Annotated in this window: 105 protein-coding genes (2 of these 105 running past the window's edge); 26 read left to right on the forward strand and 79 right to left on the reverse strand. The window is 46.4% G+C overall.

The annotated features are described in order from the left end of the window. The 3 genes from V6W81_RS23140 to V6W81_RS23150 form a co-directional block, all read left to right on the forward strand. Window positions 1-409, forward strand: the 3' end of a protein-coding gene (locus V6W81_RS23140) for a dipeptidase (RefSeq protein WP_338540500.1). The gene continues 947 nt to the left of window position 1, outside the view; only the last 409 of its 1,356 coding nucleotides appear in the window; its start codon lies off the left edge, out of view; its stop codon occupies window positions 407-409. A 755-nt stretch (window positions 410-1,164) separates the two neighbouring features. Further along, a complete protein-coding gene (locus V6W81_RS23145) occupies window positions 1,165-1,740 on the forward strand; it encodes a TetR-like C-terminal domain-containing protein (RefSeq protein WP_145049832.1) in 576 nt (191 codons plus the stop codon). Window positions 1,741-1,988: 248 nt separating this feature from the next. Next, window positions 1,989-3,569 (forward strand): oleate hydratase, encoded by a 1,581-nt coding sequence (locus tag V6W81_RS23150; protein WP_338540501.1) that lies wholly within the window; start codon window positions 1,989-1,991, stop codon window positions 3,567-3,569. Between the two features lie 208 nt (window positions 3,570-3,777). On the opposite strand, the gene V6W81_RS23155 is transcribed toward V6W81_RS23150, so the two are convergent. The 4 genes from V6W81_RS23155 to V6W81_RS23170 all read right to left on the reverse strand — a co-directional run bounded on the left by V6W81_RS23155 (window position 3,778) and on the right by V6W81_RS23170 (window position 7,175). Beyond that, entirely contained in the window at window positions 3,778-4,149 is a 372-nt protein-coding gene (locus tag V6W81_RS23155) for a hypothetical protein (protein ID WP_310141901.1), read from the reverse strand. Between the two features lie 148 nt (window positions 4,150-4,297). Next, entirely contained in the window at window positions 4,298-5,506 is a 1,209-nt protein-coding gene (gene nagA / locus V6W81_RS23160) for an N-acetylglucosamine-6-phosphate deacetylase (protein ID WP_338540502.1), read from the reverse strand. A gap of 72 nt (window positions 5,507-5,578) precedes the next feature. Then, window positions 5,579-6,307 (reverse strand): glucosamine-6-phosphate deaminase, encoded by a 729-nt coding sequence (nagB, locus tag V6W81_RS23165; protein WP_338540503.1) that lies wholly within the window; start codon window positions 6,305-6,307, stop codon window positions 5,579-5,581. Between the two features lie 4 nt (window positions 6,308-6,311). Continuing rightward, entirely contained in the window at window positions 6,312-7,175 is an 864-nt protein-coding gene (locus tag V6W81_RS23170; protein ID WP_338540504.1) for a MurR/RpiR family transcriptional regulator, read from the reverse strand. Window positions 7,176-7,419: 244 nt separating this feature from the next. Between V6W81_RS23170 and V6W81_RS23175 the strand changes: the two genes are divergently transcribed. Beyond that, window positions 7,420-7,785 (forward strand): hypothetical protein, encoded by a 366-nt coding sequence (locus V6W81_RS23175; protein WP_338540505.1) that lies wholly within the window; start codon window positions 7,420-7,422, stop codon window positions 7,783-7,785. Beyond that, window positions 7,785-8,804 carry a hypothetical protein gene (locus tag V6W81_RS23180; protein ID WP_338540506.1) on the forward strand — a complete coding sequence of 340 codons (1,020 nt, stop codon included), beginning with the start codon at window positions 7,785-7,787 and terminating at the stop codon, window positions 8,802-8,804. Before V6W81_RS23175 ends, V6W81_RS23180 begins: the two co-directional genes overlap by 1 nt. A gap of 108 nt (window positions 8,805-8,912) precedes the next feature. Here V6W81_RS23180 and V6W81_RS23185 read toward each other — a convergent pair whose 3' ends face one another. The 6 genes from V6W81_RS23185 to V6W81_RS23210 all read right to left on the reverse strand — a co-directional run bounded on the left by V6W81_RS23185 (window position 8,913) and on the right by V6W81_RS23210 (window position 14,779). Continuing rightward, window positions 8,913-9,137 carry a helix-turn-helix domain-containing protein gene (locus V6W81_RS23185; RefSeq protein ID WP_017692532.1) on the reverse strand — a complete coding sequence of 75 codons (225 nt, stop codon included), beginning with the start codon at window positions 9,135-9,137 and terminating at the stop codon, window positions 8,913-8,915. Between the two features lie 240 nt (window positions 9,138-9,377). Then, entirely contained in the window at window positions 9,378-10,361 is a 984-nt protein-coding gene (locus V6W81_RS23190) for a YhcN/YlaJ family sporulation lipoprotein (RefSeq protein WP_338540507.1), read from the reverse strand. A gap of 210 nt (window positions 10,362-10,571) precedes the next feature. Then, a complete protein-coding gene (locus tag V6W81_RS23195; protein WP_338540508.1) occupies window positions 10,572-11,522 on the reverse strand; it encodes a DUF4340 domain-containing protein in 951 nt (316 codons plus the stop codon). Further along, window positions 11,519-12,913: a GldG family protein gene (locus V6W81_RS23200; protein ID WP_338540509.1), complete on the reverse strand. Its 1,395-nt coding sequence runs from the start codon at window positions 12,911-12,913 to the stop codon at window positions 11,519-11,521. The genes V6W81_RS23195 and V6W81_RS23200 overlap by 4 nt, the downstream gene beginning before the upstream one ends. 4 nt (window positions 12,914-12,917) lie before the next feature. Beyond that, window positions 12,918-13,634, reverse strand: coding sequence for an ABC transporter permease subunit (locus tag V6W81_RS23205; RefSeq protein ID WP_338540510.1), 717 nt, complete (start codon window positions 13,632-13,634; stop codon window positions 12,918-12,920). Further along, a complete protein-coding gene (locus V6W81_RS23210; protein ID WP_338540511.1) occupies window positions 13,631-14,779 on the reverse strand; it encodes an ABC transporter ATP-binding protein in 1,149 nt (382 codons plus the stop codon). Before V6W81_RS23210 ends, V6W81_RS23205 begins: the two co-directional genes overlap by 4 nt. Before the next feature lie 346 nt (window positions 14,780-15,125). Between V6W81_RS23210 and V6W81_RS23215 the strand changes: the two genes are divergently transcribed. The 3 genes from V6W81_RS23215 (at window position 15,126) to V6W81_RS23225 (ending at window position 21,396) form a co-directional block, all read left to right on the forward strand. After that, a complete protein-coding gene (locus V6W81_RS23215; RefSeq protein ID WP_338540512.1) occupies window positions 15,126-16,199 on the forward strand; it encodes a glycosyltransferase family 4 protein in 1,074 nt (357 codons plus the stop codon). A gap of 458 nt (window positions 16,200-16,657) precedes the next feature. Further along, a complete protein-coding gene (locus tag V6W81_RS23220; protein WP_338540513.1) occupies window positions 16,658-17,989 on the forward strand; it encodes an S-layer homology domain-containing protein in 1,332 nt (443 codons plus the stop codon). Between the two features lie 11 nt (window positions 17,990-18,000). Then, entirely contained in the window at window positions 18,001-21,396 is a 3,396-nt protein-coding gene (locus V6W81_RS23225) for a DUF5704 domain-containing protein (protein ID WP_338540514.1), read from the forward strand. Between the two features lie 148 nt (window positions 21,397-21,544). Here the strand turns inward: V6W81_RS23225 and V6W81_RS23230 are convergent, their stop codons facing one another. Together V6W81_RS23230 and V6W81_RS23235 are read right to left on the reverse strand one after the other, a co-directional pair. After that, the gene (locus V6W81_RS23230; RefSeq protein ID WP_338540515.1) at window positions 21,545-23,029 is read right to left on the reverse strand and encodes a DHA2 family efflux MFS transporter permease subunit; all 1,485 of its coding nucleotides are present in this window, start codon (window positions 23,027-23,029) and stop codon (window positions 21,545-21,547) included. A gap of 400 nt (window positions 23,030-23,429) precedes the next feature. Beyond that, window positions 23,430-23,789, reverse strand: coding sequence for a hypothetical protein (locus V6W81_RS23235; protein WP_338540516.1), 360 nt, complete (start codon window positions 23,787-23,789; stop codon window positions 23,430-23,432). A 187-nt stretch (window positions 23,790-23,976) separates the two neighbouring features. Here V6W81_RS23235 and V6W81_RS23240 point away from each other — a divergent pair, with 187 nt between their 5' ends. Both V6W81_RS23240 and V6W81_RS23245 read left to right on the forward strand, forming a co-directional pair. After that, window positions 23,977-25,215: a glycosyltransferase family 4 protein gene (locus tag V6W81_RS23240; protein ID WP_338540517.1), complete on the forward strand. Its 1,239-nt coding sequence runs from the start codon at window positions 23,977-23,979 to the stop codon at window positions 25,213-25,215. Continuing rightward, window positions 25,212-25,388 carry a hypothetical protein gene (locus V6W81_RS23245; RefSeq protein ID WP_186380990.1) on the forward strand — a complete coding sequence of 59 codons (177 nt, stop codon included), beginning with the start codon at window positions 25,212-25,214 and terminating at the stop codon, window positions 25,386-25,388. Before V6W81_RS23240 ends, V6W81_RS23245 begins: the two co-directional genes overlap by 4 nt. 370 nt (window positions 25,389-25,758) lie before the next feature. Here V6W81_RS23245 and V6W81_RS23250 read toward each other — a convergent pair whose 3' ends face one another. The 18 genes from V6W81_RS23250 to V6W81_RS23335 all read right to left on the reverse strand — a co-directional run bounded on the left by V6W81_RS23250 (window position 25,759) and on the right by V6W81_RS23335 (window position 40,788). Next, window positions 25,759-26,475: a glycosyltransferase gene (locus V6W81_RS23250; RefSeq protein WP_338540518.1), complete on the reverse strand. Its 717-nt coding sequence runs from the start codon at window positions 26,473-26,475 to the stop codon at window positions 25,759-25,761. 328 nt (window positions 26,476-26,803) lie between these two features. Beyond that, window positions 26,804-27,520 carry a glycosyltransferase family 2 protein gene (locus V6W81_RS23255; protein WP_338540519.1) on the reverse strand — a complete coding sequence of 239 codons (717 nt, stop codon included), beginning with the start codon at window positions 27,518-27,520 and terminating at the stop codon, window positions 26,804-26,806. After that, window positions 27,517-28,458 carry an NAD-dependent epimerase/dehydratase family protein gene (locus tag V6W81_RS23260; RefSeq protein WP_338540520.1) on the reverse strand — a complete coding sequence of 314 codons (942 nt, stop codon included), beginning with the start codon at window positions 28,456-28,458 and terminating at the stop codon, window positions 27,517-27,519. Before V6W81_RS23260 ends, V6W81_RS23255 begins: the two co-directional genes overlap by 4 nt. Next, the gene (locus tag V6W81_RS23265) at window positions 28,440-29,267 is read right to left on the reverse strand and encodes a dTDP-4-dehydrorhamnose reductase family protein (protein WP_338540521.1); all 828 of its coding nucleotides are present in this window, start codon (window positions 29,265-29,267) and stop codon (window positions 28,440-28,442) included. The genes V6W81_RS23260 and V6W81_RS23265 overlap by 19 nt, the downstream gene beginning before the upstream one ends. Then, a complete protein-coding gene (locus V6W81_RS23270; RefSeq protein ID WP_145049787.1) occupies window positions 29,264-30,250 on the reverse strand; it encodes a polysaccharide biosynthesis protein in 987 nt (328 codons plus the stop codon). The genes V6W81_RS23265 and V6W81_RS23270 overlap by 4 nt, the downstream gene beginning before the upstream one ends. Further along, window positions 30,243-31,334, reverse strand: coding sequence for a non-hydrolyzing UDP-N-acetylglucosamine 2-epimerase (gene wecB, locus V6W81_RS23275; protein ID WP_338540522.1), 1,092 nt, complete (start codon window positions 31,332-31,334; stop codon window positions 30,243-30,245). Before wecB ends, V6W81_RS23270 begins: the two co-directional genes overlap by 8 nt. Before the next feature lie 14 nt (window positions 31,335-31,348). Continuing rightward, entirely contained in the window at window positions 31,349-32,980 is a 1,632-nt protein-coding gene (locus V6W81_RS23280; RefSeq protein WP_338540523.1) for a glycosyltransferase family 4 protein, read from the reverse strand. A 63-nt stretch (window positions 32,981-33,043) separates the two neighbouring features. Next, window positions 33,044-34,183, reverse strand: coding sequence for a CgeB family protein (locus V6W81_RS23285; protein ID WP_338540524.1), 1,140 nt, complete (start codon window positions 34,181-34,183; stop codon window positions 33,044-33,046). Window positions 34,184-34,291: 108 nt separating this feature from the next. Next, window positions 34,292-35,386 (reverse strand): CgeB family protein, encoded by a 1,095-nt coding sequence (locus V6W81_RS23290; protein ID WP_338540525.1) that lies wholly within the window; start codon window positions 35,384-35,386, stop codon window positions 34,292-34,294. Window positions 35,387-35,610: 224 nt separating this feature from the next. Further along, window positions 35,611-35,955: a hypothetical protein gene (locus V6W81_RS23295; RefSeq protein ID WP_260985464.1), complete on the reverse strand. Its 345-nt coding sequence runs from the start codon at window positions 35,953-35,955 to the stop codon at window positions 35,611-35,613. Between the two features lies 1 nt (window position 35,956). After that, on the reverse strand, window positions 35,957-36,256 hold the full coding sequence (locus V6W81_RS23300; protein WP_056702643.1) for a hypothetical protein: 300 nt from the start codon (window positions 36,254-36,256) through the stop codon (window positions 35,957-35,959). Next, window positions 36,253-36,594 carry a restriction endonuclease subunit S gene (locus tag V6W81_RS23305; RefSeq protein ID WP_145049779.1) on the reverse strand — a complete coding sequence of 114 codons (342 nt, stop codon included), beginning with the start codon at window positions 36,592-36,594 and terminating at the stop codon, window positions 36,253-36,255. Before V6W81_RS23305 ends, V6W81_RS23300 begins: the two co-directional genes overlap by 4 nt. A 23-nt stretch (window positions 36,595-36,617) precedes the next feature. Then, window positions 36,618-36,905, reverse strand: a complete 288-nt coding sequence (locus V6W81_RS23310) for a hypothetical protein (protein ID WP_056702634.1) — start codon at window positions 36,903-36,905, stop codon at window positions 36,618-36,620. Between the two features lie 122 nt (window positions 36,906-37,027). Next, complete coding sequence (locus tag V6W81_RS23315; RefSeq protein ID WP_338540526.1) at window positions 37,028-37,780, reverse strand: amino acid ABC transporter ATP-binding protein; 753 nt, start codon at window positions 37,778-37,780, stop codon at window positions 37,028-37,030. Beyond that, the gene (locus tag V6W81_RS23320; protein WP_056702628.1) at window positions 37,777-38,487 is read right to left on the reverse strand and encodes an amino acid ABC transporter permease; all 711 of its coding nucleotides are present in this window, start codon (window positions 38,485-38,487) and stop codon (window positions 37,777-37,779) included. Before V6W81_RS23320 ends, V6W81_RS23315 begins: the two co-directional genes overlap by 4 nt. Before the next feature lie 4 nt (window positions 38,488-38,491). Next, window positions 38,492-39,235 (reverse strand): amino acid ABC transporter permease, encoded by a 744-nt coding sequence (locus V6W81_RS23325; RefSeq protein ID WP_338540527.1) that lies wholly within the window; start codon window positions 39,233-39,235, stop codon window positions 38,492-38,494. 24 nt (window positions 39,236-39,259) lie between these two features. Beyond that, window positions 39,260-40,099, reverse strand: a complete 840-nt coding sequence (locus V6W81_RS23330; RefSeq protein WP_186380988.1) for a transporter substrate-binding domain-containing protein — start codon at window positions 40,097-40,099, stop codon at window positions 39,260-39,262. 347 nt (window positions 40,100-40,446) lie between these two features. Continuing rightward, complete coding sequence (locus tag V6W81_RS23335; RefSeq protein WP_145049773.1) at window positions 40,447-40,788, reverse strand: hypothetical protein; 342 nt, start codon at window positions 40,786-40,788, stop codon at window positions 40,447-40,449. Window positions 40,789-41,257: 469 nt separating this feature from the next. On the opposite strand from V6W81_RS23335, the gene V6W81_RS23340 reads away from it, so the two are divergent. Beyond that, a complete protein-coding gene (locus V6W81_RS23340; protein ID WP_056702607.1) occupies window positions 41,258-41,794 on the forward strand; it encodes a GNAT family N-acetyltransferase in 537 nt (178 codons plus the stop codon). A 116-nt stretch (window positions 41,795-41,910) separates the two neighbouring features. Here the strand turns inward: V6W81_RS23340 and modB are convergent, their stop codons facing one another. Together modB and modA are read right to left on the reverse strand one after the other, a co-directional pair. Next, the gene (modB, locus tag V6W81_RS23345; protein WP_338540528.1) at window positions 41,911-42,594 is read right to left on the reverse strand and encodes a molybdate ABC transporter permease subunit; all 684 of its coding nucleotides are present in this window, start codon (window positions 42,592-42,594) and stop codon (window positions 41,911-41,913) included. Then, the gene (gene modA / locus V6W81_RS23350; protein ID WP_338540529.1) at window positions 42,591-43,460 is read right to left on the reverse strand and encodes a molybdate ABC transporter substrate-binding protein; all 870 of its coding nucleotides are present in this window, start codon (window positions 43,458-43,460) and stop codon (window positions 42,591-42,593) included. Before modA ends, modB begins: the two co-directional genes overlap by 4 nt. Window positions 43,461-43,814: 354 nt before the next feature. Between modA and V6W81_RS23355 the strand changes: the two genes are divergently transcribed. Further along, complete coding sequence (locus V6W81_RS23355; protein WP_338540530.1) at window positions 43,815-44,873, forward strand: helix-turn-helix transcriptional regulator; 1,059 nt, start codon at window positions 43,815-43,817, stop codon at window positions 44,871-44,873. A gap of 352 nt (window positions 44,874-45,225) precedes the next feature. Here V6W81_RS23355 and V6W81_RS23360 read toward each other — a convergent pair whose 3' ends face one another. The 13 genes from V6W81_RS23360 to V6W81_RS23420 all read right to left on the reverse strand — a co-directional run bounded on the left by V6W81_RS23360 (window position 45,226) and on the right by V6W81_RS23420 (window position 58,149). Then, window positions 45,226-45,558 carry a DUF3024 domain-containing protein gene (locus V6W81_RS23360; RefSeq protein WP_056702596.1) on the reverse strand — a complete coding sequence of 111 codons (333 nt, stop codon included), beginning with the start codon at window positions 45,556-45,558 and terminating at the stop codon, window positions 45,226-45,228. A 67-nt stretch (window positions 45,559-45,625) separates the two neighbouring features. Beyond that, the gene (rpsN, locus tag V6W81_RS23365) at window positions 45,626-45,895 is read right to left on the reverse strand and encodes a 30S ribosomal protein S14 (protein WP_338540531.1); all 270 of its coding nucleotides are present in this window, start codon (window positions 45,893-45,895) and stop codon (window positions 45,626-45,628) included. Window positions 45,896-45,929: 34 nt separating this feature from the next. Beyond that, on the reverse strand, window positions 45,930-47,129 hold the full coding sequence (locus tag V6W81_RS23370) for a GTP-binding protein (RefSeq protein WP_338540532.1): 1,200 nt from the start codon (window positions 47,127-47,129) through the stop codon (window positions 45,930-45,932). A gap of 252 nt (window positions 47,130-47,381) precedes the next feature. Next, complete coding sequence (gene cntE / locus V6W81_RS23375; RefSeq protein ID WP_338540533.1) at window positions 47,382-48,596, reverse strand: staphylopine family metallophore export MFS transporter CntE; 1,215 nt, start codon at window positions 48,594-48,596, stop codon at window positions 47,382-47,384. Window positions 48,597-48,640: 44 nt separating this feature from the next. After that, entirely contained in the window at window positions 48,641-49,834 is a 1,194-nt protein-coding gene (cntE, locus tag V6W81_RS23380; protein ID WP_338540534.1) for a staphylopine family metallophore export MFS transporter CntE, read from the reverse strand. A gap of 14 nt (window positions 49,835-49,848) precedes the next feature. Then, the gene (locus V6W81_RS23385; protein WP_338540535.1) at window positions 49,849-50,595 is read right to left on the reverse strand and encodes an ABC transporter ATP-binding protein; all 747 of its coding nucleotides are present in this window, start codon (window positions 50,593-50,595) and stop codon (window positions 49,849-49,851) included. Continuing rightward, the gene (gene cntD / locus V6W81_RS23390) at window positions 50,596-51,405 is read right to left on the reverse strand and encodes a staphylopine uptake ABC transporter ATP-binding protein CntD (RefSeq protein ID WP_338540536.1); all 810 of its coding nucleotides are present in this window, start codon (window positions 51,403-51,405) and stop codon (window positions 50,596-50,598) included. Next, window positions 51,386-52,282 carry a staphylopine uptake ABC transporter permease subunit CntC gene (gene cntC, locus V6W81_RS23395; RefSeq protein WP_145049751.1) on the reverse strand — a complete coding sequence of 299 codons (897 nt, stop codon included), beginning with the start codon at window positions 52,280-52,282 and terminating at the stop codon, window positions 51,386-51,388. The genes cntD and cntC overlap by 20 nt, the downstream gene beginning before the upstream one ends. Next, on the reverse strand, window positions 52,282-53,214 hold the full coding sequence (gene opp1B, locus V6W81_RS23400) for a nickel/cobalt ABC transporter permease (protein WP_338540537.1): 933 nt from the start codon (window positions 53,212-53,214) through the stop codon (window positions 52,282-52,284). The genes cntC and opp1B overlap by 1 nt, the downstream gene beginning before the upstream one ends. A gap of 13 nt (window positions 53,215-53,227) precedes the next feature. Continuing rightward, entirely contained in the window at window positions 53,228-54,817 is a 1,590-nt protein-coding gene (gene cntA, locus V6W81_RS23405; protein ID WP_338544055.1) for a staphylopine-dependent metal ABC transporter substrate-binding lipoprotein, read from the reverse strand. A gap of 193 nt (window positions 54,818-55,010) precedes the next feature. Continuing rightward, window positions 55,011-56,330: an opine metallophore biosynthesis dehydrogenase gene (locus V6W81_RS23410; RefSeq protein WP_338540538.1), complete on the reverse strand. Its 1,320-nt coding sequence runs from the start codon at window positions 56,328-56,330 to the stop codon at window positions 55,011-55,013. A gap of 128 nt (window positions 56,331-56,458) precedes the next feature. Next, the gene (locus V6W81_RS23415) at window positions 56,459-57,253 is read right to left on the reverse strand and encodes an SAM-dependent methyltransferase (RefSeq protein WP_430700916.1); all 795 of its coding nucleotides are present in this window, start codon (window positions 57,251-57,253) and stop codon (window positions 56,459-56,461) included. Between the two features lie 29 nt (window positions 57,254-57,282). After that, the gene (locus tag V6W81_RS23420) at window positions 57,283-58,149 is read right to left on the reverse strand and encodes a diaminopimelate epimerase (RefSeq protein WP_338540539.1); all 867 of its coding nucleotides are present in this window, start codon (window positions 58,147-58,149) and stop codon (window positions 57,283-57,285) included. Window positions 58,150-58,478: 329 nt separating this feature from the next. Here V6W81_RS23420 and V6W81_RS23425 point away from each other — a divergent pair, with 329 nt between their 5' ends. Next, window positions 58,479-59,207 (forward strand): biotin--[acetyl-CoA-carboxylase] ligase, encoded by a 729-nt coding sequence (locus V6W81_RS23425; RefSeq protein ID WP_338540540.1) that lies wholly within the window; start codon window positions 58,479-58,481, stop codon window positions 59,205-59,207. A gap of 298 nt (window positions 59,208-59,505) precedes the next feature. Here V6W81_RS23425 and V6W81_RS23430 read toward each other — a convergent pair whose 3' ends face one another. From V6W81_RS23430 to V6W81_RS23480, 11 genes are all read right to left on the reverse strand, one after another. Continuing rightward, window positions 59,506-60,762 carry an amidohydrolase gene (locus V6W81_RS23430; RefSeq protein WP_338540541.1) on the reverse strand — a complete coding sequence of 419 codons (1,257 nt, stop codon included), beginning with the start codon at window positions 60,760-60,762 and terminating at the stop codon, window positions 59,506-59,508. An 80-nt stretch (window positions 60,763-60,842) separates the two neighbouring features. Continuing rightward, window positions 60,843-61,901: an LLM class flavin-dependent oxidoreductase gene (locus V6W81_RS23435; RefSeq protein ID WP_338540542.1), complete on the reverse strand. Its 1,059-nt coding sequence runs from the start codon at window positions 61,899-61,901 to the stop codon at window positions 60,843-60,845. Between the two features lie 67 nt (window positions 61,902-61,968). Then, the gene (locus V6W81_RS23440) at window positions 61,969-62,841 is read right to left on the reverse strand and encodes a LysR family transcriptional regulator (RefSeq protein ID WP_145049735.1); all 873 of its coding nucleotides are present in this window, start codon (window positions 62,839-62,841) and stop codon (window positions 61,969-61,971) included. 89 nt (window positions 62,842-62,930) lie between these two features. Beyond that, the gene (gene ssuE, locus V6W81_RS23445; RefSeq protein ID WP_338540543.1) at window positions 62,931-63,479 is read right to left on the reverse strand and encodes an NADPH-dependent FMN reductase; all 549 of its coding nucleotides are present in this window, start codon (window positions 63,477-63,479) and stop codon (window positions 62,931-62,933) included. Between the two features lie 126 nt (window positions 63,480-63,605). After that, the gene (locus V6W81_RS23450; protein WP_338540544.1) at window positions 63,606-64,523 is read right to left on the reverse strand and encodes an ABC transporter permease; all 918 of its coding nucleotides are present in this window, start codon (window positions 64,521-64,523) and stop codon (window positions 63,606-63,608) included. Between the two features lie 18 nt (window positions 64,524-64,541). Then, window positions 64,542-65,474 (reverse strand): ABC transporter permease, encoded by a 933-nt coding sequence (locus tag V6W81_RS23455; RefSeq protein WP_056702550.1) that lies wholly within the window; start codon window positions 65,472-65,474, stop codon window positions 64,542-64,544. Between the two features lie 42 nt (window positions 65,475-65,516). Further along, on the reverse strand, window positions 65,517-67,157 hold the full coding sequence (locus V6W81_RS23460; RefSeq protein WP_056702542.1) for an ABC transporter substrate-binding protein: 1,641 nt from the start codon (window positions 67,155-67,157) through the stop codon (window positions 65,517-65,519). A gap of 140 nt (window positions 67,158-67,297) precedes the next feature. After that, the gene (locus tag V6W81_RS23465) at window positions 67,298-68,641 is read right to left on the reverse strand and encodes an LLM class flavin-dependent oxidoreductase (RefSeq protein ID WP_338540545.1); all 1,344 of its coding nucleotides are present in this window, start codon (window positions 68,639-68,641) and stop codon (window positions 67,298-67,300) included. Between the two features lie 616 nt (window positions 68,642-69,257). Continuing rightward, window positions 69,258-69,536 carry a glutaredoxin family protein gene (locus V6W81_RS23470; RefSeq protein ID WP_338540546.1) on the reverse strand — a complete coding sequence of 93 codons (279 nt, stop codon included), beginning with the start codon at window positions 69,534-69,536 and terminating at the stop codon, window positions 69,258-69,260. 554 nt (window positions 69,537-70,090) lie between these two features. Next, window positions 70,091-71,662 (reverse strand): glycosyltransferase family 2 protein, encoded by a 1,572-nt coding sequence (locus V6W81_RS23475; protein ID WP_338540547.1) that lies wholly within the window; start codon window positions 71,660-71,662, stop codon window positions 70,091-70,093. A gap of 67 nt (window positions 71,663-71,729) precedes the next feature. Beyond that, a complete protein-coding gene (locus V6W81_RS23480) occupies window positions 71,730-72,494 on the reverse strand; it encodes a GT-D fold domain-containing glycosyltransferase (RefSeq protein ID WP_338540548.1) in 765 nt (254 codons plus the stop codon). A 211-nt stretch (window positions 72,495-72,705) separates the two neighbouring features. Here V6W81_RS23480 and V6W81_RS23485 point away from each other — a divergent pair, with 211 nt between their 5' ends. Then, window positions 72,706-73,164, forward strand: coding sequence for a hypothetical protein (locus V6W81_RS23485; protein WP_338540549.1), 459 nt, complete (start codon window positions 72,706-72,708; stop codon window positions 73,162-73,164). Between the two features lie 190 nt (window positions 73,165-73,354). On the opposite strand, the gene V6W81_RS23490 is transcribed toward V6W81_RS23485, so the two are convergent. From V6W81_RS23490 to V6W81_RS23505, 4 genes are all read right to left on the reverse strand, one after another. Beyond that, entirely contained in the window at window positions 73,355-74,086 is a 732-nt protein-coding gene (locus V6W81_RS23490) for a sugar phosphate nucleotidyltransferase (RefSeq protein WP_056702532.1), read from the reverse strand. Then, entirely contained in the window at window positions 74,083-74,856 is a 774-nt protein-coding gene (locus V6W81_RS23495) for a glycosyltransferase family 2 protein (RefSeq protein WP_338540550.1), read from the reverse strand. The genes V6W81_RS23490 and V6W81_RS23495 overlap by 4 nt, the downstream gene beginning before the upstream one ends. Then, a complete protein-coding gene (locus V6W81_RS23500; RefSeq protein ID WP_338540551.1) occupies window positions 74,856-75,935 on the reverse strand; it encodes a glycosyltransferase family A protein in 1,080 nt (359 codons plus the stop codon). Before V6W81_RS23500 ends, V6W81_RS23495 begins: the two co-directional genes overlap by 1 nt. A gap of 165 nt (window positions 75,936-76,100) precedes the next feature. Continuing rightward, entirely contained in the window at window positions 76,101-76,985 is an 885-nt protein-coding gene (locus tag V6W81_RS23505; protein ID WP_338540552.1) for a glycosyltransferase family 2 protein, read from the reverse strand. A 731-nt stretch (window positions 76,986-77,716) separates the two neighbouring features. On the opposite strand from V6W81_RS23505, the gene V6W81_RS23510 reads away from it, so the two are divergent. After that, window positions 77,717-79,282, forward strand: coding sequence for a M4 family metallopeptidase (locus tag V6W81_RS23510; protein WP_338540553.1), 1,566 nt, complete (start codon window positions 77,717-77,719; stop codon window positions 79,280-79,282). A gap of 168 nt (window positions 79,283-79,450) precedes the next feature. Here the strand turns inward: V6W81_RS23510 and V6W81_RS23515 are convergent, their stop codons facing one another. After that, on the reverse strand, window positions 79,451-83,755 hold the full coding sequence (locus tag V6W81_RS23515; protein WP_338540554.1) for a WIAG-tail domain: 4,305 nt from the start codon (window positions 83,753-83,755) through the stop codon (window positions 79,451-79,453). A 278-nt stretch (window positions 83,756-84,033) separates the two neighbouring features. Between V6W81_RS23515 and V6W81_RS23520 the strand changes: the two genes are divergently transcribed. Both V6W81_RS23520 and asd read left to right on the forward strand, forming a co-directional pair. Further along, complete coding sequence (locus V6W81_RS23520; protein ID WP_338540555.1) at window positions 84,034-85,164, forward strand: YheC/YheD family protein; 1,131 nt, start codon at window positions 84,034-84,036, stop codon at window positions 85,162-85,164. Window positions 85,165-85,250: 86 nt separating this feature from the next. Then, the gene (gene asd, locus V6W81_RS23525; protein ID WP_145049713.1) at window positions 85,251-86,042 is read left to right on the forward strand and encodes an archaetidylserine decarboxylase; all 792 of its coding nucleotides are present in this window, start codon (window positions 85,251-85,253) and stop codon (window positions 86,040-86,042) included. A gap of 406 nt (window positions 86,043-86,448) precedes the next feature. On the opposite strand, the gene V6W81_RS23530 is transcribed toward asd, so the two are convergent. Both V6W81_RS23530 and V6W81_RS23535 read right to left on the reverse strand, forming a co-directional pair. Next, entirely contained in the window at window positions 86,449-87,234 is a 786-nt protein-coding gene (locus tag V6W81_RS23530; RefSeq protein ID WP_056702506.1) for a helix-turn-helix domain-containing protein, read from the reverse strand. A gap of 201 nt (window positions 87,235-87,435) precedes the next feature. Further along, the gene (locus V6W81_RS23535; RefSeq protein WP_338540556.1) at window positions 87,436-88,887 is read right to left on the reverse strand and encodes a PLP-dependent aminotransferase family protein; all 1,452 of its coding nucleotides are present in this window, start codon (window positions 88,885-88,887) and stop codon (window positions 87,436-87,438) included. 145 nt (window positions 88,888-89,032) lie between these two features. Here V6W81_RS23535 and V6W81_RS23540 point away from each other — a divergent pair, with 145 nt between their 5' ends. The 3 genes from V6W81_RS23540 (at window position 89,033) to V6W81_RS23550 (ending at window position 91,539) form a co-directional block, all read left to right on the forward strand. Further along, window positions 89,033-89,650 carry a pyridoxamine 5'-phosphate oxidase family protein gene (locus tag V6W81_RS23540; RefSeq protein WP_338540557.1) on the forward strand — a complete coding sequence of 206 codons (618 nt, stop codon included), beginning with the start codon at window positions 89,033-89,035 and terminating at the stop codon, window positions 89,648-89,650. 133 nt (window positions 89,651-89,783) lie between these two features. Beyond that, a complete protein-coding gene (locus tag V6W81_RS23545; RefSeq protein WP_056702498.1) occupies window positions 89,784-91,082 on the forward strand; it encodes an aminotransferase class I/II-fold pyridoxal phosphate-dependent enzyme in 1,299 nt (432 codons plus the stop codon). A gap of 334 nt (window positions 91,083-91,416) precedes the next feature. Beyond that, window positions 91,417-91,539: a YjcZ family sporulation protein gene (locus V6W81_RS23550; RefSeq protein ID WP_217363759.1), complete on the forward strand. Its 123-nt coding sequence runs from the start codon at window positions 91,417-91,419 to the stop codon at window positions 91,537-91,539. Between the two features lie 503 nt (window positions 91,540-92,042). Here V6W81_RS23550 and V6W81_RS23555 read toward each other — a convergent pair. From V6W81_RS23555 to V6W81_RS23575, 5 genes are all read right to left on the reverse strand, one after another. Then, on the reverse strand, window positions 92,043-93,260 hold the full coding sequence (locus V6W81_RS23555; RefSeq protein ID WP_145049705.1) for an ABC transporter permease: 1,218 nt from the start codon (window positions 93,258-93,260) through the stop codon (window positions 92,043-92,045). Between the two features lie 2 nt (window positions 93,261-93,262). Beyond that, window positions 93,263-94,015: an ABC transporter ATP-binding protein gene (locus V6W81_RS23560; RefSeq protein WP_145049703.1), complete on the reverse strand. Its 753-nt coding sequence runs from the start codon at window positions 94,013-94,015 to the stop codon at window positions 93,263-93,265. Between the two features lie 27 nt (window positions 94,016-94,042). Then, entirely contained in the window at window positions 94,043-95,413 is a 1,371-nt protein-coding gene (locus V6W81_RS23565; protein WP_338540558.1) for a DEAD/DEAH box helicase, read from the reverse strand. Window positions 95,414-95,625: 212 nt separating this feature from the next. Continuing rightward, a complete protein-coding gene (locus V6W81_RS23570; RefSeq protein WP_338540559.1) occupies window positions 95,626-96,399 on the reverse strand; it encodes an SDR family NAD(P)-dependent oxidoreductase in 774 nt (257 codons plus the stop codon). A gap of 56 nt (window positions 96,400-96,455) precedes the next feature. Then, window positions 96,456-96,914 (reverse strand): chemotaxis protein CheX, encoded by a 459-nt coding sequence (locus V6W81_RS23575; RefSeq protein WP_056702483.1) that lies wholly within the window; start codon window positions 96,912-96,914, stop codon window positions 96,456-96,458. Window positions 96,915-97,424: 510 nt separating this feature from the next. Between V6W81_RS23575 and V6W81_RS23580 the strand changes: the two genes are divergently transcribed. The 3 genes from V6W81_RS23580 (at window position 97,425) to V6W81_RS23590 (ending at window position 99,804) form a co-directional block, all read left to right on the forward strand. Continuing rightward, on the forward strand, window positions 97,425-97,805 hold the full coding sequence (locus V6W81_RS23580) for a VOC family protein (protein ID WP_338540560.1): 381 nt from the start codon (window positions 97,425-97,427) through the stop codon (window positions 97,803-97,805). A 255-nt stretch (window positions 97,806-98,060) separates the two neighbouring features. Beyond that, window positions 98,061-98,963 (forward strand): LysR family transcriptional regulator, encoded by a 903-nt coding sequence (locus V6W81_RS23585; RefSeq protein ID WP_056702477.1) that lies wholly within the window; start codon window positions 98,061-98,063, stop codon window positions 98,961-98,963. Window positions 98,964-98,994: 31 nt separating this feature from the next. Then, window positions 98,995-99,804: a histidinol-phosphatase gene (locus V6W81_RS23590; RefSeq protein ID WP_338540561.1), complete on the forward strand. Its 810-nt coding sequence runs from the start codon at window positions 98,995-98,997 to the stop codon at window positions 99,802-99,804. 262 nt (window positions 99,805-100,066) lie between these two features. On the opposite strand, the gene V6W81_RS23595 is transcribed toward V6W81_RS23590, so the two are convergent. The 6 genes from V6W81_RS23595 to V6W81_RS23620 form a co-directional block, all read right to left on the reverse strand. Further along, on the reverse strand, window positions 100,067-100,708 hold the full coding sequence (locus V6W81_RS23595) for a GNAT family N-acetyltransferase (protein WP_338540562.1): 642 nt from the start codon (window positions 100,706-100,708) through the stop codon (window positions 100,067-100,069). Between the two features lie 161 nt (window positions 100,709-100,869). After that, window positions 100,870-101,619, reverse strand: coding sequence for a metallophosphoesterase family protein (locus tag V6W81_RS23600; protein WP_338540563.1), 750 nt, complete (start codon window positions 101,617-101,619; stop codon window positions 100,870-100,872). Between the two features lie 58 nt (window positions 101,620-101,677). Next, window positions 101,678-102,625, reverse strand: a complete 948-nt coding sequence (locus tag V6W81_RS23605) for a metallophosphoesterase (RefSeq protein ID WP_338540564.1) — start codon at window positions 102,623-102,625, stop codon at window positions 101,678-101,680. Between the two features lie 172 nt (window positions 102,626-102,797). Continuing rightward, a complete protein-coding gene (gene sdhB, locus V6W81_RS23610; protein WP_056702459.1) occupies window positions 102,798-103,562 on the reverse strand; it encodes a succinate dehydrogenase iron-sulfur subunit in 765 nt (254 codons plus the stop codon). Window positions 103,563-103,778: 216 nt separating this feature from the next. Further along, window positions 103,779-105,521 carry a succinate dehydrogenase flavoprotein subunit gene (sdhA, locus tag V6W81_RS23615; RefSeq protein WP_338540565.1) on the reverse strand — a complete coding sequence of 581 codons (1,743 nt, stop codon included), beginning with the start codon at window positions 105,519-105,521 and terminating at the stop codon, window positions 103,779-103,781. A gap of 125 nt (window positions 105,522-105,646) precedes the next feature. Then, window positions 105,647-106,315 (reverse strand): succinate dehydrogenase cytochrome b558 subunit, encoded by a 669-nt coding sequence (locus V6W81_RS23620; protein ID WP_056702455.1) that lies wholly within the window; start codon window positions 106,313-106,315, stop codon window positions 105,647-105,649. A gap of 354 nt (window positions 106,316-106,669) precedes the next feature. Here V6W81_RS23620 and V6W81_RS23625 point away from each other — a divergent pair, with 354 nt between their 5' ends. Beyond that, on the forward strand, window positions 106,670-107,593 hold the full coding sequence (locus V6W81_RS23625) for a LysR family transcriptional regulator (RefSeq protein ID WP_145049689.1): 924 nt from the start codon (window positions 106,670-106,672) through the stop codon (window positions 107,591-107,593). A 154-nt stretch (window positions 107,594-107,747) separates the two neighbouring features. Here V6W81_RS23625 and V6W81_RS23630 read toward each other — a convergent pair whose 3' ends face one another. Together V6W81_RS23630 and V6W81_RS23635 are read right to left on the reverse strand one after the other, a co-directional pair. Beyond that, window positions 107,748-108,419, reverse strand: coding sequence for a potassium channel family protein (locus V6W81_RS23630; protein WP_338540566.1), 672 nt, complete (start codon window positions 108,417-108,419; stop codon window positions 107,748-107,750). 17 nt (window positions 108,420-108,436) lie between these two features. After that, the gene (locus V6W81_RS23635; RefSeq protein WP_338540567.1) at window positions 108,437-109,777 is read right to left on the reverse strand and encodes a TrkH family potassium uptake protein; all 1,341 of its coding nucleotides are present in this window, start codon (window positions 109,775-109,777) and stop codon (window positions 108,437-108,439) included. A 399-nt stretch (window positions 109,778-110,176) separates the two neighbouring features. Between V6W81_RS23635 and V6W81_RS23640 the strand changes: the two genes are divergently transcribed. Continuing rightward, window positions 110,177-111,874, forward strand: coding sequence for a CPBP family intramembrane glutamic endopeptidase (locus V6W81_RS23640; RefSeq protein ID WP_145049685.1), 1,698 nt, complete (start codon window positions 110,177-110,179; stop codon window positions 111,872-111,874). Here V6W81_RS23640 and uvrC read toward each other — a convergent pair. Together uvrC and trxA are read right to left on the reverse strand one after the other, a co-directional pair. Beyond that, window positions 111,843-113,951: an excinuclease ABC subunit UvrC gene (uvrC, locus tag V6W81_RS23645; protein WP_338544057.1), complete on the reverse strand. Its 2,109-nt coding sequence runs from the start codon at window positions 113,949-113,951 to the stop codon at window positions 111,843-111,845. The genes V6W81_RS23640 and uvrC overlap by 32 nt on opposite strands. Before the next feature lie 353 nt (window positions 113,952-114,304). Continuing rightward, window positions 114,305-114,622, reverse strand: coding sequence for a thioredoxin (trxA, locus tag V6W81_RS23650; protein WP_056702439.1), 318 nt, complete (start codon window positions 114,620-114,622; stop codon window positions 114,305-114,307). A 251-nt stretch (window positions 114,623-114,873) separates the two neighbouring features. On the opposite strand from trxA, the gene V6W81_RS23655 reads away from it, so the two are divergent. Further along, window positions 114,874-115,029, forward strand: coding sequence for a YqzM family protein (locus V6W81_RS23655; RefSeq protein WP_095292061.1), 156 nt, complete (start codon window positions 114,874-114,876; stop codon window positions 115,027-115,029). A 104-nt stretch (window positions 115,030-115,133) separates the two neighbouring features. On the opposite strand, the gene dnaI is transcribed toward V6W81_RS23655, so the two are convergent. Further along, window positions 115,134-115,343: the final stretch of a primosomal protein DnaI gene (gene dnaI, locus V6W81_RS23660; RefSeq protein WP_056702437.1), read on the reverse strand. It continues 741 nt past the right edge of the window; only the last 210 of its 951 coding nucleotides appear in the window; its start codon lies off the right edge, out of view — the gene reads right to left on this strand; the stop codon is at window positions 115,134-115,136.

Raw genomic sequence — 115,343 nt, forward strand, 5'->3', positions numbered from 1 at the left:
TCCAAAAGAGGCTCATGCTAAAATTACATGCCGCCTTGTAGCTGATCAAGATCCGCAACAGGTGCTCGATCGTATCGAGGCACATCTACGTGCTCACGTTCAACCTGGTGCAACGTTACAAGTGAAACAGATTGAGAAAGCTTTTGCATTCAATACAGATCCATCCGACCCTATTCTGCAAAAAGCAGCAGATGCCTATGAGCAAGTATATGGTGTGCGTGCCCTCTTCACAAAAGATGGCGGCTCCATTCCGATTGTTGAGAAACTCTCACGTGTACTTGAAGTTCCGGCTGTCATGATGGGCTTCGGCTTGCCTGATGAGAACCTTCATGCACCGAATGAGCACTTCAACCTGGAGAACTTCGACAAAGGGTTGCTTACGATTGTTCAGTTTTTGAAAAGTTTGTAGCATTTTAGTTAAAAGCAGATCACTGGGGGCGTGCATCGTAGACGTTCCGGTGACGAATCGTTCTTACGATCGCTGTTATCCCCAGATTTCTTCGATTCCCTTTTCTAAAGGGAGAAATCACGGGGATAAAGGCGAACGCTCCGCTTCTCCAGAATCGATTTCGTCCCCTCCACTACGTTGCTGCACCGTGAACTGATTTTAAGATAAGAGCCCCACCTTTAGGAGGAGTGTATAGGGGTTATAAGCAAACGGCCTTCGGGTCGTTTGCTTTTTTTGGTTTAGAAATTATTTTTATTACTGTTATAGATTAGATTGCTTTTAGGATTTAGGATTTAGGATTTAGGATTTTAGGATTTAGGATTTTAGGTATTTTTGTTCTTTTGGGGTTTGGGGTTTGGGGTTTGGGGTTTGGGGTTTGGGGTTTGGGGTTTGGGGTTTGGGAGTTGATTTTTGATTTTTGGTTTTAGAGGGTTGGGGTGACGTTTAGAGTTCTTGGTTTAACTTGGTTGGCGGGATTTATTTTCTTTTGAATTTTGGGTTATTCATTTCTTTTTTGATTCTTGAATTCTACTTATGGGTTCTGTTACCTTGTTCCTGATCTTTGTTTAAATCTTAGTTTTGGTTTTGGTTCTGTTCCTTTTCTCGTGCCTGCTTTGTCCTTCCTTTTTTGTTTTTCTTTTTTGTGTTTTTGGTCATGGAGTTTGCTGCATGTTTGACTGATAATGTAGCTAATCCTTACGAAGAGGTGAAATGATATGTCTGCTTCTCACCTAACCAAAAAGGCGCTGGCTCGTTCGCTTAAATCACTGATGGAGCATATACCGCTGAACAAGATTACAGTCAAACACCTTGTTGACGATTGTGGTGTGAACCGGCAAACCTTTTATTATCATTTTCAGGATATCTATGCGCTGCTCGAGTGGATCTATAAGACCGAAGCGGTGGAAAGTCTAACGGCGTATCGAAGCTACAGTACATGGACGGATGGATTCTATAAAATCTTCTGTTATATCGAGGATAATAAGGCGTTCTGCTTCAATACTTTGGATTCTCTTGGACGAACACACCTCGATGGATATCTCTATGAGGTAACGCATGATCTGATCATGGGTGTCATCGATGAACTAGCTTGCGGGATCCAGGTACGAAGTGAGGACAAGGAGTTTGTGGCCAACTTTTACACCTTGGCGTTTACTGGACTGATCATTCAGTGGATGAGAGGCCACATGTCAGAACCGCCAAAACAGATCATTGAAAAGCTAAGTGAGCTGATCGAAGGAAATGTACTACGAGCATTACACAGATATGAGAATAAGCTGCCATCCACCTGAGGATGCGCAGCTTATTTCATTTTTTCATCCACTATTTACTTACCTACTTACTTACTTTCTTATTTTCTTACTTATTCTTTGTTCAACTTAACTTGCACTCAAGATTGAATTCCGGCGACTCAAAATTCAGACATTTTTCCAAAAGTGACTAAAAAGTAGACACTCCCATTCTTTTGACCATACCTTACTTCACCTGCAAGGTTTACATTAGGGATGTGATTACAGAACCCTTATGGAGGCGAATCATTGTGAACAACGAATACGGTAACAAACAGGTCTATTTTGTAGGCGGCGGCATTGCTTCATTAGCAGGGGCAGCTTATCTTGTTCGAGACTGCGGCTTCCCCGGAGAGCACATTCACATTATCGAAGAGATGAACATTCTGGGTGGTAGTAACGACGGCGCTGGTAACCCCGATCAAGGTTATATCATCCGCGGTGGACGAATGCTTAATGACGAGGCTTATGAGAATCTCTGGGAGCTACTGGCTTCCATTCCCTCTATCGATCGTCCTGGTTTGTCGGTCAGACAAGAAATTACCGAGTTTGATCATGCTAACCCCACCCACTCCAACGCTCGGCTCATTAACCGTGACGGCGAGGTCGAAGATGTGCTCTCCATGGGCTTTGATATGGCCGACCGGCTGGCGATGGGCAAGCTAATCATCACACCTGAAGATACGCTAGATAAATTACGGATCAGTGATTGGTTTGGGCCTCACTTTTTCAAAACGAACTTCTGGTATATGTGGGCTACGACCTTCGCTTTCCAGCCTTGGCACAGTGCCGTAGAATTCAAACGATATATGCTCCGCTTCTTTCACGAGTTCCCAAGAATTCAAACACTTGAGGGTGTTACACGTACTCCATTTAATCAATATGATTCCATCATCTTACCTCTGCAAAAGTACCTTGAACCATTCGGCGTAGATTTCACCCTGAAATGCACCGTCACCGACCTGGACTTCAAAGAAGGCGATGGGATTACAGTGGAGCGGATGCATGTACGCCGGAACGGTAACGAGGACGTTATTGATATTCATGAAGGTGATCTAGTCATTGTCACGAACGGTTCGATGACCGAGGGAGCCGATATTGGTTCCATGTCCTCCGCTCCGAAACTGAACGGCAAGGGCAGCTCTTGGAAGCTATGGGAGAACATTGCCGCGAAGAAACCTTTACTAGGTAACCCTTCTTCTTTTAACGATCATGTAGATGAGTCCAAATGGGAATCGTTTACCGTTACTTTTCAAGATTCAGTGTTCTTTGATCTGATGGAGAAATTCACGCGCAATCGTGCAGGTACCGGCGCGTTGGTCACCTTCAAAGATTCCAGTTGGTTTATGTCCGTCGTGCTCGCCTTCCAACCACACTTCCGTGGGCAGCCGGAGCATGTCAACGTATTCTGGGGTTACGGCTTATATCCCGATAACGTAGGTGACTACGTGAAGAAACGCATGTGTGATTGTACGGGAGAAGAGATTATGCAGGAACTCATCGGCCATCTTCATTTCCAGGAACATCAAGAAGCCATTATGGCTACTGCGAATTGCATTCCATGCATGATGCCTTATATTACAGCGCAATTTATGCCCAGATTGAACAGTGATCGACCAAAGGTCGTTCCTGACGGCTCCACCAATCTTGCCTTTATCAGTCAATTCTGCGAGATTCCCGATGACGTGGTGTTCACGGAAGAATATTCGGTTCGGGCGGCGCGAATTGCTGTGTACACCCTACTCGGAGTGAATCGACCGATTGAACCCATTCATCAGTATCAGTATGATGTCCGCACATTGTTCAGTAGTTTTGTGACCTCATTCCGATAAAAAACACAACAATAAAAGGAGTGCCGTCATGAATTTGACAGCACTCCTTTTGGGTAAGGAAGAGCATTAAATGAGCATATAGTAAATCTGTTGTCATTAAGTATTATATCGAAGGTCAAACAACCTGCACATTAGACGTGTATAGAATCCTTTAACATCTCAGTTTCTCCAACGATATGTCATTTCGTGAGGTTACATACTGTTTGCCCTATGTGCGGAACGTGGTGAACTTCAGCATGTGTATCAGCTGGGATAAGTGTGCGATGTTCTGCTGTACATCTGAGGTATCCGCACCTGCCATTGCCTGATTTGCTCGCAACGTTCTCCGGGTATTCAGCATACCTTCGATCAGTTTCATGACCGTGTTGCGTCCACGATGATCCACAATCATATACTTCTTCCTTGCATCCAACTCTACCCATACGATATTGCTGAACGATGTAAATAGTTGTTTACGATACTGCTCCATATCCGTCTCATTGTAATGCTCGCCATAGAAAGCATAATATCCGTGAATGTGCAGCTTCTCTGCCAGCACTGTGATAAAAGGATCAAGCCCAGGCATAGCATTGCGTTCCATATTTCACGCCTCCGTGATGCGTAATCCGTAGATCCCATCTTATTTTGAGATCTATTTTATCATATAATTCACTCCATTACCTCTCTCGCAGTATCTGCCCAGACTCTATCATATATGACTCGTGGAAAGTCGGAATGTTTCAATTCAGTTATTCAGAGATTCGCCGCCCCTTCACCCACACACCCGCAACGTCCAATTCCTCATTCAGCAACACGATGTCTGCCTGCTTGCCCTGAGCGAAAGAACCTGTCCGATGATCGATGCCCAGCAAACGAGCTGGGGTCAGACTCGCTGCTCGTGACGCAGCCGTAACACTTAAACCAACCTCCTGCACAAGGTACCGGAAGCCTCGCACCATAGTTAGTGTGCTACCCGCCAGCGCACCACCTTCCTTCAGGCGTGCCACACCATGCTCAACAATAACCGGAAGATCACCGATGGCGTATTCCCCATCATCTAGACCTGCAGCAGACATGGCATCTGTAATCAACACCAGTTGATCTATGGGTTGTTTCAGTTGTGCCAGTATGGAAATGGCTGCTGGGTGCACATGAATTCCATCTGCAATGACCTCTGCACTAATGCGCGGATCGCTGAGCACGGCTCCAGCAGCCCCGGGAAGCCGATGATGTAGTGGCGTCATGGCGTTGAATGTATGAACGGCATGATGCAGCCCCGCCTCTACCGCACGTTGTACCTCATCATAGCTAGCATCTGTATGCCCCAGTGCTGCCGTGATTCGTTGACTTCGCAGCCATGCAATTAGCTCCAACGCACCTTCACGCTCTGGCGCCAATGTAACCTGCCGGATCAATCCAGGATATTGTTGCTCCCATTCTTCTAGCCACGATACATTAGGCATTACAATATGCTCCGGATTTTGCGCTCCAGGCCATTTAGGGCTGAAAAACGGTCCTTCCAGATGCACACCCTCGAGTTGTGCAAAAGGCATCGTTCGGGATCGATATGCATGAACCTCATACAGCACCTGATCCAATCTATCCTTCGGTGCGGTCATCGAAGTTGCCAGCATCGCGGTTGTTCCTTGAGTGCAATGGAATGCAGTGATTGTATCCAGCACCTCTGGACTAGCATCCATAAAATCTTCACCATTGCCGCCATGTACATGGATATCAATAAATCCAGGCACAATCATGCCATGCTCGGGCACAGGCAAAAATAATCCTTGTCGTCGAATTGAATCAGGTAGCCCTTCGGGCGAGCCTGCATATATTATTTTCCCATCACGCCAAGCCAAAATTCCATCGTCTATCATACGATCTGAAAGAACAAGCTTCCCCTGTAAAATGGATACAGCATCTCTAGCCTTAAGCTCTTGTATATCGCCTGTACTCATTCAACCAACCTCCTAACCCAACCTATGATGTATAAACGTTATCAGGATCAAATTTATAATTGATTAAACTGCTTATTTTACCCATCTACCTGCAGCGCGGTCTAACAGTACAACCACATTGGGGTGACATTGGAGTAGCGAGGCTGGGCACTCAGTAGTAATTGGCCCCATGAACGCCTGCCGAATAATCTCAGCTTTTTCCTCACCGCGAGCAATCAGCAGAATCTGTTTGGCTTTCAGTATCGTACCAACTCCCATGGTAATCGCCTGCGTTGGAACCTGATCGATACTGTCAAAAAAGCGAGCATTCGCTTTTCTTGTCTCTTCCTTCAACGCAACAACATGTGTACGACCCGTCAGCTCTGTGCCAGGCTCATTGAATCCAATATGACCGTTATGTCCGATGCCGAGAATTTGCAGATCAACCGGGCCACGATCCTCAAGCCGTTGTTCATAAGCTTCGCACTCCTGAGCTAAATCCAGCGCATTACCATCGGGGATATACGTCTTATCCAGATCAATATCGATATGGTGGAACAACTGTTCATTCATGAAGCTACGATAACTTTCGCTATGCTCAGCGGGTAAACCTACATATTCATCGAGATTGAAGGAGGATGCCTGCGCGAAGCTAACCAGATCTTTTTGCACCATCGCTATTAGCTGTTTATAAATCCCCACTGGAGAACTACCTGTTGCAAGCCCTAACACAGTTCGTGGTTTCGTCTGTAGCAGACTCGTAATAATCCCGGCACCTGTAACGTTTAAATCTTCTTCATGTTCAAAAATACGTATGTTCATCTCGTTAAGCACCTCCGTTGTTATGAACCCGATAGGACTGTACACTGTGATACGATTGCTCAAGCTTCGGAATAAATTGGTCAAAATCGGAACTCACCATGCCTGTGAACAAAATGTCGATGACATGTAATAAGGCAATTCGCGAAGCCATATCACCTCGTCGCATCCCCTTTTCGAGTGAAGAAGTAAATAGCGGAATATCTGACACTGTAGCCAGTTTATTATTACTGTAGGACGTCAACGAAATCGTTGCAGCTCCGGCCTGTTTGGCACAATGCAGTGCATCAATCGTCTCTGGGGTTTCGCCCGAATAGGATACAGCTACTGCGACATCTCCCTCTCCTAACGAAGAGGCGGAGGTGATCTGCATATGGGAATCTGAGAAGGCCGTACAGCTCTTCCCGATCCGAATCAGTTTCTGATAGAAATCCTGGGTCACAATGGATGATGTAGCAACACCGTAGAGATCGATCCGACGTGCAGCGCACAATAGCTCAATTGCTTTGCCCACCCGTCCCAGATCCAGCAAACGAGTTGTATCTGCAATGGAAGCCAGATGATTCGCTTCAATCGCCTCAACGATTTTGGACAATGAGTTGCCGGCCACAATATCCTGATATGCCGTTTCTCCTGTTGGATGCGACAATTCGGCGGCTAGTTTCATTTTGAAATCTGGAAAGCCTTTGAAATGAAAGGATTTGCAAAAACGAGTTACCGTCGCTGGGCTCGTCCCGCTTTGCTGCGCAAGATGGTTGATCGTCCAGCCTGGAATGTCTGAGGGCGAACTCAATATAACTTCTGCAATCCGCCGTTCTTGTGCAGGCAGGTCTTCCAATTCTTGCTGCAAGGCATGTAATATGGCTGCCATAAGCTCTCCTTATGAAAATTATTTTTATATTATTATATAAATTTAAGAAAATCATTTTTATACCTTCATTTTAAACAACGGTAACCTGTAAATCAAGAGTATTCCCTTCACTTTTCTGGTGTAGATCATCGCAGCCTAAATTCCATTTTTTCACATCCAGAGAACATGCACTATCTCACTTGTTTCATCTCCAGAGACCCCTTATATTGAAACAATGAGTTTGCACAAAGGAGTTGATCATCACATGAACAAACGTCAGCAGCAGAAGATCATCCCGTCCTTATGGATCATTGCGGAGAGACAAAGTGAATATAGACCCTATTACGTTCTATATGCGATTGATTGGAAGCGAGCGAGCCGATTAAGCTGGGAGGGTTGGGATCGTCTGCATGACTTGTTACAATTCCATGTTCCTATTAGACATAAGATAGGGAGTACAAGAAGCACATCACAACCCTGTGCCAAAATTGCCAAAAAAGCGATATTTCTATCTCTAAATGAAGGACAGTTTGAGACATTGGAGCAGTTGTTTTATCAGCCCTTTTCCAAGAAACGATGGAAAGAATTTATTAAGCCACACTGTAAACTCCATAAAAAGGTGAGTACATAATGAAAACAGATCATAAGCAGGTTTTGCTTCAAATGATGGCTCCATACCATGAGATGTTGGATTGCCTAATGGAACAGATGGGTGATTTTTCACAGGTAGACTATGTGGAGAAGCAAGATGCTACGTATGGAAAAAGAGATGCGAATTATACCAATCGCTTCAAAGTACTACTGGCTATTTATCATCGGGAAGATCGGCATGCGCCGCATTATGAGTCGATTGTAAGAAGACTACTAATCAATGAAATCATAGATCGACAGACAAACAGCTATCAGGGTATAGGCGAAGCATTATATTACTGTGTTTTCTTGTTGAAGCAGTACAACCGAGATGAAGATCAGAAACTATTTTCCCAAGCAAAAGAAGCCAACTTCGATACTAGCTGTGGATTTGAGCCTAATCGAATTCGAGAGCAACACCTTTTTCATATAGATACTGCTGACCTTTCGGATTGCATTCGCCTGACAGAAGATTTGCTTGAGATGACGTATCATTCAACATTTGTCGATTTATGGATTGCGGAACAGACGTGCTGGAATTCAGAAAACCTGATTGAGCTACTCTATATTGAACGAAACCGGAAACACATTGAGGGTGAGATCGAAGTACTGAGAAAACTTGCTGCCCTCGAGAAAAATGCCGGAAATGATCATCAATACTGCTACCTGGCATCTAACTTGGCTGAAAAACTCATCACCCAGGGTCAGTTTGAAGAAGCAACTCTATCTATGGAATCTGTCATTCCGCTCATTATTAAAGAGGATCGTTGGTGTATGGTTGGATTAGGACGTCAAATGATTCAAACGTGTATTAATATTATGTATTATCATGGTGCTGATTCTCCTCATTCCCTTACTTTGTGGCAACCCATTGAAGGCTTTCTGGAACAGGCAGTCCAAAATATGAGCTTAAGTCAATATGCTCGAGTTACGTCTGCTTGCCAATTCATGGGCAACATTCAGCTGGCGCAGATTTTAATTGAAAACAAAGATAAGCACATAGATCAGTATAACTTTTGAAAATCATTATAGAGGTATTCCATAGCAAAAAAGCCTTGCCCCATTCTTCATGATAAAGAATAGAGAAAGGCTTTCATGCTGCTACTTAACCTTAACTGTAATTCGCAACTAAATCTTCAGTTCTCCGAGCTTAATCAGCTCTACAACTGCTTGCGAACGACCCTTAACATTGAGTTTCTGCATCACATTCGAAATATGGTTACGCACCGTTTTCTCGCTGATGAATAACTGCCCTGCGATGTCACGCGTCGTTTTGTCTTGAACCAATAACTCGAATACTTCGCGTTCACGGTGGGTCAACAAAAATTTACTTTTATGATCGATACCCTTCAATGTTCACCCCTCCTTGCTCGGGTTGTGTTGGTGTAACAAGGTTAAGGGGATACAGTCAACTCATCTTATGTCAGGTCAAGGGCGATGGTTCAGTTTTATAAGAAAAATGGGCATTAATTTGCATATATCGCTCAAATACAAGTAGTGCATATTCATTATAGAAATTATGTACATAACAAACATGCCTTTGCACTAGATGTGAACATCTACACAAAGGCACATTTGTCTCATTCGTTCTGATTACCGGAAATTATGATTCATAAGACCATCACGGTTGTTGTTGCGATTCATTGTACCATCACCAAGAATGCCATCACGATGATTCGGATTCATTGCATTGGTTGGGAAAATACGTTCCACCATTGAAGAGAAGGTATCGATCATGCCACTGATCGGCTTACCGTTACGAATGTCTTTTGCATACGATTCTGTATGCTCAACAAATTCCGGGTTAGCAGACACATAGACATTTTCGACGTTAGGTGCAAATTGCTTGATTTTGGCTGCGATCTTGCCTTTAATTTCTTCTGGGGTATTATCGTCCGAGCTATCCACTCGTTGCCCCTCACTTTTGGCTCCATAGTGACCATTATCCATCGTGCGGGCTTTGCCACTGTCGGTCAATCCACGCATCATGCCCACTGCTCCTGTGCCCATCGTACCGTAAAGGCCACGATCATTACCCATATGACCACGATCGGTTGCTACACCTGTGTTCAGTCCTGGTGCTATACCGCTCGTCGTATACGGAGACATTGTTCCATCCCCACCATGAACGCGCAAACCGCCCATATCTTCGCTCATACTGTCACTGCGCATGGTGCTGTTCGGATGAACGCTCATGCCTCTCATATTTCCACGAGTCGATTTACTTCCCAACTTGCCTGCATGTCCGTCAGTTAATCGAACAGCAACATAAGCATTGCGATCCGTTAACAACACGTTAGCTGACTTAACTTCCTTCATTTCTGTAATACGTTTGGCTAATTCATCACTCGATCTTAGACTGGTGACATTGTGATTACGATAATTGTTGGCGCGAATACCATCCATCCCGTTCGTTTCAACACCGTAACGGTTCAGACCCCTTACTTCATGGCGCACACTTTGGGATTGCATGTTGTTAGCGTCCTTGTTTGTACCACAACCGGTTAATCCCGCCATTACAAAAATTGCACTTGTCAAAGATAAGGTTATCGCTTTCGCCTTTTTGGCTGCTGGCATGTCTCATCCTCCAATGGGTTATGGTTTTGGTCACAAAGATAGGATGCGCTTCTGTGCACACTGGTATCCTGAAAGGATATGGAACCTCCATTTTTGGTGGTTCTGATCTAATACAGCTTCTTAACTAAGATGAAAACACAAAAAAAGATGCTGCAACTTCTGCAGCACCTTTAGATCAATCTTTAATATTCAGATATATATTTAGATAAGTTATTTTTTGAGCGCCTCGGCGGCTTTCTCCACATCCTTCAACGCATCAGCCTGTAGAGCGTATGCCCATTCGCCATCCGGAGTAATTACCCAGATCTGGTCAGGATCAGAAGCAACCGTAATCCCCCGATATACATCCGAAATCATCTGTCCATTCACATTCTGTTCCACGATAAATGTAAATCGTGGTACGGTGTTTTTCAGCTCAGAAGCTGGGCGTACATCATCGGCAGTTGTTATATTTTTTATTTTACCAATCAGAGAGACAGCATCTGTTGCTTCCAATTCAGTTCCATTGAATGTCCACTGCTTCTCTGCCGCATCTTGTTGAGCTGTTGATTTTAATATCCATGTGGACGCTTCCGCCTCCCAGTCCAGAGACTGCACATTCGATTCATCGAGGTTGAACGGAGTTGTATCCAGCAGCTCTCGCCGTGACAACTCAATACCACTAATCGTTTCACTCTTAACAGCAACAACAGCACCTGAGTCTACACGAACATAACGAGCATCATCGGCAGGTAGCTGACCACCAATCATAAGTTCGATTTTGCGTTGATCCTTAAGCTGTATGTCTAGCCTTGCAGCATCTGTACCGAGTCCATACTTCTCAACATTCGTCGGACTCTCCTCAACGACAAGCTCCTGATCCGCTGCACTTAAAGCATCCAGCAAGTTACTTACGGCATAGCCGTTCAGAGGATAAGCTTTTGGTTCAACCATCTGCCAGACCCCTTGCTCCAGTTTCAGTTGTGAGGTCTCCTGGCTTGCCGTGCTGTTCTCTTCAGTCGTTGGGCTATGAATCGTAATTGCCGCAATGTCTCCAGCTTGAATCCCAAGCAATTTCACCTGCTCTGCTGCTTCTTCTCGGAAATAATTTTGACTGGCTGCATACATCCAGCCCACCAGTAGAACCACTACGGCAAGTATCGTTGGAATCCATTTTCTCATACACGTCTACGCCTCCACCATAAGAATACTCCAATGATAACAAAGACGAGCGGGAATGCGACAAGCGCCGCAAAAAATATAACTCTGGCTTGTTCCCCATTGAGGTAGGCCACTTGGTAACCAGCTTGTACACGAGGTCGAATCGTTAATCCATCCTGCTTCTCACTTAAATAATTCGTCACATTCAAAATAAAATCACGGTTACCTCCATTGGCAATCTCTGAATCCTGCATAAAAATGGAGGAACCAAGGATGACCGCTTTGGGTTTGCCATCTGTCGTATCTGCTGCATACCCAAGCTCCACCGGTCCTTGTACATCTTGCTGTGGATCGTTGGAGGTTTCATTTTGTAGAAGACCAGCAATATCCTTCTCCCCATAACTGTCGTTCGAGGAATGAATAAGTGGGGACAACGTATATTTGTCCTGCTCTTGGCTAGTCAAAGCAATGGACAGGGATAACATCGGATAGAGCTTACTTTCAGATAATTTATCCGTGATTGCATGAGTCCCATACTCAGGTACAACCCATAAAGGTCCCATTGTACTTGCTTGGTGTTGATCCACCATAACGGCATGTTCATCCACCACACCGTAGTCCGCGGCAAGCGCGTCGATGTTCTTCCAAGCCGACTCCATATCTTCATGGAATCCGAGGGATAGTAGCAGCTTACCACCATTACTAAGATAGGTACGTATGGCTTTCAGCTCGGTATCACTAATGTCACGCTGTGGTCCAATAATAGCAAGCACATCAGCATCCTCAGGAACTTGCCCTGCTTGATTCAACTGTAACTCCTCTGTTGTGATGTTGCTCTGCTCCAAAGACGAACGCAGTGTTGTCAGCTGATCCAAACCAAGCTCCTCGTGCCCGGTCAGGAAGACCATTTTATGCATCTCCGTTGAGGATAGATTCATCAAGGCCTGAGTTAACTTTTCTTCACCTGTAAATTGGTAAGATCCATCGCTTCCATCGCCTGCGGCTGTAAACAAACTCGCAATATCAATGACCTTGTGCTGATCTCCCTGCTCCAGAATGATGGAGCTGCCTGTAATTCCATATTTCGAAGCGAGCGCCGGCTCCTGCGTCAGATTGTATTGCTCCATCTTCAGCTTGCTGTTACGCTTCGTATATTCCTGTACCATATCCGACACTTCACGATTCAGGACAGTATTATTCACATTTTCAACGGTTAACACCAGAATGTTGACGTCTTCTTTCACATTTTTGATGGCAGTAAGCGTCTGATCAGATAAAGTGTATTGTTTGTTGGAAGTTAGATCGAGTTGGAATCCTCCAAGCGAATTCAGAAACAGCGTTAGCAAAATAAAGATGCCAATGACCGCTACTGATAATACGGTGCTGTTGGTATGACTTAACCATTTTTTCATCTTCTCACCTCCACCGTTTCCGTTCTACAATTTGAATGCTTAACAGCAGAAATACACCGGAGAGCGTTACATAGTACAAAATATCCGGCCCACTGAGCACACCTTTGGTAAAGCTGTCAAAGCGATTCGTTAGTGCAAATGGATCAAGCCATTGCTGCAAAGTAGAACCAGTATTGCCTGCAAATGAATCAAGCATCCAGAATACGAGCAATATAATAAAACCAGCTACCGCAGACACCATCTGATGTTGAGATAGCGTTGAAGCGAACAGTCCAATCGCCATCATGCTGCTGCCTAAGAAGAACAAACCTAAGGCTGACAACCATACCGAGGTCAGATCGAGTTCTCCGAAGAAGGACATAATTAACGGATATACCAAGCTACATAGAATAAGCACAACCAGTATGGCGAGCGAAGCCAAATATTTACCGAAAATAATCTCCGTAACTCGAGCGGGAGAGGTTAACAGTAATTCATCCGTGCCTTGTCGAAACTCTTCTGCCACAAGTCTCATCGTTAATAAAGGAACTACAAATAACAGCATGGATAATGTATCACCAAGCACGAGGCGATAATCCACTATGCTGGGTTGATAATATACAAAGCTCGAATAGAACAACAAGCTTGTCATCAAGACGTACACCGCAAAAGCAAAATACGATGTTGGTGATAGGAAATAGGCCTGAAGCTCCTTATTACAAACCGCCATCATTCGTCTCATTTAGAGCCCTCCTCCTTCTGGGCATGAGGCAACTCATCAGACACCGTTGTTGACTCTTCCGTGGACTGTTGGTTGTCTGTCACCAAATCTGGCTTCGGATCAACGCTTGTTATCTGATTCTCACTCGGCTCTGCACCTGTAGTAGACGCACCAGCAAGATTGTCTTCCGCTTCTTGCGATACAACTTCTGCTTGTGTCTCCGTTGTCGTAAGTTTCAAGAAGATCTGCTCCAGACTAAGGTTTTCCTTTTTCATCTCCAGGATGGGCAATCCAGCTCCAGACAATAAGTAAAATAACTCTTCACGGAAATCCTCGGAGGATTCGCCCGTAAGTAACATTTTCACCGTACCTGAATCTGGCTCGCCTTCCACTCCAGTTGGTGATATAACCTCACTCCGAATTTTCTCCCAAGGAGTAAGCAAGTTATGTAACTGTTCCTCGGTTGCCTTCACTTCAATAGCGACTTTAAATTGATCTGCCATCGCCGAGCCAAAGTGCTGCGGTGAACCGTCAAGAACAAGCTGACCCTGATTGATGATTAACATACGGTTACAGATTGCACTGACTTCTGGCAAAATATGTGTGCTGAGCAGTACAGTATGATTCTCACCAAGCTCACGAATAAGATCTCGAATTTCAATAATCTGATTCGGATCGAGTCCAGATGTTGGCTCATCCAATACAAGCAGATCAGGCTTATGGATAATAGCTCCAGCAAGTCCGAGCCGTTGCTTGTACCCTTTGGACAATCCACGAATGATTTGTTTTTCACGGCCCTGTAGACCCAGCCTACTCATCATCTCACTTACGCGTAGTTTCACTTCACGTGGTGCAACATCTCTTAGATTCGCAACGAATTTCAAATACGATTGCACAGTCATGTCCGGGTACAGAGGCGGCGTCTCAGGCAGATAACCAATCTTCGAACGAACACTTCTCCCTTGTTCATGCACAGACACGCCATCTACCGTGATCGACCCTGTCGTTGGTTGCAGATATCCGGTGATCATACGCATTGTCGTTGTTTTCCCCGCACCATTAGGACCTAGAAATCCCACGATCTCTCCGCGCTCCATTGTGAAATCCAGTTGATGTACGCCACGTTGTCCATCATACACTTTACTAACTTGTTTCACTTCGAGCACATCATTCATCCTTTCCCATCAAAGAGTTTGCTCAAAAAGTCCATTTTTTTGAACTCACACTCAAAATAACCCGTGTACCATCGTTCGATCTGCTGACGGCTCTACACGGGATGTTTATTCAAGCATAGCTACAATACCCTAAACCTAGCTTAATGTTCCTTAAAAGAAAGCTTAAAAAAATATGTCTAAAATGTGAATAAGGCTACATTCACCCACACCCTGTGCTCTAGGGAAACGTACCATACCCTAGGAGCAGTTATCCCCATTGCCAAGGATATGATAACAATCTGTGCAGATTACAGGAAAACACATGTACAATCCTGCACAATAGTCAGAGGTGAACCTTGTGAAAGTTTTATTCACATTTTTTGTGCCGAGTGGTGGGGTGGACACCTTGAATCGGCTACGCACAGCCGTATTGAAACGTCATGGCATAGAAGCACATATGTTATACCTGTACCCAGGCTCTGGATTACAGAATGGCACCGGCACTCCCGTATTTACCGCTTCCAGTGATGCAGAAATTAAGGAACTGCTGGCTCAACATCAGTATGATGCCATTATTGTCACTTCAGATATATCCATGCCTGGTAGGCTTAGAGGATTAGGATATGATGGACGGATTATCTTTGAAGCCCAAGGACTCGGCACTCGAGATCAAGCACTGGAAACGATTCAAATGGCTGTTCCCTACCTGCAGGCCTACTGTGATGCTGCTGTTATTCCTCCTACCGATCATTTGTTGGAAATGTTCATCCACATCTGCCCTTGGCTACATCGATTTGTCATCCCAAATATGCTGGATACACAGACCTTTAGTCCACTTAAGGTGGATGTACCTCCTTATCCGGTTATCGCCTGGGTTGGCCGACTGGAACATAACAAAAATTGGCAGGAATATCTGCACATCTCTAGTGAGATCATTCACCAAAATCCCAGCGCCAGAATGTGGATGTTCCATGATCCCACACTTGCCAATCCCGAGGATGAAGTATTATTTAAACACATGTTGGCAGAAAAAGGACTTGAGGATCGTATTGGAATTTTCGTTAACGTCCCCCATTCGCAAATGCCTACCTTCTATTCCATGACAGCGGAATCCGGTGGGTTGATGTTATCTACATCCATCCTTGAAGGATTCGGTTATGCGGTGGCAGAAGCGATAAGCTGTGGATGTCCTGTACTCAGCACGGATTCAGATGGCGTACGTTCATTTATTACACACAACAAAACAGGCAAGTTTTATCCGATCGGTCATTTGAACACTGCTGTATCGGAGGCCATTGACCTGATGCAAAACACCAAGCTACGAGAACACATTCGTACACAAGGTCGGCAGCATATGAGCATTTCCTTTTCACCAGATCGCTATGCTACTTCTTTTCGAGAGATGATGACCGCCTTAAGGATTTTCTTCTAACGTTCGGTACGACCTTTTTTCCCGCTTAATAAACAGCACGGACTCCTTTAAAATCAAGCTGGATGATGTGCTGTTTCCTTGTTTGTTATCTCTGAGGAACGAATTTTTCTATTCCGGTCAACGTCTCTTTTTTTAGAAAGATACAAATGACTCCTTTTCAAATGATTGGAAATCGGTTATCCTTGAATTAGTTTTATTTTCTCAAATTACATAGGACGACCCACACCTTAAAGTATAAGGCTATGAATCTACGGATTCGTGGCCTTTTTTGTTTTTTTAAGGGTTCATAGGTCTCAGGAAGGAGATAAAAAACTCTGTCGGATGAATATTTCTGAAAAATAATACCATTGAACTAAATACACATGGTAGAATATTGATTATTATGTCAAATTTAGTATCTGGTAGAAAGAAGTACATACCACAGAACGAAAAAATGTAGATTCGAGAGGAGTATTAGCATGAAAAAGATGATTGTGACAGGGTTTACGACTTTAGCTTTGTTAACCGGGATTGTCGGAGGAATTGGTGGTACTGAGAATTTAATAGAAACAGCTCGTGTAACATTAGACTTAAAAACAACAAACGTAGCTTCAACTATTAATGCTGAGGTTACAACGAACTCAAGTAATCAAAACTTACAACCTACATTGAGTCTGTCAAAACAAAATTTTAAAGATATTGCTGGACATTGGGCAGAAAAAAGCATTAATGGCGCACTTACCCGTGGTTATGTAGATGGTTATCCTAATGGTACCTTCCTCCCTAACAACAATGTATCTCGTTCAGAATTCATCAAAATGCTAGTTTCTGCGTTGGATTTAGAGGTCAGTAGTAACGCAAGCGCTTCTTGGTATACACCGTTCGTTAACGCTGCACAAGCAGAAGGAATATATCAATCTGGCGATTTTAGCGATTCTAACTGGACAAAAGCAATTAGCAGAGAAGAAATGTCAAAGGTAGCTGTGCGAGCAATCGGTGTTAGCGATGTAGAGAAAACGCAGTGGATGTATATGGCAACCAAAAACGGCTTAATATCAGGCACTTCTCCTGGAGTGATTGCTCCAGAAGGCAGTACAACAAGAGCCCAAGCCATCACTGTAATTGAACGCGTACTTTCGTTTAAGAAAGGGACAAAATTACCCGTTGATAAGTATGCGGTGTCTGCTGCGGAACTACTCTGGCATGATACAAATATCATGACGATGTTACCGAGATACTTCAATGATTCCTTCAATGGAAAAGCCTTTGATAATAAAGCCATGGTAAGTACTTCACCCAACGGTAAGGCAGTCTGCAGAATTACGAAGCTCGTTGCCATTGATCTTGCCGATCCTAAAGATCCGAACCGTAAAATTATTGAAGATACGGAGTATGCATGGGCTGGAAATGGTAAGTATTATAAGCTTCTTGACTCGGATGGATATGCCGTTATGGGTATCAGTGAAACGAAAATATCAGGCAAAATGAACGTTAAAGAGTTGTTTCCTTGCAGAATGACATTCCAAAATGATGATTGGTACAATATGTCTGAAAAAGTTACGAGTCCTAAACACCCTAATCGATCATATGGAATTATGCCGTGGAATCCGAAGTACGAACAATTCTATTCATTTTTAGACATATCTGAAATTTCAAATGGAACCCTTACATTTGCTACAGGTACACTGTTTCCTAAAACAAACTTTATATCGGACAAACCTTTCCGATATATGTTTGGTGGTATGGGTAACTGGCAGGGAACTTTTATTACACTATATCAAGGTAAATTGAATCCAGAATATCATCAGTAGGTGATTACACGTTGAAAAAAATTGTATCACTCGTTATGGTGAGTTATCTACTTCTCACCATAACGAATTATTTCGGATATAACCTAAGAGTATCTGCAGCCGTCCCTAGCAACTATGAGCTTATTGGAGACGTAAGACTGTACGGTGATATTGGTAAGGTCGACGCTGAAAAGAACCATTATATTCCTTCAAGTCAATTAGCATACTCCACGGTTACCATACCAAAAAAAGGTGATTCCATTGCTACATCGGTTGCTATATACGACAACTATGGTAAATTGGTGAAAAACTTAACCAAAGTTAGCGATACATTGTGGAATATTGGCAATATTCAAGGAGAGAAGATTACTCTGTCAGCTAAGGCGAATGGTCAATATCAAGGATACTTCGCATGGTTTCGAGCCCCTTCAGGAAGATATTGGATGTACGATTACAAAGGCCAACGATATTTTCTAAAATCTAATAATGACTCCTTCCCTCCTAGTAGCGGCGAATGGACATTTGGAACGGCCGGTAATGTACCAACTTCAGGATGGAAACAAGATTCAAATACCAATATGGTTTGGTCGGAAAGAACTATCACTGTCGGTTCAACTTTTCAGGAAAACTTCTCAAGTCCTACGTTACCCGGGATGGAATTTGAGATGTCTGAGCTTGCTAAGGTGATTGTAGAGAAAGAAGATTTGACATATTGGAAATGTCCAGAAATATGCATGCAAGCCGCTAAAATACATGATGTTCGTGATATAACCATAGATGATTCAAATAAAAGAAATGTTATCCTCAATTTTGAATTTCTTGCTACATTCGATAACTTTGCACCAGGTGGTGAGGTTGTAAGTGATAACGAGAATGGCTTAGTACGAAGATGGTATAACGGATGGAATGTTATGTTTCATGGTGAAATCTATAAGTATCCTGAAATGAAAATTTATGCAAAGTACGATGACCCTGGTAAGCCGGAAGACCCGGGTCAAGGTGGCGGTGGTGGTGCATGTACACCTAATATCGGTCCACCTTCACAGGGGACAACGATGAATAAGAGTGACCTTGATCCAAATGCTCGCGGAGTGATAAAAGCAGATAACAGAGACGCTGAGCGATTCGACGTACTTAAGGGCATTCCGACTTCCGAATCGTTGTATACCAATGCCATTGCGGACAACTATCTGTTCGACCAATCCTGGGCACGTATGACGGGTAAGACAACGTATGATTGTAATGTCACCCTCACCTATGAGCGAGAATGGACGATTCCTGGGCCAGAGGTTTGCCCGCCAAAAGGCGCTTGTTCCCCTGGACCACCCGTTAAAACAGGTGACACTGTAACTAAACCTTACAGCTTCCAGATTACAAGAGATTATTCGTACTGGAAAATCAACAAACTGGAAGTATACAACATCGCTAAAGCAACCATGGAGAACTATGCTCTCCCGGGTGCAATGGTCACTATGTTGCCTTCAGGCTACACGCCGCCAACACTGGAATCCAAAAACGATGAAGCGGTGGAAAGCCATGTCAAGCCCGCACCAACGGCGGCGATCTCATACACACCACCGAAACGAACAGGCGGGTTAAACTCACCACCGGATGTACCGGATGATACTTCACTGTTAAAAGGCATGGCGGAGTCGAATACGCCTCAGAGTAAAGTCAATAACGACCTCGTCATATTTAACAATAATAAGGTTATGGACGATGCGGAAGCGACCAAAGACGGACCTACCCCAACGAACATTCCTGATCCAACACCGATTGGTCGAGATGTTCTCTATATGCCGAATAACATGATTAGCAGCACACTTTTGAACAAAGCAAATACAACGAGCTCTGGTGAAATCTTTTACAACCTGCTTCCGGGCAATGTGAACGGCGGGGCTAATAAGGTGTTACCCATCCCTGGGATTAATACCGTCACGGTACACACGCCTGTCGTAAACTACTCGTGGGTTTCGGATGATCAGCCGCATAACCAGAAAACGGTGCCTGACCCGAGCAGTTCTGCACTGATCCTAGAGCGTCCCTTTATCGTGCGTATTCCAACTTCGGGACAACACTTGGACGTAGCCAGTTATCCGGGGTATGGCAACCGAGATTATGCCAAGTATTTTCGGATTAAACAAGTTCAGTTTCCCTTTGATGTCTACAACGCAGATCGAAGCCAGTTCATTCCTGCAGAAACGTGGGTAGATATCCCGGTGAACCAACTGGATACCGGCTTTTATCTCCCCGTATGGGTTGATGAGGGGCATTACCAAGTAAAATTCCGCAATATTGCGGAAAATGCACCCTCGACGTTTACAACACAACCGGACGCAAATACCAATCTGGCTCACCATGTTGCTACAGATACAGTGCCTGTGGAAGTCATTGGGCGGTTATATGATTTTCACGTGACTGACATCTCGGACTATAACTGGGAAAATGTGTTTCGCAAACAAATGGGTAGCTCGGCAGCTAGTGGAGTCAGCTACTGGACAGGAATTAATGGGATCGACGGAGATCCCCGAGGGAATCTTGCTCCATTTGTGCTACCTATTCGTCCGGGGAGTCATCCTGTGCAGGGATTCCGGAATATCTCGGTGAAAACGGGTTATCATGTCAAATTCGATCTGAAGACCAAAGGCAATATGTTTGGCACAACCGATGGCGTTCGTATCACACCAACCTTTGATTTTGTCAGTAAGGATGGCACTTCACGCCAGGCCGTGGATCTCTACTACCACCGTGGACAGGAACGCCTTATCCAGATCGGATCACCGCAGGATCTAGAAAAACGTTTCGTCGTGCTAAACTCACGACTTCGAAATGTACCGGGTACGGAACTTGGAGATACGGCACGTTACCGATATACCTATGAACTAACGGCACAGGAACGTAACCAAACGACGCTGGCAGAATACATGGTTCAACTGGTCGACCAGATTTCACACCAGAAAACATGGGTAGGCCGTTACGATTGGATGATTCTGCCTGCTTCCATCCGTACACTCATCGGACCAAAGACCAACATTCCCGCTACTGTGAACGTAGATCGAGCCAATGCCGCAATTCAGCGCTGGTATGGCGAGTATAGCTTGCCTGCTGATGTGTATGCTGTGCCGAAGGGAACTGATCTTGTACCGCTGGGTAGACAAAATGCACTCGATGAGAAGTCAGACGTATTCTTGAAAAATGGGTATATCGTGGTTAACTTCAATCTGGAAACGTTACGTAATGGCAATACAGATGCTCCGCATCTTCAATACATCCATGCACCACTCATGAATCAATGGCGATTAGAAGGTTTCAATTCTAACCAAGTGGATGATCGCGGGAGATCGTTGCCTGTAAAAGATGGAGATGTGGTCTTTTACCACGCTAATCAGTCCAGCCGGAATGACTTCCAAGCCCAAGTGCCTCACTAATACAATAGGTTACTTTAACTTGTTCGCACAAAAAAACCGTTCCCTTCTCAATGGCGAATCACTCTCCCATCTGAGAAGGAACGGTTTCTTTTGCTTTTAGATCAAATGTGTAGATCTTATTTGTAGACCATATCACTAAAGTAAATTATTAGTGTCCCATCATCATTGCTGGATCAGGCTGATCTCCTGACTCAAGCGTCTCTTCTTTCATCTGTTTCGGTTTACGAAGAATCAGACTCAGAAGGCATCCAAACAGCGCAATGCAAGCTGCCAAGAAGAACGTATCGTTGAAGCCAGCAACCAATCCATTAACTGCACTCGCCCCGCCAGTTCCTGTTGTATGATCAGCAACACGCGAAGTCAAGAAACCCGTCAGTCCTGCAACCGCAAAGGACACAACCACTTGCTGAGCCGCAGCGGTAAGCGGCGTAACACGACCTACCAGCTTACGCGGAGCGGCGTTCAATACATGTGTATTCAGCGGCATCATGGACAGACCCATCCCAAGTCCCATCATAATCAAACTAACAATGATCAGTCCAAGACTTGTTTCCGCCGTGATGGAAGACAAGATAAACAGTGCTCCGGAAATGATTCCTAGACCTGTAAATGCCAGCGGTCTCGCACCAATCTTGTCAAACAGACGTCCACCGAGCGGCATACCTACACCAGATGCCAGTGCCTGTGGAAGCAGGATCAGTCCTGTTTCCAGAGCAGAGTATCCTTTGATCTGTTGTAGGTAGAGCGGAATCAGAATCATCGCTCCGAAGAGAGCCACTTGTGATACCCAAGCAAGAATAATACCGCGTGAGAAATCAGATGATTTGAATACCCGCAGCTCCAGCAATGGATGCTTGTGACGCAGTTCTACAATAATGAACAAAATCAAAGCTACCCCACCTACAATCACACCAGTCAGTGTAGTTGCTGACGTCCAACTTGTCCCGCCTTCACTAACACCATAAGCCAGCATAGAGAATGCAATGGGTGCCAAAATCATGCCTAATAGGTCAAGTGTAGGCGTCCGTCCACGATCCGTATCGGGCAAAAATTTGAGACATAGAATAAGCGCAACGATCCCGATCGGAAGATTAATAAGGAAAATCCAGTGCCAACTGAACGACTCAATAAACCAGCCAGACAATACTGGACCTAATGCAGGAGCTAATAACATCGGAATTCCCAGCATACCCATAATGGAGCCTCTTCTCTCCGGGGGAGCCAAACGGAAAACCATAGCCATACCAATCGGAGCGACCATGCCTCCACCAAGCCCCTGAATGATACGGAAAATAATTAATTGCTCTGGGGATTGTGCAACTGAGCACAACACTGACCCTAATGTAAACATCGCAATTGTAAATAAAAACACTCTCTTGGAACCGAACCGATCGGTTAACCATCCGGCAAGGGGAATTACAGCAGACAATGCCAAGGTGTATCCCGTCACAGTCCATTGAATGGTTTTGAGATCCGTCTCGAAATATTGAACGAGATTAGGAATCGCCACATTCACCACCGTGCTGTCCAGAATGACCATAATCATACCTACAATGATGGCCAGCAGCGGTAGAATAATCGTTTTTATCGAAAACTCCGCTGGATTCTGGGGAATTGCTGTTTGCTCTTTCAAATTCTCACTCTCTTTTCCGGCCTGGAGGCATCTCTTACCTCACTAACGGCCTTATAATCACAACATGTTTCAAACTGTCGTTTTAAACTTTTGTTTTAATCATAGTATATTTTATCGAAAATACCTTTGCTGTCAAGATATTTTTAATGTCATTAATTATATATGTAAATATGTCTCATTTTCGTTCACCTACACCAAACCGCACAATATATAGATCCATACTATTTCAACCATCTATATCTAGTGAAAATAATCTATTTCAACTTATTACTCATTCACGAGATTAACTACAGACGCCAAAAAAATGAACCAGGCTCCTACCTGCTCCATCCGTTTGGTCACACGTTGTATCCGTTGTACCTGCTATATCATTGAACTACACGTTCACACTGTTCCACTGCTAATCTGCAAGTTTGGTCATTTGGTGCTCGGTAAGCACACCCAGAGTCTGGCCGTATGCGCTCCGACAATACAAACGAACTGCAAGATGATAAGGACGGGAATAATTCGTAATAATTCGAAGTTCCCAGCTGGCTGAAGACACATCCAAATTAGGAATGACATAATTACGCAAACACCCATGGTGCTCTGATCCAATCTGAAAAAGATAACGATACATCTCTCCGCCTACTTCGTTTCTTCCACCTATAAATACATCCGCTTCGTCATCCCCTACCCACGCTACCTCAATATCTACGTATCTGACTGGGATAGCCGTTTGGAGCATACTCTCATGCATCACAAGTAGATACACCGCCACACACTTGCCCTCCCTCCCATTTCCACCGATCCCTCCTTATGTAGTTTATGCAACCTCTCGTCCAATGCCAGTTGTATTCACCCATTTTTGCACGTAAGCATAGAAATGCCCGACCTCAGGCACTTCGTTTTTCATAGAATACAAAGATAGCAGAACGGTCTGTGCAGGCCGTGATAAGGAGGTACCTATGAGAGTTCTGCTTGTAACCTATTGGGAATTAACCCAAATGGGTGGGATATGGACATATCTAAGACAATTGGCCGATCACCTGACATCACTGGGTGTGGAGGTTGATATTATGGGCACGAACGCAGCGAGCAACGAGGTTTATGTCCGTAATTTGAATCAATCCTTCTCCAAAACAAAAGTCTGGCCAATGCTGCAAACGAAGCTTAATCCCATCGACTTGCCTCAGTTCACCGCCGACTCCCTTCTCGCTTATTATGAGCTTAATCGTTATGCCTTTGAGATGGCTGCTTCGTATCTAGGGGTTAACCATTATGACATCATCCATGCGCAAGATCCTGTTGCTGCGGTAGCCATGAAGCGTATTCTAGGCCGTAACACGCCACTCGTAACGAGCTATCATGGAGCGCTTGCACGTGAAACTTTTTATGATGCTCAAAATTCGAATCCACAACTTACACTCCCTACCTACTTACAATCCAAACGAGGTCGATACTTCCTGTCTCTGGAGAAAAGAAGCGCTGCACAATCCGAGCTGATTCTTGTGTCTAGTCACTGGATTAAGAGCACCCTTACAGAACTGAACGTACCTGAATCCCAATTCCGTCTTATTCCTTATGCTATTGATCTCCCTTCTTATCAAGCTTCAGCAGCAGTTAAATTCCGCCAAAAACCACCGGCAGGTAAAAAAGTCATCGCTTTTACCGGTAGACTAGAGTACATCAAGGGTGTACATGTCCTGATTAACGCACTTGCTGGTCTGAAAACACTACGTTCAGATTGGGTCTGCTGGATTGCGGGAGAGGGCAATCTGATGGAGGAACTGCGTGATCAAGCTTCCCGTATGGGCGTGGGAGACGATGTCGTCTTTTTTGGAAAACTGGACAATATCCCTTCCTTCCTACGCCGTGCTGACATCTATGTGCAACCTAGTCTGCAAGACACCCAGCCTTTCTCCGTGACCGAAGCACAGCTTGCAGGCGTTCCTGTCATCGTTAGCGGCACTGCCGGGATGCCTGAAATGGTTGATCCCGCTAATACCGGATGGGTCGTTCCTCCCCAAGATGCTAACTCTCTCTGTAGTTTGTTACATGCGCTATTAGAGGATGATGCTACCCGCAAACGAGTCGGCATACAGGCTAAAGCATGGGCCGAACAGCATCGCTCACTGGAAGAAATGGGAATGCGCACGTTACAGGTTTACCAGGAAGCCATTCAGAGAGGAGGGCATTCCGTATGACGATCCTTGTACCCAGTGATTTGTATAATCGCTGGTTTTCCACCCCAGTTTCCACACCGCATATTGAGGTAGAATACGATGTCATGAATACGTTGATGCAAAAGCTGCCAAAGGGATATATCTTGCCTGATCCAGAATCCATGGAAATATTAAATGTAAATGATCCTACGTAAATCCAATGCAAGTCCAATAAAACGATGCAAACAACATGATATTGTTGAGCGCTTACCCTCTTGCTGAAGAGGGTATTTCTACGTTTCTATGTTTTGAATTTTGTGTTTCCTTTGTCAACCGCGATTCCACCCATTTATTGCCCAGGGAATTCCGATACGTCAAAAAAAGAGTATTCCATCTTGCCGCAGCTCTACACGCGACACAGTGAAATACTCCTATTTGCATTAACATATCTATGCTGTTCTCGCACCTCTCAGAGTTAACGTACACATGAGTCCTATCATCTTAGACGTTCCTTACCTTATCACCAAATGCCACAATTCCTACCTACGCATTGTCTAATTCATATGGCTAAACCCACAGCCTAACTTATTGCCAATATCCGCCCACCTGCAGCAGATTAAGCAATGTGGGACGATGTTTCGCCTGAACTCGCTCCATCTCCGCCTTCAGTTCATCGAAATGACGCTTCGTGCCCATCTTTTCATGCACTCGATAAGACACTAACGGATCATTGAAATAAAATAGCTCATAGACCGGGAACAACCTCAACCACATCTCATAATCATGCGTGTAACGGAAATCGGTATCGAACATGCCGAATTTTCGAAAAGCATCCATCTCCAGCATCACGGTACAGCCGTTAATCGGACAACCCTCCAGAAGTACCTGCAGTACCTCCAAGCGGCTCCCTACTTCAGGACGGATGGTATCCATCCATTCATTATCGGCATTCACATAGTGATAAGCTCCATGACAGAACAATGCCTTTACCTTCAACATAAATCCCAACTGTTTCTCTACCCGATCCAGTAACATCACATCATCCGAGCTAAGCCATACAAAATAATCACCGGTTGCTCTTTTGATCCCTTCATTCAGAGCTGTCGCCGTGCCGCCATTTTCTTTGCGAATGTAAGTAATCCGATCCATAAACGGCTGCACCCGCTCGACATACTGCGTAGAACCATCATCTACAACGATGACTTCAATATGAGGATATGTCTGATGAACGGCACTGTAGATGGCCTGATCAATGTATTCACAGTTGTAAAAAGGAATGACGATCGATACCTTAGGCTCCATCCGGCTCCCCTCCTCTTGTATGCAAATCTAAAATATAACTCCTCGTTCCCTAGTATATGAAATGCTTTTCGATGCGTATGGGACATCTGTAGGGATAAGATCGCACAAGTTTCTTCTAACCCATCATTTAAAGAACATACTTAGAGAAAAATAGACAATCTCACCTTAAGATTATTACGACGTTCACGTGGTGAGGCTCACTATCCTTAGTTCAAGTTAACTAGGCTACAACTACCTAACTTCAGCACGTTACAAAGTCAACTCAAGAAAAAAGGGATTACCAGGCTCAAATGAACAGCCTCATAACCCCCTTGCATTCTTCAAGCTTCTATCCCCCTATGCTCGCGATTCGCTGCAACAGCGGATCACGATATCTCGACCATACCATAGAGGCTTCTTGCCCAATCACTGTAGCGTGTCTCATGGATCCCATAGCCTCATGCCAGCGATAGGCAGTATGCGGCTCGTTCAAATACGGGAAATGATATCCGTTCAGCAGAATCCGCAACCAGAGATCCAGATCGTGAGTGTACGGCAGATATTCATCGAACAGACCTACGGCTCCGAACAGGTCTTTACGAATCATTACTGTACAGCCATTTACCGGATTACCGTTCACGAACCTGCGCAACCAATCCACAGGAGCCATCGGCTCTGCTCCGCCAAGCAACTTGGTCACAGCAGCATGCTCATTAATATAGTGAAAATTAGTATGAGAAACCAACGCTTGCTGCTCTAGCATAAACTGAACCTGTTGCCGGATTTTGTCTGGATAAAACAGATCATCTGAACTGAGCCAAGCAACATACTCCCCGGATGCATGGCGTATACCGTGATTCAGTGCAGACGCTGTTCCTCCATTACTTTTGCCAAGCACATTAATATAAGGAAGATAAGGATGTAGTAGATGGGAGTACTGCGTCGAACCATCGTCGACTACAATGATCTCGGTCTCAGTGTATGTCTGATTCAAGGCACTTTGAATCGCTTGAGGCACATAAGGACAGTTGTAGAACGGAATAACAATAGACACCTTCGGGTTCAATCCGTTCCCCTCCCTTGCTGGATACGAACATCACTTAGAATATCCTGAAGGGATTGTGCAAACGGAATGAGCGGCTGCCAGCCCAGTTTGCGCAGCAACGACAATTGTTCCTCTTCCCCAGCTCCGTCTGGGCCTGAGGTTGCTCCATCCCAGCGCACAGGTACATTTGCACTTGTCATCGACAACAATGTATCCGCGATCTCACCCAGACTGCGCTCCGTACCAGAGACAACAGGATAGACTGTACCCGTCGTTCCGTGAACTAACAATGTAGCATAGGCTCGCACCGCATCACGTACATCCAGAAAATCACGGGTATTCTCCCGACCTGAGAGACGGAAGGCTTCTGTCTTGCCCTCCTGCTCACAGGCGACAATATGACGCGCAAGCAGCGAGCAAATTCCTGTGGAGGGGCCAGCACCAATCAGGTTGCCCGGTTCAGCCACCATGATCTGCTGACCAAATAGAGACATCCACGACAGGGTCACCATCTCCTCCAGAGCTTTGCTAAGACTGTATGGGTGCGGCGGCTGCGGGATTTTGCCGGGTTCTGGAGTGTACTTTAGCCGCGAACCAACAATGACCGTTCTAGCAGCAGGACAACTGCGCAGTGCATCCAGCAGATACAGCACAGCCATCACATTGGTCTCCAGCACAAGCAACGGATCAGACCATGAATCCGGTACGGAATTTTTACCTGCGAGATGCAGCACATAGTCAGGCTGCACCTCGTCGATTAATTGACGCACTTGCGTTTTGTCATTCAGGTCACAGACATGGACATACGTGTCCTCAGGAAATGCATAGACATTCTCACGTCTGACCACGGCCCCGACCACTGCACCGGCTGACTGAAAAAATTCAACGGCATGTCGCCCTGTAAAACCTGAGGCGCCTGTAATGAGCACCTTCTTGCCTGTTAGCTCTGCTCCATCCATAATGCCAGCTCCTTCAGCATCGTAGAATAATCCGGAAGGTCTGTCTTCACATCCACGCGTGTTGATACAAGCGTCCGATCCTGCACCATGCGATCATCAGGAACAATGACGACATCCTGTTTGTTCCATATCTGCTGAAATAACACGAGCAGATCGTGCTTGCTTAGTGGATGCGGATGGGCAAGATGGATCAATCCACTGACAGGAGAGGCTAGATAATGATCCACCCATTTGGCCAGCTCAAGAGTGGTGACCCCGTTCCATAACACACGGGTATATCCACCAACCTCCCCTGTGCTGGACATGAACCAGTTCATTAATCCAATGCCGCCCTTCCGGATTTCGGGACCAATAATAGACGTACGGATGGTCAGGTGTCCTGGGTCCTGAATTTCACCCAATGCCTTCGTGACTGCATAAGCAGAAGTGCCATCCGTAACATCCGACTCGGTATAACCTCCACGGTCTCCACTGAACACACAGTCTGTGCTGATATGAATGAGCCGTGCTCCAATGGTATCTGCGACCCGGCGCAGACGATGTGGAAGAAAACCATTAATATGATAAGCATTGATTTTGTCTACATCCGCGAAACTGTTCAATACACCCACAGCGTTCACGATCACATCAGGGTGCACAGCTTCCACCAAACGATCCACCATGAAACTATCGTTCACATCCAGTAACAGTCCATTCGGATCCGAAGCATCCCGGGTTGTGTAAAACACACTGTGCACACCTTGACGGCGGAAATAGTCGACCATTACATGGCCGGCCATTCCGTTCCCCCCAAGTATCAGCAACTTCATGACAAGAATCCTCCGCGCTTGAGAATTTCACGAATCTCCTCTTTCGTCATTAATTGATGTTCGGAACTAAAACTACTGAAGGAGACTGGAGGGCAATTCGTGTAATGCTCTTTGAGTCCTGGAATACCGAGCGTAGGCAAAATAACCAAATACTGCTCGTCGTAGACAACTGTAGTCATACTTTCGAATTCGCTCATCAGAATTTCATGGATTTTCTCACCTGGACGGGTGCCACGTTCTACAATGCCAACATTCTCAACACCTGAATCTTCAATCAGCACTTCAGCGAGATCCACAATTTTGCAAGTAGGCATCGTCATGACAAATATTTCGCCACCAACACTTTCCACCGAAGCCTTGAACAATAAAGTGATCGCATCCTTCAGAGTCAGGAAGAAACGTGTCATGTTCATATCGGTAATCGATACTTGACCCTTTTGACGGATCTGGTTCTTGAACAGATGAACAACGCTCCCATTGGTGCCAAGCACGTTACCTCCCCGTACTGTGACAAAACGTGTATTACTGTGCAACAGATTAGCGTAGACGATTAACTTCTCACCGATCGCCTTCGTCATTCCATAGAAGTTCGACGGATTAGCTGCCTTGTCGGTTGAAATATATATGACTTTTTCCACCTTGTTCTCAATGGCCGCTTCAATCACATTTTGGGTGCCGATCACATTGGTTTTCAGCGCTTCATACGGCTGATCTTCACATACCGGAACATGCTTAAGTGCAGCTAAGTGAAATACATAGTCCACCTGCTGGCATGCCGCAGTTAGTGCTTCTTTGTCCCGAATATCACCGATGCGGAAATGCAGACGAGGATCTTCAAAATCACGGCTCATCGCCACTTGGCTTGATTCATTACGTGAGTACACAATAATTTCTTTGGGTTGCTGAGGCAGCAGTTGAGCCACAAGTTCATAACCCCATGATCCAGTGCCGCCAGTCACGAGTATACGCTTATTTTCAAACATGCATTTTCCCTCCAAGCAGAAATTTGACCACTTTACTGGATACATCCGTAGCCTTGTAACCTTGCGGGCACTCCCAATCATTGGATAGCTCCGTCATCACCTTCACACAGTCTGCAATGCGAGCAGCATCCAGCCCAGACACCACATTGCTACCACAGTCCACCGTCTCTGGACGTTCTGTCGTCCGTCGCATCGTTACCGTCGGAACCCCCATAATGCAGCACTCCTCTTGCACAGTACCGCTATCCGTAAGGGCGAGTCGGGCATGACGTTCCAACATCACGAAGTCGAAGAATCCGAACGGCTCATGAAATTCCACTAATGGATTCATCTCCAATTGCAGATGCTCTGCAATCCGGATGGCAGTTCGTGGATGGATGCTACAGATCACCTGGAGGCCATACGCTTCAGCAACATGATTCAAGCCCTTCATAATTTCCATTAAATGTGGCGGATGATCTACATTCTCAGCTCGGTGTGCTGTAACAAGAAAATATTGTCCAGACTTCAGCTTTAATTTCCGCAAAATTTTACTGGCATCTACCTGTGCTTTATAATGTTGCATCACTTCATAGATCGGATTGCCTGTCAGCACGATTCGCCGACTGGGCACACCTTCACTGACCAGATGTTTTTTGCTCTGTTCGGTGTAAGGCATATTTATTGTGGATATCGCATCAATGACGCGGCGATTCTTTTCCTCTGGTACATCCAGATCGAAGCAGCGGTTGCCGGCCTCCATATGAATGACGGGAATCCCCATACGTTCTGCTAATACAGCACAGAGCGCACTATTGGTATCACCAAGCAGCAGCACTTTATCTGGCTTCTCTTGCAGTAATAAATCTTCCATCTGAGTAAACATGGAGGATAACTGGCGACCTAGGGAGGCCGCCTCATCCTGAAGCACATAGTCTGGAGCACGCAGACCCATCTCTTTGAAAAAGAGACCACTCAGACTTTCTGTAAAGTTCTGTCCTGTGTGCACTAGAATGTGCTTCGATGCGTACTGATCCAGCTTGGAGATGATTAGGCTGAGCCGAATAATCTCAGGTCTCGTGCCCAGCACAGTCATGATCTTCATCGTAATCCCTGCCTTCATCGTGTATTCGACATGCTACGGCGAACCCGGCTCCCCCTTGCCTTGGTAAGCCCACGTTTGCGAACAGCCGATGATTTTTTGTGCGAGCTATGCTTCTTCTTCTGACCCGGCTTCGTTTTGCGTTTACCCGATCCTTTGCTGCGTTTGGAGGCATCCCGCACCCTAGAATGCTCTAGAGTCTGTCGTAAACTGCGGCCTGTTCGATGCCGGGTTGTTTTTCTTTTTCTCGTTCGTAGAACTTCATGCTCTGCAGTTCTCTGTATAGGTTCATGAGATCCAACTGTCAGTGGAGGCAGTGACGAGAGCGGCAAGGTATGGATCACAGAGAGTGGGAATAAACATGCTCGAACCGCATCCGGTCTCATCATTAGCACAGTGCGCAGCGCTCCTTCTCCCCATGCGTATACCGGCCCGTTCGGAGGCTGAATGTAGGGGAACCATGCAGGAAAACGTATAAGCCACTGTGTCACCATCGTATGCATCTCAGTCCTATAGGTTGCGATGCCATACAATCGTTCCGCTTCTGTCCGGTTGCGCCAAGCCACATCGGAAGCAAGCTCTGAATCATTCAGCAGTTTCGTTGCCATGCTGGTAAGTGCTGTACTATCTCCAGGAGGAGCCAGAAATTCTCCACTTCCTACCGTCTCAAGCAATTCGGCAAGACCACCTTGGGCAAATGCGATAACCGGTTTGGCAAAATACATCCCCTCCAGGGCGGTCATGCCAAAGCCCTCTTTGACCATGCTCGGAATAACTACGATATCCATAGCTGTATAGGCCAGCGATACATTTTCCTCAAATGTGGTAAAGGTGAATCTTCGATAATAGCCTGACTTTTTGACCCGGGTCACGCATTCGTCATAGTACTTTTTGTCTGATGGCGTACCGATGATCCAAAATCGGGCACGAGGATGGGTTTCACACAATTGCAACGCCATCTCAACAAAAGGTTTCAGTCCCTTGGCATCGTAAATAAACGAAGAAATGTAACCAATGCAGCTCTGGAAAGGCTTTATCCCCAGTTCCTTCCGCTTCCGCTCTCGCAAATGCAGCCAACGATCAGGATCAGGTAAACCCGGATCCCATGTTGGTGGTAAGATGGTCAGCTTGTCGCCCATTCCCGCTTGTTTAAACGGAGCTCCGGCTGTTTCAGATATACCAATGATCCAATCCGAATACCGACCAATCATCTGCACAGCCTCGTTGATGTGTTCAGTGGACTGTATGATTTCAGTGATTTTCCAGATGACCGGAATTTGCAGTGATTTAGCAGCCACCGCAGGCAGGACATTCACACACGTATTGGTCAGCACCAGGTCAGGCGCGGACTCCCTTAATAGGGAGAGCGCCTCCTGGTAAGCAGGGCTTTGACGAAGCTGCTCTGCATCGTTTGCGATACCGTGATAAGGGATATAGACACCGTGCAGCATTGGAAGAAAACAAACCTTGACCGGTATATCGAATCTCCGTGCAAGCCCTGCAAGCTTCCCTTCCTGAGGAACAACCAGCACACAGTCGAAGATCGCACCCATTTCCCTTATAAAATGCAGTAACAGCTTCTCCGCCCCTGTAATACTGCGGGTATTACACACATGGGAAAACAACATTAGTTTAGGTTTAGTTGCCATAGCCGCACGGAGCGCCGTATGCGAGCATACGGGTTCTGTGCACACCTCCTTCCGGCTATAAAGTTAAGGAAAGATAATGGTCAGCATTTCATTGATTCTTTTGCCGTAGGTGTGATCCTTGAGTGTACGTTCCAAGCCTCGAAGAGCAATTTCACGCCGCTCTTTCTCATGGGCGAGATAATATTCAACTTTTTCGAGCAACTCCTGAGGAGAAGAATACGTCTCGATCTCTACACCTGGTTTGTAGAAGCGGGCAAGATCGTCACGTGCATCCGTAAGTTGTAGGGTTGCCGATGCCGAAATTTCGAATGTTCTTGGATTCGGAGAAGCAGGTGGAATTTTGAGATGGTTATTGTTCACTGAATCATCCTCGTGGGAACGGTGCAGGTTAATCACGATTTTGGTGCCGTTGTATACATCATTGGTTTCCTGCGGAGTCATCCAGCGGCCAAGTTCGATTTTCTCGCCATAGGACGTATAGTCAGGCAGACGATCCCACCAAATTCCGTTAAATACGGTTTGGTGTGTCATCAGCTGTGCCATGATTGGATTGAAGAAGTAGACCCTGTTCCAGTATGCCGAACCGATAAAGCTAACTTCGCGATGTAGTGGAGAAGGTGTTGTAATCGGGAAGTAATGATTCGTGAACGCGGCAAAGGGCAGATAATGCACAGAAGCACAGCCGCTTTGTCGATAGAGGTCAACGCAATTGAGTTCCAGTGTGAAGATATGGTCAAAATGTTTTACAGTCTCAAGCGTCATATCCGTGTAGTAAGGATCATCAGTAAGCCAGATCGCTGTCGGTATTCCGGCTTGGCGAATGGCATCAATATGCTCCATTGGAATATCCATGCCATCCAGCACAAGTACCAGGTCAGGGCGCGATTGCAGGGCAATCTCGGACACAGGCTGACGCGGATCGGTTAATGTGACTTGAGACACCATGCTCTGGAGTGTAGCCATGATGGCTTCATCGAGAGGTGAATATGGGAAACCTTTGCCTGAAGATACGTACAGGACGTGGATGGGGCGAAACGGCAGTGGCTCCTGTGCGCAATTAACGATATAGTTGGCACGACCACGCAGGTATCCTTCTTCTTTCCCCGCATCGTATCCGGCATGCTGTCCATTCTTGCGAGCCTGATCTGCCAAACTAAGCACAGGCGCATGGAAATGCTTGTTCTTTCTGTGTTTGATAGACATACCGCCACTCCTTCTCATATCAAATTACTTAACCGTAATCGTTCTCCTCATATGCGTTCCAAACGTTGCAAAGCAGGCTTTTTGAAAAAACCACTTAAGAAGTTACATTTACAGATGTCCAAGCAATTGCACCATGCGATGGGTAAAAGTATGCTGGTTCAACGTTGTGAGCAGCCCGCGCCAGGCGATCGCTTCACGTTCCTGATGATGCTGGAGGTAATAACTAATTTTGTGCTGAAGCTCGGCTGCTGTGGTAAAAGTTTCGATGTCATAACCTGGCCGGTAATACCGTGAAAGGTCACTGCGCGCATCCGTAATCTGCATCGTGCCACAAGCATTGATCTCGTAAGTGCGCGGATTGATCGATCGACCTTCTAGCTGATGCGTATTTCGATTATCCTCGCCGTTCTGGCACGTTCGATGGACATTGATAACAATCTTGGCACCGTTGTAATAGTCCACTGTTGCTCCGGGATCAAGCCATCCTTCACGGATGAAACGACTCATAATATCCAAACGAGTCAGCCGATTCCATTGACTACCTGCAATAAATACCTTCTTATCAGCCAGAAATGGAGCGAGTTCATCGAACAAGGCAATTCGATTCCAGAACCCTGTACCGATAAAACAAATGTCATATTGATGCTGTGGTTCGGTACGTCGTGGCTGGAACAGGCCCGGATTCACCGCAAGTGGTAAATAGATGACGCTTCGTGCTCCATGAGCTTGATAAAAGGGAATCGCAGCTTCCTCATGGGTAAACACAACATCATAATGTTGGCAGATGTGAACCGTATCCTCGGTAAAGTACGGGTCATCCACGAACCAGATGGCTGTTCGAATGCCGAGTGCACGTATGCCATCTACTTGCTCCAAGTGATCTGCCGGAAATACATGCAATCCGTTCATGACCAACACAACATCAGGTCGATGGTCGCTCGCTTCCTGCAGCATCGTTGTCGACGTTCCGACAACACACTCCCGAACAGACTGCTGCAGCGCTTCGATGATACCTCCATCAATGGCATCGAATCCCTGTGGGATATAAAGCACCTTCATATCACGCTTCGCTGGCTCAACCGGTTGAACGCGCTCCAACATGGCCTGACAACCGCCGAATCGGCGGCCTTCTGCATATCCGCCGCGGTATGCTACCTCCGCTTCGCTGAGCGCGCGGTGTCGTTTCTTCGCCACATTCTTCACCCTGTCTTCCTTCAGGAGATGCCTCTTCAGCTTCTCCCCGAGATTGGTGTTCCCTCTAAAGGATATGCCCCGGGGTCAGATGCATCATGGACGGGTGTCCTGTAAGGCGCAAAATTGGCGCTTGCCCTCCACATCCGCCTGTACGGGCATGTCCGCTTATGCGGCCAAGCAAATAGCCCGGGAAGAATGCTCCTCCCGGGCTAACGTCTTTTATAATTACTCGGTTATTGTGCCTTGTAAGCTAACTGATGTCCGTCCTCGAATCCCTTGGCGAAACCCGCGTTGAATCCCTCGTTGTACGCCTCGGTGTATCCTTGGCTGTACGCGTTGTCCGGGTTTGGATCGGTAGGGGTAGCCGGGACGAATGGTTGTGCTGCTTGTTTTACACTCCGATGCCGGCGTACCACACGTTTCTTTTTTTTGAGCCACGCACTACGTCCTTTGAGGGGGCGTTTGTGTACTGTACGTTTCCCTTTGAGGGCGCGAAGCTTACGAATTCTGCGCAGACGAGCTCCACGAGCCAAGAGTGCACGTTTCGTTCTCAATCGTGCTTTTTTCTTCTTTAACATATCAGCATTCCTCCTGTAGATCCCGAACGATGCGGATTGCATAGTCTGGGTGTTTGAGCCAGGGCAGTCCCGGCTCGCCATACCGAATACGAGCTAATCGAATTCCCGTCGCCATACGAGACATTTCTTCTTGGTAGCGACTTAGTAGACGGATGTTCTCGGCAAGATTTCGGGCAGATACCTCTGAATGAGCAGATACGCTGGCGACGCTGTCCAGAATACGAGCCAGCGCCTGCTGACTATGTGCAATAGATTCAATAAGGGCCAGTTTCGCCTCCTGCTCACGTCGCAACAGACTCATTTTCCGAGATCCCCCAGATCCATACCGCCAAACATGCCACCATCCATACCGCCGCTGTCTCCACCCTCATCCTGTATCATGACAGCTTTTAAATTGTTACAGAGTCCCGTTTCCATCCGAGTTAGCCCTTCCAACATCTCAACCAATTGCTCATGCATCTTCAGTGGCTCTGCGACTTGATCGCCATGGGTCACAAAGGTTTCCCCGTTCAGATGATTGAGTGTCCAATTTCGCACTTTCTCTGCTTCAATGGCCTTCGCTTCCAAAATCAGCGCAATGTTCCATTGCATTTTGGCTGCAGCATCCAGCATGAGAATAAGGCTTTGCTCTCTACTCATGTTCGTTCACCCGCCTTCCGGGCTTATTCTTCTTCTTGGCCTGCGATCTCCCGCATGACCTGACTTAGCGTTTCCGCTACAGCTTCCTCTAGATCAGCAAGACCTCCCAAGTAAGAGATAATGCTTTTGTTGATCTGTCCTGAACTGTCCAGCATGCCTTCGACACCATCAAGCTCTGGTTCCATATCGGGCAAATGATTAATAATTTCAGACATGCGCACAGCAACCTGACGTTTAGCATCTAATACGCGCGCAAGCTGCTGATGAGAATGTGCAATATGTGTGAGTATTTCATCGACTTTGCTCTGCATGCTCCTCCTCCTTGCCGTCACGGCCTGCTTCAACCCATACAAAAACCCGGCCTATCAGCATTTGCCTGCTACAGCATATGCCGGGCCGGGAGTGTCAGTTACTCCAGCTTGCGCCTATATCATCAAATGACGTAACTCCAATCCGAGGAATATCGGCTGAGGAATTGTCTCGTTCGTTCTTGCTTAGGTCGTACAAAAATATCCTCTGGCGTTCCTTCTTCGACAATAACGCCTCCATCCATGAAGATGACACGGTTCGCAACTTCGCGAGCAAATCCCATTTCATGGGTGACGACGACCATCGTAATCCCCTGTTGGGCGATAGAACGTATAACAGAGAGGACTTCACCTACTAATTCAGGGTCAAGTGCCGAGGTCGGTTCATCAAATAGAATAACCTCTGGATTCAATGCCAGTGCACGAGCAATGCCAACGCGTTGCTGCTGTCCACCGGACAACATGCTTGGATATTCATTCACCTTAGTAGCAAGTCCAACTTGTTCTAATACACGCAGCGCCCGTGCCTTGGCATCAGCTTTGGGAACTTTTTGAGCTACAATTAGCCCTTCCGTCACATTATCGAGCACTGTTTTGTGTTTGAACAAATTATAATGCTGGAAAACCATTGCCGTCTTGCGCCGAAGCTGTACAATATCATGTTTGCGTGCATGCTCACAATCGACGGTCAATCCACTGATCTGAACCTTGCCTTCATCCGCTCGCTCAAGAAAATTGACGCAGCGCAGCAGTGTCGTTTTGCCTGATCCACTAGGGCCAAGAATCGCTACAACGTCCCCCTGCTCCACCGTCAGATCAATGCCCTTTAATACTTCCTGCTTCCCAAACGTCTTGTGTATGTTCGTTAGTGAAATCATGATACGCCTCCTTTGCTGTACACGGCAACCCGACGTTCAAGCAGAGCAGTGATTCGCTCAGCAATGATGGTTAGCCCCCAATAGATCAATGCTGCGGCAATGAAGGCCTCCAGAAATTTCAAGCTGACCGATGCAACAACATCCGCTTTGCCGAGAATATCCATCTGAGAGACGGTAAATGCAAGTGTAGAACCATGTAGGAACCCAACAAACATGCTACATAGATTCGGCAACACTGCTCCAATCGCTTGAGGGATAATGATGCGCCTCAGCGCCTGAAAGGTATTCATGCCTACGGCATGGGCAGCTTCCATCTGTCCTGGATCTACGGCCAAAATGCCAGAACGAATAATTTCAGACATGTATGCCCCAGCCGTCAGCGAGAAGGCAATCAGTACAAATACAAGAATCGGAATAGATGACGATTGAAAAGCCCATTGATAACGTTCAGCCAATTTATCGATGATCATCGGAATTCCATAATAGATAAGGAACAAATGCATCAGCATTGGTGTTCCACGTAAGAATGAGACGTAAAACGCAGCAATGCGATGAATCCAAGGTACCCGATATATGCGAATCAGAGCCGTTGCCAGACCAATTCCGAAGCCTGCAATCAACGGAACGATTGTAATGACAAGCGTAAGTGGCAATGCCTTTAGAATTTGGAAAAAGGACGTGTAAATAAACTGAAGATCAATGGACATATGCTCACCCCGCTATTCGTTTCAGTCGTTCCGCTCGAACCACCGGTTTGTGTACGACACGCTTGCGTTCATGGCGCTGTAATCTGCGCTCAGCCTGAGCGAAACCTTTTTCAAGTACGATGACAATAACGTAATATACGATGGATAAACTGATGTACACCTCAAGGGCATGGGAGGTGGCTGAGATTAACGTCTGCCCCCTGCCGACCATATCCATAACACCAATGGAGAAAGCGAGAGACGTATCCTTCAACGAACCAATCAACGTATTGGCCATGTTCGGAAAAGCCACAATGAGTGCCTGAGGTACAACGATACGGCGAAAAGACTGGAAGGAGGTCATGCCCGCTGCGTATGCAGCTTCGGTCTGCCCTTTGTCGACACTCTTCACAGCACCCCGGAAGATCTCGGCGAAAGATGCTGCATCATTCAAGGCATAGGTGACAATAACAAACAATAGGGGATCGGTTCTGGATAGGTCGATACCGATCGGTTTGAGCAACTCAGGAAGACCGTAGTACACCAGAAACAGCTTAATCAGGATCGGTGTGCCCCGCATGAACGAAATGTACAGGGTGGCCACCTGACTTAGTACTGGAATCCGGTATAACCTTGGAACAGCGAGCAAGACGCCTCCAACCAGCCCGAGCACAATAGAACCACCCAGAACAATCAATGTTATATGCAAATATCGTAGCAGTTCCGGGACAAAATCCAGAACCAATGATAGATCGAATGCTTTTCCCATTACCGCCTGCACACCCTTCTCAGACTACTCTTCAACTGTATAGTCAGCGCCCAGCCACTCTGTGCTCAGTTTAGCTAATGTTCCATCTTCCTTGATTGATTTGAGCGCTTCATCCACTTTGGCTTTGAGCTCTTCTTCATCCTTGTTCAAGATAAAGTAAACTTTGGAGTTGGACAGCGGATCTCCTACCGTCTTCAATTGAGCATCCACCGATTTATTCTGATAATCAATGGCAAACTGTGTGCTGATCGTTGCATCTACCCGTCCTGTCTTGATCTGAGTAATGGTATCCTCACCTGCTCCAGAATAGACAATATCAATAGGACTGCCATTTGCAGCGTTCCATTTCTCAGCTAGTACAGCCGCATTACTTGTGGCACCAACAATCAGTTTTTTACCTTTGAGGTCATCGATCGATTTAACTTCCTCATTCTTCTGGCTTACCACAATTTTATTAGGAAAAATATTATAGGCTTCGTCATTAAATAAGAACTTCGCTTGTCTCTCTTCATTGACTTCCATCTGATGAGCGATGAGGTCGATTTTTTTCGTTTCTAAGCTAAGCAGTAGGTTCTTGAAATCCATCGTGCTGAATTCGAATTCATACTCTGGTAAACGTTTATCAATCTCTCGGATTAGCTCCACATCGTAGCCTGTTAATTTACCGTTCTCATCAATGAAGCAGACGTTAGGGAACTGCGTGCCTGTTCCAACAATGATCTTCTTCACCTTGCTGTCGCCTGCTGCAGAAGCAGATTCGGACTCATTACCAGCAGTTCCTGTGCTGCATCCAGCCAATACCGCAAGCATCGTAATGAACAGCAGTGCTGTCCGGAATTTCTGAATCCCCCGTTTTTTAACCATTCCCAATCTCCTCCACAGGCTGTTATCACAGCTAATTTGATATGTGCTTCCATTTCCCAACTCATCTTAACTAACCATTCTTACTTGTATAGTCGGAATTGAGTTGAACAAAGAATATCATCGAGAGTCCTCATCAGGCAATAACCAGGTTAATAGGACATCCTGATAACGTTATAGAACTTCTCTATGTTCGATTCCCCCCTTGTCTGTTCAATAGAAAAAAGCCATTCTTCCCTTGAACTAACATGGGAGAATAGCTTCTATCTTATCTTCATCTCTCTGATCTAAAACATTCTAATCTGGTCTCTATCCAAACTCCAACGAAGACTTTGATTCATACTGCTTATCTATGTTCTACGGCTTGCCCACTTAATCTTGCGTGCCACTTCTACACGTTGCACTTGAAGTAAACCGATACGTGCCTCAAACTTCTCACGTTCGTCCTTGGAGTGTGCAGCATGCAATTGGTTACATAGCCCTGTTAACTTGCTGTTAATATGATCCAGCCTTGTCCAAAGCTCTTCTTCAGGTGATCGTTGTTGTTGCTGCTCCCCCGCCGGCTGAAATACTTTGAGCTGGTGGATCAGGGACTGCTGCCACTCTTGATCCTGAATTTGGATGGCAAAATGCAAAAGATCCAGATAGTCGTCAATTTGCAACGATACGCCGCAATCAGGTTTCGTATTCATTCGTCGTCTCTCCTTATTTCAGTGCTGGGCTGGAATCAGTTACTTCTATTTTACAGGAACAAGCACTTGAAAAGCGAGACCTTTACGATAAATATTTTTGTTGATTATCCAAAATGACCAATAGAACCATAATAAATTTCCCCCTAGCATTTCATTGGATCAACCTAAGTTTGATTCCAATGTTTCTAGGGGGTTCAATTGCATGACAACGTTCTTACAGGATAAACTTTTTCACTTTTCCTTCTAGCTCTGCTGCAATCTTGGCAATATTTTGGGCTGAAGCTGTAATTTCCTCCATAGATGCTAATTGCTACGAATATCATATAAAAGCTTTCAATTGGCTTATAGATAGAATGGATTAGAGTACGCTACTCCCGGAAACCGTTCCATGATAAAATGACACCTAATCTATAATGTGTACTTACCGGGTTGGAATAGTTGTCATTCAATCATGAAGGGAAGGTTACCGATGACAGAACATTATCGCCTAGCCACACTGGAAGACGCTGAATCGTTGCTTGCCGTTACTTTGGATGCATACGAGACGATTCGTGCGCTAAACATTCCGTTTCCTGCAGGACATGCCACATTGGAGGTTATTCAGAATAACGTAACTCAGCATGAGTGTTATCTACTTGAGGAAGATGGGCAGATCATTGCTACCGTAACCTTGGATCGAGGACAAGATGCGCGGCGGCAGGCGATCAGCTCCTATCCTTTTATTCGGTGGTTCGCTGTGAGTCCTAACCATAAAGGCAAAGGGTATGGTTCGAGGTTGCTTGACTGGGTTGAACAGCAGGTGATTCTGACCAAACTGGATGAACCTGCCCTTTTCTTGGCAACAGCGACTCGGCATCCTTGGCTGGCTCCCATGTATGAACGTAAAGGCTACACTCCGTTCCATACCCAAGTGGTGCAGACTGCTGATGCTTCAGAAGAAATTGTGTTTATGATCAAAATATTAGACCCGGAACGTTATCATGCCCAGTCTGTACAAACGGGTTAGCGCCAAGGTTCTATTCTCATAATCTAATATCCGTATACGGATCTAACCCAAAAACCCGCTTGAAGGAAACCTTTCCTTCAGCGGGTTTGTTTACTTTCATCCTGTTGTGTCGTGAATCAATCATTACTGCTTCGCGATTGTCTTGTCAGGAACAGCATCATAAATGAGATCACGACAATGGTACATGTCCACGCCCATGCCATCGTCTGATTCCCGGAATCCACAGCAACATAGATTGCCGTAGGCACCGTTTGCGTTTTGCCTGGAATATTACCTGCAATCATCAATGTAGCGCCGAATTCACCGAGAGCTCGAGCAAACCCCAATATAAATGCGGTCATCAATGCTCTACCAGCCAGCGGCAGGGAAATGTACCAGAATACTTGCCACTCATTCGCACCAATGGATCGACCAGCTGCTTCGAGATCCCGATCAATACCGGAAAATCCAGATTTCATCGTTTGGTAGACCAGCGGGAAAACGACCACAACAGCAGCTATAACGGCAGCCCACCAAGAGAAGATCACTGGCGCAGAGAAGATGGCTTCAATCCATTGACCAAGTAGACTTTTACGTCCTAACAGCACAAGTAATAGGAACCCAACGACGGTTGGAGGTAACACAAGCGGAAGCATGAAGAACGTTTCCAGAAATATTTTGCCCCGGAACGAAGCACGTGACATCTTCCAGGCTACAGCAATTCCAAGCACGGCAGCAATGACACTGGATAGAAGAGCGACCTGAAGCGATAGTCGAACCGGCGACCAAAATACCGACCAGTCTATGGCGTTCACATTCATTCCGGAATGGAGAACCCGTATTTAGCGAACACGTCCAGTACCTCAGGCGACTGCAAATACGTATAGAATTGTTCCGCTTCTGTCCGGTGCTTCGTGCCTTCAATGATTCCTACTGGATAATTGGCTGGTGTGTAGCTATTTTTGTCTACTTCAAACGCAATCTTCACCTGATCAGAGGTCAATGCATCTGTTTTATATACAAATCCAGCATCTGCATTCCCCGTCTCAACGTACTGTAATACTTGTCTTACATCCTTGCCCTGTACGAGCTTGCTCTCCAGCTGATCCCACAGCTTCGCATTGGTCAATGCTTCCTTGGCATATGTGCCCGCAGGTACACTTTCTGGAATGCCGATCGCAATGGTTTTAATTGTATCTGAGGTAAGATCCTTCTCACTGCTCACTTCATCCGCACGATCAGCAGTGACAACCGCCACTAAGGAGTTTTGGAGTAAATTTTGCTGATCTGCTTCAGCAATCAAATTCTCTTCCACGAGAGCATTTAAGTTTTTACTTGCAGCGGAGACAAAAATATCAGATGGTGCTCCTTGCTCGATCTGTTGCTGTAATGCACCCGAGGCACCGAAGTTAAAATTCAGTTTAATGTTGGGGTTAGCCGCTTCAAAGCTTGTCTCAATTTCTTTCATCGCATCCGTCAGACTGGCAGCAGCCGAGATGGTTAACTCCACCGTTTCCTGCGGATCCACATTCTCTGTTGGACTGTTCTCCCCTGGTGCTGCAGTAGACGCCGCGGCTCCCGTTCCCGAGGATGCATCTGGAGAGCCTGTGTTCGCTCCACATCCGCTCAATACAAGAGCTAATCCAAGTGACATACTTCCCAGCACATATCCGATTCTCTGTCTCATTCATTCTCCCCCAAAGTTATGTTTCGTTATAATTAGATATAATTAACTATAATTCATTATACACAAGAGCGTTAAAATGGGAAGGTGACATAGCTCACATTCTATTTTTAATGACGTTTAGATTGGATGGTTACACGCTCTCTGGTTTATGGTTCCCCTCAATTAATGGTATAGTACAAGAGATATTAATTAAGACGAATCATGCGATACCATAGATGAAGAAAAATGATTTAACCCTAAAATACATCTGTACCTTTCTCTCTTGAAAATGACTTCATCATACATTGCCATCGAAATGGCGAGTGTGCTATGTATACATTTATTTTATATACCTTTGAAGGAGGATCTTCACTAATGACGGAGGAGCAATCCTATACGACCGAAGAAATATCGAAGCTACTCAAAATATCCAAACTAACGGTCTATGACCTGATCAAAAAAGGAGACCTCGTCGCTTACCGCGTAGGTAAACAGATGAGAGTGGATGCCACTGATCTGGAGGCATATAAGCATCGCTCCAAACAGCTCCAATCCGGCGTTAATCGGACTGCTGCCGCGGAATCAGCAGCTCGTTCACAAGGTTCAGGCGACAAGGATACCGATTCAATGAACACAGACTCGGTTCTACATTCGGTATCCGGATCCGGCTCTTCATCTACCGTGACTGCGTATCCTCCTGCAAATGCTCAGCAGAACCACCTGTCTGCCCGTCACCTTGTCATTACGGGTCAGGATGTGAGCCTAGATATTCTCATGCGCCATATGGAGAAACAAACGCAGAATATCCGTCCCCTCCGCTCATTCATGGGCAGCCTAGACGGATTAATCTCGATGTATCGCGGCGAATCGGATCTCGTCAGCACTCATCTGCTTGATGGAGATACAGGGGAGTACAACTTACCCTATATTCGCAAAATCTTGATTGGCTGGTCTTACGTAGTGGTGAACCTGCTGTCACGCCCAGCTGGCCTCTATGTACCACGGGGGAATCCGCGTGGCCTTAAGGATTGGAGTGACCTGAACCAGCCTGATCTCCGATTGGCTAATCGTGAGAAGGGTTCAGGCGCGCGGGTTTTGCTAGATGAACAGCTTCGCCTCCACGGCATCTCCCCCTCCCAATTGACGGGATACGATATAGAGGAGACTAGTCATATGGGCGTTGCAGCGAAAGTCAGCACTGGTGAAGCCGATGTAGGTGTCGGCATCGAGAAGGCCGTTCGGCTCATTGGCCAGGTTGATTTTATCCCCCTTGTACAGGAGCGATACGATCTAGTTATGCTTAGAAAACAAGGAAATGAAGCGTGGGTAGATTCAGTGCTACGCATCCTGCAATCCTCAGAATTTAGGCAGGAACTGCAAACGTTTGAAGGCTACGATGTTTCACGTACAGGGGAAATTTTATACGAAGTGTAACGTTAGGGCACTTGCGATGTATGGACACACATCACAAGTGTGACTCCGAAAAGATGTATGTAGTGTTTATATCTATATAACTTGAACTAAAGAATATTTACACTTGCCACTCCAATGACAGAACAACCTTACGATCGCTGTTATCCCCAGATTTTTTTGATTCCCTCTATAAGGGGAAAATCCGGGGACAAAGGCGACCGCTCCGCTTCTTCAGGTTATTTCTGTCCTCTCCGTTTCCGTGTAAATGTTTAGTTCAATTTATATAGATGACAGTGAAAAATATAATTATAAAAATGACGCCGCTGCAATGATCTGCAGCGGCGTTTTCTTTTCTAAACATAAGACCTAAGCATTAGCGCCAAAACACGCCTGCTTCATCTCGTTCCACCTGTTCAAGTAAATCCTCAAAATGCTGGCAAGGTTGTATCGCATCTACTGTATCCCAGCAATCATGCTTATCCTTGGCAAACACCTTCCAGCGATGCTCATCCCACTCGAATCTGGCAATATCCAGCTTGTCCCATCGGTAACGCTCCTGGGCTGGTCTTTCTTCGGTCAGAATTAGCTCATTCTGATCCATACGATAGGTCAACTTCACCATCGTTCGCAGCGGTGCAGGTACTTTCTCATGGATATACCCGTCCAGTATGGACTCAATTCGGCAAACGGTAAAGGAGTCTAGCATGGTATTACCTCCCCATCTGGTCTAATACAGACAACCCAACCGACTTATGAACACATAGGCACATTCGTTACCAGCTTGACTTCGTCACGCCTGGGATCTGTCCTTTGTGAGCCAGTTCACGGAAGACAATTCGTGATACTTTGAATTTGCGTAGGTATCCTCTTGGACGACCTGTAACCTCACAGCGATTTTTCAAGCGAGTAGGAGAGGCATTGCGCGGTAGTTTCTGCAACGCTTCGTAATCTCCTTTTTCTTTGAGCTCACGACGCAGCTCTGCATATCGAGCGACAATCGCTTGACGTTTTTTCTCACGAATAACTTTTGACTTTTTGGCCATATTTACATCTCCTTATCGTCTTAGCATTTGTCTCTTAAACCACTGCGTCTACAGGCCATGGCAGTGGATTCTCAAACCGAGTCCAATCGGATTGCATCTCATCATCACTGAGTAAACACTGATCCAGTTCTTCTTCTATGATGGCAGGGTCCATCTCAATCCCAATCATAACTAGCTCAGTCTGGCGATCCCCCCACTGGGCATCCCACTTCGCTCGAACCTCAGGCTCACTCTGCCATATTTCTTCCCGATCCGCTTCCGGCAACGCTGCTACCCAGTGTCCCGCAGGCCCAAACTGAATCGATGGCCCGGCTTGGCTAAGACTGGCTGCCACATCTCCTTCAGCTGCGAGCCAGACCAATCCTTTTGCACGTACAACTTCTTCTGGCCAATAACTCATAAATTCCGCCAGACGAGTAGGATGGAATGGTTTTCTGCGGCGATACACGAAGGAGCCTATGCCATATTCCTCTGTCTCGGGAGTATGTGTTTCTTTCTCCAGTTCCTGAATCCATCCGGCAGACATACTCACTTGTTCGAAGTCGAAGCGGCCTGTGTTCAGAATTTCGGACGGGTTCACTTGACCATTCACTGTGCGGATGATTTTGGCATGAGGCTGAAGCTTGCGAATGATACCTTCGAGCTTATTCAACTCCACCTCATCGACCAGATCACATTTGTTCAGCAGCAACACGTCGCACGTCTCAATTTGGTCAATCAACAAGTCTACAACATCCCGTGTATCGTCTTCCCCGGTAGCCTGATTCCGATCCAGAAGACTCTGTCCTGAAGCAAAATCATGCCAAAACCGATTAGCATCCACCACGGTAACTAAGCAATCCAGTTTAGCTAGACGGGTCAGATCAATACCCGATTCTTCATCGGCGTATGTAAAAGTCTGGGCAACCGGAACAGGTTCACTAATGCCTGTCGATTCGATCAGAATGTAATCGAACCTGCCTTCGTTCACCAGCTTCTCAATCTCCTGCATCAGATCATCCCGCAAGGTGCAGCAGATACAGCCGTTAGACAACTCCACCAGCTTCTCCTCCGTACGCGAGAGTGTCGCTTCTCCCCGTACTAATGCGGCATCAATGTTGACTTCACTCATGTCGTTGACAATCACGGCGACCTTCAAGCCTTGCCGATTATGCAGGATATGATTCAGAACCGTCGTTTTACCTGAACCGAGGTAACCGCTGAGTACAGTTACCGGCACTTGCTTTTGTGTCATGTGTATCTACTCCTTATAGGTACAGTTCATCTTAATGAACCTTAATAGTAATTATTACGATTAACAACAAAAACTATAATCCTGTTAGTCGCTGTTGTCAAATTATTTTTCACAACATCACCTTAATCTCGAATGCAAAAAAGGGCTTATGCCCTGTTGTCCTGCGGTTTCTACTCTGATGATAGATCGAGGAAATTTCAGTTCATAAGCCTTCACTACAAAAGATAAACAATCATATACGCACTCTGCTGTTCAGTTCGACACCACAGACCTGTCGCTATTGCCCGCTTCCATTCGCTGACGGAATAGTACGATCAGAACCAAGGCCACCACGGAGAGCAGTGTACAGATCATAAACATCGTTGAATACGAGCTCACTTGCACAAGAATACCCATGGCGAGTCCGCCGAGGGAGAAGCCCAGATCGTACGAGGACATGAAGATACCCATGAGCACATATCTGGAATCCGCAGGCAGCACGAAAGAGAGATACGTCGTCAGTGTTGGATATAGCAAAGCTACGGCAAAACCGCTAAACACTGCCGAGAGATATACGAATGGTCCGATCGTCTCCAGCAGGCTGAGCAACTGCGTTCCCAGTGCTGCACTTAGCAGTAATCCTGCCATCAGCCAGGTACTCCAGCTCCCGTCCGACGGGATTTTTTTGCGCAGGATGAACCGGCACAGAATAACTACCAAGCCTTGAATCGTTAGAAACAGCCCAGCACTCGCCGCCCCCGTGGACACCATATACAAGGGAAGAAACGTCGCCGTTGCTCCAAACACACATGAAGCAAAGAGCATTACGATACTGCTAATTAACAGGGGTGTACTACGCCAGATGCCGCTGAATGAACGCAGCATATCGCCCAAAGTGTACGATTTGTTCTGTACTGTACTTTGGGGCAAATCCACGGAGTAACCAATCAATAAGGGAAGTGCAGCGAGCCCCAATATCAGCACAGTGAACCACAGATCATTGGCATTCTCCCAGATCTGAATGGCAAGGATCGGAATCACCAGCGTGGGAACCATCGTAAATAGCGTATACATGGACAAACCTTGTGCACGGTCTTTATCCTCAAGCTTTTCCACAATCCCCGCTTGCATCGTCATTGAGAAAAACGCTGTTGCTACACCCTGCAATGCCCGTAGCCACAGATATGCCTCCACACCAAACACAACAAACAGCAGCAGCGTTCCCGCATGCAGAAGCAGTAACCCCTTCATGACACGAAGCGGCCCATACTTGCCCAGCAGTTGCGCTGCAAAAGGTCTTAATAGCATACACGTGAACATGTATGCCCCCATCATGAGACCAATCTCCGCCTGATTTAACCCTGCTGCCTCGCTCCGCAAAGGTAGAATAATCGTCAGCGCAGCATTGGCTGCAAAAAATAAAAAGGCCAGCATATAAAACCGGAAAAAAGATAAGGATGCCGGGTTTAATTTTTCATGGGATGTCACAGTTTCAGAATCCTTCAATGCATCGTACCTACTTTCTCTGGAAGTCAGCTCACAGATGTACCTGTGACCGCATTGCGTCGTTCATAGGCAAAAACGATCATCACCGCTCCCAGAATAGCACAGATCATGTACATCATTGAATAGGAAAATAAGTCAGCCAGTGGCCCCATGATTACACCGCCGAGAGAAATACCCAAATCTGCTGTCGCAATAAACAAGCCGATCAATACATTGCGGTTCAACTGAGGTAATACAAATGACAGATAGGTCGTTAATGTCGGATACAGAATCGCTTGAGCAATGCCCATCAAAATCGCACCGACATAAAATAGAACCACCCCTGCTGTGGTCGACATGCTTACGCATAGCGCAGCTAAAGCGAGCAGAAACATCGTGCCCATAATAAATGGCGCATGCCATCGTCCGTCCGAAGGAATCCGTTTCCTAAGTACAATTCGTGCCAGCACCACCGTCCCCGCTTGAAGCATGAGATAGATGCCGGCATTACCGCTTGGAATCTGACTCGCATACAGCGGAATAAACGTTGTGACCGCCCCAAATACAACCGATGCACTGAGCATCAGTACACTGCAGCGAAACAAGTGCGAATTCTTCACCAACTGTCCAAAGGACTCCCACATACTGACAGACTGATCCGGTGCATTCCCTTCAGGCTGATCTTCATTCTTTTCTATTTTGGCGGTATAACCGAAGACGCCCGTACAGATGGCAATTCCGATTAACACAACCGTAAAATAATCCATACCGCCAGCCTGCCAAATCCCTAATGCGAGCACTGGCCCCACAATGCCCGGGATGTAACTAAATAACGAATAATACGATATGCCCTGTGATCGATCTTGTTCCGGGAGTGCATCGATAATGCCAATCTGTAGAGCCATGCTAAAGAACGCCGTGGATACCCCCTGCAAAATCCGGGCTAATAGATATCCACCTAGACCCGTAAACGTATATAAAACGAGGGCCAATCCGTTAATAATCAGAATAAGACGTAAAATTTTGATTGGTCCATGCTTTTGAATAATTTTTCCCGCCCATGGTCTAAAAAACATCGTCGTAAACATGTACGCACCCATGATTAACCCAATGGTCGTGCTACTGGCTCCAAGGAATTCTCCCTGTAGGGGGATGATCACATTAAGAATGGCATTGGCACTGAAATAGAGAAGCACCAATATGTACAAACGCAAAAAAGGCCACGACATTGCTCCGCTCACAACGGGATAACCCCCTAAAATGTAATAAGATGTTTCAATAATTTCTTCGCATAATCCGACTGGACATCTTTCAGTTGCTCGGTAGGAATCACTTCTTCGATCTGACCTGCCCTGAAAATAATCACCCGGTCACAGATATAGGCTGCCGCCTGAATATCGTGAGTAATGAAGACATAACTCATCTTGTAGATGTCTTTCAGTTCTTTCAGTAACTGAAGCACCTGAATCTGAACCGACACATCCAGAGAACTGATCGCTTCATCAAATACAATGCACCTTGGAGCTGTAGAGATTGCTCTGGCGATACAGACGCGCTGTGCCTCCCCGCCGGATAGCTCATGTGGATATTTGGAACGGTAGGTGGAGTCCAATCTAACCTGAGTTAGCAACAGATCTACCTTTGCCGCTATATCCTGCTCACTCTTCTTCAGCGCTTGCATCGGCTCCATAATGGCATCCTCTACCGTAAGAAACGGATTCATAGAGGACGTATAATTCTGGAACACTGCGCTGATATTGCCGATCCGGACCCGCCGATCACTCACACTTCTTCCTTCAAACTGGATCAGGCCACGATCCGGCCTCTCAATGCCCAGAATCAATCGTCCCAAGGTAGACTTGCCACTCCCACTCTCACCGATAATACCCAGACATTCGCCTTGCTTGCACTCAAAGGTAACGTTGCTCAGAATCTGCTGCTGGTGCTTTGAGAACAGTCCGCCTTGGCTATATGATTTGCCAACTCCATCCACCTTCAGCATCTATGAGCCCTCCTGCATCAATGTCTTGAAATGATTGCTCAGCTCCAACCGGGTAGATACCAGATACTGCGTATAGGCATGTGCGGGCTCCGTTAATACAGACTGCATGCTGCCCCGCTCCACAATCATTCCATCCTTCATAACGATCACATCGTCCGCAATTTTCTTAACGACACCCAAGTCATGAGAGATAAATATCATGGAACAGCCGATGCGTTCACGCAATTGAATTAATTGTTCCACCACTTCGTATTGGGAAATTGTATCCAGTGCTGTGGTTGGCTCGTCCGCAATAATGAGAACTGGTTCGAGCACCAATGCTAGTGCAATCATGATCCGCTGCAGCATTCCGCCAGACAACTGATATGGATACTGATTCAGGATCTCAGGAGGGTTCTTCAGCATGACACTTTCCATCGCATTGCAGATTCGGCGCTCGATCTCACGGGCATTCCAATCAAAATGCTGCTGCAGTGTCTCTCGAATATGGACGCCAATCACACAGGAAGGATCGAATGCACTCATGCCATTTTGCAAAATCATACATAGCTGCTTGCCTCTCTTGCGCCTCATCTCGTGTTCCGTCAGCGCATTCAGATCCTCACCCTGAAACAACAGCGTGCCAGATTGACGAATCCACGGCTTATTCAGCCGCATTAGCGCCCTACATGTGACCGATTTACCGCTTCCACTCTCACCAACAATCGCTAAGCAGCTTCCCTGCTTAACTTCGAATGAACTGTCATGAATAATGACTTTGCCTGTATTGGTGTCCCATACTTTCAGGTGTTTAGCCTCTACTATATTCATAAGCTGCCTTTCTCACCTCGCTTTCGTGAGGTTGGACGGACTTGCCCTGGGAAGTCATCAGTTTAGGATCTAGAGCAACCTGAAGTGCATCCGATAAAAAATTAAATGCCGACACAACGATCACAATCGCCAGCCCTGGTGCCAACATTAATTCGGGTCTAGAGAACATAACTTCTCTAGCTTCATTAAGCATCATCCCCCACTCTGCATGAGGTGCCTGAATACCTAGCCCTAGGAAGGATAATCCCGAGACTTGCAACATCATTGAGCACATCGCGCCACTAGCGATGACCGCAATATCCGCAAAGGTAACCGGCACAATATGTCTGGTGATGATTTTCAGGTTAGGTATGCCAGAAGCTTTGGCGAATTTCACATAATCCATGTCAGTGAACTGCATGACAGAGGTTCGAATGACGCGGGCAAACCAGGCCCATTTCATCCATACAAAGGCAATCAAAATATTTTCCAGACCGGCTCCCAAAATACCCACCACAGCCAGTGTCATCACATAACCGGGGAAAGATAGCATAATGTCACAGATTCGCATAATCCATGCATCCACTCTACCCTTGAAATAACCCGCTACAAAGCCAACAATAGCTCCGATCAGCACGGACAACGCCAAGGCAACGAGCACCCATAACACACTGGGACGAATTCCGTAAATGAGCCTTGATAATACACATCTGCCGAGATGATCATTGCCTAACAGATAAGTCCAGGAGGAAGAAGCATAACGAAGCTTCATGTTGACGGCTCCAGGATCATGCGGTGCAATGAAAGGGGCAAAGATACCCACAATAATCGTAGCCAAGATGATGGACAACGAGGTCATTGCAAGCTTATCTCTGCTCAGATTTTTCAGTATTCGCATCAGAATTCCTTTCTCAACCTTGGATTCATCGCAGCATTGATAATGTCGGAAAGTGTGTTGAACAGGACAAAGGTGACCGCCAAAATAAGGACATAAGCCTGGATAATCGGGAAATCTCTACTTAAAATGGACTTCACACTAAGCCTGCCGAGTCCTGGCCAAGCAAATACATTTTCAATGACAACGGTGCTGCCCAGCACAATAGGAATGGCCATACAGAAGATTGATACCGCCACTTGCAGTGAATTACGCAAAATATGAAGCATGACCTTCCTTTCACTCAGACCGCTTGCCCGCGCGTACAACACATAATCCTCATTCATATTGCTTAACATCGAGCTGCGAACAGTCCTAAAATAAATGCCCGTATAACTGACCGTGATCACAATAACCGGCAGAATATAGCTGCGATACGAGTCCATGCCACTGGTCGGCAATAGATCCAGCTTGACGGAGAAGTACCAGATCATGATGGCAGCAAGCCAGTAGGACGGCATCGCCGTGAGGAAAAATGAAATGCCTCTGACCGATTGATCCAGCAGTTTTCCTTCCCGCATCGCACAGACCACACCTAGCAGTATCGATAACGCGATAATAAATACCGAGGAAACCAACGTTAATTTCAACGTATTCAGAAATGCCGGGCCAATTAGCGTCCAGACAGACTCACCGGATACATACGAGTGACCAAAATCAAACTGCATAACGGCCATCACCCAGTTCATATATTGGATCAGGAACGGCTGATCAAATCCCAGTTCTTTATTCGTTTGGGCAATGAGCTCAGCCGTAATCTGCGGAACTTCCTGTGCTTGTAATACCACGACTGCTGGTTCCAAGGGCGATAGGTTAATGAGCACAAACGTTATAAATGAAATGACAATCAGTAAAGGGATAGCTAACAGAATTCGTTTGACGATATACCTTCCCATATCCATCTCCGCTCTATTTAAAATTCATCTGTTCAAAAGGCAATTCATATTGCGTCTGTTTGAACCCAATGCCCTCCAGATTATGGGGAGCAACCACCGTCACACGACCGTTCGTAATGGGGATGAATATCGCCTCATCATGCACGATTTTCATTATATCGGCGTATAAGGACTTCCGTGATGTCTCATCCGTAGATACCATAACCTCGTCAATCTTCCGATACAGTTCATCTGCTAGAGCTATACCACTCGTTGTGTGTTTGTACGCCGAATCTGATGTAAACGCAGCAATGGTGCTTTGAGGATCATAAGCAAGTCCCCAAGTCTGATTGAACAACAGATCATATTCTCCGGTCGCTCTTCGATTAGCGATAGAAGTCGACTCCTCACCTACAAGCTCTAGCCCAATCCCCAATTCTTTTGCTGCATGTTGGATTAATTCGGCTTGAATTTTCTGTGAGGAGGAGTTGCTGTCATAGTATAGTTTCATCGTCAAAGGCTGACCGTTCTTCGTTCTTACAGCTCCTCCTTCTGCTGCTGTCCAGCCTGCTTGATCCAATAGTGCTTTTGCCGTTTCTGGATTATACTCTCGCAGCTTCAGATCAACATTCGCGTAGTTAACGTTGGATGAGAATAGTGTGTTCGCTACCGTCTGGGTTCCATTGAAAATATCGTTACTGATCGTCTCCCGGTCAATCGCATACCAGAGTGCTTCGCGAACAGCCGTTTCTTGCACTGGGCTGCCTTGTCTGCTGCTGTTAGCAACGATCATACTTGTATTCATCGCCTCACTTCGAACGACCTGATAATCACCAGATTCAGCTAATCGTTCCATCGCTTCAACATCGATGCTGTCCGCACCCCGATCATCTGTGAACACAACGTTGATTTCTCCCTTTTGCAGTGCCAAAAATGTGGTCTCTCCTGCCGGGAGAACTTTAGAGGTGATTTTCTTAATTAGGGGTGCTCCTGCCCAATATTCTTCATTGGCTTCAAAAGTAGCGTTCTCTTCAACCTTATGTGCTGTAAGCTTGTATGGTCCTGTGCCATGGTAACCGCTCACGCCGTCTTTGGTTCCACCGTCAACAAAATCCTTCGGTGAGATGAACACATAAGGTCGGGTCATAGACAATTCGACCAATGCTGGATAATAGGCATCTGACAGTGTCAACGCCGCGGTGTATTCATCAATGACTTCCACATTCGTAATTTTGGTGGACAGTTTAATCCAGGCATGCTTTTCAGCGTTGGCCTGCACGGCTTCAATGTTCTGTTTCACGGCCTCTGCGTTAAAGGGCTCACCATCATGAAACTTCACCCCTTGGCGCAAATGAAATGTATAGGTCTTACCGTCCTCTGAAATGTCCCAAGTTTCAGCCAACAATGGCTTAATTCCGTCCGGTGTGTTCTCCACCAAAGACTCGTATACCATGCCTTGGGCAGGCATCGAGCCTGTATATAGATGAGGGTTCATATCGTTAATATCTTTGGCTGACGCATAGATTAATTCGCTTTGGACTTCAAGGTTGGCAGGCTCTGTCGAAGCCTCATTGGGTTGCCCGCAACCAGCAATAAGAACCAGAACAGATACCAGCATCAACATATAAATGAACGGACTACTCTTCTTCACAATATTTCCCCCTGATGATAAAAATAAAAATGTGCGAATCCATATCACAATAGCTTTAGTTGCTTTAATCAGAACTAGATATGGATCCAAAATCGGTTTGATTCATGTGCGCATTCATGCCAGCCGGCATGCTTCGTAACTATACAGCGGACTCTTTGAAGCAAGGCTACACATCGTGATGTATCGCATCCCTGTGGTTTGCAATTCCTTGGCAGATCATCTCAATGTCCTCAGCAAAGGATTGAATGACAAAGGCATCGGATAAGCGCTGACCACTATGAGCTTGAGCTACTTGCTGAAGCTTCGCCTCATATGTAGCAATAAATTGATCAATCGTCGGACAGCTTACCTCCATATGTCTTGCGATACCCTGAATAATTTTGATGCGATAATAATCTTCTTTGGGCATGCGGGGGATATCCACATATCCCTCATGATTCACAAACATTTTCCGAAATGGCACGGCTGAAAAGTCAAAATAGGTTCCTTCTGGACTTGGCTTAGAAAAAGGATCAATTAATAATGAGGTGTATCGTATGTACAATAAATACTCTTGATGTATGGGTTGCAATTGATTAAAATTCTCGATATCGTAGCGGGATAAACTCTCTAATCGCACCGGATAATTATCATCGGTCATGAATTGCAACAGGTTGATCCCCTGAATATGGAGTTTGTCTGTAATTTGCATGATCTCTTGCCACTGAGCCCGCAGATCCCGAATCAAATATTGGGTAACCGGGCCTTCTGGATATATCTTGTACACATAGGTTTGGATATCCGATTCCCCAAAGATCGCCTCAAGTGAGAAGTCATTCATAAACAGAGCCGGGTGCACATATAGAGATATATTTCTCGTTTCTGCCTCTAGCGGGGATGCCATGACCTCCATATGAATTCCTATTCGCTCGTACAACCGGCACAGGTTGTGTACATTTTCAGAAGCAGATCGGGTGGAACCGATATAAACCTTCCGCTTCACTCCTGTCGTAATGACATGATTGGACGGTTGCTCGTGCATCCAGCGGGTATCTCCAAGATACGTAGAGAAGCTGATCACTTCTGGATTCGCATTTCTCTGTTTCATATACTGGGTTACCAGACGATTGGAACCAAAAGTAGGCGACACCAAAATGATACATTTCACTTGTTTAACGAAGTGTTCCTTCATTTCTCGCAATACGTCGATGTAAGCATCTGCTGTGACAGCCAAAATCAGCGTATCCCATTCACCCTCCATGGTATCGTAGCCGTGAAACACCTGATCAACAGTGCACTTAACAGCTAGCGGTTGATGCTGTTCATTTTGGATACTTGCTTGAATGCGTTGGTCGTTCTGTTCCAGTGCTGCAAATATCGATGCCGATCGAACGGATTCTCTGCCCACAATTCCGATGGAGCAGTTGAGATACGTTTGGAACAGTACGGCAAGCTGAATGGATACAGGACCTGTTCCAGATATCAGAATTCGCTGAAAACCTCCCATATGAGCCTCCTTATGTTCAATATACTACCTGTAAATTGGAATCACCTAAGCTCTTAGCTCCTAGCTCTAATGAAGTAAGATCAACCTCTGTTCGATTTAATCGTTTTCGTGAAAAGTGGTTGTAACGACTATGCTTTTTGATACAGCGCAATATCAAACACATCGTCAGGGCGTAACACCGTGTCAGCGAGCTTCCATTTCCGACTGTCCGTTTCCAGCATGGGATAATTGAACAGGGATTTTAATTGATCGCCATATCTCATCGCCACAACGACATGATCATTCGTCAGATCATGCAATTGATCAAGCAAATCGTACTTATTCGCTACCGTAGAGCTGAAAATAATATGTGTTGCTTCTTGCGTGTAGTCCAGCTGTTCCAGCAATAGGCGTTCCAGACGAATGTTCAAACCAGCTCCTAGGATCTCCACAACCTTCTGTCCCAGCGTAATCGCCTCTTCATCAATATCGATACCCACGACTTCGGCTCCTGTTCGCTTGGCGATGTACAAGGGAGTCATGGGATATGAACCCGAGCCTACCAACAATACCTTGGACTGCGCTGTGACGTGGAAGCTGCCAAACTCCTTATCAATGCATTCTTCGATGTTCTTGAAGTAATCCGCGACCTGCACATCACCACGCTGTAATCGCAATGCACGATATTTCTCCATAATCGCTACACAGTAGGCTGATTGGTGCCTTAGTTCCTCCACGAGAGGATGAAGGCTGTCCAACTCTTGTTCTGCAAGCTGTTCCCAGGCTGCCTTGTTCTCCGGATCTGTCACGAACCTGGAATAATGATCGATCAGCGCTTCAAGCTCTGAACTATGATGCAGCGTATGATCATACTTGCTTCCCAGCTCATTGAATTTCATCGCGTATTCACGCAAACAGGTTTGAAAATGAACCAATGTGACCATTTCTTATCCCCCTACATCTTGTCATCGTCTTACATATGATGTGCCTGTAAAAGTGCGCTTGCTGGGTCATCGATAAATGCTCTGCCTTGTGCCACAATGCCGACAGTTCCTTCAATGGTAATACTCTCAATTTCTGCTTCATGCCACCCGACCATCACCTTAATGGCACCACCAGGCTGCTTGATGTAATGCGAAATTTCGCGTTGCTGGCTCCAAGCAAGGTAAGCTCCTAGGGAGGCCGTTCCTGAACCACATCCTCGTTCCCAGATCAGACTATCCAATGGAGGTACATAGATGAGTGGAGCTAGCTCTGCTGACGAAGATTTATATAACATAATACCGATCAGCTTATCCCCCATCGTTAATCCGAGTAAGCGAGCCAAGGCTTGAGCCCTTCTCTTCATCGTTTCATCGAATTCTTCAACCTCGATCACAATATGGATAAATTCTTGATAGCGCACGATGATGATATCTAGATCCATACCTTCATACTTAATGGATCGTTGCTCAATCTGCTCAGGGATTGGCATAGACACCTGGCAGTCATATCCGCTGGTTTGCCTTTTCACGTGACACACGATTAATTGCTCTGTTCCGGAAGCCGTAAGCACAACGTGCATCTGATCATGTTGTTCCAACTTAGCTTCTGCTGCGATATGTGCAGCGAGTGCCATACAGGCATTGCCACAGAACTCTCCTCCCGCCATCTGTAAATGTGCAACGGCTCCCTGCTGCATGGATCTCTCAATGAATCCCACCTGTTCAGCGTACACATGTTCATACGACATTAGTTGGGATGCAATGTGTGGGTAGCTCTCGGCTGGATGATTCGTCTGAACCAGAATCGTCATGTTCTGGGTCGGATTAAATTTGATAAATTCGATCTCCTGTTTCATCGCAGCGATTACTCCTATTCTTATCCTCAGAATATAAAGGTGAGCTAATTTTCCTCCATTCGACATTAATCGTAATTATTACGATTAGTAGACGAGAAAAATATAGCATAGCCATTTCAGATCGTCAACAAATATTTCCATTTTAGAAAAAAGAGTTCTATCCGTTATGAAACAATCCATTTTCCTGTGCATTGATGTATCCGGCTAACGCTCAACTTCAATCCATAGTATTCAGAACAGAGGGAATTCTCTTGTCCGAGAATAGGTTCATGTTATAATTCAATCGTTAGTTCAGGTGCGTTGCATCAGACATGATTGGGGGATCTTCCATGGACATATTACAATACGACACCATTGATAGTACCAATATAGAAGCGAAGCGACTGATCCAAAGCGGTAAGTCTCCGGGCTTTGCCGTCATGTCCCAGAATCAGACTGCGGGTAAAGGACAATACGGTCGGGTATGGCAGACACCTCCGGGAAATCTCGCACTTACCACCGTTTGGCCGCTATCCACCAATCTGGCTCTTCGACCAACCATCGCATTGATGGCAGGGCTTGCGATTCATGATGTCATTGAGCCGTATCTTACAGCCAACCAGCGTCTGCAGATCAAATGGCCTAATGATATCCTTATTAACGGAGCTAAACTATCCGGTACGCTCGTTGAAGCTGATCACTCCGCTATGTACATCGGAATCGGTATCAATGTGGCATATCGACCAGAACATGTGCCTTACTCCACCATATGTTTATCCGAATTCGCTGAGGTTCGTCCTGACGTAATCGCAGAGCAGCTCGTGCAGAGCCTAGTGGACTATCACCAATCTTGGATTACAGATGGATTCGAGCCACTGATTCCGCTGTATCAAGAACGAATGTTTAACTTTGGAGAAGAAATTCAATTCATGGTTGACCGTGAGAACAGCGAATGGATTGAAGGGCAATGCCTAGGGGTCGACAGTCATGGACGTTTGCTCATTGAGCAGGCGGATGGGCAGGTCACTGCGCATGCAAGTGGGGACGTTGTCATTAAGAAATCGAATGCTTCAAGCTAAGGAGTTGTATTTCGAAGTAATATTTTGAAATAATCATAAGGATCACGCGGTGCGGTGATCGAGTAACACAAAAAGGCTTTATGGGAACCCTTAGTCCATAAAGCCTTTTGGCATGACCTTTTGCAAGAAAACGTAAAGTAAACAGGCAGATTCCCTACTTCGAACAGGTTAATTTGCCTGCAAAGTCGTTCTTTTTAACATTTATTCTTTGGCAGCTGTTCTTTAAAATCTATTCTTTATCGGCCACTCTATTGCCATCTGTTTTCTAACATTTCGTGCTATTCCTTTAGTCAAGCAATTAGTCACCCACTTGCTGTTGTGCCTGTAGGTTCTCAAGAGTCTGTTCTGCAAGAGCTGCTAGGAGATGTGCTCCAAGCGGGAGTGCTCTTTCATCGAGATCGAATGCCGGGTGGTGCCATTCATGGCGTCCGGATGTGCCGAGGAAGAGAAATAGACCCGGAACTTCTTTTTGATAAAAGGCAAAATCTTCACCTGCCGGAGATGGCAATGGTCTAACACTTTTCAACCCGACTTGGCTAGCCACCCGTTCTGCTTCAGCCGCTAACGAGGCATCATTCACAACTGCCGGTGGACCTTGTATCCAGCGTACCGATGCACGTGTTCCATAAGCCGCCGCTACACCTGAGACGACCTGATTAAAGCGTTCCCGAATCCGCGCCCGTACCTTCTCATCAAAAGTACGCACCGTTCCATCCAGAATCGCTTCATCAGGAATCACATTCCATGCAGTTCCACTATGAATTTTAGTTACACTGACTACGGCACTCTCCTGCGCACCAACATTTCGACTTACGATTGCTTGCAGTGCCGTGACGATGTGTGAAGCAACGACGATTGGATCGATGCCCGCCTCTGGCACTGCCGCGTGAGTCCCTACACCCTCCACCTTGACAACAAACCCATCTGCTGATGCCATAAGTGCACCCTCGCGAATGCCCACTGTACCTACCTGCAGATCCGGTTTGTTATGCAAGCCAAATATGGCGCCAACGTCGGTAAGTGCACCACTCTGAATGACTTGCCTTGCACCTGTTGCCTTCTCTTCAGAGGGCTGGAATACAAGTCTCACCTTGCCCCGAAGCTGGGCTTCACGCTGCTTGAGCAGCCGTGCCGCACCGATGAGAATAGCCGTATGCGCATCGTGACCGCAGGCATGAGCTTTGCCATCAACCTGGGATGCATATTCAAGTTTCGTCTCTTCTTGTAAAGGCAGAGCATCAATGTCCGCACGCAGAGCAACGATTGGACCATCGCCCTCCCCGATCTCTGCGATCAATCCAGTACGCAGTTTATAATCCGTCGCAACGGTTATCCCCTCTTCTTCCAACCAGCCTTGAATGGCTGCGGTCGTTTCGAATTCCTCTCCGGATAACTCCGGATTACGGTGAAGCTGACGCCGGATTTCGATCAAGCGAGCAGCCAATGTTTCGTCCTGTTCTGTAGGAGCTACTGGCTTGTGATCGAGATGAGGCTCTGGCTCCACTTGCTGTAATTCATGCCCTGTTCGCTGTTCAGACAGTTTCAGATCACTCATGTCATCGCTCCCTCTCTCCATGATCGTGTACGAATTCTGTAATAATTAGGACGTGTCTGAAAACTCGCCCTAGCTATAAGCTATATCACTGACTCCGCAACATTTGCGCTTTCGACATCTTCCAATAATCCTTGCTCCTCCAGAGCTTCCCGCAACAATTCAAACGAACGGATTCGTTTCGAAAAATCACGTGTAGCCGTCGTTACGATCAGCTCATCCACAGCAAATTTTTGCTGGAAATCACGTAGCGCTTTACCCACAAATTCCTTTGTACCTCGGGTCACGCTTGGTTCCAACACTTCGGTTCGATAGGATTCGTTCGTTTGTTTAGCAAATTCAGCTACCTGTTCCTCTGAAAGTACCGTCAGCGTCTTACCACTTTCCAAAAAAATCTTGATCGGTCTATGCTCACCAATCAGCTCCTCGGCTTCTTGCTCACTCTCTGCCACAATTAACGATAGAGCAAGCGCCGTATATGGCTCACGCCCCGTAGAACGGTCGAATTGTTCACGATAGATTCGGAAGGCTTCTTGAGCCACCTCTTGATTACTATTAATAAACAGGGAGAACACATAGGGTAATCCAAGCTCTGCTGCCATACCAGCACTGTCAGGACTTGCCCCGAGTACATACAACTCGGCTGGAATTTCGGATACAGGTGAAGCTTTCAATCCAGCTAAAGGATGGGACGGATCTTGTTCAGGCTCGTTATGAATAAATTTCCTTACTTGAGCGATCTTCTCTTTAAGCGAGGGTGCATCTTGGATGCCCTGTTGCAGCGCTTGGGTTGAGCGGGGCAGTCCTCCAGGTGCACGACCAATACCCAGATCAATTCTTCCCTCTCCGAGTGCCGCTAAAATATTGAAATTCTCGGCCACTTTGTAAGGGCTGTAATGCTGAAGCATCACACCTCCGGAGCCCAAGCGAATCCGCTTGGTATGAGCAATCAGATGGGCAATGAGCACTTCCGGTGAAGAGCCTGCCACATGCTCTGAATCATGGTGCTCTGATACCCAAAAACGATGAAATCCGAGCGCTTCTGCCCGCTGAGCAAGCTCAATCGTATGCCGAAATGCATCCGCCGGCTTTTCCCCTTCATAGATTGGAGTCTGATCCAATATCCCAATACGAATGCCCATGTGAAGTTCCCCCTAAATTAATCATTCGAGTTCAAACGTACGATCCGCAGTACGAATATCCAAAATGCTATAGCTGCCGCAACAGTTCCCCAAAAGGTTCTGCAAACGGAGAATGTTCTTCTTTTAACGTAACGACACTAATTTGTAAGGAGACCCCAGCAACCTCGTGTACCTGAATAGGGAATAGTTGTTGCTCTTCCACTTCCTTCTTCACCGTGAGTGCAGGCAAAAAGGCAATTCCTGCGCCCTGCATAACGAGTTTCTTCGCCGTTTCCGAATGATCTACATGGTATGTAATATCCGGCGGGTGTTCCAGTGAGTCAAAAGCTCTGTGAATACGTAGCCAGTCCAATGATCCGCATTCGAAGAAGACCAACCTCTCCTCTCGAATTGCCTCCATACTGACATGCCCACGTTCAATAAACGGATGCCCTTTGTAGACATACAACTGGATCGGATCTTCATAAAAAGCAACTGTCCGAATCGCCGGATGCATGACCTTACGTACAAAAGCAAGATCAATTTCTTGATTCAATAACTTGGCGACCAACTGGTCGGTCGGAGCCGTCGTTAGTTTAATGCTGACTTCCGGGTAGGCTTCCTTAATCTTGGGCAGGAAATCGGGTATGACATAATTCGAGACAGAAACGGTGCTCCCCAGACGCAGCGCATCAGGTGTAGTGCGGCGTTGCTGGATTTTCTGTCTACCCTTCTGGATCACTTGCAGCACCTGCTGTGCATAAGGGAGAAATTTACGCCCCTCCTCCGTTAGCACAATCTGCTTGCCCAATCGGTCAAACAACTTGCATCCGAGTTCACGTTCGAGTGACTGGATACGTGCGGTCACGGAAGGCTGGGACAAAAAGAGTACTTCGGCAGCCTTATTGAAGCTTCCATAGTGATTGATGTATACAAATGCTTCAATATTTTCAATATTCATAAGTGCCTCCGTATCCACGTCACTGACGCTTTGCTCCAATCAGTTGACCTTCAAAATTTATTTTATTTTACCGATCTAATTACTTGGTTTTAGGCTATCGTAATACCATCCTTTTCCACTGTCAATCTTAATTCTTCGAGTGACCGATCCAAACGTGTTGTAATCTCAGCCGATAATACATACTTATCTCCATCCAACCGTTCGATACCTTGATCGACTGCGTACACTCCACCAAGAATATGCCTACCTCCAAGAGCTGTCAGTACAGGCTTCAATGCATAATCAATTGCAAGCAGATGTGCAATAGACCCACCAATCACTAATGGAAGCGACACTTTGCCTCGTAGTCCTTCTTGGGGAATGAGATCCAAGAACAACTTCAATACGCCTGAGTATGCAGCCTTGTAGACCGGAGTAGCCACAATCACTGCGTCTGCCGCTTCAACTACCGCTAGAGCATCCCGAATGAACGTGCTATCGAATCGAGCCTGCACCAAGTCTTCCGCAGGTAGGTCTGCCACATGAATAATTTCAACCGTAATGCCTGCCTCGCTTAGCTGGCTTACACTGTAATCAATTAGCCCCGTCAGACGTGAGCGTTTGGACGGAGAACCTGCAATAATAACGACATGTGACATGATGAATTCCTCCTTATGGATGTTGTTCAAAAAGTCCAAACCGACCTTTTTAACACGCACTTATACATAATGTATGTTCAATTACCTGCAGTCTTTGGTATCAAAAAGATAGAATAACGTTAGTGTCTATGCCGCCCCGTTCACTTTGGGATCAAGTCGATCACGGATATCGTCTCCAATCAGATTAACCGCCAAGACAAACAACGTAATAGCCAGCCCTGGGAAAGTACAGATCCACCAAGCCACCGTCAAATAACCTCTTCCTTGGGAGAGTAAAGCTCCCCAATCAGGGATTTCCTTTAACACCCCGAGGCCTAGAAAGCTAAGCCCAGATCCGGTCAAAATGGACGTTCCCACTCCAAGCGTTGCCATAACCAGCAACGGTGATAAGGAATGCGGAAGCACATGACGCCAGAAAATACGTGCATTGGAACCACCCAGCGAGCGTGTTGCGGTGATAAAAGGAAGTCCTTTGACCGACATCACCTGCCCACGCATAACCCGTGCGTACCCCGGAATAGAGGCTACCGCGACTGCCAAAGCAATGTTAAGCAGTCCTGGCCCCAGAGCGGCCGCCACAGACAAAGCAAGCAGCACACCAGGTACAGCCATTAATATATCTACTGCACGCATGATGATTGAATCTACAATACCGCCGATATAACCGGATATAATGCCGAGCGCGCTACCTGCAAGACCACCTACGAGAACAGAAGCGAAACCAATCAGCAACGAATCTCGGCTACCATACACAACCACACTAAAAATATCTCTGCCGAAATAATCCGTTCCGAACAAGTGAGCTATAGAGGGAGCCTGAAGGATGGCATCGGTCAACATCTCCGTTGGTGAATAAGGTGCAATCCAGCCCGGTACAATGGCACAAGCAATCGTAAATACCACAATCAGTAATGCAGCATAGAAGAATGATCGCGAGATAGCTAGCGAGAAGCGTGCCTGCCATGAATGGCGATTCCATATGCGAATACGTCCCCGACGCCCCAACCATGCTTTTTTGTCACCAACCAATGGTTTCATGCTCATGAAGACTCCTCCTTCCGATTAAGCTCGCACTGCACGTCTTACTCTTGGATCGATGTACGCATACGATATGTCCACGAGCAAGTTCAACACTACATAGATGATTGCTGTAAAGAATACGACACCTTGCACCACGGGCAAGTCTTTAGACATAAGGGCATCTGCAATAATTCGGCCAATTCCTTGTCTCGAGAAGACCGTCTCAACGACAACGGTTCCTGCAAGTAAATCACCAATAAGCATACCGATAACCGTTACGGCCGGGATCAATGCATTTCGTAGTGCATGACCATACATGATGACCCGTTCCGAGAGCCCCTTGGCTCGCAATGCCACGATAAACGGTTCATTGATCACTTCCAGCATACTGTTACGTACCATTCGCACGATAAACCCCGCACCCACTAAACCTAGTGTTGCCGCTGGCAGCACCAGTGAACTGAATCCATCTGAACCCATCGCCGGAAACCATCCAAGCTGTACGGAGAACAAAAGGATGAGCAGAATTCCCGTCCAGAAGGTAGGCATCGAAATCCCGAATAATCCTACAAGGCGAGCAACAAAGTCAATCACTCCATTACGATGAATGGCTGACAATACACCTAGAGTAATGCCAATTGTGATTGCAATTAGAGAACTAAGCGCCGTCAGAGCAAGTGTTGCAGGGAAATGCTCCAAGATTTTAGGCAGCACCGGGTCGGAATTGATCATCGATTTACCAAAATCCCCACGGAGCATATCTCCAAAATAATGTGCGAACTGGACGTAAAACGGCTGATCCAGACCTAGCTGAACCCGCAAGTTCTGGATCATTTCCGGTGTAGCAGAGGATGGGTCTAACATCAGCAGGACCGGATCACCCGGCAGAAGATACATGATGCAGTACACCAGCACCGAAGCTCCGAAAATAACGAAAAGTGATGTTGCTAGCCGTGTCAGTACCGTTTGAACCATACCCGGTCGTCTCCTTCCTGAGTACATATAATGCTGAACATGTTATGGCTGAATGGTTACATCGTTGAACAATGGATATCCCAATGCATCAAACTTCACCCCTTGAACGGTCTTGGATGCAGCGACAGTATAAGGGAAGACGTATATAGGCAAAATGACTGCCTGATCAATCAAATATTGCTGAACCTGATGGTAGATTTCCACCCGTTTGTCCGGATCGGTCTCAACCGCTCCCTGCTCCAGCAGTTTGTCAATTTCAGGGTCTGCCAGGCCAGACAACGTTGGCCGTTCTCCTTCTGCACTCGTATGATAGAAGGCATACAAGGCATTAGGATCGGAATTCACCTGACTATTACCGTATAGATCATAATCCCAGTTCTGATATATGACCGTGGCAATATCTTTTGTAATCTCTACCTCAACAGCAATGCCCACCTGTTTCAACTGTTGTTGAATAATCGCAGCGATATCATTGCGTTTTTCCCGGTTAGGCGAACCATCCACATAACGAAGTGTCAGCTTCTTCCCATCCTTAGCACGGATACCGTCCGTTCCTTTAACCCATCCCTCTTCATCCAGCAATTGATTCGCCTTGTTGATATCCGGATTAATGCTACCTTCTAACGAAGAATCGTATCCCAAAATTCCTGGAGATAGCGCAGACCAAGCACGTTCGTAGTTGCCTAGGTACAGCGTTTTGACAATGGTCTCCACATCCACGGCAGATTGAACGGCCTGACGAACTTTCACATTATCCCAAGGTGCTTTGCGTAGATTGAAAAAGAGGGTGTAAGGCAGCCCCACGGTATTCGCCTGCAATAGCTGTTGATTCGGATCACCCTTCAGTGCCGCAATATTTTGCGGTGGAACCGTCTCGGCCGCGAGCACCTGACCACTTTGTACACTTCCGATGCGCGTCGCTTCTTCAGGTACAATTTTGAAGGTAATCGTATCTAGGTGAGGTGCAGCCTGATTCTCTACGGTCTCAGGTGCCCAGGCATAATCTTTATTTTTGGCAACAACGATATCCGCATTTTCATCCCATTTTACAAACGTGTACGGCCCGGTACCTACTGGGTTTTTCCCCAATTGATCACCATATTTCTTCGCAGCAGTTGGAGACACAATGCCGAGCAATGCTTGACTTAGGTTACCAAGGAATGCCTGTGATGGCTGTGCCAAATTAACTTTAATTGTGTATTCATCAATGACCTCGGAGGAGCTATACGGTCTAATGAGAGCTAGAGAATTGGCAGCTTTGGTAGCTGGATCGATAACGCGATCCAAATTATACTTGACCGCTTCCGCATTAAACGGCGTGCCGTCATGGAATTTCACATCATCACGTAGCTTGAACGTGTAACTTGTGCCGTCGTCCGATACGCTCCACTCTTTGGCTAACCAAGGCTTAATGGAGCCGTCTGGTAGTTGAACCACCAGGTTGTCATAGATCGTCCGAATTGCACGTACCGTTACCGCTAACCCGCTTCGATGAGGATCAAGCGTATCAGGAGATGTAGCCAGTGCATACGTCAGATTGCCGCCTTCTGCTGGTGCAGACTGCTCGCCACCCGAAGCTTGAGCAGCTCCGTCTGATGTGCTGCCAGCTCCGCATCCGGATAATACCAGTATTAGTGCTGCTGCCAAAGCCATATATTTCATCCATCGAATAGACCTGCTCATATCGCTTCCCCCTCTGTGTATACAGGTGTCATTGAATCATTAATCAATATAACCTATAAGATAACTTGGTTTTAATCTGTTAAAAAATGGCCTGTCGGCTTGCCGCGTAATCAAAAGCGAACTTTTTGAACTTCCTCTAATTAGGCTTGTTGTGGTTCGGCTTGTTGGCGGGCTACAGTGTACCGATTAGCTGGAATCTGCACGCCCAAATTACCGCGCAATGTATTATGCTCATATTCAGTACGGTAGAGGCCACGCTCTTGCAGAATGGGGACAACGAGTTCTACGAAGTCAGACAGTCCGCTTGGTAGCTCAGAAGCGATAATAAATCCATCTGCCGCTTCGGCTTCGAACCATTCTTGAACTTTGTCTGCCACCTGTTCAGGTGTGCCAATAAACTTACTTTTAGGTGTCGCTGCTCGCAGGGCTACTTCACGCAAGGTAAGCCCTTGCTCTTTGGCATTCTGCTTAATTTTATCTGTACCGCTGCGGAAACTGTTGCTTCCAATGCCGTGCAGCTCAGGGAATGGCTCATCAAGTGGATATTGGGAGAAGTCATGATGCTCGAAGAAACGACCTAAGTAATCAAGTGCTTTCTCAATCGTAACTAGATTTGCAATTTCCTCATATTTACGCTCCGCTTCTTCCTCAGTACGTCCCACAATGGGATTAATTCCCGGAAGGATCACGATATCTTCTGGTTTGCGACCATAGGAAGCAGCACGAGTTTTGACATCCTTATAGAATGCTTGAGCCTCTTCAATCGTATCATGCCCAGTGAAGACTGCATCCGCCTCTTGTGCGGCTAGTGTCTTGCCGTCTTCGGAAGAACCTGCTTGGAAAATGACAGGCTGACCTTGACGTGAACGGGCAATATTGAGTGGACCTTGAACGGAGAAGAACTCGCCCTCATGATTGAGCGTATGCAGCTTGGATGAGTCGAAGAATACGCCACTTTCTTTATCCCTTACAAATGCATCATCTTCCCATGAATCCCACAGCCCTTTAGTCACCTGCAAATACTCTGTAGCAATCCGATAACGCTCGGGATGGGTTGGATGATTGCTTTTACTATAGTTTTTGGCGGAGCCTTCCAGCGGGGAAGTTACAACATTCCATCCAGCACGGCCATCACTGATGAGATCCAGAGAACCGAACTGTCTAGCAACCGTAAAAGGATCACTATATGAAGTCGATAGGGTTCCAACTAGACCAATTTTGGACGTAATTGCAGCGAGCGCAGACAGAATGCTAATTGGCTCAAAGCGATTTAGAAAATGGGGAATGGATTTCTCAGTAATGTACAGACCGTCTGCGATGAATACCAGATCGAACTTGCCTTCTTCTGCTTTTAGTGTTTGGCGTTTATAAAAATCAAAGCTCACACTTGCATCCGCCTGCACATCTGGATGTCTCCAAGTCGTCATGCTACCTCCAACACCATGTACGATTGCTCCAAATTTCAAACTGCGTTTTGCCGTCATATCCGCTTCCGCCTCTCTCTGATTAAATGATGGGATAACCACTTATATTCGTTAATCTAGAAGTTATTGATATTGACCTACGTTCGCAGAGCAACCGTCCCAAACACTGTTCTCTCAAGCTTTCCGACTATTCATCCGTATGAGAAAACAATAAAAGTTAACTATTCCTATGAGTTTGGTTTGTTTTAATTTCACAAATCTTATCACTGCCCTGCTAATGGGTCAACTGTGTTTCTTATAGAACTTTTCTATATGTGCATTGGATAATCCAAAGGAACACTTTACCTTAGCCGTGTTTAGATCAAAATTAACTCTCCCGACTACTCTATGCCGTGATGACAGCCCATCGCAGCTGGGAAAGTTGCTTTACAAAAGGAGCCATTACGATCCAACTTAAAGTGCGTGTTCAAAAGGGTCGGTTTTCAGTACCGAGAAAAGGGGGATGAAGATAGAAATGGAGTAGCGGAGCGTAGGCAAAACTACGTGAGCAACTACATTGTTTCCGGAGGAAACAAACTTCGTAAGCATCCACTTATTTCGGCTGAATCCCATATTCGAAGCTGAGATGCCGCTCGCGCATCCTTCGTAATCAAAAGCGGACTTTTTGAACAACCTCTTAAACGGCTGCTGCTTCGTCCTGGCGTTCAAGAAGCTCTGCCAGTTTTTCCAAATCTGCCTCTAGCAAGGCTTCATACTTTCCGTCTCTGCCTACCTCAATAACAGGTACATGACGGATCCCATACTTGGCTTCCAATACATCTCTCAATACGTCGTTGCCTTGTACTTCAATGTTCTCAAAAGGCTGATTCCGCTCGGTCAAAAATGCCTTAACCTCCCCACAGAAATGACAACCAGTTTTGCTCCAGAGCACGACTTTTTTGGATGAAGAAGACATCGACATACCTCCTGATTGGATTCAAGGTTATGATCAGGGAATCAGCATCCCAGACCATTAATTCCTATCTGTTAAATAAGAATTATGGCTATAAATGTACTCCCGCACCTATCAGGCGTCAATCCATCTGCTAATAGAATAAACCTATAACCGGATAGAAAGATTAAATTTAAAATTTTAATTTTTGGCTCTTTTGCAAAAGAAGGGCTACCTTATCGGCATATATAAGACGGCTTCACCCGTTCTCGGGAACAGGACAGATTCTGATTCCTACGGGGATTAGATCCACAAGCTTGCATACATTTGAACGGTCTGTTGAGCGTAATAACCTTACGAAAACAAGCATAAAAAAAGACTAACCCGTCATTACGGATTAGCCTGTTCATACAAGAATGTACCTTTCCAGCTAGCTGCAGTAAGCCGTCTTCATCGCAACTAGTTACTGTATGTAGTCATTGAATGTGGAATGAAGGCGGCATAATTCGATAGCCGTGCGCACCACACTTCACCCCACATCAAGCGAACCAACAACCCCACAAGCGCTACTCGAATCATTACAAATCTTCGTTCAAGAGCTGCGGCGGGGCAATAATCGGCCAGCCTTCTTCGATCAAGCGTAATTGTTCTGCAGGCACGTGCACAATATGTGCAGAATGTACACCCCAACGCTCGAATGCATAGGTCGTTACAAACCTTCTACGTTTGCCACCGCTAATCTGGTAACAGGTCTCAGGTGCATCTGCTGCTGCAACAATCGTTCCATTCGGCCAAAGATTTCCTGAGCCCTCCATGGATGAGCTCCGCAGCTGATGAGCTTCCAGCGGCCACGCCTGTATTTCGTTTGTTGATTCAACTGCCTCTCCCGAAGGCATGCTGAGCAATTCAGGTTTGGCAATCTGAACGGGAGAAATACCGCGTGGGACAGGGACATTTAATTTGCGGCGATGTCCACCAACTACGGTATAGACCTCTCCTTTGGCATCCGATATGAACGAACCCTCTGGATAGAATACGCTGCTACGTCTAAATGATATTGCAGGGTCAGCGCTTCCCTGAGTGGATATACGCTGCCTTGAATCCATTTGCTTCTTGCTCTGCGAGCCGGCTGGAAGCATTTCACGAAGCGCAAGTTTGTTTGTTTCTGCAACGAGCGCATAAGGATTTCCCCATTTCTTCGAGAAAAATTGCTCGTTGTCTTGATTTACGACCACGTAATCCTGCTCACCTAACGCCTTCATGCTCACACTTCCGAAATGATGGATGAATGCATCCCCAGCTACTGCAAGTTCATATCCCGCCAGCTTCACACGAATGATCCAATCATCGTCCTCGAAATTGCCAACGGCATAGCCTTCATCCAGATAACCGACACGCTCCCACAATTCCCGCGTGAACAGCCAACAGAACCCAACCAGACGATCCGTTAACCGATGCTTCTTCGCATCCGGACGATTATGTTTACTCGCAAATGACCACATATCCTCCACTTCACGATAAGGAACCTCGATCTGCTGATCGCCGCCGATGTAGTTCGTTACAGGCCCAACCACACCAATCTTCGGATCACTATCCAGACATGTCATCATGTTATCAAGCCAGCCAGGTGTGACCAGGGTATCATTGTTCAGCACTACGATATGTCTTCCTCTTGCCATCATCAAGCCATAGTTTACCCCGCCAGCAAATCCACGGTTCACATCCAATGCAGCAACTCTAACCACACCACCAATGCGAAGCAAGGCTTGTGCTGTGCCGTCTTTGGAAGCATTATCTACGACGATAATCTCGTAGGGAGCTGGTGTATGCTTTTCAATGCTCGCAATACATTTCAGTACATAATCTCGTTGATTGTAAGTAGGGATAATGATGCTTACTCCTTCAAAAACTAGACCGAACGAGCTCTGCCCCTGCGCTAATCCTTGATCGTATCCTCTGCGATAACCCTGTTTATATAATTTCGCACCTTGGGCGGCTCGTCGCCCGGTACCTCTGCGCTTAGACTTTTGCCTTACACGTTTGTTTACCGAGTGTAGAGTAACATGTTCCGACTCCAGACTGCGCGTAGCTGCGGTCATTCCGACAGCACTTTTCCCTGAACCGCTAGATGTATGACTATTGCTCCTCATACTTTCCCCTCCATTTCTCTTCAATGAGAGCCGAGTGCAGTCAATCCAGCGCTGCCCTCGGCATCCATTAGAGATGAAGCTCTCCCGTAACCAATTTGTCTGCTAAATGTCCAAAATCCAATGCAACCTTGCCAAGTTCCCCTGCAATTCGGCGACACAATATAACGGCCGGAATCCCGGCTGCGACGAGCGCAATGTCAAAAGCGACCTCTGCTGTCTGCTGCATCACTCTCTGAATATCTGAATATCCCGCGACAGAACCGATAACCCCCGCAACATGTACGCCATGAGTTTGAAGCAGTCCCCCTAGCTCATGAGCCTTGCTGCCGATTAACAGTACACGTCGCCCATGTAGGATAGGCAGTAATAGACCTGACTGATGCAATCCGTAATTGATGGTGGAGCTGGTCAGCTTCAGACGTGACCAATCGATCCCAAAGTGCTGTAAGACAGGAAAAAGTAACCCTTGGAATGTCGGCGCCCGCGAGATCGGAACTCCGACACAATCTGCACCTTGAATGGCTTCGGCGAGCGAAGCCCGAATCTCAGGTGTAGAACGCGGCACCCCTGCATAAGGCAGAAACGGTGCCAGTTCCTGCACCTCCTCGCCGGGCAGCACCGTATCGGCTGCCAGAGCCAACAGTTCGCCATCGCCTAGGCGAACGACGGAAAACGGGCGCTGGGCATCCAATGCGCCCACAAGCTGTTCAGCCACCTCATGGGGGCTGGACAGCCTTGCCAGGCTGGGCGCGTACTGGCGGAATCCCGCCGCGATCAGATCTGCCGCCGCAACGGCAGGCAGAATATGATCCGGCGGGATGTGCTGCGCCACCAGCGCCTCCCCGCCCGCGAACACACCGTCGCGGTAGCCCTCGGCATAGCCGCCGGGCACGGCCGCCGCCTGCACTGCGTGCTGCGCTGGCGGCAAGCCCTGTGCGCTGCCCATACCTGGGGCAGCGCCTTCCCGCCCCGCGGCGGCGACACCCTGCGGAGGTGTCGCTTGCGGGGCGGCGCCAGCATCGCCGGCAGGCAACGCCCATGGCGTGCTGGCCTGCGGTGCTGGCGTAAGCGCACGGCGCGAAGCCGTGCGCTGGGTGCTGCGGGCGGCGATGGCTCGCCCGCTTGGCGCTGCTCCGGGCTTGCGCCCTGCGCTTGCCCGTGAGCCAGGGCGCGAGCGTGCAGCAGCTCGCCCGCCTGCGGGCTTGCGCGCAGCCCGTCTGCGACCTGGCAGCGCAACGCTGGTGCCCCGCACTTTGGTCGGGGCACCAGAACGAGCGCTCGCGTCAGCCTTGCGCTTGGGCTTCTTTACGGCTCTGCTCCTTACCGTGACTTCTCCAGTCGAACGCTGTTCGCGAGGTTCGCCATGGTGGAGAGAAGCACCTGCTTGTGCATGGAACAGCGTCTCCACTGATCGGTTGACTGTCGTTCGCCCCATAGCGTTGCTCATCCCCACACGTGGGCTAGTAGATATGCTATTTCCTGTGCCTATTCGATGTCCTTGACCCTGAAATGCTGCCGGATGGGTACCCCTGGACTTGCCGGTTACCCAGGCTCCAGCCAGCCTGTTGCGTTTGGCTACTTTCACGGCATTTCCTCCCCTGATCTTCGTTAGGAGTGCCACTGCGCAAAGCTCCGGCGCAGGATCATCTGCTCTCCCATAGGGCACCGCACAGCAGCATCAGAAGCATCATTTTATGGCAGTTGACCTTTCATTCGAACCGACGCTTCCTGTAGTGATTCAAACGTACCCGCATCGCTCCAATATTTTTGCAAAATATCGTACTCAAGCCCACCTGCGGCGGCATAATGATTATTCACATCAGTGATTTCAAGCTCACCACGCGCAGAAGGCGCAATGTTACCAATGAGGTTGAACACATGATCATCGTACATATAAATTCCAGTGACACAATAGGATGTCTTTGGATGACTCGGTTTTTCTTCAATATGCGTAATACGTTCTGGGTGCTGGGGATCAAATTCCGGTACGCCATATCGTCTGGCGTCATCCACCTTCTTCAGCAACACACGGGCTGTTCCTTCAGGTTGTTGTACATATCGATCAACATACGGTTTCAGATCATCGCTGAACAGATTGTCACCCAGCAGCACAACAAATCGTTCTCCCGGTAAAATAAAAGATCTCGCCAAGTCCAAAGCCTCTGCAATGCCGCCTGCTTTCTCTTGGATACGATAAGTCAAACGAACACCCAGCTCCGCCCCGCCACCTAAGAAATCGGTATATAGACCGGCCGACTGTTTACCCATCACGATCAAAATATCTTCAATCCCCGCCTGACGGAGCCTGTCGATTCCATACACAATCATCGGATGTTTACCGACTGGAAGCAGATGCTTGTTGATCAGCCGCGTCAGAGGGTACAATCTTGTTCCTGTTCCGCCAGCAAGAATAACACCTTTCATTTCACGTTGCCTCCTTCATCGGATGTCTCAATATATTCAAGAGGATCGACCTGCCATTTGTTAATAAAAATCGAGCGATTACGCTCTAGTAGCTGTTTCCATGTATCCGGATCCGTCTTCAGAAAACTTGCACTACCTTGATGATGAACTAGAACATCACCGCATACCCGCAAGCGAAAGCCCTTCATCCGGGCGCGATAACAATAATCATCATCCTCATAATGTCCCGGCGAATACGCCTCGTCAAGCAAGCCAATCGAATCGAGTACTCGTCTCCGAATAAGCATACATAACCCAACGATCCGTTTAACCTCTATCCACTTCTGTGGATCGCTTATATTGTTCTCTCTCGCTAGCTCCTGAAAATGCTCCATGCTGTGAAAATCCACCTTCACCTGTTGAATACCGCTGGCGTAATTAGTGACAGGGCCTGTAATTCCAACCTGCTCATCACTATAGAGGGCAGTTCGTAAATTTTCGAGCCAGCAGGAAGTCACCGTAACGTCATTATTCAAGAGAAGAAGCTCATCTCCGATAGCTACACGCAGCCCTGCATTGCAGGCAGCAGGAAATCCACGATTTACAGGCAACCGGACAAATCTTAGATGTTCCTTGGCACAATAAGCAGCCGTACCATCTGTTGAACCATTATCCACAACAACAATCTCGTAAGGGGTATGAGCACCTGTATATTGACGGATCGACGCAATGCAGGATTGCAATAAATCTAATCCGTTATAGGTTGGAATTATAATACTCGTACATGTCATCAGGTGTTCCTCCTGTAAGCCACTTCGCTTCGGGATAACGTAGGTGCTAGCACCTCTTGCCCCGCCAAGTTCAGCCACTCGGCTATCGCTTCAAGATGATCTCCAATAATGAGCTTAGCCACCGGATTGCCGCTACCTACATTGGTGGAACGAAGACGATTGGATCGAATCACGTCGACCTGACTAGGTGCCGTTACTCTTAATCCATGTTGAATGGCGAGAGCCTGTGCTTTAGGTGGAACAACAAGAGACTCTGGATCTACTGCCTGGATCATACGCCGAGATAATGCATGGGGCACAGCCGTTAGAGAATTCGATTGAAGATCAGCTCTCCCCAGTGTCCGATTAAGGTATGCCTTCATTCGAGTGACCTCATCTTGTCGTGCAAATGCAGGCAATAAGGAGGTCAGATCGTTAAGCGCCACATCGTCTCCGCGATCAACCGCATACAGAAAAGGTGCCAGTTGCTCTGCCGCGATCACCATGTCTCCATCGACAAACAAAACGGATTCTGCTGTCGTTACCTTAGCACCCAGTGCACGGCCAACATCATGACCTGCGCGATTCGGCTCATAGACAAGGGTCACTCTTGAATGATCAAGCACCCGCTCCAGACTGTGATCGGTTGTTCCGTTTAATACAACAACGATCTCTGTCAGGGGAAGTCGTTTCAGTTGGACAATGACTTGAGCCAACGTGGCCTCTTCGTTACAGGCACTGACTACAGCAGCCGCGCTACGGTGAAGATGCAAAGGAACGATATTTAATGAGCGTTCAGACGAATGGGCATACCCCTTCATAAATGCCTTTCCTGCCTGCATTACATCCTCGTAATTACCCAACTGCTCAGATATAATAGGCCAGCATTTGTGCCAAGCAAGATGCGCCTGTTGCTCCATGGAATCGATATCACCCGAGCTATGCCGCCCCGCTTCTTCACCGTATTTCCATGACTGTTGGAACACTGCTCGATTCATTTCTAGCTTCGTGATTTGTTTCTTCAACACTTGCCCTCGTCTTCCTCGTATACCTCTCTTTCGTGTTCGCTGATGGCGAACACCAACGATACGGGCTTTCATTTTGTCACCTCCAGCATATTGCAGCATTCAGCCTACAAGTTTCCGAATACGATAACTTTAGAGCAAGGGTATTCTTCGTTCCGCTATTAGCAAGGATCAAGGTGAATACACCTTATGCTCTATCGCGTATCACCTGGAAACCCTCCGTGAATGATTACAACATGCTCACCTCGCCAGGCTACGTACCCGCTCCAGATCGGAATGTCCTCCACGGGAACCAAGGGTATCTGTCATCCATTTGATGGCCGTTAGATGATCCGTTAAGATCACTTGGCTTAATAGATCGGTACTTTTTCGTTTGCGTGATCGAACTGCATTCATTTTTCCTACAGGCACATGGTGCACTGCGCGCACCTGCAACCCACCGACCACTGCTTTGGCATGTGCCAGTGGAGGAATCTCTAGACTTTCAGCACCTATAACCTCCAGAGCCTTACGACTTATCGCATGTGGAATGGCTGTCATCGAGGCTCCATCCAGATCCGGTCTCGTTAACATACTGTTCAGAACATGTTTGGCTTCTACCACCGGATGTATAGGGATTCGTGTAATCGGGCCGTTATAGTCGTTCAGGGCAACGTCTGTTCCATCCATAATCGCTCGCACATAAGGCGCTAAGTGCTCTGGAGAGATCGGAATGTCTGCATCGGTGAATAATAATATGTTGCCACGAGCCACCGTCGCGCCCGCTTGACGACCGCCGTCATGACCTAGAGCCTCTGTATAATGGATTACACGAGCACCTGCCGCTCTTGCAACTCTTGCCGTACCGTCTGTAGAGCCGTTGACCACTACAATTACTTCCGAATCCCGGCATATACGCCGAGCCAAACGAACCACCTTACCTATCGTTCTCTCTTCGTTCATTGCTGGAATAATTACCGAAAGTAAAGGGCTATGCTCTGATCGCTCCGTAGCTGGAATGACATACCTATAGGTCTTTGTACCTTTTTTACGCATCGGTTTCAATCGCTGTTTCTGCTGCTGTGTCCTATTTCGTTTGGAACTTGGTTTGGTACCCGTCCGAGCGATACTACGGCGGTTTTGCAACCATATCACCTCCCAATGAAAATCATCAGCATGCAAGGGAGTACACGTTATTCTATGTATTCGTGGAGAAGTGGAAACGGCGTTTGTCCTTGATTGGCGGGCAGTTCTCCCAGCAAAATCCGCTTTCCCTCCGCTCCTTCCAGACAAATTCCGTCAAAATATCGGTAAAAGGTTGCTTATCCCCTACTTTAGACATAATTTTGGGCAAAATCTAAAATTTCTTCTTTTCCAAACTTTTACATTGTGATACTATACGTTCAAGCCTTTAACTTTACAAAATAATCCTTTTACAGAACAAAAGTTCTCAAACAACTTTCTTGCTGCTATTAATTAACCTTAGGACAATTGTGTCATGTTTTTCATTCCTTACTTACATCACTTGAGAGGAGGGATGCCGTTCACGATATACCCCTACTTCCCGGTTACGCGAACCTGGTACGAACACCCCGGCTCCGTAAGACTTCTTCTGCTTCGCAAGTTGACAACACCCCTTGGCATCCGTAAGAGGAACGGTATTAGACGTTATGAAACAAGCGACCGGATCAGATACTTGAACCTTGCTAATCCGGCATGAGACAAGCTATCCGAACGATTGACCTATAACCGTCTGTATAACATTCCACGCTTCAGGATTAGCCCCACGCTCCGTGCTGCCCACGTCGCAGTCGGAACTCCACCCAAGAATGGCATGATATGATTCCCCAAAAAATTGAATGAATGGAGCGTTTACTATGAAATTTGCCAAAGTTATGCCAACAATTCTTGGAGGAGCACTTTTGCTCGCTTCCGTATCTTCTGCAGGAGCAGCTCCGTTGTCAGATCAATCCATTCCATTGCAAGTGCCATACGTATCTGAGGAGGGGATTCCTTTGAACAACGGCTCCGACGAAGCCATCTTCAATTACCTTGGGCAACAAGAGCAATTCCTGAATTCGGATGTAACATCTCAGCTCAAAATTATTAAAAGATCCACGGACACTTCCGGCATAAGACACTTCCGATTGAAACAATACATCAAGGGCATTCCGGTCTACGGTGCAGAGCAAACGATTCATTTGGACAAAACAGGAGCCGTTTCCTCCGCGCTTGGTGACCTTCCTCCAGTTGAAGAACAATCCATCCCGAACGATGGTGTAGCTGAGATTAGTGCCGAGGATGCCAACCGCATTGCCTCAGAAGAAGCCACTTCCCGTATTGGTGAACTGGGCGAAGCCCAAAAAGACCCTCAAGCTGAATTGAACATCTACCACCATGAAGAGGATGGGCAAACCTACCTCGTGTATATTACCGAAGTCAATGTACTTGAACCTGCCCCGTTGCGGACAAAATACTTCATCAATGCCGTTGATGGCAGCATCGTATCCCAATTTGATCTCATTAACTTTGCTACGGGTACAGGTACAGGTGTCCTTGGAGATACCAAGACCCTCACCACAACGCAATCGGGAAGTACGTATCAATTAAAAGATACTACGCGTGGAAAAGGCATTCAGACGTATACAGCCAACAATCGTTCCTCTCTACCAGGTACTCTGCTCACCGATTCAGACAATATATGGACGGATCGCGCAGCAGTTGATGCGCATGCCTATGCTGCTGCCACCTATGATTTCTACAAAAATAAATTCAATCGTAATGGACTCGATGGCAATGGATTGCAAATCAGATCTACCGTGCATTATGGTTCCAACTATAACAACGCGTTCTGGAACGGTGTACAAATTGTCTTTGGTGATGGGGACGGTACAACCTTCACTTCCCTATCTGGTGATCTCGATGTGGTAGGACATGAATTGACTCATGGTGTCATTGAATACACAGCTAATCTAGAATACCGTAATGAACCTGGTGCATTAAATGAAGCTTTCGCTGATATCATGGGGAACACCATCGAAAGTAAAAACTGGTTGCTTGGTGATGCTATCTATACTCCTAACATTCCGGGTGACGCATTGCGTTCCCTCTCCAATCCTACCTTGTATGGACAACCTGATAAGTATAGCGATCGTTACATCGGTTCACAGGATAATGGTGGTGTTCATATTAATAGCGGAATTATCAATAAAGCTTATTATCTCGCAGCGCAAGGTGGTACACATAACGGTGTAACGGTAACTGGAATCGGACGTGATAAAGCGGTGAAAATTTTCTATAGCACGCTTGTGAATTATTTGACACCAACGTCCAAGTTTGCCGCTGCCAAAACAGCAACGATTCAAGCAGCCAAAGATCTGTACGGTGCCAATTCTGCTGAAGCAACAGCGATTACCAAAGCATATCAGGCTGTAGGACTATAATTAATCTCTAACTGTGGTGAACGTTCTGATACCCCTCACTGTCCGAACGGATCGACCCTAATGATGAACAAAAGCGGTGTCCTGGACAAATCCGGGAACCGCTTTTGCTTGTTAACATGTAGAAATATATATAGTACGTGTTCAACAGCGGGCGTTATGAACAACCTCTTATACGGAAGGTCCAGCAGCGATCCATGATAACAAACCATACGTATGCTTGCAGCCTACCGCACGCGATACCTCCAGCACCGCCTCATCCTCGCTCTGAGACAGCAGGGATACCTGGAACCCACGGTCATTGCTCATCGCAACAATAACATAATGCTCTGATGCAAATGACTCTTCGAATGCAACCGTCACCTCTACACATTCTTCATTCTCTGGCAGGATAAATGCTTCCATACCGAATTGTTGCACAACCAGTTGACGGCTAACACTACGTACAGGTTGGAAGGATAGATGTTGAGGCTGAACCGCTCCTGCCTGTAACTGCTCACTACCTACGATATTTTCACACAAATGCGCTTGTTGAACAGACTGTTCACTGAGCTCGAACGTATGATTGCCGCTATCCGTCTCGGCTACACCGGAGAGTTCTCCTTCTGGCTGAATCCATTCGCCTGTCGATAGATCAGTCTTTGATTCTGTAACAGGCTGTTCTTTCCACTCCTGGACAGATGTCTGAAGTAATTGGATCGCCTCGGCATGTGCGACGGTTTGTTCTTCCAATCGTGTAAGTTGCTGTTGTTGATCAGCTAACGTAAATTGGGTTTGTTGATCCGACTCGTTCAGTACATTGAGCTGGTTAACAAGATCCAGATGTTCTGAGTGGTCGGGTTGATTGATCGAGTTGGGCTGATTCAGGTGATCTTCTTCTACAATTGAAGGTGCTTCCTGCCGTTTGCTGGCTTCAAACTGCTCTAGCGTCTCTCCACTGACCTGACGAATCGCAGTCCAAATATCCTCGCTTAGATGTGCAGTATTCACACTTCCTACATTTAAATGTTGAGATGTGATGCTCTGCTCACGGAGCTTACTTCCATCAATGGCACCACCCGCAAGTTTATCTACCGTGATAGCTCCGTCTCGAATGTGAGCTGCGTTAATGCTTTGTGCTTGGATGTGATCTCCTTGAACGGCCCCACTCTGAATGTGAGTTGCATTAATGCTTTGCGCTTGGATGTGATCTCCTTGAACCGCACCACTCTGAATGTGATCTCCGTTGATGCTGTCCGTTTGGATATGACCTGCTTGGATAGCTCCATCCTGAATATGAGCCGAATGTACGCTCTCTCCCAACAAATGCACACCCGACACTGCTCCTGGCACCAATTTACTGCCATCCACACTGCCCTCAGCAAGTTTATCCAGCGTCACGGCTCCGCTCTCCAAAGCCTCTGTTGTTACACTTCCCACTTCCAGATGTGACGCGTGAATGCTCTGTTCTTGAATGTGTTCTCCGTTGATGCTTTGCTCCTGGATGTGGTCTCCTTGAACGGCACCACTCTGAATGTGGTCTGCATTAATACTTTGTGCTTGGATATGATCTGCTCGAATGGCTCCGTCCTGAATATGAGCCGACTGTACGCTCTCTCCCAACAAATGCACACCAGATACGGCTCCCGGCACCAATTTGCTGCCATCTACACTGCCACTTGCCAACTTAGAGCGAGTAACGGATTCCTCTTGCAAAATAATCGTGCTGACCGATTCTTCTTCTAGATGAGCTGTGCCAATACTCCGTTCATGGATATGATGGGCAAAAATAGCTCCATCATGAATATGGCGTGATTGTACTGCGTCTTGCTGAAGCTGAACGGTGCTAATTGAATCGGCCTTGAGGTGCAAACCACTAATTAAGCCTGGTTGCAGGTGCGCTTCTGTTACCGATAACGGTGCCAGATGATCCGTCTGAACGGATCCGGGTAGGATATGATGGGATGTAATGGCCTGCTCGTTGATATGTTCCCCATGAACACTATCTGCCTTCAGATGTTGTGAATGAATGACTTGATTGCTCAGATGATCCGACTTGATGCTGCCATCAGCCAGATGAATGGATGTTACTGCGGATGGCTGCAGATGCTCACTGCTCACTGAATCATGCTGTAATGTGTCCGAAGATACAGAATCCGCAACCAGATGTTCTGCATTGACTGATCCTGGACGTAATTTATTGCCTGTAATACTTCCATCTGCAAATAATTCTGGTGACCGGATCTCATCTGCCAGATGCTCCAGTGACACCGAGTGCTGCTTCAGATGATAACCACGAATCGTTCCCGCCGGAATATGCTTAGCCGTAATACTCTCAGCCATGATTTTACTGGATGTGACGCTACCATCTGCGAGCTTAGCTGAGGTCACAGCCAAATCTGCTAATTTATCTGTAGCAACGCTCTCAGGTGATAATTTTGGTGAAGTAACCGAATGATCTGTGAGATGTGGTGGAAAGATGCTGCCTCCAGCGATCTGGCTGGAAGTCACGCTTCCCGGAGCCAATTTATCTGTAGTAACCGCACCACGAGATATGGCATCCGTTTGCACACTTCCTGGCTGTAGATGAGGTACGCCTACGGCGTGCTCGGTTAAATGCTCCGCTTTCACTGCATATGGTCGAAGAGCATCGGAACCCACGCTACCTGGCGCAAGATGAGCACCCGTCACTCCGCCGTGAGCAAGATGAGATGATGACACACTTCCTGGAGCAATGGCTCTGCTACTGATCGATGCCGAGCCTAATTTTTCTTCCGTTATACTTTCATCCGCAAGCTTCGTGTCGGTTACCGCACCGTCCTGCAGCTCATACGTACCTACCGCAGACTCCGTCAGATGCGATGTGGAGACAGCCCCGGGTGCAATCGCATCTGCAGACACACTGTCTGTGGCTAAATGCGTAGCCTCGATACTTCCACTCGCAATATGGATGGAATGGATCGCTGCATTATCCACATGCACAGGCGAGATCCCCCGGTTGGCAATATGTTCTGCACGAATAGAGCCTTTGGCGATATGCTTCCCATGCACTGCCTCATCGGCAATTTTGGAAGCAACGATACTCTGATCTGCAATCTTCGAAGCTGTAATGGACTGTTCCAGCAGTTTGGCTGTCCCTACAGATTGATCTGCCAATTTACTGCTGGTCACGGCACCATCCACCAGATGTTCATTGGTCACTTCGCCCGTACCGATCTGTTCCCTACCTACAGCAGCAGTCCGAAGCTGATTAGATCCAATGGCGCCATCCACCAGATGTCTTCCGCTCAGCGAGCCTTCAGCCAGATGTCTTGCTTCAATTGCACCGTCTTCAATCTGCTCACTTCCAATACTACCTGCCGCGAGCTGAGAACGATTAATTGCCCCTTCAGCCAGATGGGTCTGCTTGATCGCACCTGACTGAATATGACGAGATTCCACCGATTGTTCTTCGATTTTGCTGCTAGTAACCGCTCCCTCACGAATTTTAGCTGTTGTCACTGCTTCGTCCGCTAACTTGGATGTATGCACCGCTCCGCCTGTCAGATGGCGAGTATCTACACCGCTGATAGCAATTTTATCTCCAGTAACAGCTTGGTTTTTAATTAACTCCTCCGTGACAAGCATGCGACTAAGATGCCTTGTGCCAATCGAACCATCCGCAATTTTGGCTGCATCAATGACCTGGTTGCCCAGCTTTTGCGATGTGATACTGCCATCTCTTATTTTCTCTCCGCCAACAGAAGCATTGCGTATTTTGTAACCAGATACCGAGCCATCAATTAAATGTTCCTCTGATACAGACGCCTCGGCAAGTTTAGCAGATACAATCGCGCCATCTGCGATATGAATGCTGGTCACTGCGTAATCTTGTAACGCCTCGCTGCCAACAGCTCCAGGTTTCAATTTGGATGCATCTACCGAGAACGGTGCAAGTCTACTCTCTGTTACCGCATATTCACTTAGGTCATCCGTATAGATGTATGCCCCCGTTGAGCCTGGCATCTGATTCTGATTCAAAATATATCGGCGATCCTGACTTGTCGTTTCCTTCAATTCTTCTAGAACACTAGGCGCTACACTGCTCACTTGAATTTGCTTGGTTTGTTCTACGGGTGCTGGCACCTCTGGTACCTTTGCCACTTTGGGTTCAGGTTGTACTGCTTGTGGCTCAGGTTGTACTGCTTCTGCTTTTACTTCTGATTTGGCTTCTGCTTCTGCTACTGCTTTTGCTTCTGCTTCCACTTCTGGCTTAACTTCTTTCGCGTTTGTTCCATCTGCAGCTTGATCCGCTGATACTGGCGAAGTTTCTACAGGTGTCTGATTTTGAATGGCTCTAGGAGCCGGTACAGATGTCTCCAGCCGTTCTTCCTTGTGCAAGAACGGATCCGATTTTATCGAGCCGATACGGCGATCCGTCAGTTCCAATTCCTTAAACTTCGGGCTCACATGCCGCAGTTTCGGCGTAAGAACCTTCTTTTTGCCTCTTTTACTCATGCAGCTTGCTCCTTCCTCTCACGTTCGTCTCCGGCATCATATGCTTCAATCTAGGCATCTGCCACTTTTAATCTGGACTTTTATCCATACCGAGCCATCATGTACAAGTAAGAACGGATCAGATGAACCCCATGAAGTGAAATAGGCTGCGTACGGTTACAACGAAAAAGGCAGCTGTCCATGCCCTCCGAGCAAAACTGTCATACGATATCGTATAAGTACGGGTATGCCATGAACGGACGAACCAGTGCCTTGATAACTTTGAAGGAGGAGCGGTCATGCCACAAGAGACGATCGGCATTATGTTCGATTCACGCATGTACCGAGGGATACCGGCCGGAAGAACCGGTCAGGAATCCCTCGCGAATTATGAGCAGGCAGCAGCTAGCCACGGATTGATCCTTTGTTTTTTGCGGCTCGAAGATATTGATTTCAACACAAAAACCTGTATAGCCTATGTAAAAAAAGAAGACGGATACGTCCGCCAAAAAATGCCCTTACCCACAGTCATTCACAACCGTGCACTTCAGCTCCGCCGAGCGGAACAGCATCAAGTTACTACCTTACTTTTGCAAGGTATTCAGGTATATAACGTTCGTAATCGTTACCGTAAGGATCACATTCACGACATGCTCCGTCAGGAGCCTTTACTGAGAGAGCATCTGCCTCATGCTGTGAGAGCCACACCTGAGTCGTTAACGGATATGATGGAGCAGTATAATGATCTGATCATTAAGCCATGTAGCGGAAGTATTGGGCATGGCATTATCCGAATATTCAAGCAAGACGGGCATTGGAAATTAACCCGTGAAACGAGAGCTTCTCGCAAAGGCTGGGCTACCTTTCGACTAACCAAGGGGCAGCTACCCTCAGCGATCCTGCGCCGAATTTTCCGCTATGCACACCTTATTGAAGAACGTATTCCTCTCATCCGATATGAGGGAAGACCGGTGGATCTGCGTGTTTCCGTACAACGTGGAATGGATGGTTTATGGGGAATGACTGGACTATTCGCCAAAGCCGCTCCGACACATACCTTTGTCACTAATATCGCTCAAGGCGGTAAGGTCATGACGTTGGGTGAGGTGTTAGGCTCTGATGTGAATAGCTACGAGCTCGCACAACTGGAATCCAGAATCTGCTTAGTCTCGCTGCGTATCGCCAAAACGCTGGCGGCAAGCCTACCTCATCTTGCGGATCTAGGTCTTGATTTAGGCATCGCCCGCGACGGACAGATTTATTTTATTGAATGTAATGGACGGGATCAGCGTTACGGTTTCCGTAAAGCCGGTCTGGTGGAACAATGGAGGGCAAGTTACCACGAACCGATGGCATATGGGCGTCTTCTACTGGAGCAGAATTCGCGTATCCCTAGACAACCACAGACGTACCGTAAGTACCCGTATTGATTTCGGAGGCATTCTGTGTCAATATTATGCAGAACGGCCGGGTCCTACCGGCCTTGATGTTCGCACTAACCCTAAGGGGGATATTCATGGCAAAAACGCTGTTACGGTTAATGACTGAGCTTTCTTCTCGCAAATGGATCTCGCGAACTGTGGGAGCCTTCTCCAAGAGCAGAGGAAGCAAGGCATTTATTCCTTATTTTGTCCGGACCTACGACATCCCTGTTCAGGAAGCAGAGAAAGACTGGAAGGAATACCGTTCACTGAATGATTTTTTTACTCGCAAATTAAAACCAGGCATGCGCCCATTAGACCTTTCGGAACATGCGCTAATTAGTCCAGTAGATGCCAAAATTACGGCAGCGGGTCCAATATCCGCAGGAACACTCCTGAATGTTAAGGGACAAAACTATACACTTGCTGAATTGTTGAATCACTCACCACATCTGGAGAAATACAAACATGGTTATGCCTTCGTCCTGTACCTCAGCCCTCGCGACTATCACCGCATTCATGCACCTGTTAGCGGACGCAGGATTGAGAGCGAACATATCAAGGGTAAAGTTTACCCCGTGAATGATTTTGGTCTGACACATATGAGAGCCGTGCTGAGTCGCAACGAACGGCTAATTACGTACATCGCCCATGATTATGGAGAAGTAGCTGTAGTTAAGGTCGGTGCGATGAATGTGAGCAGCATTCAGTATGCTGATGCAGACACCAGCACATGGGCACAGGGAGATGATTTAGCCTATTTTGAATTCGGCTCTACGGTGGTTCTCCTAACGCAAAGTGGTACATTCGAACCTACACCTGGCTTACAGCCAGGAGATTCCGTCAAAATGGGAACATTGCTCGGCCGTTTGAAACCAATTCACTGATACTCATAAGACAGGCGGCAACTCTCATGCACAATTAAAAAGGATGGCGGAACACCTGTAATCAGGGTCTCCGCCATCCTTTTTAGATTAGTCTATGTATCATGCTAGCATGATACAGCCATTTCACTGCATGTATACAAGCATTACGAAGTCTCACTCCGTAATTCATTGATCGACTGATATCGCCTCAAAACCATACATCCTGCAACTCATCTGCGGGTTTCGATCGACGCAGACGGTTCCGGAAAATAAGGCATCCTTTTGTAGAGCATCCCCGGTTGCGGATCCGCCGTTTTCCGTTCATCCCAAGTCCCCCCTTCGTTTGTTCATCTGGAATGCTTTTTACTTACCCCTCACTCCCAGACTTGAAACGCTATGCTGTATCCTGGCATGAAGACCTAACGCCCTAACGAATCTCGGAAGGACTTTTGCCTGTATACTGCTTGAACTGACGACTGAAAAAGAAGATATCCCGATAACCTAAAGCATCCGCCACTTCGGTGACATTCATGCCAGTATGCACGAGCAGATGCTCTGCACGTTCAATACGCATACGAATGATATACGATTGTACAGAAGAGCCAACTAACTCTTTAAACTTAATCGAGAAATAACGTGGAGATAGCCCCGCACGTGCAGCCAAATCCTCCACTCGATGCGTGATCCCCGGATGCTGACGAACATAATTCGCCACTTCCTGAATCACATCCGATAGCTGGTTACTCACCTTTTTCTCGACAGGTGCTTCCGTATCCGCACGCAATAGATGAATCATCAACTGCTTCAAGATCAACCGACTCTCTTCGGTGCGACCGTATACGTCAGACAGGAACAGTCTTACATACCGTGCGAGCAAATGTTCAAACTCCACCGTCTCCTGGACTTCACGATAGGACTGAGGCACATCCGTCACGTCCACATCCACATCAAAATGGATATACGTCAGTACAAGCGGTTTCTGTCTATTATGTGTAGCACTTGTATGATCTCCTGGTCTAAATAGGAAACAACTGCCTTTACCCACCTCGTAAGGCTGGTCATTCAGCACAACAGTCCCTTCACCGCTCCACACATAAAATAAATCATAATTCTGCATCGGTTTTTCCCGCTTCTGCCACTTCCATCCCGGTTCGCAGACTATTTTGGCGACAGCGGGCAAAATAACAAATGATGACGGCGATGCCTGCAGCATGTCGCCACTCCCCCTTGAATGTTAATCTCTAGCTATTGCATCGTACCCATTCCTATCGTTTGGAGCATAGGCTTACGAATTGTTCATCTCAGGTTACCCGATCCGTGTACGCAAATCCTCGTTGAAATGATGCAATATGCTCATATATATATTCTCTGCCCCTATGGGAGCAAAATGTCTTATTCTATTATACAGCGGAATTCATCGAAACGAAAATGTACTCTTCTCCCAAGCGATCCGCATTCGGTTAATGCCCTCCGTAATCTCATCCTCCTCCAAATGTGCGAAGCCAAAACAGACTGCAGGATGGCCTGGTGTGAGCTGATAACGTGCCGCATCACGGAATATTACACCATCCTCCTGAGCTAACGTTTTGAACCGAATATAACGCTCCCGATCATCATTCCAAGAAGCATAGATATGCAGTCCTGCATCCCCTGGCTGCATGGTAAAAGCTTGGGGCAAATGCTGCTGCATCTCACGAACAAAAAAGGCATGTCGCTCCCCATACAATCGGGTTAAACGTCGTAAATGCCGCAAATACCCTCCCCGCATCATCCACTTTGCAAGTGCACGCTGTTCGAGCAGTGCAGGTGGCACAGGTTCATACAACGCTTTAGCCGCGAGAAGGGGATCTACGAGCGATGGAGGCAGCACTGCATAACCAAGCCGGAACGAAGCTACCATCGTCTGCGAGAAGGAGCCTACGTAGACAACGCGTTGTTCCCGATCAAGCACTTTGAGTGGTTCAATCGGTCTTCCTCCCCATCGAAATTCGCTGTCATAATCATCCTCAATAATGACGGCATTTCGTTTACTTGCCCACGTCAGTAATGCCTTACGCCGTTCAAGGCCGAGAACAGCGCCTGTTGGAAATTGTCTGGTAGGTGTTACGAATAACACCTGTGCTCGCCAATCCTGAGGAATAATACCTTGAGCATCAATGTCCGCTGGAATAATCACGCCACCGCAAGATTTCACAGCATGAGCTATGCCTTGGTATCCTGGGTTTTCTAATACGGCTGCTTCTCCCTCCGAGATCAGTAACTGCGCTAGCAGTACAATCCCCTGCATGGAACCGCTGAATAATACGATCTGAGAGGCATCCGCATCTATGCCCCGTGTCCATCTAAGATGAGAGGCAATCGCTTCTCGCAGCTCTAGGTCTCCTGCGGCACTGCTATGTTCACGCCAATCGCTGCGATGAACAGCCGCCAATGCACTCTTCCACTCAGACTCCGGGAAATGCTCTGCTGGCATGCGCTGCACCTGAAAGTTAATGATGGATTTCCCGTGTGCCAGGGCAGGCGTATCTCCCTTTTGAGTATCCAATGCTGCCACTCGCTCTCCCCATGCAGACAGGACAATTTTGGCTTCCGTACCCTTCTTAGTCGCTGTCGTTAATGTGTCTGTTACAAATGTGCCTTTCCCCCGATAAGCCTCAACGTAACCATCTGCAAGCAGCATATCATACACCTGTGCTACAGAACCGCGTGACATACTGTACTGAACCGCGAGTTCACGTGTGGAGGGCAGTCTTGTTCCTCCGGTCAACGTGCCTGCATGTATAGCATCACGCAATGCATGGTATAGTGCGACATATTTGTATCGGTGCTGCTGCTCATATGTATCCATCGGTAACCAGAGTTCCATTATGCGTCTCCTTTGTATCTCTCAGCTTTACTAAATTGGACTATAAATTCGAATGTAAATTGGATCTATTTATATGTCAATGTACGCTCTATTGTTAGGATAAAGCAACCTTTTCGATTAAAAAACCAATTCAGGGGGAACAACGATGAGACGAAAAGAATTTACAGTAGAAGAAGAACAAGAGATCATTACCTTTCTAGACCAGTGCTCCTTTGGTTTTCTGGGAACGATCAGCCCGGATGGACAGCCTCGGGTGACGCCACTGAATTTTGTTTATATGGACGGCTGTTTTTATTTTCATGGCAGCCTTGCTGGAGAGAAAATGAAACAGATTAAGCAGAATACTTCGGTTAGTTTTACAGTTGCCGAGGAGTTTTCGCTGATCCCTTCCTATTTTACTGATCCAGAGCTGGCTTGTCCGGCAACCTCCTTTTTCAAAAGCGTTATGGCGTTTGGTCAAGCAGAGCCGGTAAAAGACTTAGAAATAAAAGGTAGGGTTCTACAACGATTTATGGAGAAGCTCCAGCCACAAGGTGGCTATGTCCCTATCGATGCAGCGGACTCACGTTACACTGGGCAGCTCAAAGCTGTAGCCGTTGTGCAAATTACGCCAGAGCGACTAACCGCCAAGTTCAAATTTGGTCAAAATCTCTCGTCTGAAGAGTTCGAAGATCTCAGTAATAAACTGGAAGCTCGAAACGAAGGAAGGGATACAGAGACCGCTGAAATGATGCGAAAATACTGTCCTTTTCATCAGCAATAAACCTCTATTTTCAATCCACAACAACGCGGTGAAGTGTTATAACTGTCATTATGCGTAATTTCCGTGACGGGGGGATGTCAAGGTGTTATAATGTTAGGCAGTTGAATCCCAAAGACTTGGAAGGATGAAAAGAATGAATCCACTGGCTGAACAGTTGAACGAAAGTATTCAGGCAGGCAGCAGTCACGTCTACTCGATGCTGTCGCAGCTCGGCAAAGAAATTTATTTCCCGAAAGAAGGTATCTTGAGTCAGTCTGCTGAAGCAGCAAGTCTGGCCAAAACCTATAATGCCACGATTGGTATCGCCCTAGAAGGCGGAGTGCCTATGCATCTACCTGTTATTCAGGAGAAGCTGTCCGCATTCCAACCAAAGGATCTGTACCCATACGCTCCTCCTGCAGGCAAGCCTGAATTACGGAGTGTTTGGAAAGAGAAGATGTTGAAAGAGACCCCTTCATTGGCAGGTAAGTCTTTCGGCAACCCAATTGTAACGAATGCATTAACTCATGGACTCAGTATTGTAGCCGATTTGTTCGCAGATGAAGGCGACGCTGTTATATATCCAGATAAAAACTGGGAAAATTATGAGCTGACTTTCGGAATTCGCCGTCATGCTCAGTTGGTTCATTATCCACTGTTTGATGATCAGTTAAACTTCAACAGTGCGGGGTTGCTCGAAGCGTTGCTTGCTCAGAAAGACAAGGGCAAAGCCATCGTATTACTCAACTTCCCGAACAATCCAACAGGTTACACGCCAGGCCCCGAAGAAGCAGATGCGATTGTGAATACGATTCATCAAGCAGCTGAAGCAGGTGTCAATGTAGTCGTTGTAACAGATGATGCTTACTTCGGACTTTTCTTTGAAAATTCGATTCACGAATCCTTGTTTGGCAAACTCGCAGGCATACATCCACGTGTGCTGACCATCAAAATCGATGGCGCAACGAAAGAGGAATTCGTATGGGGCTTCCGCGTAGGCTTCATCACGTATGCCCACGAAGATGCTGCTGTGCTACATGCCATGGAACAAAAGACTCTCGGTATTATCCGGGCGACCATCTCCAGTGGGCCGCACCCTTCTCAGACATTTGTACTCGATGCATTGAAAGCACCAGAGTTCGAAGCTCAGAAGCAGGAGAAGTTTGAAATTATGAAAGGCCGTGCCAACAAGGTGAAGGCTCTTCTCGATAGCGGCAAGTATGGGGATGTATGGGAGTACTATCCGTTCAACTCCGGATACTTCATGTGTCTGAAGCTGAAAGAAGTCAGCGCTGAGGCACTCCGTACCCATTTGTTACAACAATACGGTGTCGGAACAATTGCGCTGGGTGAGACTGATCTGCGAATCGCGTTCTCTTGTATTGAAGAATCCAACTTGGAAGATCTCTTCGATACCATTTACCGTGGAGTTCAGGAATTACAAGCCACTTAAATTAGCATATTATTGTCGTGTGACTATAAATAGGTTAGGTTCATAATGAACCTAACCTTCCTATAAGCCCCCCCTCTCGGTGATGTATTCATCATTTAGAGGGGTATTTGGCATATTATCTGGGTAACAGATTGATAGCAGATCGAACCGTTAGATTCCCCACCGTTCCTACCTCTTTTACTCAACGTTATCGGTTATCTTCTTAGCATACACCGCCCAAAATGGTTATTTTCCTCAGGAATACAGGGCAAAGACCCAATCAGCCAACACCCAAGGCACATAATATACGGTGTACGCAAGGGCGTGCCAACAACGAACTGAGAGGGGAATGACCATGTCTGGAGTTGAAGAAACAAGAGGCGGTTATGGATACGGATTTGGAGGATTTACAAACACAGGTGCGATTCTTGTATTGTTCATTCTGCTTGTAATCATCACTAAGTCGTTCCTCTACTAGTCCCGATCTGTTGTATTCATTCTGCACGATGAATTCAACCTTACACACGATCTGTCCGTGTTGTTAGAGGCATAGGAATATGTCAGACAACACGTCGGTAGGCGGCTATCCATTCGTGGGTAGCCGACCTCTCACACCACAGTTTATGTACGATCAATATGCGACATTGTCCATGTTGATCTGTAATTGTAGCCGCCCGCACTGCGTAGGGGATGTCAGGACCCCTACCCGTACGGGCTTTTTTCATCGTAACCGTGCTGGATAAATATCCATTTACGATATCGCGATAAAAAAATAAGGAAGTATCCGTAATAGGTACTCTAGATATTCAAGTAAGCCTCTTACGGCAAACACCGCAAGAGGCTTACTTGAATACAAACTATACGATGTAAGCAAGTCATCTAGTAAATGTCGTAGGCAATACGACTACGATTCTAGCTACTGACATTGAGCCTTACACATCATTGCTGCTCGTCAGCATCAGGATTACATAAGAGAATATTCTACTCCTCTTCTTCTTCCTTCAGCCACTTTTTACTTTGCGAACGTCGCATCAACACAATGACCAGCACGCCCAAAATCAACCCTACACCCGCTATCGTGATTCCACCGATCCCACTCGACAGCATCGGCAACCACATCAGCAGAGCAGACAACGCATGTAGATTCGAAATGAAGCCCAGCACTTGTGAACGGCGGCTCTCACCTGAGATCGGATAGATCATGATCCAGAATGATTCGGCGTGACTACGACGTAGTGCCCCCAACTGCACACCAACCAGCAACAAGAACACGAAGTATGCCCCGATGCCAAAATAAGTACCTGCCGTCCACCAAGACAACAGCATCCCGAGCACAATTAAACGTACAACAATGGAGAATACCTCTGTGCGAATGAACGTCTTCGTAATAAGGTAGCGGTACGCTTTGCCTGCACTCCACGCAAGTCCACTTCCCCATTTGCTAAGCCAGCGTCTGGAGCTGACCTTTTGTCCTGAGGAAGGTACGTCTACGAACCACCCCAACGTCCGCATCACTCGGCCTGCTTGACCCTGCTCAACCTGAATCAGACGTTCCCAAGCCACCCGATGCTTCACAGGTATGCGCAGAGCTACTAGATAGACCGCCGCCAGCAACAGCAAAAACCAAATACTGCGCGCTGGTGGCTGCCATACCCAAGCCGCCACAGCAAGAATGGCGGTTGCCCAGCGAAGCAAACGAAATGCCCTGGATGCACCCACCTGAACCATACGTAGCTCTTGCCATGCACCGTAGCTTGATAATCCCTTCCACACGAGTAAGAGCAGGAGAAACCAGGTGAAAGGTTTGGCATTCTGATCTGCCCTTACATAGAGTGGCCATAGCGTAAAGAAGATGAGCAGCATACCCAACGTTTTGTAGATTACGCCACGGGCAAAGCTGTTCTTCAAATATTCATGCATCCGATGTTCCTGTGGCCGTAAAAATACGATATCTGCTGGATGAAGATATGTACGATATCCGCTAAATAACACCAAAGGGGTAAGCAGAAGCAATGTAATCCAGCGAATCGGAAAACCTGCAGGTATGTTCTGTACAAATGAGGTGTACCAAGCGGAAAAGGCAATGATAAGAAATAGAAATACCATCGCTACCCCGCTCTGAATGACATATCCCAGATAAGGAAGAATTTTATTCCAAAAGCCCGTGCGTCTTTGCTTCCATAACAGCCTCAGATCCATACTCAATCCCTGCCTTGTACGAGGGAATAGAACATATGCTCAAGCGTTGTATTCGACTCTCCGTATTGAGAACGCAGCTCCTCCAGAGTTCCATGAGCGATGACCTGTCCACGATGCAGAACAATGAACCGATCACAATAGTTCTCTATGGTCGAGAGAATATGCGAGCTGAGCAGGATGGATGATCCGGATGCTTTCATCTCCAGCATGAAATCAAGCAATGAACGAATACCAAGTGGATCGAGCCCCAAGAATGGTTCATCAATGATATACAATGGTGGCCCTGCTACAAATGCACACATAATCATAACCTTCTGCCGCATTCCTTTGGACAAGTGAGTGGACAGGCTGGTACTTTTCTCCCGCATACGGAATAAATCTAGCAGTTTCTCCGTACGATGCTTGAAATCGGCTTCCGAGACACCATATGCTCTTGCTGTGAATTCCAAATGCTCCATGACCGTCATCTCGTCGTACAATTCAGGTGACTCAGGAACAAAAGCCATCGCGGATTGGTAGATCTGAGCATCCTCTTCCCTTGTCTTACCCATTACGCGGACTTCACCCTGTTGTGGGGTCATCAAACCTAAGATATGTTTCATCGTTGTACTTTTACCAGCGCCATTTAATCCGATCAGTCCGACCATTTCTCCGCGTCCAACTTTCAGATCAATGCCGTGGAGGACAGGCCGCTTGGCACTATATCCTCCACTTAACCCGCTGATTTCCAATACCGGGGATTGAACATTACTCATGAATTCCTGCACCTCTTTCGTCAGGTTTTATTCTTCGGAACGCGGTGTATTCCCCTTGCTCCATTTTGGCGCTCCCTTATTCTTACGATCCTGGTTGCGCTCCGTTCTTCCTGTATTACCGGCTGGTTTGTTACCAGCATCACGTTGATTCGATACCGCTGCTCTTGCACCACCATTACGTGTTGCCTGTCCCGGTTTGCGACCTTTTGCGGAGCCTGGCTTCCGACTGAAGGAATGCCCTTCTGGCCGCGTATCAGGACGTGGATCTGCTTCTAGCACTTTACCACCGAACAACACACGCTCTGTAAGCTCAAGCCCCAGCTCACGTGCAAATTTACGCATAATAAAGATCTGTGTTTCATCTACAATGGACAGTACAATACCACTTCGTCCCATACGTCCAGTACGACCTGCGCGGTGAACATAATGCTCTGAATCAAACGCAGGATCATAATTGATAACCATCGGCAATCCTTCGATATCCAATCCTCTCGCGGCAACCTCACTCGCAATCAACAATTGGATTTTACCGTTACGGAACGCGGACAAGACATTGCTCCGTGTAACCTTATCAGCATCACCGTATAGCGCGGCTGCGGATAGACCCAAATGATTCATTTTCGCTTCAACTTCACCGATATCTTCCGTAGCATTCACGAAGACAATAGCACGATCCGGATTGTACTGTCTTACGAGACGACGCAGCATATCAATTTTGTTCCGTGTTTCCTCTACAAAATAAAAATGCTCAAGCCCTGCTGCGGTTGCACGCTCTGGTTCAATTCCGATATGAACTGGCTCCTTCATCTCTCGCTTCGCAAGGCCAGCCGTATGTTCATCAATCGTTGCCGATAAGAAAATAAGCTGACGATCGCGGAGTGCACTGCGCAGAACAAAATCAACGTCACTCACACCACCAAGCTGGAATACTTGGTCTGCCTCATCAATGACAATTGTGGAGACGTTATGCATTTTCAACTTTTTCAATGTAATCAATTCTTTCAATCGTCCCGGTGTTCCCACAACGAGTGCTGGATGCTCACGCAACTTCTCAATCTGACGTTTCACCGCTGCGCCTCCAATTAAGCCTAGCACACCAATTTTACGTTCTTCTCCATAACGCTGTGCTTCACGTACAATCTGCATAGCCAATTCTTGTGTAGGGGCGATAATAAGCTTTTGTGTGCCCTTTACATCACTTTTGATCGTTTGCAGAAGAGGCAACAAATAAGCAAGTGTTTTGCCTGTTCCCGTCTGGGATTTAGCAACGACATCTCGCCCTTCCAAGATCACTGGTATGGTCTGCGCCTGCACAGGAGAAGGTTCATTAATGCCATGTCCGGCAAGTACTTTCTCAAGATCCTCTGCTACGCCAATTGAAGCAAATGTATTTGTCATGTATGTCCATCCTTTAATTTTATTCATTTATTTTTCCGTGGGATAAGCCTCTCATCACATTAACTTTCATTATATGCGAAAAGCAGCTATGAACCAAATCTTAACCAAAAAAAAAGAAAAGCTCCTCGGCGGAGCTTCCCGTAATTCAACCGTGATGTCCATTGCTATATTATACTTGAATACGCTGTCACTTGATGTATCCTATTCGTCGCTCACTTCTGATTCATGAAACCATGTGACAAGCGATCCGCAAGACGTGGGAACAACTGATACAGCCATATCCCGGCAGATGCCATTCGAGGCAAATTCACTTCTTCTTTACGCTTTTTCATCGCCTGAACCATATGTCTTGCAACATCCTCAGGTTTCAACATCATCCAGCGTACATTGTTGACATAATTGCCAGATGGATCTGCACGATGGAAGAACGGTGTATCAATCGGCCCAGGATTAATGGTGGTCACCTTTACTCCCGTTTTACGCAACTCCTGACGTAGAGCATTACTGAACCCGAGTACAGCATGTTTGGTTGCTGTATAGGAAGCTGACTTTGCCGTTCCGATTTTGCCAGCCATGGAGGCCACATTCACAATCTGTCCCGTGCCACGCTTCAGCATGTGCGGCAACACAGCCTTCGTGCAACGAACAATGCCCATGTAGTTCACGTCCATCATTTCATCGAATTCCTGCACGGTCATCTCCGTCATTGCAGCAAACTTTCCATATCCCGCATTGTTCAACAATATATCGATTCGTCCGTACTTCTCTAACATGTTACTTATCGCTGCCTGCACCTGCTCGTCATTGGTGACATCCAGCGTAAGAAGCTCATGTTGCCCATTCAGCGAAGCACCAATCTCTTCAAGCTTGTCCCGCGAACGGGCAGCCAAGATAGGAATGGCTCCTTCTTCTATCAGCATCTGAGCACAGAGTGCGCCAATCCCACTCGACGCGCCAGTAATGAATACAACCTGATCTTTCAGCATATCTGATGTCCTCCCGTAGTGAACACATATTGCCCCTTGAGGCCTATGATTCTATTCTACGAGATCATCACCTGAATATCCATCTCACCAATGCCATCCATCAACAATGGAATGCTCAATGCTTTTGTTGCACTAAATGCAGTCAAATGTTCCGATTTCATGACTTGTGGAGGTGTAATATCCACAACCACACCTTGATTGGACAAAATGGTACTTGCATTACCACTGATCATATTACCAAGCTCGGAGATTGCACTTTTACTCATATCGTCCATTTCCGTGATCACAAAACCGCCCATCATGGCTGAAACAATTTTCAAAGCAACCGACTCTTGAATGCCAAATACAATATTTCCGCTCATTTGTCCGGTCATTCCAATGACGATCCAGACATGGTCAGCAATGTACTCTACATTTTTCACGCCAAGACTTCCGGTGGAAGGCGAAACCTGGATGAGCTGTTCAAATACATTGCGTGCTGATTCCAGGAAAGGATTAATCACTTCCGCTTTCACTGTTTATGTCCCCCTCGCACTGGGTTATTGGTCACACACCAAAAGTCCCATATTCTATAAATTTATTATACTTTATCACGTACAAGAATACATCATGAATTCATCAATGAATGTGTACTATAATTTATCGTCATCTGTGTGGCAAATGTTTATAGCTAATTTTGGCGAAATAACAGGGTTTTTTGGATAATGTTTAGGTAGTTTTTTCCTCCCTACGCCCACGCAAAGGGGCTTAGGACTATTTTACTGTTTTATTGAAAAGACTAAAAATTAAAATGATATAAATCGAAAATAAGTTCTTAAGCATTATTTTCGGGAAGATCAGATCAGAAGCCTTTCATTATGAAAAAAACATGACTTCTACCGCCTGCTATGGTATAGAAGAATAGGAGAGATTTTAACCTTTTCTCGGAGATTTTTTGCTCTCCAGATCGTCGGTCTATAGCGAGGTTCTTATAGATAAGTTCCTCATGAGCCATGCCATCATTTAACTAGGGAGTGAACCATTGAATGATTAGCCAAGTCGGTCAAATCATGCTGTACGTCAACAACCAAGAACAGGCTCTACAGTTTTGGACAGAAAAGGCAGGTTTCCATGTCATCGCAGAAGAAAGTCTCAGCCCGGAAATGAAATGGTATGAGATTGCTGCAACCCCGGATGCTGAAACGAGCCTCGTTCTTCAAGACAAGCAGGTCGTTGCCAAAATGTCGCCTGGCGTTAATCTAGGCACACCTTCTCTTATGTTTTTCACCCCGAACATCGATCAGCTCTATCAGGACTTCAAAGATAAAGAGATTACCGTTGGCGAATTGGTGGATTTGCCTTTTGGAAGAGTATTTAACTTTGCCGATGATGAAGACAATTACTTTGCCGTTATGGAACGCAAATAACATAGGTTTACCCTTTCACAGATCATGACCTTGATGTCGTAATGATCTTCAGGCGGCTGACGCTTAGTCAGTCGCTTTTCTTATTTGAACAACTCCTTCAATGTATTCCTATGTAATGAAAACTTCGTGATGTTAGATTTATTGCCCTGTTCCCTTGAATCACCTATAATTTAAGATAACGGAACTATGAAACGTTACGGATTCCACTCACAAGCTTGATATGTAGTCGATACTTTGCCCGCTAGGAGGAAATACATGAATATCAGCCAACTGGAGACGCTGATTACGATATCCAAAACGATGAGTTTCCGCAAAGCGGGAGAATTGCTGAATCTCACTCAGCCTGCCGTCTCTGCCCAGATCAAAAGTCTGGAGGATGAATTCAACACCGTTCTTGTAGATCGTAATCAACCTGTCACACTCACTGACCGTGGCCAAGTATTTCTGGAGCATGCTGAGCGCATGCTGGATATTGTGGATGAATTGAAACAGAAGCTATCCGATCTGGATGAAACACCGCAGGGAAGGATTGTTCTCGCTACAACGACATCCATCGCCATTCAAATTTTACCAAGGGTATTGTCCTACTTTCAGGATCAGTTCCCTCTAATCAAAACGAGCATTCAGTCCTTACCGTCCTCACAAATTTATACTCAGGTCGAAAACGGTTTGGTCGACATCGGTATCGGTTATCTTACGGAACGTAATCCGAATCTGAATACCGCTGTGTTGTATTACGATACGTTTGAACTCGTCGTTTCTCCTGCCCATCCCCTGGCAAAGCAAAAGCACGCTGCCGTGGACGTATTGCGTAACACCCCGCTGATTCTATTGTCCCCTGATACTGTGGGGCGACGTTTTACAGAAGCTGTATTCAAAAAGTATGATATTCAACCCAATATCGTCATGGAGTTATCGAGTAGTGAAGAAGTCAAACGTATGGTTGAGATCAATCTCGGAGCGGCTGTGATATCTAAGCAATCTGTCGCACATGAGCTGCGGCAAGGTACGCTGCGAATGATCCCACTAAGTGAATTAGAGGTCAGTCATCCCGTCGGTGTCATTTACAAATCTAGCCGGTACCTCAACTCTGCTATGCAGCAATTTCTAAGTGATCTAAAAGGTATGCCTGAGACGCAGTTCATCAGTTCTGAATGACAAATGAGCTATGAGAAAGGAAGGATTTCTAATGAAATTTGATCTTCATACACATCATTTTCGTTGTGGTCATGCAGACGGTAATATTCGTGATTATATTGATGCAGGTATTGAGGCTGGACTTCAAGCCATCGGTATATCCGACCATACGCCGTACTTTGGCAGTGAAGAGGAGCAGGCGTTTCCGCGAATTGCGATGGCAAAATCGGAATTACGTAACTATGTCGAAGAAGTCCTGTCACTGAAACAAGAATATGCGGGCAAAATCGACGTATTACTCGGCATTGAATCCGATTATTTCCCTATCCATGCGAAGCTGTACCGCGATACCCTTGGGCAGTACCCTTTTGACTATATTATTGGATCTGTTCATCATACCGAGGATGTCAGTATCTTCAATAAGACGCGGTGGAAAGGACTTAGCGACGCACGCAAAGTTGAAGTGAAAACGAGTTATTATTCCTTGATTCGGGAATCTGCTCAAAGTGGAATGTTTCAGATCTTAGGTCACATTGATGCAATGAAAGGCAACTACCCTTCCTTCTCCGATATTATTGCAGATGAGGCTATTGATGAGACGCTACAGGTTATTGCCGAATCGAACGTAGCGATTGAGATTAATACGTCAGGCAAAACAAAGCTTAGCGGAGGCTGGTACCCTTCAGATGCCATTCTCGAACGTGCTCAGCACTACGGTGTGAAAGTAACGTTTGGATCAGATGCTCACAAACCTCAGCGTGTAGGGGACGAGCTGGAAGAAGTGCGTACTCGCTTGCTGGAGATTGGATTTACCGAATGGGTATATTTCAAACAAAAACAGATGCAGATCGTGCCTTTGTAATGGCACTGCCCGCTTACAGCATGCCAAGAACCCCACATGGAGCTTATTCCGTAGTGGGGTTCTGTGTTCTCGTAGTGATCTGATTTATATGAGAGCAAAAAAAATGAACCCGTTCGCACGGGTTCCAACAGCATAATATATTTATCAAAAAGGGGGTCATGAGATAAGTTTACCCGCTGTCTGTTAGAGTTCAATTGCAGCTATATTTCATTTGTGTAACAAATAATTTGAAGTGCAAATGAGATGTTTCAACTATCTTATTCTATGTCACCTGAGGCTTGTCGAAGACCACGGTCTGGAGGTTATCCTTCATAGGTACTTGAACCTGTTGCTCTCGGTACATGCTGTATACTTTAACGTCCATCAACGTATTACTTTCACTGGTGGCGTCATTCTCCACTGAACCAAAAGAAGGCAACGTCCGTTCATAAGTCATACCGCTTTTGTGTAATACACGCTCAGATGATACGTTAGCTTCGTAACACCGTGCTTCCACTTTCGACAAGTTTAGCTCCGTAAAACCAAATTCAATCATCCGTCGCAGCGCCTCCGTAGCTATCCCTAATCCCCAACAAGATCTGCTCACGATGTATCCAATCTGCGCTGTACCCTGCTGTTCATTCCAATGCTGAAACGAAATGATCCCAATGAGCGGTTCTCTACCTTTCCAACATATCCCGTAATGTAGTGATTCAAGCTTCGCACTACTACTACGAATCTGATTCAATAATCGCCGGGCACGAACCGGTGTTGGCTGGTTCCCCCTGTTCACATAGCGGATAATCTGTGGATCGGAGAACAATTCCGACAATGTGCCAAAATCACTCTGACGTAATGATCGAAGCACAAGGCGTTCTGTCCATAGTACAGGCAATCCCTGACTTAGCATTTTTCGGGTCAGCATGACAATCGCTCCTTTTGCCTATCGGGTTTGAGTCCGGTAAGACAAGCATGCTCTGGAGATGATCCGGAAGTATAATATTTGTTATTCAATTCAAAAACGACGACTACATATCGTGTTGATCCTACACGTCTTACGTTATTATGCCAACACGCGATAAGCTGTTATTCCTCAGTCCCGCTTTTCTCCTGTAATCCACGGTAAACACCTGTTCGAATCTCTCGAATGTATAACTCAAGTGCTGGTACCCCTGCTTGTTGCGCAACTCGAACTTCCTGCTCAATATCATAGGGAACACGGACAAATTGAATATTAATGGCTTGGTTTATATCTCTGTTGCTCTCTCCCTCAAGAATACAATACGAAGCCTGAGGGATATCCAGTGGGTTGCCCACACTCCCTACATTGAACAGAACTTTCCCATTCAAGTGCTGTAGATACGCATTGTGTACGTCGCCATAACCTATGATATCTGCCTGTCCGAGTTCAGGCTCATTCGCCGGGGCATCAAACATCGCTATGCGTTTGTCCAGTTCGTCCCATGGTTGTACGCGGTGATATACGCTTTGTGGTGAAGCGTGTACCAAACGAACGGTACGACCACTTAACTCGAATTGATGACTAAATGGAAGATTCGCTAAATAGTCTAGTCGTTCCTGCCCAAGCTTGTCTGCTTGCCAAGTAAAGTTCTCATTATCCCGATTCACGGCAACTAGCTCATCCCAGTTACCCCGAACGACTTGTTCACATGTCTCTCTCACCCGATCAACCACCTGAACTGGATCAGGCCCTTTTCCTACGAGGTCGCCAAGACAAAAGATTCGCTTCAGCCCGCGACTCCGAATATCGTTCAATACTGCTTCCCATGCCGTCATATTGCCGTGAATATCGGATACAATCGCAATTCGTTCCATCCTGGCTAACCTCCATTCATAACTTGCATATTCATGTAGTCTATTATGTTGATGTATATTATGTTTGATGACTCTGCAAACGAAATACAGTGACTTCGGGTCTGCACAAAAAACGAATGGGGAGATGGGTCATTCCGAACCCTCGATTGACATACACCGGCATTTTCGTCCAACCGACATAATACAATCCTTTTACAAATTTTTGTGCACCACGAGGAGCAGATAACGCTCCAATCCACGGAAAACGAACCTGGCCGCCGTGGCTATGCCCAGACAACTGTAATCCAAAACCATTTGAAGCTGCTCTATCCGCATAGTCGGGTTCATGCATGAGTAACAATTTCCAGATGTCTTCATCCAGACCTTCCATAGCTGTAGCCAAATTAGGCTTGCCCGTTAATGCATCATCTAATCCTACGATAGCTATTTGATCCCCATGATGTTGGATAACTACATGAGCATTCCGAAGTAAGGTAAAGCCAGCCTGCTCAAACATCTTCTCCACTTCTTCTTGCTGCTTCCCCCGGTAATCATGATTACCGAATATTGCAAACTTCCCAAACTTAGCATGCATGGAAGACAGAGCTGGAATACACTCCCGCATAGGTTCTGCATCTCGCTCCACAATATCTCCCGTAAAACATATCAGATCCGGCTGCTGTTCTTGAATCATAACCGCCAGCTTCTCGATCTGCTTCACCCCAGTATGGAATCCGATATGAGCATCACTAAACTGAATGAGTCGCAACCCATCAAAGGCACCGGGAAGTTTAGGGAGATTCAATTGCACCTGCTTTACTTCCACACGTCGCGGCTCCCATAGCGCATATCCACCTGTAAACACAGTTGCGATCGCTGTCATTAGAATTGTCCGTAACTTTGTACTTCGCCGGGAGGGATCATGATCCTTTTCCTGACCAGGAAAAAGGGGCTGCTCTGTCTCATTCTTATCGACTCCACGCCTAATTGGCGTTCCCTTATTGCTCTTATACGGCACCCTTGCCATGTTCCCTCTCCTCCTTCCGCACGCAATCCATCCCCTCATTATAGCATATTCTGCATCATAAGCTCGGTTCCTTCGCCCCATTACAAAAAGAAGCCATGTCCCCAAACAACCAAGATCGGAGAACACGACTTCTTATCTATTCCTATTCGATTGAAAGCTGAATTAGTTGCGATTATACGCCCAACCAACGTTTGAACATATGTTTCGTTGTTTGTTTGTTCATTTCCGCAATAGAAGTTGTCAATGGAATGCCCTTAGGACAGGATTGCACACAGTTCTGTGAGTTACCGCAGCCCTCGATTCCTCCATCCTCCATCAACGCTTCCAGACGATCCTCGGCGTTCATCTCACCTGTTGGGTGAGCGTTGAACAGACGCACTTGTGAAAGTGCTGCTGGTCCGATAAAATCTGTCTTTTCGTTCACGTTAGGACAAGCTTCCAAGCAAACACCGCATGTCATACATTTGGATAATTCATATGCCCATTGACGCTTCTTCTCTGGCATACGCGGACCTGGACCGAGATCATAGGTACCGTCAATTGGAATCCATGCTTTTACCCGTTTCAGGGCGTTAAACATCCGGTTACGGTCAATGACGAGGTCACGCACCACAGGGAATGTTTTCATTGGTTCAATACGAACCGGTTGCTCCAACTTATCGATCAATGCAGCACACGCTTGGCGCGGCTTACCGTTGATCACCATAGAGCATGCTCCACAAACCTCTTCCAGACAGTTCGATTCCCAACATACTGGAGCAATCGACTTACCCTCTGTATTAACAGGGTTCCGCTGAATCTCCATCAGGGCGCTGATCACATTCATATTGGGACGGTACGGAAGTTCGAACTCTTCGTTATACGAAGCTGATTCTGGGCTATCCTGACGTGTGATGATAAACTTGACGGTTTTGTTCGCTGTTGCTGGTTCCGCCATATCGTAGTCCCCTCCTTGGTGACGATGATTGTATTGCTATCGTTATAAGACCAACATGTTACACGTAGCCACTCCGCCGACAGAAGATCCTTCCGATCGCTGTTATCCCCAGATTTCTTGATCCACCTTAACAGGGTTAAAATCCGGGGATAAAGGCGAGCGCTTCGCTTCTTCAGTATTCTTCTGTCTTCTCCGTTAAGGTGTTAACTTTACTTATTAATCTTTGGAGTAGTCACGGATCCGTGGTGGGATCAGGGAAACGTCTACTGGCTCGTACGAGATTTGTGGACCTTCCTTCGACCAGCTTGCGATGGTCGTTTTGAGGAACTCCTCATCGTTACGTTCCGTAAACTCAGGTTTGTAATGCGCGCCGCGGCTTTCGTTACGCAACAATGCGCCCAGCGTCATGGCTTCAGCCAATTCAAGCATGTTCCACAACTGGCGGGTAAATGCCGCACCAGGGTTATTCCAACCTGAAGTGTCATACATGTTGATTTTGCCATAACGTTCTTTCAATTCCTTGATCTTGCCAATGGTTGCTTCAAGCTTGTCATTGTAACGCACAACCGTCATGTTGGCTGTCATCCACTCGCCAAGCTCTTTATGAATAACGTAAGCATTCTCATTACCTTGCATCTTCATGATGCCTTCGTATTTATTCGTTTGTTGTTTCGTATAGTTATCGAAGACGGAGGAAGAAATATCAGCAGACGATTTTTTGAGTCCTTTGATATATTCAGCCGCTTTTGGTCCAGCGACCATACCGCCGTAAATGGCCGACACCAGAGAGTTTGCACCAAGTCGGTTCGCTCCGTGGTATTGATACTCACACTCACCTGCTGCAAACAGTCCCGGAATGTTAGTCATTTGGTTGTAATCTACCCACATACCGCCCATGGAATAGTGGACTGCCGGGAAGATTTTCATAGGGATTTTACGTGGATCGTCACCCATGAACTTCTCATAGATCTCGATAATTCCACCGAGCTTCACATCCAGCTCTTTAGGATCTTTGTGGGACAGATCGAGGTATACCATGTTCTCGCCATTGACCCCAAGACCCATATCTACGCAGACGCTGAAGATTTCACGAGTCGCGATGTCACGCGGTACAAGGTTACCATAGGATGGATACTTCTCTTCAAGGAAGTACCATGGCTTACCGTCTTTATATGTCCAGATCCGTCCACCTTCACCACGTGCAGATTCTGACATAAGACGAAGCTTGTCATCACCCGGAATAGCCGTTGGGTGAATCTGAATGAACTCACCGTTTGCGTAATTTACACCTTGTTGATACACGGCACTTGCCGCTGTACCTGTGTTAATTACGGAGTTAGTTGTTTTTCCGAAAATGATACCTGGGCCACCGCTCGCAAGAATAACTGCTTCGGCCGGGAAGGTCTGAACCTTCATCGTTTTCAGGTCTTGTGCTACAATGCCTCGGCACACACCTTCATCATCGACAACAGCCTGTAGGAATTCCCAGTTCTCATACTTCGTAACTAGCCCCGCTGCTTCCCAGCGACGCACCTGCTCGTCTAGAGCATACAGCAACTGTTGTCCTGTCGTTGCTCCTGCGAATGCTGTACGGTGATGCTTCGTACCTCCGAAACGACGGAAATCAAGCAAACCTTCCGGTGTCCGGTTAAACATAACGCCCATTCTGTCCATCAAGTGGATGATGCCTGGCGCTGCTTCACACATCGCCTTAACTGGTGGCTGGTTCGCGAGGAAGTCGCCGCCATATACCGTATCGTCAAAGTGGACCCAAGGAGAATCTCCCTCACCCTTGGTATTTACCGCACCGTTGATACCGCCTTGGGCACATACGGAGTGAGATCTTTTAACTGGTACTAGTGAAAATAAATGAACATGAACTCCGGCTTCAGCCGATTTGATCGCCGCCATCAAACCTGCGAGACCGCCGCCCACAATAATTACATTAGATGATGCCATTGCTGTTCACTCCTTTATAAGTCAGCATTTATAAAAGTTGTTCAAAAAGTCCGCTTCTCTATCTTCATTCCACCTTCTCGGTAGTTAAAACCGTACTTTTTGAACACGAATTGAAAGCTAAATGCTTAGATCAGAACTGATTTAACTGCGTCAATCATTGAAGTTGCAACTTGGAAATCAATGCTACGGAAAGCAAATAATGAAGCAATAAACATGATAGAAACAATACCGAACAAGCTCATGCATACGTAAGAGGATACACGCTGTGCACGCGGACCAACTGTAATCCCCCAGCTAACGAGGAACGACCACAGGCCATTGGCAAAGTGATATGACGCCGCAACCACGCTGATCATATATATAGCAAAGGTTATCGGGTTCGTCACAGCATCATGAATGACGCCGCCAATCTCTTCATGTGTTACGTTACCCAGCGCAATTTGTACACGCGTCTCCCATACGTGCCAGATAACGAATACAAACGTAATGACACCACTGATCCGCTGCAAGGTGTAGCGCCAGTTACGTTCATTGCCGTACCTACCCACGTTAGGCTTGGCCTGATAGGCAATATAAAGACCGTAAACACCGTGAAAGAACAACGGCAGCCAAATGAGTGTAGCCTCAATAACAATAACCAGAGGCAAGCCATTCAGAAATGCAACAGCTTTGTAAAACCCTTCTGTGCCGCCTTCAACTGCTGTGAAGTTTGTCACCAAATGCTCAAGAAAAAACAAACTGAGCGGAATGACGCCGAGCAAGGAGTGCAGCTTTCTGGAGTAAAACCCTTTCATAAAATGTCGATCCCCTTTCGCTAAATACAACGTTTTCATAAATTAGTTCACTATCACACACAAACCTTTCCTGTGGGAAAGGTTCGACAAATTGTTCCGTTTTCGTCAGGTGTGAACAACTTGTGTCACAATTCATGTTACTCTTTTTTTTCTTATAAGGGAATTGCAATATAATTATTAATTGTTATAACCTATAGGTATAAGCATTGAAACATTGGACAAGTATTACATACAACATCGAAAATCTTTTTTCAAGGATATGCATCACGCTTAATCACCAAGACAGATCTTACCTTCAATATGCACAAGAATTCAGACGTAAAGACATCTGAAATGGAAGCGAGGTTAACGTCTATGTTTGAGGACTTAAACGCCTTTGCGGCGGTCGTGGAACAATCAAGTCTAAACCGTGCATCCAAGCTGTTGAACCTATCACAGCCCGCTCTTTCTCGTAAAATTGCTAAATTAGAGGATGAACTCGGGGTAGCTCTCTTTCATCGTCGGGGTAAACGGCTTGAATTAACAAGCGTGGGGCAGCTCGCCTATACTTTTGCCGTTGAACAGAAACAACAGCAACAGAAGTTCCTAAACATGCTTGCCCAGTACAAAGACGAGGAGCAGAGCACGATCACTCTAGGAGCCAGCCTAACCACCCTTCAAACGACGTTGCCCCCTCTGGTCAATGCATTTATGGAGAAACATCCAAACGCAGAGCTTAAGCTGTTAACGGGTAAAACCCATGAAATTGTCTCTTTTGTCCGTGATAAAAAAGCCGATGTTGGTATTGTCGCTTCTTCCATTAATGAAGCAGGGTTAAACTGCATTCCGCTCTTTGATGACCATCTAGAGCTTGTTGTCCCCTTAACTCATCCGTTGTCTGGACGTGAAGCAGATATGGAGGACTTGCACGAACTACCGATGATCACCTTTTCTAAAGGCACATGGTATCGCAAACTAACAGACGACTTGTTCCACCGCTGTGCTGTTATGCCTGATATTCGTATGGAGATCGATTCCTTCGAAGCGATCGTGCGTCTATTACCTACATGCAAAGCGGCTGCTCTTCTACCCAAATCATATCTTCGTCCCCAACTGCTTGCGGACAACGACCTGGTATCTGTTTATCTACCTGAGTTGCAGCAAACTAGGCGAACCACGAGCATGATCTATGGGCACAAGGAAGATCTCAGCAAGACATCCAGACAGTGGGTAAAAGAAACGGCTGCGCTATTTACAGCAAAGACGCCGCTATCCTCTAAGAGAACAACGACGCCTTAGTCCATGTATCCTATTTCACCTTAATCACGAAAGCCATTTACCAAATCGAATCATCTTTTAACATCTCCAACGGCCAAGGCAATCGCTTTAGTTACATTTCAATCATTTGTATCCTTCGTCACATCAATGTGTTAGTCACAGCCATGGGGTAATCTTAATCCTCCTGGCTAATTACTTCTTCTTCGAAGCGCTCGATATTGTCGTTGGTACCGATAATAACCATAATATCCCCAGTGTGGAGGGAGTCTAGCGCTGTTGGAGCGATGACAACGCCTGCCTCCTTCTGCAACGCAACAATGCTGCATCCAAAGCGCACACGCGCATTCAGTGAGGACAGCGTCTTGTTATGCAGGCAGTCAGGAACTTTCATTTCAACAATGCTGTAGTTATTGGATAGCTCGATGTAATCCAGCAGATTCGGAGTAACCAGCTGATGGGCAACCCGTACTCCCATATCCCGTTCAGGATATACGACACGGTCGATGCCGAGTTTATCCAGCGCACGGCCATGAAGAACAGAGATAGCTTTTGCCACCACCGTTTTTACACCCAGCTCTTTTAACAAAATCGCAGTCAGGATACTTGTCTGAATATCGTCCCCAATGGCTACGATACCACAGTCGAAATTCCGGATTCCGAGGGAGCGCAGCACTTCCTCATCTGTTGCATCAGCTACAACGGCATGTGTAACCAATTCACTGATATCTTCGACAACCTCTTCGTTTTTGTCAATACCGAGAACCTCATAACCAAGTTCCATTAATTCCTGTGCCAAGCTGGAGCCAAACCGTCCAAGCCCAATCACTGCAAACTGCTGTTTTTTCATCGTTCTTCACGAACCCCTTATCCAATAATCATTTTGCCTTCCGGGTACCTGTATAACTCTTTACCCTTTTTCTGCCCAAGTGCATACGCTAGCGTAATCGGCCCGAGTCGGCCTGCAAACATGGTAAAACAAATTAATAGCTTGCCAAATGTGGTCAGCTTCAGTGTAAGTCCCATGGATAAACCTACGGTGCCAAAGGCCGATGTCGTCTCAAATAAAATCATTAAGAAACTACTATCCTCTGTGGTGCTCAGTATCATCGTTACCGTTATAATGAGCAGCAGCGCAAGCAGTGTGATCGTAAGTGCTTTGAAGATCCGCTCCTGTACTAGCCTGTATCTAAAGAAGACGATATCCTCCCGACCACGCATCATGGCAATCACCGCACCGATCATAATCATGAACGTAGTTGTCTTAATTCCGCCCCCTGTTGAACCAGGGGATGCCCCAATAAACATTAATATAATCATGAAAAATTGCGTTGCCTGCCTCAAACCGGCAATATCCACCGTATTAGCACCAGCTGTTCGAGGTGTGACCGATTGAAAGAACGAACCGAGAATTTTGCCACCCCAATTCAGCCCACCAAGTGTTCGCGGATTGTTGAATTCGAAGACAAAGATCACTAAAGCTCCCAATATAATAAGTAGACCCGTCGTTAACAGTACAACCTTGGAGTGCAACGAGATCTTACGTGTCTTGTGGTAATCAATCAGGTCGGACAATACCACAAAGCCAATTCCCCCTGAAATAATCAGGAACATTGCCGTAAAGTTCACCAACGGATCATAGACATAACTCGTCAAACTGCGAAAATCACCAAACATATCAAATCCCGCGTTATTAAAAAGAGAGATCGCATGCCAATACCCGTAATACATAGCTTGACCTAGTGGCATATCAAATGACCATCGAATGGTGAATAATGTGCCGCATACCACTTCAATAATGAGAGAATATGCCACGACTTTACGAATAAGCCTTACAATACCTTCCATCGTGTTCTGGTTCATCGCTTCCTGCAAAATAAGCCGTTCCCGCAAAGAAATTCTACGTTTAAATGCAATAGCCACGAGTGTGGCCATCGTCATGAAGCCGAGTCCACCGATCTGAATCAACAAAGCTATAATGACTTGCCCAAGCACGGAGAAATGAGTACCTGTGTCTACAACTACCAGCCCAGTCACACATACGGCCGATGTTGCGGTGAATAGTGCATCAATAAATGGAAGGCCTTCCCCGCTCTGACTCGATGCTGGAAGCATCAACAGTAATGTTCCTAGCAGAATAATCCCAGCAAAGCCAAGCACCAGAATTCGAGGCGGGGATAGGTTCAGCCATTGAACATTTAATTTCACTTATGGATCATCCACCTCTACTAAAATGAAAACAACTCCACCATGTGGAGTTTCAACCTAAACGGTATGATTCGTATGAATTTAACGTATACATAGTTGTTGAACTATATTGTATTCGTTCCCTTAATACGTTGCAGACATGCGGATTGTTACACATTTGCTTCAAAAATTATAATCGCTCGGACGTTTGCAAAACAAAACGATTTTTGAGTAAATAGCATCGAATTTCGCCAAAAAGGGAAAAACTCAGATATCGGGATGGATCGATCTGATTATTTCGATCATTTTCATTCATTTTCAATGATTTACACAGCTTCTCGTTTCCTTATTGGCGTTCAAGGCTTCGCCTGTGATATCTTTACTTTAATATCCATATTAATAAAGGAGGAAATATACGAAATGAATCCCTTAGGGCAGCCTTTAGAACTCAAAGCGAACTTTAAGCGTTTAGGGTTGCTTGCGGCGATCGGCCTGATTCTGTTTTTCGTTTTTCAGATTTTTCCAGCTACCTCATCTCAAACGACAGACATCACGTCCACACCCGTTATAAGCAAGGAACAAGCAACTCAGTCAGCAAGGTCATTTGCTGCTTCCGTAGCCGATTATACCCTTCCTAGCAGTGAGGAAGAGCCTCTGGTAACGTACCAGACCCATTCGGATATATACGGTTATATGACCAAAACGAAGCAGTTAGATGCTTACAATAAGCAATGGGAGACTACCTATCCTTATGATGTATACCGCGTACGTTTGGTAGATAACGATCGAGGCGGTTACTTAAATGTCGACGTACATATGAAGACTGGCAAAGTGGTCGGATTTACCCGCGAACTTCCTTCTTCCCTCTACGCTTCGGCTAATGTTGAAGAGGATCAACAGAAACGCAATGCGACCATTCGTGTGGCTGAAGGAAATATATCTTTAGAACAGAAAGAACGTCTTGCATCAGGTATACTCACCGAATTCGGATATGAAATTCCCAAGCTCCAGTTAGATACACAGGACGGAGATGGTGGACTTAAATATACGGATCTAGATAAACAAATCGGGGACTCCCATCTAGAGTTAAACTTTACGTTTGAAAGTGGTGCGGTTCGTTCCTTTGAAGCTGTGTTCTCCGTGCCTGACTCCCATACCCAGTATGTAAAAGATCAGACACGTCAGGCTAACTACATGACGTATGGTGGATACGCATTTTTGACGTTTGTACTCGGCGTACTGGCGATCATCTACAGTATTCTAACAAGAGCACACACTTCATTTAAGAGAGGCATTATCTTATCCTTGATTTACTTTGCAGCTTCCGTCATTGGTACGTTGAACATGCTGCCACTCTTAAAATCTCAAGGATTAAACAGCTTCATGCTCAGCTTCCTCATGATTTTTCAGATTGGAATCACGCTCGTCATGAGTGCCACGATCTATCTATCGCTCGTTGCAGGTGATGGAATGTGGAGAAAAATCGGGCTGAACCCTTGGCCTCGTGCCAAAGAACCGGGATATGGTAAATATGTACTTCACAGTATGTATACAGGTTATCTGTGGGCACTGATCTTGCTTGGCGTGCAGTCCATTCTCTTCTTCATCTTAGAGCGGAGTATTGGAACGTGGTCAACCACATCTGCTGATCAATCCACATACAATATGAGCTATGCATGGCTCTTCCCAATCATGGCTTGGATGGCAGGGATCGGAGAAGAGACCGTCTATCGTTTATTCGGTATCCGCATGATGCAGAAGATCGTGCGTAACACCTTTATCGCTTGTCTCATTCCGACCATCATCTGGGCGTTGGGACATACCTTGTATCCGATCTATCCGGTTATTACACGTCCAATTGAATTAACTGTTATTGGACTTCTGTTCAGTTTCATTATGCTACGTCATGGCTTTATCGCGGTTGTCTTCAGCCATGTGATATTCAACAGCCTCTTGATGGGTCTAAGCCTTGTCTTCATGGGCGACGCCTTCAACGTTTCAGCAGGTATCTTCTGGATTGTACTTCCTGCAATCGTGGGTTATATCATCTATAAATGTAATCCAAACAAAAAAGAGAAGCCGTATGTCACGACTCCTCATCACGAAGTGCTGCAATAATCTGTTTTGCCAGCTTGTCACCAATAGATAGAGGCCGGAAGTCTTCGACGCTGGCCTCTTTTATTTTGCGTAAAGAGCCGAAGTGCTTGAGTAAAAGCTTACGTCTTTTCTCTCCTATGCCCGGAATAGAATCCAGACGTGAAGTTACCATTGATTTGCCACGTTGCTCTCGGTGGAACGAAATGGCGAATCGGTGAACCTCTTCTTGAATACGTTGCAGCAAATAAAATTCTTGGCTATCTCGCGGTAAAGAAATAACCTCCGGTGGATTGCCGATCATCAGTTGTGATGTTTTGTGTTTGGCATCCTTCACCAGACCACATACAGGAATAAATAACCCTAATTCGTTCTCCAGCACATCCACTGCGGCAGAGATCTGTCCTTTACCTCCGTCCACTACGATCAGATCAGGCTGAGTCAGGTTCTCTTTCAATACACGTTCGTATCTACGACGAATAACCTCTCTCATCGTCTCATAATCATCAGGACCTTCAACCGAACGAACCTTGTACTTACGGTATTCCTTCTTATCCGGTTTGCCATCTGTAAACACAATCATAGCGGAAACCGGATTGGTTCCTTGAATGTTCGAGTTATCAAACGCTTCAATTCGGCGTAACTGCTCCAGCCCGATCCAGCGACCTAGACCTTCTGAAGCTTTGGATGTCCGCTCTTCGTTACGTTCGATTAATCTGAATTTCTCTTCCAACGCCACGCGTGCATTGTCCACAGCCATCGTAATCATCTGCCGTTTCAATCCGCGTTGCGGAATGTGAACCTTAATCTCGAGCCATTCTTGTAACGCAGCAGCTGCCTGAGCTGGCTCTTCCAAACCTGCGGGCTGCAATTCTCGCGGTGCGGAATTTGACTCCAATTCGTTATGCTCGGAACCTTCCGTAGAATCCGTTGACTCTTCTAGCACTGACTGATTCTGTGCTGGCTCCAGATTAGTTTCATAGGTTGCTGACGTTTCTGCCACAAGAGGTTCATCGGTGTTCACCTGCCACTGTGTGCTCTCCTCTGTCATCTCCGTGGTTACTGCCGCAGAGCTCACCACTTCGGAGTCGGCCTCGCTCTGAACATTGTCAGCCACTTCCAGGTCTTTAGGCATGTCAGGCAATAAAATCTCTTGCGGTAATGCCGGGTTATCGCTGTAATACTGAGTCACGTAGGACATGAAATCACCGTACGCTTCACCGTAAAACGGAAAAGTGGATACGTGACGTTCGATCATCTTACCCTGACGCATATATAGAATCTGGACACACATCCAGCCTTTATCAATAGCAAAACCAAATACATCACGGTCTCTAGCGTCCGCCATGGTGATCTTCTGTTTTTCCATAATTGCATCAATGGCAATAACCTGATCACGCAGCTCTTTAGCGCGTTCAAAATACAGATCCTCAGCTGCCTCCTGCATTTTGCGCTGTAGATCCTTCTTAATCTCTTCATGCCCACCGCTTAGGAAGGAACCAATCTCCTGCGAGATCTGATCATACTGCTCTTTGCCAACTTCCTCCACACAAGGTGCAAGACATTGACCCATGTGAAAATAGAGACAGACCTCCTTCGGCATCACTCCGCATTTACGTAATGGATACATCCGATCCAATAGTTTTTTCGTTTGATGTGCCGCGTACGAGTTGGGATACGGCCCAAAATATTTGGCTTTATCTTTGAGCACCCGTCGTGTTACCTCAAGCCGTGGATGCTTTTCATTCGTAATTTTGAGATAGGGAAAGGTCTTATCATCTTTAAGCAATACGTTATATCGCGGCATATGCTTCTTGATTAGATTACATTCTAGAATAAGTGCTTCCATGTTACTGCCAGTTACGATGTATTCAAAATCGCGAATTTCAGATACAAGGCGCTGCGTTTTACCATTATGACTACCCATAAAATAAGACTTAACCCGGTTTTTCAGAACCTTCGCTTTACCTACATAAATAATCGTACCTTCTTTGTTCTTCATCAGATAACAGCCAGACATATCCGGCAACAACGCCAGCTTGTGACGTATTTGCTCTAGTGCTTTTTCTTGCTCTTGTAAATCCGTCATAAATTCATCCATCACTTGGTGAATCCTCCTTCCCCGAAAAGTACCTCTTATAGAGGTTGTTCAAAAAGTCCGCTTTGATTAAGAAGCATGCCTAACGGCATGATCAGCGTCGAATATGGAATTCAGCCGAAATAAGTGGATTCTTACGCAGCTTGTTTCCTTCGGAAAAATGTAGTTGCTCACGTAGTCTTGCCTACGCTCCGCTACTCCATTTCTATCTTCATCCCATCTTCTTGGTACTGAAAACCACCCTTTTTGAACACGCACTTATAATGAATAGTATACTTTATATTGTCCTATATGATAGCATTCGACGCAAAACGCCCCCGGCATATAAACCGGAGGCGAACGTTAAGCCTAATGTCTTATTGGTGTTTCTCAATAATTCCTTTGAGTGCATCTTTGGAGTTCAGACCAACAACTTTATCAACCGGTTGACCGTCTTTGAAGAAGATCAATGTTGGAATGCTCATTACGCCAAAGCGAGAAGCAGATTCCGGATTTTCATCCACATTGACTTTTGCAATTTTCACTGCATCGCCAACTTCAGTGGACAGCTCTTCCAGGATTGGAGCGAGCATTTTACAAGGACCGCACCAAGGCGCCCAGAAATCAACAAGAACCGTTCCTTCTCCTTCGACTTCAGTGTTAAAGGATTGATCGGATACGTTAACAATAGCCATGATAATTGTCCTCCTTATATATGCTTACGGTTATTATAACCTGTAACGTCGTGAACGACACTTCCAGTATAACACATGTACTCTTGACTTGTGAAATGAACGGAACAATGTTCATCTATCGAACATCAAATCTTCATAATTATTGATTTCAGGTGTAAATGCAAAATCTTTACAAACGCTTTCTTTTCCAAGTATACTGGACTTACTCCGGGTTTCAGCCTTAGCTGTTTATCCCCAAAGGAGGCAATCACATGGATGCAAATGTGCGGATCAGTGACCCGCGTGAACATGTCAACGAAGAACCACGTAACGATCTATTTGATCTGATTGCGGGTGTAGCTGGCATGGGTGGCCTAATGACAGTGATCTTCTTCGGTATGGTTATCTTCAAATTCCTAACCGAATAGAACACTGACAGTCACACGCAAGATCCAAAAAAGCCTGGCTTTCGCATTGCGAAAACCGGGCTTTTTACTGAACACTTTTTATTCTTAGTTCAAGCAGATCCGAATCAACGTTTACCCCGTTGATTCTCCCCACGAACGGATACAACATCTACAAATGGACGAATCCGATCCATCAAACGCTGACCTTTGTTCATTTCCTCACCGTCTTTGCTTGTGAAGCTCAGATGTTTCTCTAGCCCCTCCAAGTTATAATTCGATGTGTAGAACGTAGGCTTGCGATTCATACGGTAGTTCAATATGGAACCCATCACATG

The sequence above is a fragment of the Paenibacillus tundrae genome (assembly GCF_036884255.1).
GTDB lineage: Bacteria > Bacillota > Bacilli > Paenibacillales > Paenibacillaceae > Paenibacillus.

What these genes read in the sequence shown, in the direction of transcription:
- V6W81_RS23220 (WP_338540513.1), top strand. Translation starts at nt 16,658, where the DNA reads ATGAAAAAGATGATTGTGACAGGGTTTACGACTTTAGCTTTGTTAACC.
- V6W81_RS23295 (WP_260985464.1), bottom strand. Translation starts at nt 35,955, where the DNA reads ATGTTAAAGAAGAAAAAAGCACGATTGAGAACGAAACGTGCACTCTTG.
- V6W81_RS23265 (WP_338540521.1), bottom strand. Translation starts at nt 29,267, where the DNA reads ATGAAGTTGCTGATACTTGGGGGGAACGGAATGGCCGGCCATGTAATG.
- V6W81_RS23285 (WP_338540524.1), bottom strand. Translation starts at nt 34,183, where the DNA reads ATGTCTATCAAACACAGAAAGAACAAGCATTTCCATGCGCCTGTGCTT.
- V6W81_RS23460 (WP_056702542.1), bottom strand. Translation starts at nt 67,157, where the DNA reads ATGAGCAGGTCTATTCGATGGATGAAATATATGGCTTTGGCAGCAGCA.
- V6W81_RS23370 (WP_338540532.1), bottom strand. Translation starts at nt 47,129, where the DNA reads ATGACACAAAAGCAAGTGCCGGTAACTGTACTCAGCGGTTACCTCGGT.
- V6W81_RS23560 (WP_145049703.1), bottom strand. Translation starts at nt 94,015, where the DNA reads ATGAGTAATGTTCAATCCCCGGTATTGGAAATCAGCGGGTTAAGTGGA.
- V6W81_RS23555 (WP_145049705.1), bottom strand. Translation starts at nt 93,260, where the DNA reads ATGGATCTGAGGCTGTTATGGAAGCAAAGACGCACGGGCTTTTGGAAT.
- V6W81_RS23360 (WP_056702596.1), bottom strand. Translation starts at nt 45,558, where the DNA reads ATGCTAGACTCCTTTACCGTTTGCCGAATTGAGTCCATACTGGACGGG.
- V6W81_RS23440 (WP_145049735.1), bottom strand. Translation starts at nt 62,841, where the DNA reads ATGAATATTGAAAATATTGAAGCATTTGTATACATCAATCACTATGGA.
- V6W81_RS23195 (WP_338540508.1), bottom strand. Translation starts at nt 11,522, where the DNA reads ATGAGAAAATGGATTCCAACGATACTTGCCGTAGTGGTTCTACTGGTG.
- V6W81_RS23535 (WP_338540556.1), bottom strand. Translation starts at nt 88,887, where the DNA reads ATGGAACTCTGGTTACCGATGGATACATATGAGCAGCAGCACCGATAC.
- V6W81_RS23240 (WP_338540517.1), top strand. Translation starts at nt 23,977, where the DNA reads ATGAGAGTTCTGCTTGTAACCTATTGGGAATTAACCCAAATGGGTGGG.
- V6W81_RS23415 (WP_430700916.1), bottom strand. Translation starts at nt 57,253, where the DNA reads ATGGTCACATTGGTTCATTTTCAAACCTGTTTGCGTGAATACGCGATG.
- V6W81_RS23170 (WP_338540504.1), bottom strand. Translation starts at nt 7,175, where the DNA reads ATGGCAGCCATATTACATGCCTTGCAGCAAGAATTGGAAGACCTGCCT.
- V6W81_RS23605 (WP_338540564.1), bottom strand. Translation starts at nt 102,625, where the DNA reads ATGGCAAGGGTGCCGTATAAGAGCAATAAGGGAACGCCAATTAGGCGT.
- ssuE (WP_338540543.1), bottom strand. Translation starts at nt 63,479, where the DNA reads ATGTCACATGTCGTTATTATTGCAGGTTCTCCGTCCAAACGCTCACGT.
- V6W81_RS23470 (WP_338540546.1), bottom strand. Translation starts at nt 69,536, where the DNA reads ATGTCTTCTTCATCCAAAAAAGTCGTGCTCTGGAGCAAAACTGGTTGT.
- V6W81_RS23155 (WP_310141901.1), bottom strand. Translation starts at nt 4,149, where the DNA reads ATGGAACGCAATGCTATGCCTGGGCTTGATCCTTTTATCACAGTGCTG.
- V6W81_RS23335 (WP_145049773.1), bottom strand. Translation starts at nt 40,788, where the DNA reads ATGAATACGAAACCTGATTGCGGCGTATCGTTGCAAATTGACGACTAT.
- V6W81_RS23630 (WP_338540566.1), bottom strand. Translation starts at nt 108,419, where the DNA reads ATGAAAAAACAGCAGTTTGCAGTGATTGGGCTTGGACGGTTTGGCTCC.
- cntA (WP_338544055.1), bottom strand. Translation starts at nt 54,817, where the DNA reads ATGTTGATGCTGGTATCTGTTCTGGTTCTTATTGCTGGTTGCGGGCAA.
- V6W81_RS23205 (WP_338540510.1), bottom strand. Translation starts at nt 13,634, where the DNA reads ATGAGACGAATGATGGCGGTTTGTAATAAGGAGCTTCAGGCCTATTTC.
- V6W81_RS23190 (WP_338540507.1), bottom strand. Translation starts at nt 10,361, where the DNA reads ATGCCAGCAGCCAAAAAGGCGAAAGCGATAACCTTATCTTTGACAAGT.
- V6W81_RS23655 (WP_095292061.1), top strand. Translation starts at nt 114,874, where the DNA reads ATGGATGCAAATGTGCGGATCAGTGACCCGCGTGAACATGTCAACGAA.
- V6W81_RS23510 (WP_338540553.1), top strand. Translation starts at nt 77,717, where the DNA reads ATGAAATTTGCCAAAGTTATGCCAACAATTCTTGGAGGAGCACTTTTG.
- V6W81_RS23570 (WP_338540559.1), bottom strand. Translation starts at nt 96,399, where the DNA reads ATGCTGAAAGATCAGGTTGTATTCATTACTGGCGCGTCGAGTGGGATT.
- V6W81_RS23465 (WP_338540545.1), bottom strand. Translation starts at nt 68,641, where the DNA reads ATGACGGCAAAACGCAGTTTGAAATTTGGAGCAATCGTACATGGTGTT.
- V6W81_RS23280 (WP_338540523.1), bottom strand. Translation starts at nt 32,980, where the DNA reads ATGGCAACTAAACCTAAACTAATGTTGTTTTCCCATGTGTGTAATACC.
- nagB (WP_338540503.1), bottom strand. Translation starts at nt 6,307, where the DNA reads ATGAACATACGTATTTTTGAACATGAAGAAGATTTAAACGTTACAGGT.
- V6W81_RS23490 (WP_056702532.1), bottom strand. Translation starts at nt 74,086, where the DNA reads ATGAAAGGTGTTATTCTTGCTGGCGGAACAGGAACAAGATTGTACCCT.
- V6W81_RS23475 (WP_338540547.1), bottom strand. Translation starts at nt 71,662, where the DNA reads ATGAGGAGCAATAGTCATACATCTAGCGGTTCAGGGAAAAGTGCTGTC.
- V6W81_RS23625 (WP_145049689.1), top strand. Translation starts at nt 106,670, where the DNA reads ATGTTTGAGGACTTAAACGCCTTTGCGGCGGTCGTGGAACAATCAAGT.
- V6W81_RS23175 (WP_338540505.1), top strand. Translation starts at nt 7,420, where the DNA reads ATGAACAAACGTCAGCAGCAGAAGATCATCCCGTCCTTATGGATCATT.
- V6W81_RS23640 (WP_145049685.1), top strand. Translation starts at nt 110,177, where the DNA reads ATGAATCCCTTAGGGCAGCCTTTAGAACTCAAAGCGAACTTTAAGCGT.
- V6W81_RS23180 (WP_338540506.1), top strand. Translation starts at nt 7,785, where the DNA reads ATGAAAACAGATCATAAGCAGGTTTTGCTTCAAATGATGGCTCCATAC.
- opp1B (WP_338540537.1), bottom strand. Translation starts at nt 53,214, where the DNA reads ATGGGAAGGTATATCGTCAAACGAATTCTGTTAGCTATCCCTTTACTG.
- V6W81_RS23585 (WP_056702477.1), top strand. Translation starts at nt 98,061, where the DNA reads ATGAATATCAGCCAACTGGAGACGCTGATTACGATATCCAAAACGATG.
- trxA (WP_056702439.1), bottom strand. Translation starts at nt 114,622, where the DNA reads ATGGCTATTGTTAACGTATCCGATCAATCCTTTAACACTGAAGTCGAA.
- V6W81_RS23355 (WP_338540530.1), top strand. Translation starts at nt 43,815, where the DNA reads ATGACGGAGGAGCAATCCTATACGACCGAAGAAATATCGAAGCTACTC.
- cntC (WP_145049751.1), bottom strand. Translation starts at nt 52,282, where the DNA reads ATGCGAATACTGAAAAATCTGAGCAGAGATAAGCTTGCAATGACCTCG.
- V6W81_RS23600 (WP_338540563.1), bottom strand. Translation starts at nt 101,619, where the DNA reads ATGGAACGAATTGCGATTGTATCCGATATTCACGGCAATATGACGGCA.
- V6W81_RS23495 (WP_338540550.1), bottom strand. Translation starts at nt 74,856, where the DNA reads ATGACATGTACGAGTATTATAATTCCAACCTATAACGGATTAGATTTA.
- V6W81_RS23450 (WP_338540544.1), bottom strand. Translation starts at nt 64,523, where the DNA reads ATGAGCATGAAACCATTGGTTGGTGACAAAAAAGCATGGTTGGGGCGT.
- V6W81_RS23200 (WP_338540509.1), bottom strand. Translation starts at nt 12,913, where the DNA reads ATGAAAAAATGGTTAAGTCATACCAACAGCACCGTATTATCAGTAGCG.
- V6W81_RS23590 (WP_338540561.1), top strand. Translation starts at nt 98,995, where the DNA reads ATGAAATTTGATCTTCATACACATCATTTTCGTTGTGGTCATGCAGAC.
- V6W81_RS23145 (WP_145049832.1), top strand. Translation starts at nt 1,165, where the DNA reads ATGTCTGCTTCTCACCTAACCAAAAAGGCGCTGGCTCGTTCGCTTAAA.
- V6W81_RS23410 (WP_338540538.1), bottom strand. Translation starts at nt 56,330, where the DNA reads ATGGGAGGTTTTCAGCGAATTCTGATATCTGGAACAGGTCCTGTATCC.
- V6W81_RS23330 (WP_186380988.1), bottom strand. Translation starts at nt 40,099, where the DNA reads ATGGTTAAAAAACGGGGGATTCAGAAATTCCGGACAGCACTGCTGTTC.
- V6W81_RS23245 (WP_186380990.1), top strand. Translation starts at nt 25,212, where the DNA reads ATGACGATCCTTGTACCCAGTGATTTGTATAATCGCTGGTTTTCCACC.
- V6W81_RS23270 (WP_145049787.1), bottom strand. Translation starts at nt 30,250, where the DNA reads ATGTTTGAAAATAAGCGTATACTCGTGACTGGCGGCACTGGATCATGG.
- V6W81_RS23435 (WP_338540542.1), bottom strand. Translation starts at nt 61,901, where the DNA reads ATGGGCATTCGTATTGGGATATTGGATCAGACTCCAATCTATGAAGGG.
- V6W81_RS23385 (WP_338540535.1), bottom strand. Translation starts at nt 50,595, where the DNA reads ATGCTGAAGGTGGATGGAGTTGGCAAATCATATAGCCAAGGCGGACTG.
- V6W81_RS23310 (WP_056702634.1), bottom strand. Translation starts at nt 36,905, where the DNA reads ATGCAGAGCAAAGTCGATGAAATACTCACACATATTGCACATTCTCAT.
- V6W81_RS23550 (WP_217363759.1), top strand. Translation starts at nt 91,417, where the DNA reads ATGTCTGGAGTTGAAGAAACAAGAGGCGGTTATGGATACGGATTTGGA.
- nagA (WP_338540502.1), bottom strand. Translation starts at nt 5,506, where the DNA reads ATGAGTACAGGCGATATACAAGAGCTTAAGGCTAGAGATGCTGTATCC.
- V6W81_RS23425 (WP_338540540.1), top strand. Translation starts at nt 58,479, where the DNA reads ATGGACATATTACAATACGACACCATTGATAGTACCAATATAGAAGCG.
- V6W81_RS23620 (WP_056702455.1), bottom strand. Translation starts at nt 106,315, where the DNA reads ATGAAAGGGTTTTACTCCAGAAAGCTGCACTCCTTGCTCGGCGTCATT.
- uvrC (WP_338544057.1), bottom strand. Translation starts at nt 113,951, where the DNA reads ATGGATGAATTTATGACGGATTTACAAGAGCAAGAAAAAGCACTAGAG.
- wecB (WP_338540522.1), bottom strand. Translation starts at nt 31,334, where the DNA reads ATGAAGATCATGACTGTGCTGGGCACGAGACCTGAGATTATTCGGCTC.
- sdhB (WP_056702459.1), bottom strand. Translation starts at nt 103,562, where the DNA reads ATGGCGGAACCAGCAACAGCGAACAAAACCGTCAAGTTTATCATCACA.
- V6W81_RS23420 (WP_338540539.1), bottom strand. Translation starts at nt 58,149, where the DNA reads ATGAAACAGGAGATCGAATTTATCAAATTTAATCCGACCCAGAACATG.
- V6W81_RS23500 (WP_338540551.1), bottom strand. Translation starts at nt 75,935, where the DNA reads ATGAAAGCCCGTATCGTTGGTGTTCGCCATCAGCGAACACGAAAGAGA.
- V6W81_RS23515 (WP_338540554.1), bottom strand. Translation starts at nt 83,755, where the DNA reads ATGAGTAAAAGAGGCAAAAAGAAGGTTCTTACGCCGAAACTGCGGCAT.
- modB (WP_338540528.1), bottom strand. Translation starts at nt 42,594, where the DNA reads ATGAATGTGAACGCCATAGACTGGTCGGTATTTTGGTCGCCGGTTCGA.
- asd (WP_145049713.1), top strand. Translation starts at nt 85,251, where the DNA reads ATGGCAAAAACGCTGTTACGGTTAATGACTGAGCTTTCTTCTCGCAAA.
- V6W81_RS23300 (WP_056702643.1), bottom strand. Translation starts at nt 36,256, where the DNA reads ATGAGTCTGTTGCGACGTGAGCAGGAGGCGAAACTGGCCCTTATTGAA.
- modA (WP_338540529.1), bottom strand. Translation starts at nt 43,460, where the DNA reads ATGAGACAGAGAATCGGATATGTGCTGGGAAGTATGTCACTTGGATTA.
- V6W81_RS23595 (WP_338540562.1), bottom strand. Translation starts at nt 100,708, where the DNA reads ATGCTGACCCGAAAAATGCTAAGTCAGGGATTGCCTGTACTATGGACA.
- rpsN (WP_338540531.1), bottom strand. Translation starts at nt 45,895, where the DNA reads ATGGCCAAAAAGTCAAAAGTTATTCGTGAGAAAAAACGTCAAGCGATT.
- V6W81_RS23315 (WP_338540526.1), bottom strand. Translation starts at nt 37,780, where the DNA reads ATGATTTCACTAACGAACATACACAAGACGTTTGGGAAGCAGGAAGTA.
- V6W81_RS23580 (WP_338540560.1), top strand. Translation starts at nt 97,425, where the DNA reads ATGATTAGCCAAGTCGGTCAAATCATGCTGTACGTCAACAACCAAGAA.
- V6W81_RS23530 (WP_056702506.1), bottom strand. Translation starts at nt 87,234, where the DNA reads ATGCTGCAGGCATCGCCGTCATCATTTGTTATTTTGCCCGCTGTCGCC.
- V6W81_RS23250 (WP_338540518.1), bottom strand. Translation starts at nt 26,475, where the DNA reads ATGGAGCCTAAGGTATCGATCGTCATTCCTTTTTACAACTGTGAATAC.
- V6W81_RS23260 (WP_338540520.1), bottom strand. Translation starts at nt 28,458, where the DNA reads ATGGATGGAGCAGAGCTAACAGGCAAGAAGGTGCTCATTACAGGCGCC.
- V6W81_RS23520 (WP_338540555.1), top strand. Translation starts at nt 84,034, where the DNA reads ATGCCACAAGAGACGATCGGCATTATGTTCGATTCACGCATGTACCGA.
- V6W81_RS23565 (WP_338540558.1), bottom strand. Translation starts at nt 95,413, where the DNA reads ATGACAAATACATTTGCTTCAATTGGCGTAGCAGAGGATCTTGAGAAA.
- V6W81_RS23455 (WP_056702550.1), bottom strand. Translation starts at nt 65,474, where the DNA reads ATGGTTCAAACGGTACTGACACGGCTAGCAACATCACTTTTCGTTATT.
- V6W81_RS23325 (WP_338540527.1), bottom strand. Translation starts at nt 39,235, where the DNA reads ATGGGAAAAGCATTCGATCTATCATTGGTTCTGGATTTTGTCCCGGAA.
- V6W81_RS23320 (WP_056702628.1), bottom strand. Translation starts at nt 38,487, where the DNA reads ATGTCCATTGATCTTCAGTTTATTTACACGTCCTTTTTCCAAATTCTA.
- V6W81_RS23430 (WP_338540541.1), bottom strand. Translation starts at nt 60,762, where the DNA reads ATGAGTGATCTGAAACTGTCTGAACAGCGAACAGGGCATGAATTACAG.
- sdhA (WP_338540565.1), bottom strand. Translation starts at nt 105,521, where the DNA reads ATGGCATCATCTAATGTAATTATTGTGGGCGGCGGTCTCGCAGGTTTG.
- V6W81_RS23540 (WP_338540557.1), top strand. Translation starts at nt 89,033, where the DNA reads ATGAGACGAAAAGAATTTACAGTAGAAGAAGAACAAGAGATCATTACC.
- V6W81_RS23305 (WP_145049779.1), bottom strand. Translation starts at nt 36,594, where the DNA reads ATGAGTAGAGAGCAAAGCCTTATTCTCATGCTGGATGCTGCAGCCAAA.
- V6W81_RS23545 (WP_056702498.1), top strand. Translation starts at nt 89,784, where the DNA reads ATGAATCCACTGGCTGAACAGTTGAACGAAAGTATTCAGGCAGGCAGC.
- V6W81_RS23340 (WP_056702607.1), top strand. Translation starts at nt 41,258, where the DNA reads ATGACAGAACATTATCGCCTAGCCACACTGGAAGACGCTGAATCGTTG.
- cntD (WP_338540536.1), bottom strand. Translation starts at nt 51,405, where the DNA reads ATGAATATAGTAGAGGCTAAACACCTGAAAGTATGGGACACCAATACA.